Source organism: Variovorax sp. VaC1, from assembly GCF_043658315.1.
Taxonomy (GTDB): Bacteria; Pseudomonadota; Gammaproteobacteria; order Burkholderiales; family Burkholderiaceae_C; genus Variovorax.
In genome coordinates this window covers 55,888-167,368 of sequence record NZ_JBIGLT010000007.1, presented here as the reverse complement: position 1 = coordinate 167,368, position 111,481 = coordinate 55,888, and the positions used below count along the sequence as shown (strand labels likewise).

101 protein-coding genes and 1 pseudogene (2 of these 102 running past the window's edge) are annotated in these 111,481 nt (G+C 67.8%); 61 read left to right on the top strand and 41 right to left on the bottom strand.

From position 1 onward, the window contains the following. The 4 genes from ACGLHS_RS26330 to ACGLHS_RS26315 all read left to right on the top strand — a co-directional run. Nucleotides 1-718, top strand: the 3' portion of a protein-coding gene (locus ACGLHS_RS26330) for an isocitrate lyase/phosphoenolpyruvate mutase family protein (RefSeq protein WP_394484582.1). It extends 140 nt beyond the left edge of the window; the window shows 718 of its 858 coding nt (coding positions 141-858); its start codon lies beyond the left edge, outside the window; its stop codon occupies nt 716-718. Between the two features lie 84 nt (nt 719-802). Beyond that, nucleotides 803-1,549 (top strand): energy-coupling factor ABC transporter ATP-binding protein, encoded by a 747-nt coding sequence (locus ACGLHS_RS26325; protein WP_394484580.1) that lies wholly within the window; start codon nt 803-805, stop codon nt 1,547-1,549. Then, nucleotides 1,542-2,135 (top strand): energy-coupling factor transporter transmembrane component T family protein, encoded by a 594-nt coding sequence (locus ACGLHS_RS26320; protein WP_394484578.1) that lies wholly within the window; start codon nt 1,542-1,544, stop codon nt 2,133-2,135. Before ACGLHS_RS26325 ends, ACGLHS_RS26320 begins: the two co-directional genes overlap by 8 nt. Before the next feature lie 29 nt (nt 2,136-2,164). Then, nucleotides 2,165-2,743, top strand: a complete 579-nt coding sequence (locus tag ACGLHS_RS26315; RefSeq protein WP_093246338.1) for a biotin transporter BioY — start codon at nt 2,165-2,167, stop codon at nt 2,741-2,743. 12 nt (nt 2,744-2,755) lie between these two features. Here the strand turns inward: ACGLHS_RS26315 and ACGLHS_RS26310 are convergent, their stop codons facing one another. Further along, the gene (locus ACGLHS_RS26310) at nt 2,756-3,244 is read right to left on the bottom strand and encodes a DUF6314 family protein (RefSeq protein WP_394484575.1); all 489 of its coding nucleotides are present in this window, start codon (nt 3,242-3,244) and stop codon (nt 2,756-2,758) included. A 259-nt stretch (nt 3,245-3,503) separates the two neighbouring features. On the opposite strand from ACGLHS_RS26310, the gene ACGLHS_RS26305 reads away from it, so the two are divergent. Both ACGLHS_RS26305 and ACGLHS_RS26300 read left to right on the top strand, forming a co-directional pair. After that, nucleotides 3,504-3,884 (top strand): helicase SNF2, encoded by a 381-nt coding sequence (locus ACGLHS_RS26305; RefSeq protein ID WP_394484574.1) that lies wholly within the window; start codon nt 3,504-3,506, stop codon nt 3,882-3,884. A gap of 136 nt (nt 3,885-4,020) precedes the next feature. Continuing rightward, the gene (locus ACGLHS_RS26300; RefSeq protein ID WP_394484572.1) at nt 4,021-4,614 is read left to right on the top strand and encodes an isochorismatase family protein; all 594 of its coding nucleotides are present in this window, start codon (nt 4,021-4,023) and stop codon (nt 4,612-4,614) included. 1 nt (nt 4,615) lies between these two features. On the opposite strand, the gene ACGLHS_RS26295 is transcribed toward ACGLHS_RS26300, so the two are convergent. Beyond that, on the bottom strand, nt 4,616-5,305 hold the full coding sequence (locus ACGLHS_RS26295) for a hypothetical protein (protein WP_394484570.1): 690 nt from the start codon (nt 5,303-5,305) through the stop codon (nt 4,616-4,618). A gap of 287 nt (nt 5,306-5,592) precedes the next feature. Here ACGLHS_RS26295 and ACGLHS_RS26290 point away from each other — a divergent pair, with 287 nt between their 5' ends. The 5 genes from ACGLHS_RS26290 (at nt 5,593) to ACGLHS_RS26270 (ending at nt 11,393) form a co-directional block, all read left to right on the top strand. Continuing rightward, nucleotides 5,593-6,198, top strand: a complete 606-nt coding sequence (locus tag ACGLHS_RS26290; protein WP_394484568.1) for a DUF6891 domain-containing protein — start codon at nt 5,593-5,595, stop codon at nt 6,196-6,198. Next, on the top strand, nt 6,195-8,000 hold the full coding sequence (locus tag ACGLHS_RS26285; RefSeq protein WP_394484566.1) for a VanW family protein: 1,806 nt from the start codon (nt 6,195-6,197) through the stop codon (nt 7,998-8,000). The genes ACGLHS_RS26290 and ACGLHS_RS26285 overlap by 4 nt, the downstream gene beginning before the upstream one ends. Before the next feature lie 12 nt (nt 8,001-8,012). Next, entirely contained in the window at nt 8,013-8,612 is a 600-nt protein-coding gene (locus ACGLHS_RS26280; protein ID WP_394484564.1) for a hypothetical protein, read from the top strand. Between the two features lie 72 nt (nt 8,613-8,684). Next, complete coding sequence (locus tag ACGLHS_RS26275; RefSeq protein ID WP_394484562.1) at nt 8,685-10,358, top strand: FxLYD domain-containing protein; 1,674 nt, start codon at nt 8,685-8,687, stop codon at nt 10,356-10,358. Nucleotides 10,359-10,403: 45 nt separating this feature from the next. Further along, nucleotides 10,404-11,393, top strand: coding sequence for an LLM class flavin-dependent oxidoreductase (locus ACGLHS_RS26270; RefSeq protein WP_093246491.1), 990 nt, complete (start codon nt 10,404-10,406; stop codon nt 11,391-11,393). A 13-nt stretch (nt 11,394-11,406) separates the two neighbouring features. Here the strand turns inward: ACGLHS_RS26270 and ACGLHS_RS26265 are convergent, their stop codons facing one another. Further along, nucleotides 11,407-13,125 (bottom strand): long-chain fatty acid--CoA ligase, encoded by a 1,719-nt coding sequence (locus ACGLHS_RS26265; RefSeq protein ID WP_394484560.1) that lies wholly within the window; start codon nt 13,123-13,125, stop codon nt 11,407-11,409. A 178-nt stretch (nt 13,126-13,303) separates the two neighbouring features. Here ACGLHS_RS26265 and mnmA point away from each other — a divergent pair, with 178 nt between their 5' ends. Beyond that, nucleotides 13,304-14,413, top strand: coding sequence for a tRNA 2-thiouridine(34) synthase MnmA (mnmA, locus tag ACGLHS_RS26260; protein ID WP_394484558.1), 1,110 nt, complete (start codon nt 13,304-13,306; stop codon nt 14,411-14,413). On the opposite strand, the gene ACGLHS_RS26255 is transcribed toward mnmA, so the two are convergent. From ACGLHS_RS26255 to ACGLHS_RS26245, 3 genes are all read right to left on the bottom strand, one after another. Then, nucleotides 14,403-14,906, bottom strand: coding sequence for an NUDIX hydrolase (locus ACGLHS_RS26255; protein WP_394484556.1), 504 nt, complete (start codon nt 14,904-14,906; stop codon nt 14,403-14,405). The two genes, mnmA and ACGLHS_RS26255, sit on opposite strands and share 11 nt — an antisense overlap. A gap of 7 nt (nt 14,907-14,913) precedes the next feature. Beyond that, a complete protein-coding gene (locus tag ACGLHS_RS26250; protein ID WP_394484554.1) occupies nt 14,914-15,348 on the bottom strand; it encodes a DUF4019 domain-containing protein in 435 nt (144 codons plus the stop codon). Nucleotides 15,349-15,499: 151 nt separating this feature from the next. Continuing rightward, nucleotides 15,500-16,213: a response regulator transcription factor gene (locus tag ACGLHS_RS26245; RefSeq protein ID WP_394484552.1), complete on the bottom strand. Its 714-nt coding sequence runs from the start codon at nt 16,211-16,213 to the stop codon at nt 15,500-15,502. A gap of 441 nt (nt 16,214-16,654) precedes the next feature. Between ACGLHS_RS26245 and ACGLHS_RS26240 the strand changes: the two genes are divergently transcribed. From ACGLHS_RS26240 to ACGLHS_RS26195, 10 genes are all read left to right on the top strand, one after another. After that, nucleotides 16,655-17,785, top strand: coding sequence for a Re/Si-specific NAD(P)(+) transhydrogenase subunit alpha (locus ACGLHS_RS26240; RefSeq protein WP_394484550.1), 1,131 nt, complete (start codon nt 16,655-16,657; stop codon nt 17,783-17,785). Between the two features lie 26 nt (nt 17,786-17,811). Further along, complete coding sequence (locus tag ACGLHS_RS26235; protein ID WP_093246324.1) at nt 17,812-18,150, top strand: NAD(P) transhydrogenase subunit alpha; 339 nt, start codon at nt 17,812-17,814, stop codon at nt 18,148-18,150. Then, nucleotides 18,147-19,646 (top strand): NAD(P)(+) transhydrogenase (Re/Si-specific) subunit beta, encoded by a 1,500-nt coding sequence (locus ACGLHS_RS26230; RefSeq protein WP_394484548.1) that lies wholly within the window; start codon nt 18,147-18,149, stop codon nt 19,644-19,646. Before ACGLHS_RS26235 ends, ACGLHS_RS26230 begins: the two co-directional genes overlap by 4 nt. A gap of 100 nt (nt 19,647-19,746) precedes the next feature. Beyond that, complete coding sequence (locus ACGLHS_RS26225) at nt 19,747-21,426, top strand: long-chain-fatty-acid--CoA ligase (RefSeq protein WP_093246322.1); 1,680 nt, start codon at nt 19,747-19,749, stop codon at nt 21,424-21,426. A gap of 51 nt (nt 21,427-21,477) precedes the next feature. Further along, nucleotides 21,478-22,482 (top strand): ABC transporter permease subunit, encoded by a 1,005-nt coding sequence (locus ACGLHS_RS26220; RefSeq protein ID WP_093246321.1) that lies wholly within the window; start codon nt 21,478-21,480, stop codon nt 22,480-22,482. A gap of 4 nt (nt 22,483-22,486) precedes the next feature. After that, entirely contained in the window at nt 22,487-23,389 is a 903-nt protein-coding gene (locus ACGLHS_RS26215) for an ABC transporter permease subunit (protein WP_093246320.1), read from the top strand. A gap of 118 nt (nt 23,390-23,507) precedes the next feature. Beyond that, complete coding sequence (locus tag ACGLHS_RS26210) at nt 23,508-24,533, top strand: ABC transporter ATP-binding protein (RefSeq protein ID WP_394484545.1); 1,026 nt, start codon at nt 23,508-23,510, stop codon at nt 24,531-24,533. Beyond that, nucleotides 24,530-25,564 (top strand): dipeptide ABC transporter ATP-binding protein, encoded by a 1,035-nt coding sequence (locus ACGLHS_RS26205; protein WP_394484543.1) that lies wholly within the window; start codon nt 24,530-24,532, stop codon nt 25,562-25,564. The genes ACGLHS_RS26210 and ACGLHS_RS26205 overlap by 4 nt, the downstream gene beginning before the upstream one ends. Nucleotides 25,565-25,600: 36 nt before the next feature. Beyond that, nucleotides 25,601-27,232: an ABC transporter substrate-binding protein gene (locus ACGLHS_RS26200; protein WP_093246317.1), complete on the top strand. Its 1,632-nt coding sequence runs from the start codon at nt 25,601-25,603 to the stop codon at nt 27,230-27,232. A 13-nt stretch (nt 27,233-27,245) separates the two neighbouring features. Then, a complete protein-coding gene (locus ACGLHS_RS26195) occupies nt 27,246-28,019 on the top strand; it encodes a 5'-methylthioadenosine/adenosylhomocysteine nucleosidase (protein ID WP_394484541.1) in 774 nt (257 codons plus the stop codon). Between the two features lie 10 nt (nt 28,020-28,029). Here the strand turns inward: ACGLHS_RS26195 and ACGLHS_RS26190 are convergent, their stop codons facing one another. Together ACGLHS_RS26190 and corA are read right to left on the bottom strand one after the other, a co-directional pair. Then, nucleotides 28,030-28,791, bottom strand: coding sequence for a YoaK family protein (locus tag ACGLHS_RS26190; RefSeq protein ID WP_394484539.1), 762 nt, complete (start codon nt 28,789-28,791; stop codon nt 28,030-28,032). Nucleotides 28,792-28,906: 115 nt separating this feature from the next. Then, on the bottom strand, nt 28,907-29,893 hold the full coding sequence (corA, locus tag ACGLHS_RS26185; protein ID WP_093246314.1) for a magnesium/cobalt transporter CorA: 987 nt from the start codon (nt 29,891-29,893) through the stop codon (nt 28,907-28,909). 220 nt (nt 29,894-30,113) lie between these two features. Here corA and ACGLHS_RS26180 point away from each other — a divergent pair, with 220 nt between their 5' ends. From ACGLHS_RS26180 to hprK, 4 genes are all read left to right on the top strand, one after another. Next, nucleotides 30,114-32,231: an ATP-dependent helicase gene (locus ACGLHS_RS26180; protein WP_394484537.1), complete on the top strand. Its 2,118-nt coding sequence runs from the start codon at nt 30,114-30,116 to the stop codon at nt 32,229-32,231. Nucleotides 32,232-32,570: 339 nt separating this feature from the next. Further along, a complete protein-coding gene (gene hpf / locus ACGLHS_RS26175; protein ID WP_093246312.1) occupies nt 32,571-32,900 on the top strand; it encodes a ribosome hibernation-promoting factor, HPF/YfiA family in 330 nt (109 codons plus the stop codon). A gap of 189 nt (nt 32,901-33,089) precedes the next feature. Further along, on the top strand, nt 33,090-33,557 hold the full coding sequence (locus tag ACGLHS_RS26170) for a PTS sugar transporter subunit IIA (protein WP_093127334.1): 468 nt from the start codon (nt 33,090-33,092) through the stop codon (nt 33,555-33,557). A 99-nt stretch (nt 33,558-33,656) separates the two neighbouring features. Continuing rightward, nucleotides 33,657-34,610, top strand: a complete 954-nt coding sequence (gene hprK / locus ACGLHS_RS26165; protein WP_093246311.1) for an HPr(Ser) kinase/phosphatase — start codon at nt 33,657-33,659, stop codon at nt 34,608-34,610. 36 nt (nt 34,611-34,646) lie between these two features. Here hprK and fur read toward each other — a convergent pair whose 3' ends face one another. Then, nucleotides 34,647-35,066 carry a ferric iron uptake transcriptional regulator gene (fur, locus tag ACGLHS_RS26160; RefSeq protein WP_056584276.1) on the bottom strand — a complete coding sequence of 140 codons (420 nt, stop codon included), beginning with the start codon at nt 35,064-35,066 and terminating at the stop codon, nt 34,647-34,649. A 90-nt stretch (nt 35,067-35,156) separates the two neighbouring features. Between fur and ACGLHS_RS26155 the strand changes: the two genes are divergently transcribed. The 4 genes from ACGLHS_RS26155 (at nt 35,157) to ACGLHS_RS26140 (ending at nt 37,897) form a co-directional block, all read left to right on the top strand. Next, the gene (locus ACGLHS_RS26155) at nt 35,157-35,720 is read left to right on the top strand and encodes an outer membrane protein assembly factor BamE (RefSeq protein WP_093246310.1); all 564 of its coding nucleotides are present in this window, start codon (nt 35,157-35,159) and stop codon (nt 35,718-35,720) included. Between the two features lie 93 nt (nt 35,721-35,813). After that, nucleotides 35,814-36,659, top strand: a complete 846-nt coding sequence (gene dapB, locus ACGLHS_RS26150; RefSeq protein ID WP_394484533.1) for a 4-hydroxy-tetrahydrodipicolinate reductase — start codon at nt 35,814-35,816, stop codon at nt 36,657-36,659. Nucleotides 36,660-36,690: 31 nt separating this feature from the next. After that, a complete protein-coding gene (locus ACGLHS_RS26145; RefSeq protein WP_093246308.1) occupies nt 36,691-37,386 on the top strand; it encodes a MotA/TolQ/ExbB proton channel family protein in 696 nt (231 codons plus the stop codon). A gap of 40 nt (nt 37,387-37,426) precedes the next feature. Next, nucleotides 37,427-37,897: a biopolymer transporter ExbD gene (locus tag ACGLHS_RS26140; protein WP_093246307.1), complete on the top strand. Its 471-nt coding sequence runs from the start codon at nt 37,427-37,429 to the stop codon at nt 37,895-37,897. Between the two features lie 129 nt (nt 37,898-38,026). Here the strand turns inward: ACGLHS_RS26140 and ACGLHS_RS26135 are convergent, their stop codons facing one another. The 6 genes from ACGLHS_RS26135 to ACGLHS_RS26110 all read right to left on the bottom strand — a co-directional run bounded on the left by ACGLHS_RS26135 (nt 38,027) and on the right by ACGLHS_RS26110 (nt 49,507). Further along, a complete protein-coding gene (locus ACGLHS_RS26135; protein ID WP_394484530.1) occupies nt 38,027-40,510 on the bottom strand; it encodes a glycogen/starch/alpha-glucan phosphorylase in 2,484 nt (827 codons plus the stop codon). 142 nt (nt 40,511-40,652) lie between these two features. Next, nucleotides 40,653-42,122, bottom strand: a complete 1,470-nt coding sequence (gene glgA / locus ACGLHS_RS26130; RefSeq protein WP_394484528.1) for a glycogen synthase GlgA — start codon at nt 42,120-42,122, stop codon at nt 40,653-40,655. A 17-nt stretch (nt 42,123-42,139) separates the two neighbouring features. Then, nucleotides 42,140-43,438 carry a glucose-1-phosphate adenylyltransferase gene (glgC, locus tag ACGLHS_RS26125; protein WP_093246304.1) on the bottom strand — a complete coding sequence of 433 codons (1,299 nt, stop codon included), beginning with the start codon at nt 43,436-43,438 and terminating at the stop codon, nt 42,140-42,142. Nucleotides 43,439-43,517: 79 nt separating this feature from the next. Continuing rightward, nucleotides 43,518-45,620 (bottom strand): glycogen debranching protein GlgX, encoded by a 2,103-nt coding sequence (glgX, locus tag ACGLHS_RS26120; protein ID WP_394484526.1) that lies wholly within the window; start codon nt 45,618-45,620, stop codon nt 43,518-43,520. Between the two features lie 39 nt (nt 45,621-45,659). Then, entirely contained in the window at nt 45,660-47,834 is a 2,175-nt protein-coding gene (gene glgB, locus ACGLHS_RS26115) for a 1,4-alpha-glucan branching protein GlgB (protein WP_394484524.1), read from the bottom strand. A gap of 5 nt (nt 47,835-47,839) precedes the next feature. Beyond that, nucleotides 47,840-49,507, bottom strand: coding sequence for an alpha-glucosidase (locus ACGLHS_RS26110; RefSeq protein WP_394484522.1), 1,668 nt, complete (start codon nt 49,505-49,507; stop codon nt 47,840-47,842). Between the two features lie 126 nt (nt 49,508-49,633). Here ACGLHS_RS26110 and ACGLHS_RS26105 point away from each other — a divergent pair, with 126 nt between their 5' ends. From ACGLHS_RS26105 to ACGLHS_RS26095, 3 genes are read left to right on the top strand one after another with little or no spacing between them, the layout of a single operon-like run. Further along, nucleotides 49,634-51,139, top strand: a complete 1,506-nt coding sequence (locus ACGLHS_RS26105; protein ID WP_394484520.1) for an NAD(P)-binding domain-containing protein — start codon at nt 49,634-49,636, stop codon at nt 51,137-51,139. Continuing rightward, nucleotides 51,136-51,663 carry a CMD domain-containing protein gene (locus ACGLHS_RS26100; RefSeq protein WP_394484518.1) on the top strand — a complete coding sequence of 176 codons (528 nt, stop codon included), beginning with the start codon at nt 51,136-51,138 and terminating at the stop codon, nt 51,661-51,663. The genes ACGLHS_RS26105 and ACGLHS_RS26100 overlap by 4 nt, the downstream gene beginning before the upstream one ends. Then, nucleotides 51,660-52,256, top strand: coding sequence for a peroxidase-related enzyme (locus ACGLHS_RS26095; protein ID WP_394484516.1), 597 nt, complete (start codon nt 51,660-51,662; stop codon nt 52,254-52,256). The genes ACGLHS_RS26100 and ACGLHS_RS26095 overlap by 4 nt, the downstream gene beginning before the upstream one ends. A 4-nt stretch (nt 52,257-52,260) precedes the next feature. Here the strand turns inward: ACGLHS_RS26095 and ACGLHS_RS26090 are convergent, their stop codons facing one another. Beyond that, entirely contained in the window at nt 52,261-53,340 is a 1,080-nt protein-coding gene (locus ACGLHS_RS26090) for an NAD/NADP octopine/nopaline dehydrogenase family protein (protein ID WP_394484514.1), read from the bottom strand. Then, the gene (locus ACGLHS_RS26085) at nt 53,333-54,307 is read right to left on the bottom strand and encodes a Bug family tripartite tricarboxylate transporter substrate binding protein (RefSeq protein WP_394484512.1); all 975 of its coding nucleotides are present in this window, start codon (nt 54,305-54,307) and stop codon (nt 53,333-53,335) included. The genes ACGLHS_RS26090 and ACGLHS_RS26085 overlap by 8 nt, the downstream gene beginning before the upstream one ends. 159 nt (nt 54,308-54,466) lie before the next feature. Here ACGLHS_RS26085 and leuS point away from each other — a divergent pair, with 159 nt between their 5' ends. The 8 genes from leuS to gshB all read left to right on the top strand — a co-directional run bounded on the left by leuS (nt 54,467) and on the right by gshB (nt 65,886). Then, nucleotides 54,467-57,097 (top strand): leucine--tRNA ligase, encoded by a 2,631-nt coding sequence (gene leuS, locus ACGLHS_RS26080; protein ID WP_093246295.1) that lies wholly within the window; start codon nt 54,467-54,469, stop codon nt 57,095-57,097. An 11-nt stretch (nt 57,098-57,108) separates the two neighbouring features. Further along, nucleotides 57,109-57,630 (top strand): LPS assembly lipoprotein LptE, encoded by a 522-nt coding sequence (gene lptE, locus ACGLHS_RS26075; protein WP_394484510.1) that lies wholly within the window; start codon nt 57,109-57,111, stop codon nt 57,628-57,630. Nucleotides 57,631-57,650: 20 nt separating this feature from the next. Further along, entirely contained in the window at nt 57,651-58,727 is a 1,077-nt protein-coding gene (gene holA, locus ACGLHS_RS26070) for a DNA polymerase III subunit delta (RefSeq protein WP_394484508.1), read from the top strand. Nucleotides 58,728-58,800: 73 nt separating this feature from the next. Then, nucleotides 58,801-60,093: a glutamate-5-semialdehyde dehydrogenase gene (locus ACGLHS_RS26065; RefSeq protein ID WP_093246292.1), complete on the top strand. Its 1,293-nt coding sequence runs from the start codon at nt 58,801-58,803 to the stop codon at nt 60,091-60,093. Between the two features lie 92 nt (nt 60,094-60,185). Then, nucleotides 60,186-61,502: a glutamate--cysteine ligase gene (gene gshA, locus ACGLHS_RS26060; RefSeq protein ID WP_394484505.1), complete on the top strand. Its 1,317-nt coding sequence runs from the start codon at nt 60,186-60,188 to the stop codon at nt 61,500-61,502. A gap of 166 nt (nt 61,503-61,668) precedes the next feature. After that, a complete protein-coding gene (locus tag ACGLHS_RS26055; RefSeq protein WP_093246290.1) occupies nt 61,669-63,537 on the top strand; it encodes a potassium transporter Kup in 1,869 nt (622 codons plus the stop codon). 124 nt (nt 63,538-63,661) lie between these two features. After that, complete coding sequence (locus ACGLHS_RS26050; protein ID WP_394484503.1) at nt 63,662-64,933, top strand: benzoate/H(+) symporter BenE family transporter; 1,272 nt, start codon at nt 63,662-63,664, stop codon at nt 64,931-64,933. Beyond that, nucleotides 64,933-65,886: a glutathione synthase gene (gene gshB, locus ACGLHS_RS26045; RefSeq protein ID WP_394484501.1), complete on the top strand. Its 954-nt coding sequence runs from the start codon at nt 64,933-64,935 to the stop codon at nt 65,884-65,886. The genes ACGLHS_RS26050 and gshB overlap by 1 nt, the downstream gene beginning before the upstream one ends. 27 nt (nt 65,887-65,913) lie before the next feature. On the opposite strand, the gene ACGLHS_RS26040 is transcribed toward gshB, so the two are convergent. The 12 genes from ACGLHS_RS26040 to ACGLHS_RS25985 all read right to left on the bottom strand — a co-directional run bounded on the left by ACGLHS_RS26040 (nt 65,914) and on the right by ACGLHS_RS25985 (nt 79,334). Continuing rightward, complete coding sequence (locus ACGLHS_RS26040; RefSeq protein WP_394484499.1) at nt 65,914-68,151, bottom strand: TonB-dependent receptor; 2,238 nt, start codon at nt 68,149-68,151, stop codon at nt 65,914-65,916. A 115-nt stretch (nt 68,152-68,266) separates the two neighbouring features. After that, nucleotides 68,267-69,034: a class II glutamine amidotransferase gene (locus tag ACGLHS_RS26035; RefSeq protein WP_394484497.1), complete on the bottom strand. Its 768-nt coding sequence runs from the start codon at nt 69,032-69,034 to the stop codon at nt 68,267-68,269. A 46-nt stretch (nt 69,035-69,080) separates the two neighbouring features. Then, the gene (locus tag ACGLHS_RS26030) at nt 69,081-70,193 is read right to left on the bottom strand and encodes a class II histone deacetylase (RefSeq protein WP_394484495.1); all 1,113 of its coding nucleotides are present in this window, start codon (nt 70,191-70,193) and stop codon (nt 69,081-69,083) included. Then, nucleotides 70,190-71,245, bottom strand: coding sequence for a branched-chain amino acid ABC transporter permease (locus ACGLHS_RS26025; RefSeq protein ID WP_394484493.1), 1,056 nt, complete (start codon nt 71,243-71,245; stop codon nt 70,190-70,192). The genes ACGLHS_RS26030 and ACGLHS_RS26025 overlap by 4 nt, the downstream gene beginning before the upstream one ends. Nucleotides 71,246-71,254: 9 nt before the next feature. Then, on the bottom strand, nt 71,255-72,121 hold the full coding sequence (locus tag ACGLHS_RS26020) for a branched-chain amino acid ABC transporter permease (protein WP_093246283.1): 867 nt from the start codon (nt 72,119-72,121) through the stop codon (nt 71,255-71,257). An 8-nt stretch (nt 72,122-72,129) separates the two neighbouring features. Beyond that, complete coding sequence (locus ACGLHS_RS26015) at nt 72,130-72,828, bottom strand: ABC transporter ATP-binding protein (protein WP_394484491.1); 699 nt, start codon at nt 72,826-72,828, stop codon at nt 72,130-72,132. Next, complete coding sequence (locus ACGLHS_RS26010) at nt 72,815-73,570, bottom strand: ABC transporter ATP-binding protein (protein WP_394484489.1); 756 nt, start codon at nt 73,568-73,570, stop codon at nt 72,815-72,817. The genes ACGLHS_RS26015 and ACGLHS_RS26010 overlap by 14 nt, the downstream gene beginning before the upstream one ends. 25 nt (nt 73,571-73,595) lie before the next feature. Continuing rightward, the gene (locus tag ACGLHS_RS26005; RefSeq protein WP_394484488.1) at nt 73,596-74,906 is read right to left on the bottom strand and encodes an ABC transporter substrate-binding protein; all 1,311 of its coding nucleotides are present in this window, start codon (nt 74,904-74,906) and stop codon (nt 73,596-73,598) included. A gap of 128 nt (nt 74,907-75,034) precedes the next feature. Further along, nucleotides 75,035-76,015: a Bug family tripartite tricarboxylate transporter substrate binding protein gene (locus tag ACGLHS_RS26000; RefSeq protein WP_394484486.1), complete on the bottom strand. Its 981-nt coding sequence runs from the start codon at nt 76,013-76,015 to the stop codon at nt 75,035-75,037. Nucleotides 76,016-76,059: 44 nt separating this feature from the next. Beyond that, complete coding sequence (locus ACGLHS_RS25995) at nt 76,060-77,547, bottom strand: amidase (protein ID WP_394484484.1); 1,488 nt, start codon at nt 77,545-77,547, stop codon at nt 76,060-76,062. A gap of 123 nt (nt 77,548-77,670) precedes the next feature. Beyond that, on the bottom strand, nt 77,671-78,666 hold the full coding sequence (locus ACGLHS_RS25990) for a helix-turn-helix domain-containing protein (RefSeq protein ID WP_143012580.1): 996 nt from the start codon (nt 78,664-78,666) through the stop codon (nt 77,671-77,673). 137 nt (nt 78,667-78,803) lie between these two features. Further along, nucleotides 78,804-79,334: a MarR family winged helix-turn-helix transcriptional regulator gene (locus ACGLHS_RS25985; protein ID WP_394484482.1), complete on the bottom strand. Its 531-nt coding sequence runs from the start codon at nt 79,332-79,334 to the stop codon at nt 78,804-78,806. A gap of 143 nt (nt 79,335-79,477) precedes the next feature. On the opposite strand from ACGLHS_RS25985, the gene ACGLHS_RS25980 reads away from it, so the two are divergent. The 7 genes from ACGLHS_RS25980 (at nt 79,478) to ACGLHS_RS25950 (ending at nt 87,278) form a co-directional block, all read left to right on the top strand. Beyond that, nucleotides 79,478-80,920 (top strand): NAD-dependent succinate-semialdehyde dehydrogenase, encoded by a 1,443-nt coding sequence (locus ACGLHS_RS25980; protein ID WP_394484480.1) that lies wholly within the window; start codon nt 79,478-79,480, stop codon nt 80,918-80,920. Nucleotides 80,921-80,951: 31 nt separating this feature from the next. Continuing rightward, nucleotides 80,952-82,331 carry an aminotransferase class III-fold pyridoxal phosphate-dependent enzyme gene (locus ACGLHS_RS25975; protein WP_394484478.1) on the top strand — a complete coding sequence of 460 codons (1,380 nt, stop codon included), beginning with the start codon at nt 80,952-80,954 and terminating at the stop codon, nt 82,329-82,331. Next, nucleotides 82,328-83,572 carry a Tm-1-like ATP-binding domain-containing protein gene (locus ACGLHS_RS25970; RefSeq protein WP_394484476.1) on the top strand — a complete coding sequence of 415 codons (1,245 nt, stop codon included), beginning with the start codon at nt 82,328-82,330 and terminating at the stop codon, nt 83,570-83,572. Before ACGLHS_RS25975 ends, ACGLHS_RS25970 begins: the two co-directional genes overlap by 4 nt. Then, the gene (locus ACGLHS_RS25965) at nt 83,569-84,249 is read left to right on the top strand and encodes an HAD-IA family hydrolase (RefSeq protein WP_394484474.1); all 681 of its coding nucleotides are present in this window, start codon (nt 83,569-83,571) and stop codon (nt 84,247-84,249) included. The genes ACGLHS_RS25970 and ACGLHS_RS25965 overlap by 4 nt, the downstream gene beginning before the upstream one ends. An 11-nt stretch (nt 84,250-84,260) precedes the next feature. Next, nucleotides 84,261-85,652: a transaminase gene (locus ACGLHS_RS25960; RefSeq protein WP_394484472.1), complete on the top strand. Its 1,392-nt coding sequence runs from the start codon at nt 84,261-84,263 to the stop codon at nt 85,650-85,652. Beyond that, a complete protein-coding gene (locus tag ACGLHS_RS25955; RefSeq protein WP_394484470.1) occupies nt 85,649-86,446 on the top strand; it encodes an SDR family oxidoreductase in 798 nt (265 codons plus the stop codon). Before ACGLHS_RS25960 ends, ACGLHS_RS25955 begins: the two co-directional genes overlap by 4 nt. 61 nt (nt 86,447-86,507) lie before the next feature. Next, nucleotides 86,508-87,278, top strand: a complete 771-nt coding sequence (locus tag ACGLHS_RS25950) for an SDR family NAD(P)-dependent oxidoreductase (protein ID WP_394484468.1) — start codon at nt 86,508-86,510, stop codon at nt 87,276-87,278. A 51-nt stretch (nt 87,279-87,329) separates the two neighbouring features. Here the strand turns inward: ACGLHS_RS25950 and ACGLHS_RS25945 are convergent, their stop codons facing one another. After that, nucleotides 87,330-88,478: an ABC transporter substrate-binding protein gene (locus tag ACGLHS_RS25945; protein ID WP_394484466.1), complete on the bottom strand. Its 1,149-nt coding sequence runs from the start codon at nt 88,476-88,478 to the stop codon at nt 87,330-87,332. A 73-nt stretch (nt 88,479-88,551) separates the two neighbouring features. After that, entirely contained in the window at nt 88,552-90,054 is a 1,503-nt protein-coding gene (locus ACGLHS_RS25940) for a DHA2 family efflux MFS transporter permease subunit (RefSeq protein ID WP_394484465.1), read from the bottom strand. Nucleotides 90,055-90,179: 125 nt separating this feature from the next. On the opposite strand from ACGLHS_RS25940, the gene ACGLHS_RS25935 reads away from it, so the two are divergent. Further along, complete coding sequence (locus ACGLHS_RS25935; protein ID WP_394484463.1) at nt 90,180-91,562, top strand: putative zinc-binding metallopeptidase; 1,383 nt, start codon at nt 90,180-90,182, stop codon at nt 91,560-91,562. On the opposite strand, the gene ACGLHS_RS25930 is transcribed toward ACGLHS_RS25935, so the two are convergent. Together ACGLHS_RS25930 and ACGLHS_RS25925 are read right to left on the bottom strand one after the other, a co-directional pair. Continuing rightward, complete coding sequence (locus tag ACGLHS_RS25930; protein ID WP_093246267.1) at nt 91,553-91,780, bottom strand: cysteine-rich CWC family protein; 228 nt, start codon at nt 91,778-91,780, stop codon at nt 91,553-91,555. The two genes, ACGLHS_RS25935 and ACGLHS_RS25930, sit on opposite strands and share 10 nt — an antisense overlap. Beyond that, nucleotides 91,780-93,042 carry a 6-phosphofructokinase gene (locus ACGLHS_RS25925; protein ID WP_394484461.1) on the bottom strand — a complete coding sequence of 421 codons (1,263 nt, stop codon included), beginning with the start codon at nt 93,040-93,042 and terminating at the stop codon, nt 91,780-91,782. The genes ACGLHS_RS25930 and ACGLHS_RS25925 overlap by 1 nt, the downstream gene beginning before the upstream one ends. Before the next feature lie 248 nt (nt 93,043-93,290). Here ACGLHS_RS25925 and ACGLHS_RS25920 point away from each other — a divergent pair, with 248 nt between their 5' ends. Then, the gene (locus ACGLHS_RS25920) at nt 93,291-94,184 is read left to right on the top strand and encodes a DUF4261 domain-containing protein (protein ID WP_394484459.1); all 894 of its coding nucleotides are present in this window, start codon (nt 93,291-93,293) and stop codon (nt 94,182-94,184) included. A gap of 34 nt (nt 94,185-94,218) precedes the next feature. Here ACGLHS_RS25920 and ACGLHS_RS25915 read toward each other — a convergent pair whose 3' ends face one another. From ACGLHS_RS25915 to ACGLHS_RS25905, 3 genes are read right to left on the bottom strand one after another with little or no spacing between them, the layout of a single operon-like run. Beyond that, nucleotides 94,219-95,022 (bottom strand): enoyl-CoA hydratase-related protein, encoded by an 804-nt coding sequence (locus tag ACGLHS_RS25915; RefSeq protein WP_093246264.1) that lies wholly within the window; start codon nt 95,020-95,022, stop codon nt 94,219-94,221. Next, nucleotides 95,019-95,156, bottom strand: a complete 138-nt coding sequence (locus tag ACGLHS_RS25910) for a hypothetical protein (protein ID WP_394484457.1) — start codon at nt 95,154-95,156, stop codon at nt 95,019-95,021. The genes ACGLHS_RS25915 and ACGLHS_RS25910 overlap by 4 nt, the downstream gene beginning before the upstream one ends. Nucleotides 95,157-95,188: 32 nt before the next feature. Continuing rightward, on the bottom strand, nt 95,189-95,524 hold the full coding sequence (locus ACGLHS_RS25905) for a DUF2917 domain-containing protein (RefSeq protein WP_394484455.1): 336 nt from the start codon (nt 95,522-95,524) through the stop codon (nt 95,189-95,191). Between the two features lie 82 nt (nt 95,525-95,606). Between ACGLHS_RS25905 and ACGLHS_RS25900 the strand changes: the two genes are divergently transcribed. After that, a complete protein-coding gene (locus tag ACGLHS_RS25900) occupies nt 95,607-96,542 on the top strand; it encodes a LysR substrate-binding domain-containing protein (protein ID WP_394484453.1) in 936 nt (311 codons plus the stop codon). Between the two features lie 40 nt (nt 96,543-96,582). Here the strand turns inward: ACGLHS_RS25900 and ACGLHS_RS25895 are convergent, their stop codons facing one another. Next, a complete protein-coding gene (locus ACGLHS_RS25895) occupies nt 96,583-97,155 on the bottom strand; it encodes a fasciclin domain-containing protein (protein WP_394484451.1) in 573 nt (190 codons plus the stop codon). 408 nt (nt 97,156-97,563) lie between these two features. On the opposite strand from ACGLHS_RS25895, the gene ACGLHS_RS25890 reads away from it, so the two are divergent. Together ACGLHS_RS25890 and ACGLHS_RS25885 are read left to right on the top strand one after the other, a co-directional pair. Next, nucleotides 97,564-97,791: a hypothetical protein gene (locus ACGLHS_RS25890; RefSeq protein WP_187113583.1), complete on the top strand. Its 228-nt coding sequence runs from the start codon at nt 97,564-97,566 to the stop codon at nt 97,789-97,791. Further along, on the top strand, nt 97,784-98,548 hold the full coding sequence (locus tag ACGLHS_RS25885; protein ID WP_394484448.1) for a hypothetical protein: 765 nt from the start codon (nt 97,784-97,786) through the stop codon (nt 98,546-98,548). Before ACGLHS_RS25890 ends, ACGLHS_RS25885 begins: the two co-directional genes overlap by 8 nt. A 19-nt stretch (nt 98,549-98,567) precedes the next feature. On the opposite strand, the gene ACGLHS_RS25880 is transcribed toward ACGLHS_RS25885, so the two are convergent. After that, entirely contained in the window at nt 98,568-99,836 is a 1,269-nt protein-coding gene (locus ACGLHS_RS25880; protein ID WP_394484446.1) for an MFS transporter, read from the bottom strand. 130 nt (nt 99,837-99,966) lie between these two features. Next, a complete protein-coding gene (locus ACGLHS_RS25875; protein ID WP_394484445.1) occupies nt 99,967-102,141 on the bottom strand; it encodes a malate synthase G in 2,175 nt (724 codons plus the stop codon). Nucleotides 102,142-102,358: 217 nt separating this feature from the next. On the opposite strand from ACGLHS_RS25875, the pseudogene hisC reads away from it, so the two are divergent. Further along, a pseudogene (hisC, locus tag ACGLHS_RS25870) lies at nt 102,359-103,342 on the top strand (histidinol-phosphate transaminase); the annotation flags it as partial. 75 nt (nt 103,343-103,417) lie between these two features. Next, nucleotides 103,418-104,389: a Bug family tripartite tricarboxylate transporter substrate binding protein gene (locus ACGLHS_RS25865; RefSeq protein ID WP_394484443.1), complete on the top strand. Its 972-nt coding sequence runs from the start codon at nt 103,418-103,420 to the stop codon at nt 104,387-104,389. Between the two features lie 285 nt (nt 104,390-104,674). On the opposite strand, the gene ACGLHS_RS25860 is transcribed toward ACGLHS_RS25865, so the two are convergent. Next, the gene (locus tag ACGLHS_RS25860) at nt 104,675-105,415 is read right to left on the bottom strand and encodes an IclR family transcriptional regulator (RefSeq protein ID WP_394484441.1); all 741 of its coding nucleotides are present in this window, start codon (nt 105,413-105,415) and stop codon (nt 104,675-104,677) included. Between the two features lie 117 nt (nt 105,416-105,532). On the opposite strand from ACGLHS_RS25860, the gene ACGLHS_RS25855 reads away from it, so the two are divergent. From ACGLHS_RS25855 to ACGLHS_RS25835, 5 genes are read left to right on the top strand one after another with little or no spacing between them, the layout of a single operon-like run. After that, nucleotides 105,533-106,468 carry a hydroxymethylglutaryl-CoA lyase gene (locus ACGLHS_RS25855; RefSeq protein WP_394484439.1) on the top strand — a complete coding sequence of 312 codons (936 nt, stop codon included), beginning with the start codon at nt 105,533-105,535 and terminating at the stop codon, nt 106,466-106,468. Then, a complete protein-coding gene (locus ACGLHS_RS25850) occupies nt 106,461-107,651 on the top strand; it encodes a CaiB/BaiF CoA transferase family protein (protein WP_394484437.1) in 1,191 nt (396 codons plus the stop codon). Before ACGLHS_RS25855 ends, ACGLHS_RS25850 begins: the two co-directional genes overlap by 8 nt. Nucleotides 107,652-107,655: 4 nt before the next feature. Then, nucleotides 107,656-108,636: a Bug family tripartite tricarboxylate transporter substrate binding protein gene (locus tag ACGLHS_RS25845; protein WP_394484435.1), complete on the top strand. Its 981-nt coding sequence runs from the start codon at nt 107,656-107,658 to the stop codon at nt 108,634-108,636. Between the two features lie 40 nt (nt 108,637-108,676). Next, the gene (locus tag ACGLHS_RS25840; protein ID WP_093246250.1) at nt 108,677-109,603 is read left to right on the top strand and encodes a LysR family transcriptional regulator; all 927 of its coding nucleotides are present in this window, start codon (nt 108,677-108,679) and stop codon (nt 109,601-109,603) included. A gap of 60 nt (nt 109,604-109,663) precedes the next feature. After that, nucleotides 109,664-110,116: a DUF2214 family protein gene (locus ACGLHS_RS25835; RefSeq protein ID WP_093246249.1), complete on the top strand. Its 453-nt coding sequence runs from the start codon at nt 109,664-109,666 to the stop codon at nt 110,114-110,116. Nucleotides 110,117-110,188: 72 nt separating this feature from the next. Here ACGLHS_RS25835 and ACGLHS_RS25830 read toward each other — a convergent pair whose 3' ends face one another. Next, the gene (locus tag ACGLHS_RS25830) at nt 110,189-110,524 is read right to left on the bottom strand and encodes a hypothetical protein (RefSeq protein WP_394484432.1); all 336 of its coding nucleotides are present in this window, start codon (nt 110,522-110,524) and stop codon (nt 110,189-110,191) included. Nucleotides 110,525-110,657: 133 nt separating this feature from the next. Between ACGLHS_RS25830 and argS the strand changes: the two genes are divergently transcribed. Beyond that, nucleotides 110,658-111,481: the 5' portion of an arginine--tRNA ligase gene (gene argS / locus ACGLHS_RS25825; RefSeq protein ID WP_093246247.1), read on the top strand. The gene runs 862 nt beyond the window's last position; the window shows 824 of its 1,686 coding nt (coding positions 1-824); its start codon is at nt 110,658-110,660; its stop codon lies off the right edge, out of view.

Below are 111,481 nucleotides of genomic sequence, written 5' to 3'. Positions count from 1 at the left end.
CATCGGCACGACCAGCGCCGGCATGGCGTGGTCATTGGGCTATGCGGATGGCGAGCGCATGCCGGCCGGCGAATTGCTCGCGGCCTGCGCGCGCATCTGCCGCGTGGTGAGCGTGCCGGTGACGGTCGACATCGAGCGTGGTTTCGGCGACAGCACGCTGGCGGTGTGCGATCTGGTGCGCGCGCTGATCGACATGGGCGTGGCCGGCATCAACATCGAAGACGGCGTGCTGCCGGGCACGCGCGAACTGGCGCCGCCGGAGATTCTCTGCGAGCGCATCGGCGCGCTGCGCCAGCTGGACGCGCGCTTTTTCATCAACGCGCGCACCGACACCCACTTCGTCGCCAACGACGACCCCGCCGCGCGCTATCAGGACACGCTGCGCCGCGCGCGGCTCTACGCATCGGCGGGCGCCGACGGCATCTTCGTGCCGGGCATGGGCAGCCTCGAAGAAATCGCGGGCCTTGCGGATGCGGTGGCGCTGCCTGTGAACGTCTACGCCGGCCACACCAAGGCGCCGGCGGTCGATGTGCTCGCCAAGGCCGGCGCGCGGCGCATCAGCCTGGGGTGTGGCCCGTTGCAGGCGGCGCTTGGCCTGCTCGGCCGCATCGCCACCGAAGCATTCGACGACACGGCCCACAACGCCGGCTTTCGCACCATGGGCAGCGAGATGATTCCGGCCGGCGAGATCAACGCGCTGTTTCCGTCCACCCCTTGAGCATTCCATTGGTGCCGGCCGCCGCGGCCTGAAGCGGGGCAGGGAAGGGCCGGCGGCAGGGCGTTCGGGTACAGTGGCGGCCCCTTGCCGCAGCCGACATCCACCACCCCTTCTTCCCCGCACAGCATTCGCCTCGAGGCGGTCACGCTGGTGCGCGGCAACCAGCACGTCTTCGAGGGGCTGACGCTCCACCTGCAGGAGGCGCGCATCGGGCTGGTCGGCGACAACGGGGCGGGCAAGAGCAGCCTGTTCCGCCTCATCAGCGGACTCGACCAGCCGCAGCAGGGGCGCGTCGTGGTGCATGGCTGCGACACGCAGACCGACCGGCGGCAGCTGTCGCAGCACGTGGGGCTGATGTTCCAGAACCCCGACGACCAGATCATTTTTCCGACTGTGGCCGAGGAGCTGGCGTTCAGCCTCACGGCACGCGGGGAAACGCGGCAGGCGGCGCGGCAGCGGGCGCGCGACTTCCTCGCGCAGCGCGGGCTCGACGCATGGGCCGGGCGCGCCATCGGCGAACTGAGCCAGGGGCAGCGCCAGCAGGTGTGCCTGCTGGCATTGCAGATCAGCCAGCCGGCCACGCTGCTGCTGGACGAGCCCTTCGCCAGCCTCGACCTGCTGAGCCAGGCGCGGTTGGCGGCGCAGCTGGACGCCACCGGCCAGCAGATCGTCTTGTCGACACACTTGCTCGACCACGTGCACGACTTCGAGCGCGTGCTGTGGCTGGAGCAAGGCAAGGTGCGCGCCGACGGGCCGGGCCGCGAGGTCTGCGAGGCTTATGCCGCGAATGTGCGCGAGCGCGCCAGGGCGGAGCGGGGCGCGCATGCGTAGCCTCTATTCGGAAGAGCAGACGTGGATGCATGCGATTGCCGCGTGGATCAAGCTCGCGGTCTTGTCGGTGTGCGGCACGCTGCTGGTGCTGGTCGACAAGCCCGTGCATCTGGCCGTGGCCTGTGCCGTGGTGCTGCTGATCTTCGCGTCGCTCGGGCGCCCCGCGTGGCGCCGCGTGCGCATGCTGGTCGGCGTGGCGATTGCCGGCGGCCTGATCGTCGGTTTTCACTGGGCGCTGGGCACGACGCCGCTGGGCGTGGCCAGTGCCTTGCGGCTGGCCAGCGCGGCTACGCTCGCGCTGATGCTGACGCTGACCACGCGCTTCGAAGACCTGCTGGCGGTGCTCGAAACCCTCATGCATCCGCTGCAGCGCCTTGGCGTGCCGACCGAGCGGATCGCGCTCGGCCTTGGCCTCATGCTGCGCTTCGCCGAAAATTTCTATGTGCAGTGGCAGCGCCTGGACGATGCCTACCGCGCCCGTGCGGGGCATGGCGGCGGCCTGCGGCTGCTGGCGCCGTTGACCATCCGCACCCTGCAGACCGCGGAGCGCGTGGCCGATGCGCTGGCGGCGCGGCTGGGCCGCTGACTCCACCCTCTTTCTGGAACGAGATTCCCATGACCACCACCGGCTCCCTCACTTCGTCCCGTTCCCTGTCGTACATCGCGCTGTTCGCGGCGCTGATGGCTGTGTTCGGGCTGATCCCCAAGATCGACCTGCCGTTCGGCGTGCCGATCACGCTGCAGTCGCTGGGTGTGATGCTGGCCGGCTGCCTGCTGGGGCCGCGTCGCGGGTTCCTGGCGATTGCGCTGTTCCTGCTTGCGGTGGCGCTGGGCCTGCCCCTGCTGCCGGGCGGCCGTGGGGGCCTGAGCGTGTTCGTGGCACCGGCCTCGGGCTTTTTATTCGGCTGGATGTTCGGCGCCTTCACCTGCGGCCTGCTGATGCGCCGCATGGCGGGCGCCACGGGCACCGGGCTGCTGGCGGCGGCTTTTGTCGCGTCGGTGGTCGGCGGGATCGTCGTGGTCTATGCCTTCGGCATCGTGGGGCTCTCGTGGGTGGCCCACATGTCGCTGTCGCAGGCGGCGCTGGCGATGCTGGTCTTCATTCCTGGCGACCTGATCAAGTGCGGCATCTGCGCGATGCTCGTGCAGACGGTGATGCGCGGCATGCCGGGCTGGCGGCTCGACCGCGATTGATTTGCCTCTGGGCTATGCGCTGCGCCGCCTGAAAGTGGTGGCGGACAGGTAGTCCTTGCGCGGACCGTGCACCTTGTGCTGGATGACGAAGGTGCCGTCGCCCAGAAAGCGGTAGCTGCTGTCGTAGGTGTCGGGCGTGCACAGGTGCGTGGCCGATCCGGCGAGCGCGTCGCCGTCGCGCACGATGGCGATGCGATGGAAAAGGCGCGGCGGCTGCTCGGCGAAGAAAACGTCGAAGCCGCCCGGGGCGCGCTCGAAGAGATATTCGCGGTGGCCGTCGAATTCCTTGCCGTCGGCCAGCCGGATCCGGCCTTCCTCCCGGTACTTCAGCACCCCTGTGTCGAGCCGCGTGAACATGGCTGTGCCGGTCATGGAGGCCTGGCCTTCGATGGTCCGGTCGAGGTTCCAGGCGCCTTCCAGCCTGTCGAAGACGGCGTCCGGGTTGCCCCAGGGCGCAAAGGCCTCGGACGAAGGGGCGAAGGAAGGGGCTGGCGCGTTCATGCCGGCACTCTACGACAAGCCCTCATCTCCCTTTCTGATGGGTGATTGTTTCCAGCGTGTGAACACCGTGGTTCTGTTTGCTACGGGTTTCTACTTAGATATCGGCGCACAATTCATTCACAGACCGGCCCCCAAGCCGATCTGGATGAACAGGGCCCCGAGCGCGGTGGCCGACCCCCAGAGGGACGGCAACCCACCCAAGACCGGTTCGAAATCATCCAAGTGCAAAAACAATTGAACTGAACTGAAGGAAATCCAAATGACCGCCTCGAAGCTCCTCTCCGCTGTTGCCGTTGCCCTGCTGGCTGTTGCCGGTTCCGCCCATGCCGAAACCTATGAAGGCGTGCATCAGCTGACCTCGGCCGCCAGCCGCGCCGATGTTTCCAGCCAGGCCGTGGTTGCCGCGCACAGCGCCAACCCCTACGCCACCGGTGCCAACTCCGGCCCGGCGCCAGTGTTCGTGTCGTCGACCAGCCGCGCTGCCGTCCGCAGTGAAGCCGTCGCCGCAGCACACAGCGCCGACCCGTACGCCGAAGGCGCATCGTCGGGCGTGGCCCCGATTGTTGCCAGCTCGGTGGACCGCGCTGCAGTGCGTGCCGCAGCCCGCGCTGCCGCACACGGCGACGCAATGCCGCTGTAAGCAAGCCTCACAGCCGACGCCTCGCTCCGGCGGGCGTTGTCTCAATAAGCCGGGCCATGCCAACGCATGGCCCGGCTTTTTTGTGCGCTCGTCCCGCTCATGACGGGCTCACATTGCGTCCGTATCATGGGTCGGCATGGAACTTCTTGACCTGAACCCCCGCCAAACCGCCCTTATCTCCATCGATCTCCAGCGCAGCAACGTGGGGCGCCAGCTCGCACCGCATGCCGCCGCCGACGTGGTGGAGCGAAGCATTCACATCGCCGAGAAACTGCGCGCCGCGGGCGGCACCGTGGTCTGGGTGCGCGTCGACGTCTCGGAGCTGCTGAGCCTGCCGGCGGACGCGTCCATCAGCCGGCCGCCCGGATCGCCCGTGCCGCCGCCCGAGTTTTCGGAACTGGTGCCCGAAGTGCAGGTGCAGCCCGGCGATGTGCGGATCACCAAGCGCCAGTGGGGCGCGTTCTACGGCACCGATCTCGACCAGCAACTGCGCCGGCGCGGCGTCAGGACACTAGTGATGAGCGGCATCGCGACCAACTTCGGCGTCGAGTCGACGGCGCGTGCGGCCTTCGACCGGGGCTACGAACTGGTGTTCGTGGAAGACGCGATGACGTCGCTGGCGGCCGAGCCGCACCATTTCGCGAACAGGGAGCTGTTCCCGCGCATGGGCCGGGTGCGTTCGACCGAGGCACTGCTGGCGGCCCTTGCGGCCGGCGGCACCGCGCGCTGATTCAGCGGGCGGGCAGCAGCCGCAGGCCGGCGACGAAGAAAGGCAGACCGTCGTCGGCCGCCGGGTCGTGCAGTTCGATGAACCATTGCGCCGCGTCGCCGCCGAGCTCAGGGTTGGCGCAGAGCTCGCAGGCGTAGACCAGCCGGTCGGCCCGCGTGTCGTCGCGATGGGCGACGACCTCGTCGCAGCAGGTATCGGACCGATCCGTCTCGCCACCGAGCCCGTCGCCGGCGGCGCGCCGCATCAGGCGCATGACGATGCGCTCGGGCGCCACCGTGCGCTCGCCCGCCCGGGCCCGCGGCACCGTCGCGCGCAGGCGCAGTTCGAGCGGCTCGCCGACGCGAAAGCCCTCGCCGCGCTCCAGCGACATGTTCTCCAGTGCCACACGCACGCGGCGCCCTTCGCGCAGGCGCTTGACGACGAACATCACCGTCAGCACGGAAAAAGTCGAGAACACGGGCAGCCCGATCACCATCCAGAGCCACTGCCAGCCACCGGCCAGCGCCCAGGTCATCGCCTGGAAGCCGAAGACCGCGAAGAACGCCAGCACCGCGAGCGCGATCAGCCACGCCGCCCAGTCGGAGGCCGACTGCGGCACGCGCTCGATCGCCTGCGGGGCGTTGGACGTCCACTCGGTGGGCTCCCCGCCCGTGGGGGTGACGAGGTCGATGGAAGGAGGGTGGCGAGGCATGGGAAGGCGCCGAGCATAGCCATTCGCAAATAGCAGCCCCATCCCGGTGCGGTTCCTCGGCCAGAGCGCCAGTGAGCCCGCCATGCGGCCGAGGCTTCCTTCGCCAAAAGGCGCATTGCCTTGCCCCCACGCATCCTTCATGATGGCAACGCGGAAGGAGGAGCCGCGAGGCTTCATGCTTTCGCATTACTGCGCCATCATGGTGCACACGGGCCAAAATACGAGGGCACTTTCGCCGAAAAAAAGAAAGCATGATCCGTCGCCGTTGACGCGGCAACCCCACACGCATGGCCCTTACTCTCGACCCTGAAGACACGCGCGGACGCATCCACGATCTGGTGTGGAGCGGCTTTTATCCCGACGCCGATGTCGAATGGATGATCACCGACGAGTACCTCGATCCCGACGAGATCACGGCCGAAGACCGTGCCTGGGTCAAGGCCGAAGCCGAGCGTGCCTGCGCCGCCAAGCACGCCGCCGAGCGCGACTGGCCCGCGCAGACCGAGTACGACCGGCTCGACGCCGTCTTCGTGCAATTGCGCGATGAAAAGATCATCGCGCTGCACCGCGCCGGCAACTCGCTGGCCGACGGCCACGACGACGTGCGCGAGCAGTGGCGTGCCGCGGGGCGCCTGGCTTCGGGCATTCGCGGCTGCTGCTTCTATCACTCGCAAGACCTCGACACCGCGGTGCGCACCGGTCGCCTGTACCTGGCCTTCAGCGGCGGCATGATCCCCGAGATCGCGCAGCGCGAGGCCAACACCGTCGTCGTCGGGAATCGCATCGTCGAGCTGCTGCGCGCAGCCGGCTTCGACGCGAGGTGGAGCGGCAACATCAACGAGCGCATCGAGGCCGATCTTGGCCAATGGCGCAAGCGAGGCCCCTCCGCGTGAGCGTGCAGGCCTGGCAGCCGCCGCGCCGCATCGACGCCATCGATTTCTGGCTGCGCTCGCGGCTGCTGGCCACGGCCCATGCGCTGCGCGAGACGCTGCGGCCTTCGGCCCGGCGATGGCGCGGTGGCGATCACGCACTGGCCGATGCGCCTGTGCTCGCGCAATACCGCACGCCCTTGTGGTCCGACGGGCGCGCGGACGAATTTCCTTTGGTCGCCGGCAAGGTGCAGAACCTGCGCGTGGCACGCCGTGCCTTCGATGCGATCGAGGTGCCGGCCGGTGAGCTGCTGAGCTTCTGGCGCCAGCTGGGCCGGCCGGGCGCATGGCGCGGCTTCGTCGTGGGCCGCGAATTGCGCGGCGGCTGCGTGGTGCCGACCCTGGCCGGAGGCCTCTGCCAGTTGTCGAATGCGCTCGCCACCGTGGCGGCGCGTGCCGGCTTCGAGCTGGTCGAGCGGCATGGGCACACGGCGCGCATCGAGCAGGCCGGGGCAGGCGACCACGATGCTGTCGACGCCACGGTGTTCTGGAATTACGTCGACCTCAAGCTGCGCGCAAAGCATGCGTGGCGGCTCGAAGTGGAGCTGACGGCCACCGAGCTGGTGCTGCGCATCCGCGCGCGCTCGCCGCTGGCGACGCCGGTTGCGGCCGTCGCGCTGCGGCGATCCGGTGAAGAGAGCGCTGCGCCGCAGGCACTGCCGCTCGCGCGCGGCTGCCTGAGCTGCGACCAGACGGCCTGCTTTCGCCATCGCCCCGCGGTCGACGTGGCGCCGCAAGGCCGCACCGCCGTGCTGGTCGATGCGTGGACGCCGGAGTTCGCGCGCTACCTGCAGGCGCATCACTCTGGCGCGGACCGCATGCAGCCGGTGCCCTTGCGGCTGGCGTTCTGGCGTGCACCCAGGCTCGGCTGGCATCGGGAGCCCGTGCCCGAAGGCGCGGCACCCGAGACATCGCCATGGGCCGCGAGCCTGCGCCGCGCGCTGTGGCAGCGGCTCTGGGCGCGGCACGCGGGCCGGCGCCAGGCCAGCCTGATCGATGGCCAACGCTGGATGGCGCAGGCTTTTGCCGCGCGCCTGAAGCCCGAACACACGCACCTGGTGGTCGACCAGGCGTTGTTGCCACATCTGCAGCGGATCGGCGCGCTCGACGGCCGCCGCGTCACCGTGCTGGCCAGTGCATTGCCCATGGCCGAGATCGAGCACCGGCTCGATGCGGCTTCCGAACGCTGGCCCGACGACGCCACGCTGCGCGACTTCCGTGCCGACCCCGCGCTGGTGCGGGCCGAGTCCATGGCGCTGGCTCGCGCCGTGGCCGTGGTCACGCCCCATGCGGAAGTCGCACGGCAACTCGCCGGGACGGCGCCGCAGGCCGCGCTGTCGCGGCTCGACTGGGTGCTGCCCGGCACCAAGGCCCTTGCTGCGACACGCGAAGACCTGCCACTTGTCGTGTTCGCGGCAAGCGCGCTGGCGCGCAAGGGCGCGCGCGAACTGGCCGCCGCACTGCAAGGCTGGCCATGCCGGTTGCGCGTGCTGGGCTCGCCGTCCGACGACGTGCGGCTCTGGCAGGGCATCGGCCATGTCGAGCACATGAACTGGCAAGGCGATGGGCTGGCCGGTGCCAGCGTCGTCGCATTGCCCGCGCACATCGAGCACGCGCCGCGCGCGCTCTTGCGGGCCGTGGCGGCCGGCCTGCCCGTGGTGGCCTCGACCGCCTGCGGCCTGGCTGCATGGCCGGGCGTGCGCGAAGTCGCGGCTGGCGACGTGGAAGCCCTGCGCGCCGCATTGCGTGCCGCTTGCAACACCTGACTGGAGAAAGACTTGGCATCGATCGAACAGGCCCGCGCGGCCCTGGCTCCGCACGGCGAGCTGGCGCCTCAACCGGCTGCAACGCATTGGCACGGCGACATTCCGCTGCCGCCCGCCATCGCAACGTTCTACGAACAGGTCGGCCCGCTCGGCGAGTGGGTCAACGACCGCGTGGGCTACGCGGGCCTCACGGTCCCGAACGTCGGCAATCTCTTCTGCATTCCGCCGCTCTCGCGCCTGTGGCATTTGCAGGCCGGCTACCGCTGGCACGGCATCACCGGCGAGCGCTTGGCCGGCTGGCCCGACCATTGGCTGGTGGTGGCCGACCAGGGCGCGGACCCGTTCATCTTCGACCTGCGCACGGGCGCGATCCAGTTCGCGCGGCACGGCGCGGGCGCGTGGCAGGACGACGAGCCGATCTTTGCCGACATCCTGCAGATGGCCGCCTGCCTGGGCATCGTGGGCCAGTTCGTGGAGGAGGCCGGCGACGACCTGTTCCTGGACGACGACAGCGTCGACCCGGTGCAACGCGCGCACCTGGTAAAGCGGCTCGTGTCGCTGCTTGGCGACGCCGCCACGGCCGAAGCCATCGTGGATGAATTCGGCTGGTAGCAGGCGCATGACCGCGGCAGGCAACAGGGTGCAGGGAGAATCGCGGGCAGAACAAGAAAGCGGAAGCACTTCATGACCATCGATCTCCAGACGCTCAAGTGCGGCGAGTGCGGCAGCAGCGTGCTCAAGCGCACCGGGCTCAATGAGTACACCTGCGAGCACTGCGGCTCCGTCACGCTGGTCGAGGACAACGTGTCCGACCGGCTCGAACGCGTGCTCAACCAGGTCAAGAACGAGGCGGGCAGGCGACTGGCGGCCGAGGAAGCGCTCCGGCAGAAGCTGATGCTGCGCAAGATCGGCATCGGCGTGATCGTCGTGCTGGGCGTCGTGCTGGTGGGGAGCCTCGCTGACGTGTTCTTCGGGTCGCGCAACCAGTCCGGCTCGCGGCCGGTGGTGGCTGCCGTCGTCGACCGCACCATCCCGACGGATGGCCTGAAGCTCGGCGAGCCCCGGCAGGTGCTGGTGGGCAGCGGCAGTTCGGCCGTGCCCAAGCTGCTGGTGGTGGTGCGCAACGAGACCGGCAAGCCCTTGTCGCGCGCGGGCATCCGGGCCACGTACTACGACGGCGAGACCCGGCTCGACGAGCGCAGCGAGATGGTGCCGATCTCGGTGCTCGAAGCGGGCGAGAGCACGCCCGCGCTGATCGACATGCCCAGCGGCAAGAACATCACGCGGCAGGAGCTGCAGGTGCAGAAGCTGGCCGAGCCCTACAACGCGGTCGAGGGGCCGCGCATGAGCTTCTCGCGCGTGCGGCTGGTGCAGCAGGGCGAGCGCGTGCGGCTGGTGGGGCGCGTCGCCAACACGCGCAAGGACGGCGCCATGCTCGGCGGCATCGAGGTACTGGCCACGCTGTACGACGACGCGGGGCAGGTGATCGGCTTCGGCCACGGCTACGGGCAAGCGAACGAACTCAAGGCGGGTGCGCAGACCTCGGTGGACCTGAGCATTGCGCGCTTCGGCCGCGCGGCGGCCATCGCGGCGTGGGACTACCGCATCGGCTACAGCACGGTCGAGGCCTCGGGCGCACGCACGGCGGTGCTGAGCGCCGACCGCGTGATCCGCACCACCGGTGCACCCGAGCGCTTCAACCCCGACCTGCGCCTGGGCACCGAAGACCTGCTGGCCGACGACAGCGAGCGCTTCGATCCGAAGCAGCTCGAGCTGCTGCCGCTGATCGACGGGCGCAACAACATCCAGCAGCGGCTGTTCCTGACCGAACTCGTGAACCGCAGCACCGACGCGGTGGTCATCGCGCCGGGTGGCGTGATCTCGCGCTTCAGCGGCAGCAAGGCCGACGGCACCACCAACATTTCGGGGCTGGCATACCTCTATCCGGGCGAGCGGTTCCCGATCTTCCTGGAACCGGAAGACATGGAGCGCATCACCGACACCCGCATCGAGTGGAAGCCGATGCGCCGCGCCGCGTTGCCGGGGCCGCGCATGCCGCTCGAGGTGAAGGTGACGGGCACCAAGGCCGAGACCGGCAGCGTGCTGCTCAACTTCAGCCAGCGCTTCACCTACAAGAGCGTCGAAGTCACGGGCACCGTGAAGAACCCGGGCGCGGGCATCGTCGGCAAGGTGCGGCTGTGGGTCAGCCTGCGCGACCGCAACGGGCAGCTCACGGGCTTCAAGCTGGTGGAGAACCTGCCGGCCATCGCGCCGGGCGAGAGCGTGCCTTTCCAGGTGAACGTGGAGCAGAACGGCCGCGACTTCGCGAGCGTGACGACGCTATACCAAACCGAATAGCCCCTCGCCTGACGGCGTTGGGCGGTTCGCGCCATGATCGCGCCCATGATTCCGTTATCGATCCTCGACCTCTCCCCGATCATCGAAGGCAGCGACGCCGCGCAGTCGTTCCGCAACTCGCTCTCGCTCGCGCAGCACGGCGAGAAGCTGGGCTACACGCGCTACTGGCTGGCCGAACACCATGGCATGCCGGGCATTGCGAGCGCGGCCACGGCAGTGCTGCTGTCGTACGTGGGGGCGGGCACGTCGACCATCCGCATCGGTGCCGGCGGCGTGATGCTGCCGAACCATTCGCCGCTGGTGATCGCCGAGCAGTTCGGCACGCTGGAGTCGCTGTACCCGGGTCGCATCGACCTGGGCCTGGGGCGCGCGCCCGGCTCCGACCAGCGCACTGCGCGGGCGCTGCGCCGCAACCTCGAATCGGATGCCGACCAGTTCCCGCAGGACGTGATCGAGCTCATGGACTTCATGTCGAAGACGCCGCAGCAGCCCGTGCGGGCCGTGCCCGGCGCGGGGCTCGAAGTGCCGGTGTGGATCCTCGGCTCCAGCACCTTCGGCGCGCAGCTCGCGGCGCACCTTGGCTTGCCCTATGCCTTTGCCTCGCACTTCGCGCCGCAGCAGATCATGCAGGCCATCCAGATCTACCGCGAGACCTTCAAGCCCTCGGCGCAGCTGCAGAAGCCGTACGTGATGCTGGGCTTCAACGTGTTCGCGGCCGACACCGACGAAGAGGCCGAGTTCCGCGCCACGTCGTGGCAGCAGGCCTTCGTCAACCTGCGCAGCGGCCGGCCCGGCCGCTTGCCGCCGCCGGTCGAGAACTACCGCCAGAAGGTCGGGCCGGCCGAGAACGCGCTGCTCGACTCGGTGCTGTCGTGTTCCGCGGTCGGTTCGGTCGACACGGTGAAGAAGGGCGTGGAAGCGTTCGTGGCGCGCACCGGCGCCGACGAACTCATGATCACCTCGCAGGTGTTCGACCACGTTGCGCGGCTGCGCTCGTACGAACTCCTGGCCGAAGCCTTCGGCCAGAAGAAGTAGCCGCAACCGTCAGTCAGGCCCGCTTGCGGGCTTCCTCGTCGACGAGGTCCTTCTTCGAGAGCTTGCCCACGGCCGTCTTGGGCAGCTCCGCGCGCAGCTCCAGCGCGCCGATCATCTCGTGCTTGCCCAGGCGGTCTTTCAGAAACAGCTTGAGCGCATCGAGCGTGAGTTCGGGCGCGCCTTCCTTCAGCTTGATGAAGGCCTTGGGCGACTGGCCGCGGTAGTCGTCGGGCACGCCGATCACGCAGACCTCGGCCACCGAGGGGTGCTCGTACACCGCTTCTTCGAGCACGCGCGGATAGACGTTGTAGCCGCCGCACAGCAGCATGTCCTTGGTGCGATCGACGATGTAGAAGTAGCCGTCGGCGTCCATCTTCGCGACGTCGCCGCTGCGGAAATAACCGTCGGGCGTCATCGACTCGGCCGTGGCCTTGGGGTTGTTCCAGTAGCCCTTCATCACGTTCGGACCCTTGACGCACAGCTCGCCCGCTTCGCCGAACGCGGTCACGTCTTTCGTCGGGTCGTCCAGGCTCACGAGCTTGATGCGCACCTGCGGCAACGGCATGCCGCACGAGCCCGCCTTGCGCACGCCGCGCGCGGGCGTGAAGGTGCCCACCGGCGAGGTCTCGGTCATGCCCCAGCCTTCGTTGAGGTGGCAGCCGGTGAGCGCGAAGAAGCGCTGCTCCACCTCCACCGGCAACGGTGCGCCGCCCGAGCCGCAGAACTTGAGCGAGCGCAGGTCCATCTCCTTGGCCTTGGGGTGCGACAGGATGGCCGTGTACATCGTCGGCACGCCGGGGAACACGCTGATCCTGCTGGCGGCCAGCTCGTTCATCACGGCATCGACATCGAAGCGCGTGTGCAGCACCAGTGCTGCGCCCAGGCGCACGCCGAGCAGCATCGCCGCACTCAGCGCGAAGATGTGGAACAGCGGCAGCACGACCAGAAAGCGCTCGCTGCCTTCGTCGAGGATGGGCGGCTCGCCGCGCGTGGACTCGTAGTACTGCGCGCTGGCCGACGTGAGGTTGGCGTGCGTGAGCATCGCGCCCTTGGGCAGGCCGGTGGTGCCGCCGGTGTACTGCAGCACCACGATCTCTTGCGCGAGATCGCCCAGCGGATAGGTGCGGTGCGCGCCTTCGCTTTTCAGGAGGTCGGTGAAGCGCACATGCCGGTCGTCGGTGGGCACGGCAGCGATCTGGCCCGCGGCCTGCAGCTGGGCCTGCACCTTGTCGCCGGCCGCGCCGTAGTCGCCCAGGCTGCCGACCACCAGCTTCTGCAGGCGCGAGTTGTCGAGCAGCCGCGCCATCAGCGGGTAGAGATTGACCAGGTCGAGCGTGATCAGGATGTCGGTGCGGCTGTCCTCGATCTTGTGGGCCAGCACGCGCTCGGCGTCGAGCGGCGAGTAGTTCACCACCGTGCCGCCGGCCTTGAGCACCGCGAAGAAGGCGATCGGGTAGTGGGGCGTGTTCGGCAGGTACAGGCCGACGTGCACGCCGGGCTTCACGCCCAGGTCCTGCAGGCCCTTGGCAGCGCGGTCGACCGCGGCACCGAGTTCGCGGTAGGTCATGACCTGGCCCATGAACTCGACGGCGGAGTGCCCGGGCCATCGCGCGACGGCCTCGTCGAGCATCTGCTGGACCGGCTTGACGGGCAACTCGGCGTCCCAGCGCATGCCGGGCGGGTACGCGCGCGTCCAGGGGGTGGTGTCGCCAGAGGGGAAAGGGATGGCCATGCGTTGTCTCCGCTGTGCTGTTGCAAATCGCGCGGGCGGGTCTGTGCCGCCCTTCGGAGGCACTGTAGCGCCCGGTCTTTCCACTGTGGCCCCCGGACTGACATGCAGGCGACACGGGTTTTCCCGATTTCCCACACGCGAGAAGCCCCTACCGCGAGGCTGGGACAATGGCGGGCTTATGGCAAAGCAACGGATCGTGGTGGGACTGAGCGGCGGGGTGGACTCTGCGGTCACGGCGCACCTGCTCAAGCAGCAGGGGCACGAGGTGGTCGGCATCTTCATGAAGAACTGGGAAGACGACGACGACAGCGAATACTGCTCGTCGAACATCGACTTCATCGACGCGGCCAGCGTGGCCGATGTGCTGGGCATCGAGATCGAGCACGTCAACTTCGCGGCCGACTACAAGGACCGCGTGTTCGCCGAGTTCCTGCGCGAATACAAGGCCGGCCGCACGCCCAACCCCGACGTGCTGTGCAACGCCGAGATCAAGTTCAAGGCCTTCCTCGATCACGCGATGCGGCTGGGCGCCGAGAAGATCGCCACCGGGCACTACGCGCGCGTGCGGCTGAACGAGGCCACCGGCAGGCACGAACTGCTGAAGGGGCTCGACGCGTCGAAAGACCAGAGCTACTTCCTGCATCGCCTGAACCAGGCGCAGCTGTCGAAGACGCTGTTCCCGGTCGGCGAGCTGCACAAGACCGAGGTGCGCCGCATCGCCGAACAGATCGGCCTGCCGAACGCGAAGAAGAAGGACTCGACCGGCATCTGCTTCATCGGCGAGCGGCCGTTCCGCGACTTCCTGAACCGCTACATCTCGAAGGAGCCGGGCCCGATCAAGGACGACCGGGGCCGCAAGCTGGGCGAGCACCAGGGGCTGAGCTTCTACACGCTGGGCCAGCGGCAGGGGCTGGGCATCGGCGGCGTCAAGGAGAAGGGCGCGCAGCGCGGCTCGGGCGACCATTCGCCCTGGTTCGTGGCGCGCAAGGACGTCGAGAAGAACACACTCTGGGTGGTGCAGGGCCACGACCATCCGTGGCTGCTGTCGTCGGAACTGAAGGCCGACGATGCAAGCTGGGTGGCAGGCGAAGCGCCTGTGCCGGGCGCCTACGGATCGAAGGCGCGCTACCGGCAGGTCGATGCGGCCTGCGACATGGGCGCCGGCGAGACGGGTGGCGCCCAGGGGTTCAGCCTGCGCTTCGGCGAGCCGCAATGGGCGGTCACGCCGGGGCAGTCGGCGGTGCTCTACGACGGCGAGCGCTGCCTGGGGGGCGGTGTCATCGTTTGACCGCTGGCGGTGCCGAGCGCACCGATTCGTCGATGTGGACCATCTCGAGCGGATAGCGCTTGCCGGCCAGGTAGTCCTCGATGCATTGCAGCAGCAACGGGCTGCGATGCCGCGCGACGCTGGCGCGAATCTCGGCGAGCGTCATCCAGACGGTGCGCACGATGCCTTCGTCGAGTGCGCGGCCTTCTTCTTGCGCGCCGAGCGTGCCGGTGAAGGCGAAGCGCATGTAAGTCACGTCTTCGCCTTGCTCGGCTTGCGGCCGGGCACGGGCCATGTAGATACCGATGAGCGCCGTGGGCGTGAAATGGTGGGCGGTTTCTTCAAGCGTCTCGCGCACGCAGCCCTCGGCGGGGGATTCGCCGGGGTCCAGGTGTCCGGCGGGCGTGTTGAGCCGAAGGCCGTCGGCGGCATGCTCCTCGACCAGCAGAAAACGCCCGTCTTGTTCGATCACCGCAGCCACGGTGACATTGGGCTTCCAGCGCACGGCAGCCATTGCAGGGCTACCGCAGCACGTAGCCGCTGAAGCGCCAGACGCGGTCGCTGTCGAGGTGAAAGCTCACGAGTTCACGCAGGGTGTTCTCGGGCTTGTTGGTGAAGCGGGTTTCGTATTCGACGCTGACGTACTGGCCGGCCGTGTCGCTGTCAGGGTCGGTCACCACCTGGCGGTTGATGGCCACCCAGACGCGCTGCCGCGGTGCGCCGAGCGAGGCGCGGTTGCCAGTGACCTTGCTCATGAAGTCGGCGCGCGTCGCGCGCTTGCGGGTGGCGGCGGTGGCGCCGTCCCAGAGTTCGCCGGCCCTTCCCTGGTCGATCATCTGGATCGCCTGCATGCCGCCTCGAACCATGTCGCTGGGCTCGACGTCCTGGGCGGCGGCAGGGCCGAACCAACTCCAAAGCAGCGCGGCGGCGAGCAGAAACCGGATCATTCGGGGCATTCGTCTTGTTCCTTGTGAGGGGAGGTCGCGGGGTGCCCGATGAATGGTCTCCGGGCGGCAGAACCGTTGGAGACTTTAGCGCGAGGGAGATTCCCGCGAAGGCCGGGGCAGGCGGGAGGCTGCTGCGTGCCTCGGCAACGGGAGGCCTTGGTTACCGCGTACTGGTCTTGGGAAGCGCGTCCGACTCGATCGTTTCCAGCCGGTACCCCAGGCCATAGATGGCCAGCAGAAGGAAGCCGTTTGCCGGCCGCAGGTCGAGCTTGGTTCGCAGGCGCGAAATGTGGGTGTCGAGCGACCGCGACAGCGCTTCGATGCCCAGGCCCCAGACCGCCTCGTGCAGATGCTCCCGCGAAAGAAGCCGCCCGAGGTTCTGGAACAGGAAGAGCGCGAGTTCGTACTCCCGGTTCTTCAGTTCGACCGGCGCCCCCCGGACCTTCAGCACGCGCGAAGGCGGATAGAAGTGATAGGGGCCGAAGACCAGTTCGGACTCGTGCTGCGCCGGGTAGGACCGGCGCAGCAAGGCCTTGATGCGCGCTTCGAGTTCGCCCGCACGGATCGGCTTGGCCATGAAGTCGTCGGCGCCGGCATTGAGGCCTTCGACCATGTTCGCCTCGTCGCGCCGGTCGGTCACGAAAAGAATGGGAAGACGGCTCTTGAGCTCCTGCCGGATGGTCTTCACGACGTCCGGCCCGGCCATGTCGGGCAGGCTCCAGTCCAGGATGAGCAGGTCGAAGGTCTGCCGGCGCAACGCCTGCAGCAGTGTTCGTCCTTCGGTGTACAGGTGGCACTCGTGTCCGAGTCCCACCATGGTTTGATTGATCAGCTTGAGCTGATCCGGGCCAGCGTCCAGTACGGCAATTCGCATTCCATCCCCTTTTCCTCCCTGCGCCAGCCTCGTTGAGCCGACGATCTGCCTGAAGTGTATCTATCTGCGACTGGCGTAAGAAATGTGAATTGCAACTAATGCACGCTAATCCAGTTTTTCAAGGAAGTAGTGCGGACAATTGGCGTCAGTTGAATACAAATGAAGATTTTCTTGGGCAAGATTGAGTGAGGTGTCACCAACAATTGAGTGCTGGACAAGCGGTGCCACAGTCGATCTCACCAGGGCATCGTGAAGATCGCGATCCGCACCCGCATGAAGGGCGGCATCCTCGATTCGCTATGAATTAGATAGCTAAGACCGCAGCATCCACCGGCACTCCCGGGTAAGGGCGACGGGGCATTTTGGCGACAGCAAGCGTCTGTAATCTTGCTGTAAGCTCTGCCCGCATTCCGTGTGCCCCCTTGCCCTGAGGAGATCTCTATGCTGATAGGCGTGCCTGCCGAGACACTGGCTGGCGAAACCCGAGTGGCCGTTACACCTGAAACGGTGAAGAAACTTTCGGCCTCAGGACACACCGTTCGCGTGCAGTCGGGCGCCGGCGTCGCAGCCAGCGTCACCGATGCCGCCTACCAGGCCGCAGGGGCAGAGATCACCGACCAGGCGGGCGCCTTCGGTGCCGACATGGTCCTCAAGGTGCGCACGCCCACCGATGCGGAAGCCGCGCTGCTCAAATCCGGCGCCGTCGTCATCGGCATGCTCAATCCTTTCGATGCCAGCGGGCTGCAACGCCTGGCGTCGGCCGGCGTCGTCGGCTTCGCCCTCGAAGCCGCGCCGCGCACCACGCGCGCGCAGAGCATGGACGTGCTCTCTTCGCAAGCCAACATCGCCGGCTACAAGGCCGTGATGATCGCGGCCGACCAATACCAGCGTTTCTTCCCGATGCTCATGACGGCGGCCGGCACGGTGAAGGCCGCACGCGTCGTCATCCTCGGCGTTGGCGTGGCCGGCCTGCAGGCCATTGCGACGGCCAAGCGGCTGGGCGCTGTCATCGAGGCCTCCGACGTGCGCCCCAGCGTCAAGGAACAGATCGAATCGCTCGGCGGCAAGTTCATCGAGGTGTCCTACGACACCGATGAAGAGAAAGAAGCCGCCGTCGGTGTCGGCGGTTATGCCAAGCCGATGCCCCCGAGCTGGCTTGCGCGCCAGCAGGTCGAAGTCGCCAAGCGCGTGGCGCTGGCCGACATCGTCATCAGCACCGCGCTCATTCCGGGCCGTGCCGCGCCGACGCTCATCACCGAGGACATGGTCAAGGCCATGAAGCCGGGCTCGGTGATCGTCGACATTGCCGCCGGCAAGGGCCCCGATGGCGTGGGCGGCAACTGCCCGCTGTCGGAAGCCGACAAGACCGTGGTCAAGCATGGCGTGACCATCGTGGGCGAGACCAATCTCGCGGCGCTCGTGGCGGCCGACGCGTCGGCGCTCTACGCGCGCAACGTGCTCGACTTTCTCAAGCTGATCGTCACCAAGGAGGGCGCGCTGAAGATCGATCTCGAGGACGACATCGTCGCTGCCTGCCGCGTCACGCAAGACGGCCAGGTCACCCGGAAATAAGCGAAAACGCGAGGAGAACAAGCGCCATGGATCCCGTTTCCCATACCGTCATCAACCTGATCATCTTCGTGCTGGCGATCTACGTCGGCTACCACGTGGTCTGGACCGTCACCCCCGCGCTGCACACGCCGCTGATGGCGGTGACCAACGCGATCTCTGCCATCGTCATCGTGGGCGCCATGCTGGCGGCCGCACTCACCACCACGCCGCTGGGCAAGACCATGGGCGTGCTGGCCGTGGCGCTGGCGGCGGTGAACGTCTTCGGTGGCTTCCTGGTCACCCGCCGCATGCTGGAGATGTTCAAGAAGAAAGAGAAGAAGGCCGCACCAGGCGCCGCAAAGGCAGAAGAGGGAGCCGCCAAGTGAGCATGAACCTCGTCACGCTGCTGTACCTCGTTGCCAGCGTCTGCTTCATCCAGGCCCTGAAGGGCCTGTCCCATCCCACCACCTCGATCCGCGGCAACATCTTTGGCATGACCGGCATGGCGATCGCCGTGCTGACGACCATCGCGCTGATCCACGGGTTGACGCGTTCGCTCAACGTCGACTTCGGTACCGGCATCGCCTGGGTGCTGGCTGCTGTGGTCGTCGGCGGTGGCCTGGGCGCCTTCATGGCCAACAAGGTCGAGATGACCAAGATGCCCGAGCTGGTCGCCTTCATGCACAGCATGATCGGCCTGGCCGCGGTGTTCATCGGCGTGGCTGCCGTGGCCGAGCCTTGGGCCTTCGGCATCACGGCCGCGCCCGTGGCCGCGCTGATCGGTGCCGCCACGCCCGATGGCGCGCTCGTCCTCGACGGCTTCGTGCGCTACGGCATTCCCTACGGCAACCGGCTCGAGCTGTTCCTGGGTGCGGCCATCGGCGCCATCACCTTCAGCGGCTCGGTCATCGCCTTCGGCAAGCTGTCTGGCAAGTACAAGTTCCGCCTGTTCCAGGGTGCGCCGGTGCAGTTCAAGGGCCAGCACATGCTGAACCTGGTGCTGGGCCTCTTGACCATCGCGCTGGGCCTGCTGTTCGTGGCCACCGAAAACTGGGGCGCGTTCTTCGCGATGCTGGCGCTGGCCTTCGTGATGGGCGTGCTCATCATCATCCCGATCGGCGGCGCCGACATGCCGGTGGTGGTGTCGATGCTCAACAGCTACTCGGGCTGGGCGGCGGCGGGCATCGGCTTCAGCCTGAACAACGCGATGCTGATCGTGGCCGGTTCGCTGGTGGGCTCCTCGGGTGCGATCCTGAGCTACATCATGTGCAAGGCCATGAACCGCTCGTTCTTCAACGTGATCCTGGGCGGCTTCGGTGGCGAAGCCGCCAGCGCCGGCGGCGCGGCGAAGGAACAGCGCCCGGTGAAGACCGGCAGCGCCGACGACGCGGCCTTCGTGCTCGGCAATGCAGAGACGGTCGTCATCGTGCCGGGCTACGGCCTTGCCGTGGCACGCGCGCAGCATGCGGTGAAGGAGCTGGCGCAAAAGCTCACCGACAAGGGCATCACCGTCAAGTACGCCATCCACCCGGTGGCGGGCCGCATGCCCGGCCACATGAACGTGCTGCTGGCCGAAGCCGAAGTGCCCTACGACCAGGTGTTCGAGATGGAAGACATCAACGGCGAGTTCGGCCAGGCCGACGTGGCGATCATCCTGGGCGCCAACGACGTGGTGAACCCGGCCGCCCACACCAAGGGCAGCCCGATCTACGGCATGCCCATTCTTGAGGCCTACAAGGCCAAGACCGTGATCGTGAACAAGCGCTCCATGGCCGCGGGTTATGCGGGCCTGGACAACGAGCTCTTCTACATGGACAAGACCATGATGGTTTTTGGCGATGCCAAGAAAGTAGTAGAAGATATGGGCAAGGCCATCGAATAGGCCGAAGGTCCATGCCCGCGATGCGGGCGAGTTCCTGGCGGCGCCACTTCGTGCGCCGTTTTCGTTTTCAACTGTCCGACTCCCGGAGGAGACAAAACCAATGACCGACCGTCCCTGGCTCAGCAGCTACCCGCAGGGTGTGCCCGCCGATATCGATGCTTCGCAGTACCCCTCGCTGGTCGCGCTCATGGAAGAGAGCTTCACGAAGTACGCCGACCGCACGGCCTACAGCTTCATGGGCAAGGACATCAGCTACGCCGAGACCGACAAGCAGAGCCGCGCCTTCGCGGGCTATCTGCAGGGGCTCGGCCTGGTCAAGGGCGACCGCGTGGCCGCGATGATGCCCAACTGCCCGCAGTACCCGATCGCGGTCGCGGGCATCTTGCGCGCCGGCCTGATCCTGGTCAACGTGAACCCGCTGTACACGCCGCGCGAACTCGAGCACCAGCTCAAGGACTCGGGCGCCAAGACCATCATCATCATGGAGAACTTCGGCACGACGCTGCAGCAATGCATCGCGGCCACGCCGATCAAGCACATCGTGCTGGCCTCCATGGGCGACCGCCTGGGCTTTCTCAAGGGCGCGCTCGTCAACTACGTGGTGCGCAACGTCAAGAAGCTGGTGCCGCACTTCAGCCTGCCGGGCGCGGTGCGCTTCAATGATGCGCTCGACAAGGGCGCCAGCCGCGCGCCGCAGCCCGTGGCCATCGGCCCCGACGACGTGGCCGTGCTGCAGTACACCGGCGGCACCACGGGCGTGTCGAAGGGCGCGGTGCTGCTGCATCGCAACGTGATCGCCAACGTGCTGCAGTCCGAGGCATGGAACGCACCGGCCATGGAGAAGGTGCCCGCCAACGAACAGCCCACCAGCGTGTGCGCGCTGCCGCTGTATCACATCTTCGCGTTCACGGTCGGCATGATGCTGAACATGCGCACGGGCGGCAAGCTGATCCTGATTCCGAATCCGCGCGACATCGCGGGCGTGCTCAAGGAACTGTCGAAGCACACCATCCACAGCTTCCCGGCCGTCAACACGCTGTTCAACGGCCTGGCGAACCACCCCGACTTCAACACCGTCAACTGGAAGAACCTCAAGATCTCGGTCGGCGGCGGCATGGCCGTGCAGGCCGCGGTGGCCAAGCTCTGGCTCGAGAAAACCGGCTGCTCGATCTGCGAGGGCTACGGCCTGTCGGAGACCTCGCCGTCGACCACCTGCAACCCGACCAACAGCACCGCCTACACCGGCACCATCGGCCTGCCGCTGCCGAACACCTGGCTCAAGCTGCTCGACGACGAAGGCAACGAAGTGCCCGTGGGCGAGCGCGGCGAAATCGCGATCAAGGGTCCGCAGGTGATGGCCGGCTACTGGCAGCGCCCCGACGAGACCGCGAAGGTCATGACGCCCGACGGCTACTTCAAGAGCGGCGACATCGGCGTGGTCGACGAGCGCGGCTACTTCAAGGTGGTCGACCGCAAGAAGGACATGATCCTGGTGTCGGGCTTCAACGTGTACCCGAACGAGATCGAAGACGTGGTGGCACTGATTCCGGGCGTGCTCGAATGCGCGGCGGTCGGTGTGCCCGACGAGAAGACCGGCGAGGCCGTGAAGCTCGTGATCGTCAAGAAAGACCCGTCGCTCACAGAGGCCCAAGTGCGCGAATATTGCAGAGCAAACCTAACGGGTTACAAGCAGCCGCGAATCGTAGAGTTTCGTACGGACATGCCGAAGACACCGGTCGGCAAGATCCTTCGCCGCGAGTTGCGAGACGCGAAGAAGTAAGGGTTCGGCCCGGGTAGGGCCACGGCATCGATCTTGCATATTCGCGGGTCGATGTTTCGATTCATTCTTACCCGTGTGAGCCTGTTGGTGCCGACCTTCATCGGCATGACATTGCTCGCCTTCTTCCTCATCCGGCTCGTGCCGGGTGATCCCATAGAAACCATGGCCGGCGAGCGCGGGATCGATCCCGCGCGCCATGCCGAACTGCGCACCGCCTACGGCTTCGACAAGCCCGTGATCGTGCAGTACGGCATCTACATCGGCCGCGTGCTGCACGGCGACCTCGGCAAGTCGCTCATCACGCAAGACACGGTGATGAGCGAGTTCCTCGCCCTCTTCCCGGCCACTGTCGAGCTCGCGGTGTGCGCCATTCTTTTTGCGCTGCTGCTCGGCCTGCCGGCCGGCATCCTCGCGGCGGTGCGGCGCAATTCCATCTTCGACCATGGCGTCATGGCCACATCGCTCACCGGCTACTCGATGCCGATCTTCTGGTGGGGCCTGCTGCTGATCCTGTTCTTCTCGGTGCAGCTCGGATGGACGCCTGTGTCGGGGCGCATCGCGGTGCAGTACTACATCGAGCCCGACACCGGCTTCCTGCTGATCGACTCGCTGCGCGCCGGCGACACCGACGCCTTCTGGTCGGCGCTGCATCACCTGATATTGCCGGCCGTGGTGCTGGGCACCGTGCCGCTCGCCGTCATCGCGCGCATGACGCGCTCGGCCATGCTCGAGGTGCTCGGCGAAGACTACATCCGCACCGCGCGCGCCAAGGGCCTCTCGCGCTTTCGCGTGGTGGGGCTGCATGCGCTGCGCAATGCGCTGATCCCGGTCGTGACGGTCATCGGGCTGCAGGTGGGCGTGCTGTTCACCGGCGCGATCCTCACCGAAACCATCTTCTCCTGGCCCGGCGTCGGCAAGTGGCTCATCGAGGCCATCGGCCGGCGCGACTATCCGGTGCTGCAGGGCGGCATGCTGCTGCTCGGTGCCATCGTGATGATGGTCAACCTGCTCGTCGACGTGGCTTACGGCGTCATCAACCCCCGCATCCGGCGCTGAACGCATGGCGACCACACAAATCATTTCTCCCGGCGCAAGCCCCGCACCGCCCGGCCCTTGGCGCGAGTTCTGGACGGCCTTCTCGGCCAACCGCGGCGCGGTCATCGGGCTGGCCATCATCGTCCTGCTGCTACTCGTCGCGCTGTTCGCGCCATGGATCGCGCCGCACGCGCCGAACGAAACCAACAGCGCCGTCTTCCTGCAGCCGCCGGCGTGGCAACAGGGCGGCAGCGTCAGCTACCTGCTGGGCACCGACGCGATCGGGCGCGACATTCTTTCGCGCCTCATGCATGGCGCACGGCTCTCGCTGTCGATCGGTGTCGCGGTGGTCGCGCTGTCGGTGGTCGCGGGCGTGGTGCTCGGCCTCATCGCGGGGTTTTTCCGCGGCATGCTCGAGATCGCGATCATGCGGCTCATGGACATCGTGCTCACGCTGCCGAGCCTGCTGCTCGCCATCGTGATCGTCGCGATCCTCGGACCGGGCCTCGTCAACGCGATGCTCGCGGTGGCGATCGTGGTGCTGCCGCATTACGTGCGCATCACGCGCGCCGCCGTCATCGCCGAGGTCTCGCGCGACTACGTGACCGCCGCGCGCGTCAGCGGCGCCGGCACGCTGCGCCTGATGTTCCGCGAGGTGCTGCCCAACTGCGCCGCGCCGCTGATCGTGCAGGCCTCGCTCGGCATCTCGACCGCCATCCTCGATGCGGCTGCGCTCGGCTTTCTCGGCCTCGGCGCGCAGCCGCCGTCGCCCGAATGGGGAACGATGCTGGCCGATGCGCGCGAGTTCGTGCTGCGCGCGTGGTGGGTCGTCACCTTCCCCGGCCTTGCGATTCTCATGGCCGTGCTGGCCTTCAACCTGCTGGGCGACGGGCTGCGCGACGCGCTCGACCCGAAGCTGAAACGATGAAAAGTATCGATTTCCTCATTCCAGGGATACCGCGGAACCGGCTTTGCCGGGCCGCCGGTATCGACCCCTGCGAGGGGGTTGGCGTAGCGACACGAAGTGCGCGAAGACTGGGGGAGAGATGAGCCTTCTGGACATCAAGGACTTGCACGTCGAGTTCCCCACACAGGGCGGCGTGCTGCATGCTGTCGATGGCGTGAGCCTCAGGCTCGAAGAGGGCGAAGTGCTCGGCATCGTCGGCGAATCGGGCTCGGGCAAGAGCGTCACGATGATGGCGCTGATGGGCCTCGTCGGTTTTCCCGGCCGGGTGCGCGCGGACCACATGCGCTTCGCGGGCAAGGAGCTGCTCGGCATCTCCGACAAGGTGCGCCGCTCGCTGGTCGGCAAGGAGGTCGCGATGATCTTCCAGGAGCCGACCACGAGCCTCAACCCCTGCTTCACCATCGGCTTCCAGCTCATGGAAACGCTGCGGCTGCACCTGAAGCTCGACAAGCGCGATGCGAAGCGGCGCGCGACCGAGCTGCTCGAACAGGTCGGCATTCCGGCCGCGTCGTCGCGCCTGGGCAGCTACCCGCACCAGCTCTCGGGCGGCATGAACCAGCGCGTGATGATCGCGATGGCCATCGCCTGCAACCCGCGCCTGCTGATCGCCGATGAGCCGACCACCGCGCTCGACGTCACCATCCAGGCGCAGATCCTCGACCTGCTGCGCGACCTGCAGAAAGAGCGCGGCATGGCGCTCGTGCTCATCACGCACAACATGGGCGTGGTCAGCGAGATGGCGCAGCGCATTGCCGTGATGTACGCGGGGCAGCTGATGGAGCAGCAGCGCGTCGACCGCCTCTTCGCTTCGCCGCAGCATCCCTACACCGAGGCGCTGCTCGCGGCGCTGCCCGAACGCGCCGCGCCCGAGGGGCGGCTCGCCACCATCAGCGGCATGGTGCCGGGCGTGCACGACCGGCCCGCCGGTTGCCTGTTCGCGCCGCGTTGCGCCTACGTCACCGAGCGCGCCTGCCATGTACGGCCGGCGCTGCGCGAGTGGCAAGAGGCCGAGGTGCGTTGCCACTTCCCGCTCGGCGAACCGGGGCGGTTGGCGGCCATCGAGAACGACAGGCCGCGCCAGTCGGTTGCCGAGGCCGTGCAATGAGCGAAGTGACGAGCAACGTCGTGGTGGAGGCACGCAACCTCCAGCGCACTTATGAAATCCGGCGCGGGCTGTTCCGCGCGCCTTCGCAGTTGCGCGCGGTGGGCGACATCTCCTTTCGCATCGAGCGCGGCCGCACGCTGGCCGTGGTCGGCGAGTCGGGGTGCGGCAAGTCGACGCTGGCGCGGATGATCGCGCTGATCGAGAAGCCGACGGCGGGGCAGCTCACGTTGGTCGGCGCCGACGCGGTGGATCAGGCGGCGGAGCAGAAGCGCGAGCTGCGCCAGGCCGTGCAACTGGTGTTCCAGAACCCCTATGGCTCGCTCAATCCGCGCAAGAAGATCTCGGCGGTGCTCGAAGACCCGCTCGCGATCAACACCGCGCTGGGCAAGCCGGAGCGCGCCGCGAAGGCCCGCGAGATGCTCGTGCGCGTGGGCCTGCGGCCCGAGTACGCCAACCGCTATCCGCACATGTTCTCGGGCGGCCAGCGCCAGCGCATCGCGATCGCACGCGCGCTCATGTTGTCGCCGCGCCTGCTCGTGGCCGACGAGCCCGTGTCGGCGCTCGACGTGTCGATCCAGGCGCAGGTGCTGAACCTGCTGAGCGACCTGCAGGCCGAGCTGGGCCTTGCGTACCTTTTCATCTCGCACGACCTCGGCGTGGTGCGCCACATCGCGCACGACGTGCTGGTGATGTACCTGGGCCATGCGGTGGAGCAGGGGCCCAAGTCGCGCATCTTCGCGCGGCCGCTGCATCCCTACACGCAGGCGCTGCTGGCCTCGACGCCCGGCCTCAGCAGCCAGCGCATCGTGCTCAAGGGCGAGCTGCCGTCGCCGCTGAATCCGCCCTCGGGCTGTGTCTTCAGCACGCGCTGCCCGCACGTGGCGCCGCGTTGCCGCGAAGAGCGTCCGCTGCCGCGCTTGCTCGACGAGCGGCTGGTGGCCTGCCACTTTTCGGAGAAGTTCCTCGACGGTGCGGCCCCGGTCCGCGCCGATGTTCCTTCGCCCGCCATCTCGATGGCGACGAATCCCTAGCAACCTGCTTTTTCAACCGTGTCCCAAGGAGTCCACATGAAGACCCAGCCCACCGTTTCGCGCCGCTCACGAAAGCTGGCGCTTCTGGCACCGACAGCGCTTGCGGCCCTTACCCTGGCCTGTGGCGTCGTGTCTGCCAAGACGCTGGTGTATTGCGCAGAAGGCAGCCCGGAGAATTTCTATCCGGGCATGAACACCACCGGCACTTCGTTCGACGTGACCACGCAGGTCTACAACACCATCGTCGAGTTCGAGCGCGGCGGCACCAAGGTCGTGCCGGGCCTGGCCGAGAAGTGGGACATCTCGCCCGACGGCACGGTCTACACCTTCCACCTGCGCAAGGGCGTGAAGTGGCACACCACCAGCAAGAGCTTCAAGCCCACGCGCGACTTCAACGCCGACGACTTCATCTTCATGATCGAGCGGCAGTGGAAAGAGAGCGACCCCTACTTCAAGGTCACGAGCCAGAACCACTCGTACTTCAATGACATGGGCATGCCCAAGCTGCTGAAGTCGGTGGACCGCATCGACGACTACACCGTCAAGATCACGCTCAACCAGGCCGAGGCGCCGTTCCTTGCGAACCTGGCGATGCAGTACGCGGGCATCCAGTCGAAGGAATACGCCATTGCCATGCTGAAGGCCGGCACGCCCGAGAAGGTCGACCAGGACCCGATCGGCACCGGCCCGTTCTACCTCGTGCAATACCAGAAGGACGCGATCATCCGCTTCAAGGCCTTCCCGCAGTACTGGGGCGGCAAGGCCAAGATCGACGACCTCGTGTTCGCGATCACGCCCGATGCGTCGGTGCGCTGGGCCAAGCTGCAAAAGGGCGAATGCCACGTCATGCCGTACCCGAACCCGGCCGACCTCGACGCGATCCGCAAGGACCCGAACGTGCAGCTGCTGGAGCAGCCCGGCCTGAACGTGGGCTACCTGTCGTTCAACACCACGAAGAAGCCCTTCGACGACGTGCGCGTGCGCAAGGCCATCAGCATGGCGATCAACAAGAAGGCCATCATCGACGGCGTGTACCTGTCGACCGGCGTGGCCGCGAAGAACCCGATTCCGCCGAGCATGTGGTCCTACAACGACGCGGTGAAAGACGACCCGTACGACCCCGAGGCCGCCAAGAAGCTGCTGGCGCAGGCCGGCTTTCCCGATGGCTTCACCACCGACCTGTGGGCCATGCCCGTGCAGCGTCCGTACAACCCGAACGCCAAGCGCATCGCCGAGCTGATGCAGGCCGACCTGGCCAAGATCAACGTGAAGGCCGAGATCAAGAGCTTCGAGTGGGGCGAGTACCGCAAGCGCCTGCAGGCTGGCGAACACCAGATGGGCATGATGGGCTGGACCGGCGACAACGGCGACCCGGACAACTTCCTCTACACGCTGCTGGGCTGCGCCTCGGCCAAGTCGGCCAGCGGCAGCAACGTGTCGAAGTTCTGCTACCAGCCGTATGAAGACCTCGTGGTGAAGGCCAAGAGCACGACCAAGCAGGCCGACCGCGACGCGCTGTACAAGAAGGCGCAAGTCATCTTCAAGGAGCAGGCGCCGTGGTTCACCATCGCGCACGCGGTGCAGCTGAAGCCGGTGCGCAAGGAAGTGGTCGACTTCAAGCTGAGCCCCTTCGGCCGCCACACCTTCTACGGCGTGGACATGAAGTGATGGACGTGGCCGCATGAGCGGTGCCGCACCGGTCGCCATCGTGGCGGCGATGCACGAGGAACTGAGCGCGCTGCTCGCAAAGATGCCTGACGAGCAGCGCGTCCGGGTTGCCGGGCGCGACTTCTGGGTGGGGCATCTGCAAGGCCAGCCGGTGGTGGCGGTGCTGTCGCGCATCGGCAAGGTCGCGGCGGCGGTCACGGCCACGGTGCTGCTGGAGCGCTTCGGCGTGCGCGCGATCGTGTTCACCGGCGTGGCGGGCGGACTGGCGCCGGGCGTGAACGTCGGCGACGTGGTCGTGGCAACCGAGCTGCTGCAGCACGACATGGACGCCTCGCCGCTCTTTCCGAAGTACGAGATTCCGCTGATGGGCATGGCGCGCTTTCCGGCCGACGCGGCCATCGGCAACGCGCTGTCGGCAGTGGCAGCCGATGTGTTGCGCGACCCGGTGGCCTTGGTCGGCCAGCAAGCCGCCGACGAATTCAGCCTTCGGCAGCCCAGGGTGCACCGCGGCCTGCTGGTGAGCGGTGACCGCTTCGTATCGACCACGGCAGAGAGCGCGGCCTTGCAGCGCGATCTGCCCGATGCGCTCGCGGTCGAGATGGAAGGCGCGGCAATGGCGCAGGTGTGCCACGACTACGGCGTGCCTTTCGCCGCGATGCGGACGATTTCGGATCGGGCCGACGATGCCGCGCATGGCGACTTCGCGCGCTTCGTGGCGGAGGTCGCGAGCCGCTACAGCCTTGCGCTGGTGGGCACGTGGCTTGCCACGGGCGGCACCGCCGCCTGAGAAGGCGGCGTCAGTTTCGCCACTGCGCAAGCCGGCGCAGCGGGAGGTCGCGAAGCAGCGGCGGGATCGACAGCGCCAGCAGCAAGGCCGCCAGCGGAACCACGCAGATGAAGCCGACGTACTTGAAGCCGAGCGCGCCCACGGCCCCGCCGAGCACGAACATGCCGACCAGCCCTGCGGCCCTGCGCAGTCGGCCGCGATCGTGGCGCACCGCCGTCTGCGACGACGCAGTTGCGCGCCGGTTCCAGTAGAGCATCTTGCCCAGCTCGATTCCCATGTCGGTGATGTTGCCGGTCATGTGGGTCGTGCGGATGCTGCCGCCCGAGGTCTTCGACGCCACCGCGTTCTGCAGGCCCATGATGAACGACAGCAGCAGCACGGTGAGCGGCACCGCGAACGGCGTGGCCCAGGTCAGGGTGATGGCGCCCATGAGCCCGAACGGAAACATCAGCGCCGCTTCGAGCACGAGGGGCAGGGCGTAGACGCCGTGCAGGCGATGCTGCCGGCCCCAGTTAACCAGCACGGCGCAGGCCGCGGCGCCAGTCAGGAACGCGAGGATCGCGCCCAGCGCGTTCAGCAACAGCGTGACATTGCCCAGCACCATGCCGTCGGCCAGCTGCGAGGCGAAGCCGGTCATGTGCGAGGTGTACATGTGCAGCACGAGGAAGCCGCCTGCGTTGACGGCGCCCGCGTTGAACGCCAGCAGAAGGCCGAGCGCGCTGTTGGTGGACGGCGCGCGATGGCGGTTGGTGAGGAAGCGAAGTCTGCGCACGGGCTCTCCGGTGGCGCCGGCCGGCTGGCGCCTGCTGTGAGCGACTCTAGCACCCGGTATCCGGCCGCCCTCCGGCCCCCGCGCGCCGTGGCCGCGCGGCAGCGTGTGCGTTGCGTTACTTCAGCCAGCCGCGCCGGCGGAAATACCACATCGGCACCAGCGCGCTGGCTGCCATCAGTACGATGGCATAGGGGTAGCCCATGGCCCAGTCCAGCTCGGGCATGAACTTGAAGTTCATGCCGTAGATGCTCGCGATCAGCGTGGGCGGCAGCAGCGCGACGCTGGCCACCGAGAAGATCTTGATGGTCTTGTTCTGGTTGATGTTGATGAAACCGACGGTCGCATCCATCAGGAAGTTGATCTTGTCGAACAGGAACGCCGTGTGGTTGTCCAGCGATTCGATGTCGCGCAGGATCTGCCGGGCTTCTTCGAACTGCTCGGCGTTGAGCATCTTGCTGCGCATCATGAAGCTGACCGCGCGGCGCGTGTCCATCACGTTGCGGCGGATGCGGCCGTTCAAGTCTTCCTGCCGCGCGATGGCGCCGAGCACCTCGCCGGCCAGTTCGTCGCTGACGTTGCCCGACAGCACTTTCTTGCCCGCCACTTCGAGCTCGTCATAGATGTTCTCCAGCGTGTCGGCCGAGTATTCGGCGTCCGCGTCGAAGAGCTTGAGCATCACTTCCTTGGCGTCTTCGATCAGCCCCGGCGCGCGGCGTGCGCGCATGCGCAGCAGGCGGAACACGGGCACGTCTTCGTCGTGGATCGAGAACAGCACGCCGCGGCTGCGCAGGTCGGTGTTGTGCTGGTTGAGGATGAAGGCGACGCGCACCGTGCGCGGGTTCTCGTCGTCGTCGATCAAGAAGTCGGAGCGGATGTGCAGCTCGCCGTTGTCTTCTTCGTAGAAGCGGGCCGACTCCTCGATGTCCTCGTCCATCGCGTCTTCGGGGATCGAGAGGCCGTAGTACTGCTTGATCCAGCGCTTTTCTTCGAGCGTGGGCGATTCGAGGTCGACCCAGATCGGCCGGAACTTGGAGAGCTCTTCGAGGGCCTCGATCTCTTCCTGGACAAGGCGGCCGTTGGCGAGCGTAAAGATGTTGAGCATGGGCTCACTCCCGGGGATGACTGAACGATGGGCGAGGGAGGGGCGCTTTCAATTCCCGGGCCCGACGTGAGCGATCAGGCCGTCAGAAAGGGAGTTGAAAGCTGCCGAGACGGGGCGGTTTCCATGGGGGAGTCTCCATTTGCAGCGAGGCGCGATTATGTCACTGGCCATGGGGCTGCATCGAGGTCGAACTGGACGGACATACAGTAAAGTCCTGCCCATGCAGACCGCTGCGCTTCCTGTTTTTTCCGCCGCCGCAACGAGCCAGTCCGAACGCCTGGCCGCGGCGCTGGCAACGCTCAACGAGGCGCAGCGCGCGGCGGTCGAGCACGGCGTGGGCGCGGCCGTGGGCGACGACCACCGCCCGCTGCTCGTGATTGCAGGCGCCGGCTCCGGCAAGACCAGCACGCTGGCACACCGGGTGGCGCACCTGATCGCAGGGGGCGTCGATCCGCAACGCCTGCTGCTGCTGACCTTCTCGCGCCGTGCCGCGCAGGAAATGGGGCGCCGCGCGGGCCAGGTGCTGACGCAGGTGCTGGGCTTGTCCTCGGCGGTGCCGCCTGCGCTGCCATGGGCCGGCACCTTCCATGGCATCGGCGCGCGGTTGCTGCGCGAGTACGCCACGCAGATCGGCCTGGACGAAAACTTCACCATCCACGACCGGGGCGACGCCGAAGACCTGATGGGGCTGGTGCGGCACGAGCAGGGCCTGTCTTCGACGGTCAACCGCTTCCCGCGCAAGGGCACCTGCCTGTCGATCTACTCGCGCTGCGTCAACACGCGCGCGCCGCTGGCCCAGGTGCTGAAGGAGTCCTTTCCCTGGTGCGACGAATGGGAGGCCGAACTCAAGAAACTGTTCGGTGCCTACGTGGAAGCCAAGCAGCAGCAGAACGTGCTCGACTACGACGACCTGCTGCTCTACTGGGCCGAGATGGCCGCCGAGCCCGCACTGGCCGCGCAGATCGGCGCGCGCTTCGACCACGTGCTGGTCGACGAGTACCAGGACACCAACCTGCTGCAGGCGTCGATCCTGCTGGCGCTGAAGCCCGACGGGCGGGGCGTGACGGTGGTGGGGGACGACGCGCAATCGATCTATTCGTTTCGCGGCGCGACGGTGCGCAACATCCTCGACTTTCCCTCGCAGTTCACGCAGGCCGCGCGCGTGGTCACGCTGGAGCGCAACTACCGCTCGACGCAGCCGATCCTCGACGCGTCGAACCGCGTGATCGCGCATGCGGCCGAGCGGCACGCCAAGACGCTCTGGACCGACAAGCCCTCGGCCGGCAAGCCCTTGCTGGTGCTCGTGCCCGACGAGGCCGGGCAGGCGCGCTGGGTGGCCGACAAGGTGCTGGCGCATCGCGAGGGCGGGCTGGCGCTCAAGTCGCAGGCGGTGCTGTTCCGCACCTCGACGCACAGCGCGGCGCTCGAACTCGAACTGGCGCGGCGCAACATCCCGTTCGTGAAATTCGGTGGCCTCAAGTTCCTGGAGGCCTCGCATGTGAAAGACCTGCTCGCGGTGCTGCGCTTTGCGCAGAATCCGCGCGGACGCATGGCGGGCTTTCGCGTGACGCAGCTGATTCCGGGCATTGGGCCGGCCACCGGCACGCGGCTGCTCGATGCAATGGACAAGGCGGCCGACCCCGCGGCGGCCGTTAGCGATTTCGTGCCGCCGTCCGCGGCGCGCGCGCAATGGAGCGACTTCGCCAAAGCCTATGCCGCGCTGCGTGCGCCTTCGCTGACGTGGCCGGCCGATGTGGAACTGGCGATGGATTGGTACCTGCCGCACCTGGAGCGGCTCTATGAAGACACCTCCGGCGTGCGCCGTGCCGACGTCGAGCAGCTCGCTCGGCTCGCGGCGGGCTATGGCTCTCGCGAGAGCTTTCTCACCGAACTCACGCTCGATCCGCCCGAAGCCACGAGCGACCGACCAGGGCCGCCGCTGCTCGACGAGGACTACCTGATCCTCTCGACCATCCATTCGGCCAAAGGGCAGGAGTGGCGTTCGGTGCACGTGCTCAACGTCGTCGACGGTTGCATGCCGGCCGACGTGGCGCAGAGCGCGCATGAGCTGGAAGAAGAGCGCCGCCTGCTCTACGTGGCGATGACGCGGGCGCGCGACCATCTGCACCTGCTGGTGCCGCAGCGCTTCCACATCACGCAGCAGGCCGTGCGCGGCGACCGGCACCTGTACGCCAACCGCACGCGCTTCATTCCGGACGCCGATCTCGCGGGCTTCGAGCAGCAGACCTGGCCGCCTGCGCCGGTGCTGCCCCCGGCGGTGCCGCCGCCGGCCGCCGTGATCGACCTGCGCAACCGCATGCGCGCCGCCTGGCGCTGAAGCGGCTGGCCCTGCGGGCGGCAGGGTCACCGCGGCGCGCAGGTGAAAACACTTCCTTTCAAAATGCTGCAGCGGCTGTCCCGCTGACGTTGTCCGCTATGGATTGAATAGCGGATCATGAGGCGTTTCGAGCGCCTCGTACCCCCGGGCAACTCGGGTATTGCAATACCGTGACAGCTTGGGCATAGTGAATCGACCTTCCCCTCTTTCCTCTTCTTTCCCTCTCTCCTTCCCCCTCTTTCTCTTCCTCTCGATTCACCCCGATTCATTGGTTTCGCCGGCCACGCTTCATTCCGGAGCGGGGTCATTTCCCCCAACGTCAATTCCAGGAGGTCATTCATGAATCTGACGATCAGCGGTCATCACCTCGACGTCACGCCTGCCTTGCGCACTTACGTCACGAGCAAGCTGGACCGGATCACCCGACATTTCGACCAGGTCGTCGATGTCAAGGTGATCCTCACGGTGGAAAAGCAGAAGGAAAAGGAACGCCGCCAAAGGGCGGAATGCAACATCCACGTCAAGGGCAATGACATGTTCGCGGAATCGAGCCACGCTGATCTTTATGCCGCGGTCGATGAACTGGTCGACAAGCTCGACCGTCAGGTGGTGCGCCACAAGGACCGCCTGCAGGACCATCATCATTCGGCACCCAAGCGCTTGATGTAAGCAAGACCCCCAGGGTTCACGCCTCAGGCCGCCTTCGGGCGGCCTTTTGTTTTCCGACTGTTGTGGTGGGGCTTTGCAAGTCCCTTCGAGGCGTACGAGGCCTCTGGGCAACATGTAGACAAAAAGTAAATAGGGGGACTGGGGGTTTTTACCAAGCGGGTGCATAATCGCCCCCGCTCTGCACCCACCATGAATCGCCTCGCGTCCATCCTGCCGCCCGCTCAAGTGCTCGTGAGCGTTGACGCCACCAGCAAAAAACGCGCTTTTGAAGAAGCCGGCCTGCTGTTCGAAAGCCTTCACGGTCTGGGCCGTGCCCTCATCACCGACAGCCTGTTTGCGCGCGAGCGCCTCGGCTCCACCGGTCTGGGCCATGGTGTCGCCATTCCGCATGGCCGCATCAAGGGCCTGAAGGCACCGATGGCCGCCGTGTTCCAGCTGGCCAACCCGATCGGCTTCGACGCCCCGGACGAACAGCCCGTGGCACTGCTGATCTTCCTGCTGGTGCCCGAAGCGGCCACGCAGAAGCACCTCGAAATCCTCTCTGAAATCGCCGAGCTGCTGAGCGATGCCAGCCTGCGCGAACAGATCAAGTCCAGCACCGATGCCGCCGCGCTCCACGGCCTCATCGCCGGCTGGCAATCCACCCAAGTCGCCTGAGCGCATGCGTTGGCACTCGCAGCTGCTGATAAGCTGCGCTGCTGCTGCCTTCGTCCATCACAAGAAAATGCCGGCGTGTGAGCGCCGCCTCCTGAACGCATGAAGCCGACCGTCATCAGCGCCGATGCCATGTTCGAGGAGTTCCGTGGGTCGCTCCGCTGGGAATGGCTCGCCGGGCTCGGTGCCTCGGAGCGCCAGTTCGACCCCGAAGTCATCAGCCGCGCCCAGTCGGCTGCCGACCTGGTCGGTTACCTCAATTACATCCACCCGTACCGCGTGCAGATCCTGGGCGCCCGCGAGGTGGCCTACCTGACGCGCGGCAGCCTCGAAGACTGCGCCCGCCGCATTGCCCGCATCGTCACGCTGGAGCCGCCGATGCTGGTGCTGGCCGACGGCCAGGCCGCGCCCGACGAGCTGCTGTCGATCTGCGAACGCGCCCAACTGCCGCTGTTTGCCACGCGCGAATCGTCGGCCTTCGTGATCGACCTGCTGCGCGCCTACCTGTCCAAGCACTTCGCCGAGCGCACCTCGATGCACGGCGTGTTCATGGACATCCTGGGCATGGGCGTGATGATCACGGGCGAGTCGGGCCTGGGCAAGAGCGAGCTGGGCCTGGAGCTGATCTCGCGCGGCAACGGCCTCGTGGCCGACGACGCGGTCGACCTGTACCGCATCAACCAGAACACCATCGAAGGGCGCTGCCCCGACCTGCTGCTGAACCTGCTCGAAGTGCGCGGCATCGGCCTGCTGGACATCCGCGCGATCTTCGGTGAGACGGCGGTGCGCCGGAAGATGCGCCTGAAGCTCATCGTGCACCTCGTGCGGCGCGACAGCTTCGAGCGCGACTACGAGCGCATGCCTTCGGCGCCGCTCACGCAGGACGTGCTGGGCATCCCGGTGCGCAAGGTCATCATCCAGGTGGTGGCGGGGCGGAATATCGCCGTGCTGGTCGAGGCGGCCGTGCGCAACTCGATCCTGCAGCTGCGGGGCATCGACACCTATGCGGACTTCGTGGCGCGCCACCACAAGGCGATGGAAACCGGGCAGGACTGAACACGGCCTGCCGGGAGCGCCGCAGCGCCCCCTGAATCAGCGCTTCTTTACACAGTCGCCGCAAAGGCCGTAGAGCGACATGGCGTGGTCCTGCAGGATCCAGCCCTTGTCCTTGGCGATCATCTGCTGGCGGCGTTCGATCTCGGCGTCGTAGAACTCCTCGACCTTGCCGCACGAGGTGCAGATCAGGTGGTCGTGGTGCGTGCCTTCGTTCAGTTCGTAGACCGCCTTGCCGCTCTCGAAATGGCTGCGCTCGAGGATGCCGGCCTGCTCGAACTGCGTCAGCACCCGGTACACCGTGGCCAGGCCGATGTCGGAATGCTCGTTCAGCAGCACGCGAAACACGTCTTCGGCCGTCATGTGCCGCTGGCTGCCGGTCTGGAAGATTTCAAGAATCTTCAGGCGTGGCAATGTGGCCTTCAGGCCGGTGTTCTTGAGTTCGTCGATATTGGCCATGTTGGTTCCTGCGCCCGGGGCTGCGGCAAAGGCCCTGAAAAGGGTCAGCCGCTACAATGGCCGATCATATCGCTACCCCCCTTTCCTCCCATGCCTGCCATTCTCCAACGCCGTCCCTGGCTGCTGGTTGCTGCCGTCACCGCGACGCTTCTCCTGGGTGCCTGCAGCAGTTTCAGCGATAGCACGCGTGGCGCACTGTCGGCCATCACCCCTTACAAAGTCGAAGTGGTGCAGGGCAATTTCGTGTCGAAGGAACAGGTCGCGGCGCTCAAGCCCGGCATGTCCCGCCAGCAGGTGCGTGAAGTTCTCGGCACTTCGCTGCTGAGCGACGTGTTCCACGCCAACCGCTGGGACTACGTCTTCACGATCCGCCGCCAGGGCGTCGACCCGCAAGAGCGCCACCTGACCGTGTTCTTCAACGGCGAACTGATGGACCGCTTCGAGGGCGACGAAATGCCCAGCGAAGAAGACTTCGTCGCCACGCTCGACACCCGCAAGAAAACCGGCAAGGTGCCGCCGCTCGAAGCCTCCGAAGACGCGCTGAAGAAATACGCGCCCGCCAAGGACGACAAGAGCGACAAGGCCGATGGCGCCGCTTCGGCCAACCTGCCGCCGCTGCCCGCAGCCTACCCCCCGCTCGAAGCCACGCGCTGAGCGCACCAGCAGCAGCGGGCGGCGCCCGCCGAGTCAGGCGGCGTCCGTCCCGTGTCCATGTATCCCAGTGGCCATTCTGAAGACTGAATCCGCGTGACTGAATCCATTTCCTCTTCCTCCTCTTCTTCCGCCCCCGCATCGCATCGCATCGCGATCGCCGGGGCTTCGGGCCGCATGGGCCACATGCTGATCGAGGCCGTGCGCAACGCGCCCGACTGCCGCCTCGCAGGCGCGCTCGACATCGCCGGCAACCCGGCCCTCGGCACCGATGCCGGCGCCTTCCTGGGTTTCGACAGCGGCGTGTCCATCGTCTCCGACCTGCGCGCCGGCCTGAAAGACGCGCAGGTGCTGATCGACTTCACCCGCCCCGAAGGCACGCTCGCGCACCTGGCGGTCTGCCGCGAACTGGGCGTGCAGGCCGTGATCGGCACCACCGGCTTCAGCGACGCGCAAAAGGCCGAGATCGCCGAGATCGCCAAGGACGTCGCGATCATGATGGCGCCCAATATGAGCGTGGGCGTCAACGTCACCTTCAAGCTGCTCGAAATGGCGGCCAAGGCGATGGCCACCGGCTACGACATCGAGATCATCGAGGCGCACCACCGCCACAAGGTCGACGCGCCCTCGGGCACCGCGCTCAAGATGGGCGAAGTGATCGCCGACGCCCTGGGCCGCGACCTGAAGGAATGCGCCGTCTATGCCCGCGAGGGCATCACGGGCGAGCGCGACCCCTCGACCATCGGCTTCTCGGCCATCCGCGGTGGCGACATCGTGGGCGACCACACCGTGCTGTTCGCCGGCATCGGCGAGCGCATCGAGATCACCCACAAGTCGTCGAGCCGCGTCACCTACGCGCAGGGCGCCCTGCGCGCGGTGCGTTTCCTGGCAGGCCGGAAATCGGGCCTGTTCGACATGTACGACGTGCTCGGCCTGCGCTGATCCGCGCAAGACGCCCGACAAAGGACCGCCGATGAGCGTTCTGGATCTCCTGGCCCACGGCGACGGCGTCAGCCGCGCGGTGGCCGCGCTGCTGCTGGCGATGTCGATCTCGAGCTGGGTCGTGATTCTCTGGAAGGCCTGGTTGCTGCGCGGCGGCACGCGCGACGTGCTGCGCAGCATCGCCGCGTTCTGGCAGTCGTCCACGCTTGCCGACGCCGAGCAGAAGCTCAAGGCCTTCGACCGCGCGACGCTGGTGTCGCCCGCCGTGTCGGCCATCCGGAGCGTGGCTGGCGGTGCGCCCGACGGCACGCTGGGTGCCACGGTCGACCGCAACCAGCGGCTGACCCGCGTCCTGCGCGATGCGCTGCATGCCGCGCTGCGGCGCCTGCAGGCCGGCCAGATTCTTCTTGCCACGGTCGGCGCCACCGCCCCCTTCGTCGGGCTGCTGGGCACGGTCTGGGGCATCTATGGCGCGTTGTCGGGCATCGCGGGCCAGACCGGCGGCTTCACCATCGACAAGGTGGCCGGCCCGGTCGGCGAGGCGCTGGTCATGACGGCCTTTGGCCTGGCGGTCGCCATTCCGGCCGTGCTGGCCTACAACGTGTTCGGCCGCGTCATCGGCCGCATCGAGGCCGAGCTCGAAGGCTTCGCGCACGACCTGCTCGGCAGCTTCGGCGAAGCCCCGAAGCCGGCCGCGCCGCCGCCCGCGCGGCCGATGCCGGTCTGACCCGACCCCCGGCAAGACACAACAACCCACGCAGAACATCATGGCCTTCGGTCGCACTTCCCTGGGCAGCAGTGCTGGCGGCGGCGGGCGAGCGATGGGCGCGGGCGCGCAGAGGCCGCTGTCCGATATCAACGTGACGCCGCTGGTCGACGTGATGCTGGTGTTGCTGGTGATCTTCATCATCACCGCGCCGCTGATGGCCAGCTCGATCAAGCTCGACCTGCCGCAGACCGATGCGGGCCAGCCCAACGACGCGCCCAAGTTCGTGAGCCTTTCGGTCGATGCCTCGGGCAAGGTGTTCCTCAACGACCAGCCCGTGACCGACGAGGAACTGGCGACGCGGCTGGAGAAGGCCGCCGCCGACAGCAAGGACACCGAGGTGCAGTTGCGCGCGGACCAGACCGTGCCCTACGGCAAGGTGGTCACGCTGATGGGCATTGCGAACAAGGCGGGACTGAGCCGCATCGGGTTCGTGACCGAGGCGGAAGCGGCGCCGCAGAAGCCGCGCTGACCCTGCCTTGTCTTGCTCCTTCCCCCTCTGGGGGAAGGTTGGGATGGGGGCAGGCAGAGCGCCCTCAATGAGCGCCGCTTGCCCCCACCCCAGCCCTCCCCCGGGAGGGGAGGGAGAAATACCGAAGATTCAACCCAGCACCACCGGCTTGGTATGCCAGATCTCATGCGCGTACTGCGCGATCGTGCGGTCCGATGAAAACGCCCCCATCCCCGCCACATTCAGCACCGCCATCCGCGTCCACGCATCCGAGTCGCGGTACAGCGCATCCACTTCGGCCTGCTTCGCCACGTAGCTCGCATAGTCCGCCAGCAGCAGATAGTGGTCGCCCCAGTTCACCAGCGCGTCGTAGATGCCCTGGTAGCGCGCGGGCTCGCCCGCCGAGAACGCGCCGTCGCGGATCGCATCGAGCACGCGCTTGAGCTCCGCGTTGTCTTCGTAGATGTCGCGCGGTTGGTAGCCCCGCGCGCGGATGTCCGCCACCTCGGGCGTCGTGTTGCCGAAGATGAAGATGTTCTCCGGCCCCACGTTCTCGCGCATCTCCACATTGGCGCCGTCGAGCGTGCCGATGGTGAGCGCGCCATTCAGCGCGAACTTCATGTTGCCGGTGCCCGAGGCCTCGGTGCCCGCGGTGGAGATCTGCTCCGACAGGTCGGCCGCCGGCATGATGACCTCGGCCAGGCTCACGCTGTAGTTCGGCAGGAACACCACCTTCAGCAGCTTGCCCACGCGCGCGTCGGCGTTGATGGTGTCCGCCACGTCGTTGATGAGCCGGATCACCAGCTTGGCCATCGCGTAGGCCGAGGCCGCCTTGCCCGCGAACACTACCACGCGCGGCACGATGTCGATGGGCGTGCCCGCCGCGTGCGCATCGAGGATGCGGTGGTAGCGCGCCACTACGTGCAGCACGTTGAGCAGTTGCCGCTTGTATTCGTGGATGCGCTTGACCTGCACGTCGAACATCGCATCCGTGTCGATGTCGATCTTCAGGTGCTGCTCGACCCAGTTGGCCAGCCGCAGCTTGTTCTCGCGCTTGGCATGGCGAAACGCGCGCACGAAGGCCGGCTGCGCGGCCATGGGCCTGAGCGCCTCGAGCTGCGACAGGTCGCGCCGCCAGCCCTTGCCGATGCGCTGGTCGAGCAGCGCGGCCAGTGGCGGGTTGGCCTGCGCCAGCCAGCGGCGCGGCGTGACGCCGTTGGTCTTGTTGTTGAAGCGCTCGGGAAAGATCTTCGCGAAGTCCGAGAAGATCGACTGCTTCATCAGCTCCGAATGCAGCCCCGACACGCCGTTGATCGAATGGCTCGCCAGCACCGCCACGTAGGCCATGCGCACGCGCCGCTCGCCCGCTTCGTCGACCAGCGACAGCCGGCGCATCAGCTCGACGTCGTTGCCCAGCTTCTGCGTCACCGTGGCAAGAAACTTCGCGTTGATGTCGTAGATGATCTGCAGGTGCCGCGGCAATATGCGGCCGAGCATCTCGACCGGCCAGGTCTCCAGTGCCTCGTGCATCAGCGTGTGGTTGGTGTAGCTGAACACCTTCTGCGTGTGCGCCCAGGCCACGTCCCACGCCAGGCCGTGCTCGTCGAGCAGCAGGCGCATCAGCTCGGGCACCGCGAGCACCGGGTGCGTGTCGTTCAGGTGGATGCTGACCTTCTCGGAGAGCTGGTCGAAGGTCTTGTGGTTGCGCAGGTAGCGGCGCAGCAGGTCCTGCACGCTCGCGCTGCAGAAAAAATACTCCTGGTGCAGCCGCAGCTCGCGGCCCGAGGGCGTGGAGTCGTCGGGGTAGAGCACGCGCGAGACGTTCTCCGACTGGTTCTTGCTCTCCACCGCGCCCATGTAGTTGCCGCGATTGAAGGCCGAGAGGTCGATCTCTTCGGTGGCGCGCGCCGACCACAGCCGCAGCGTGTTGGTGGCCTGCGTGCCGTAGCCCGGAATGATGGTGTCGTAGGCCACGGCCAGCACGTCGTGCGTGTCGACCCAGTCGGCCGCGCCATAGGGGGCGTTGGTGCCTTCGCGCTTTTGCACGTGACCGCCGAAGCGCACGCGGTAGTTGACCTCGGGCCGCTGGAACTCCCATGGGTTGCCGCGCGTGAGCCAGTAGTCGGGCGTTTCCACCTGCTGGCCGTTGACGATGCGCTGGCGGAACATGCCGTATTCATAACGGATGCCATAGCCCATGCCCGGCACGCCCAGCGTGGCCATCGAATCGAGAAAGCAGGCGGCGAGCCGGCCCAGGCCACCGTTGCCCAATGCCGCATCGGGCTCGCGCTCGGCCAGTGCCGACATGTCGACGCCGAAGTCGGCCAGCGCTTCGCGCACCGTGTCGTACAGGTCGACCGCGAGCAGCGCATTGGTGAAGGTGCGCCCGATCAGGAACTCCATCGAGAGGTAGTAGACGCGCTTCAGGTCCTGCGCGTAGTTGGCGCGCGTGGTCATCATCCAGCGCTCGACCAGCTGGTCGCGCACGGCCTGTGAGGTGGCATTGAGCCAGTCGTCCTGGCTGGCGGCGACAGGGTCCTTGCCGACCGCGTAGATCAGCTTGTTGGCCACGGCGCGCTTGAAGGCCGCGACGTCGCGGTCGGGGTGGTCGTAGGCAAAGTCTTTGATCGTCATGGTGGGCGCTCTGGTGTGAGTGATCAGGTTGGCAGTCGAGAGGTCTTCGCGAGAACACTGTGGAACCGGCTTCGCCGGGCCACAGGTATTGCCCCCTGCAGGGAGGTTGGCGCAGCGACGCGAAGTGCGCGAAGGCCGGGGGTCATTCCATGCTCCGCCGGTAGACGTCGATGTACTGCGCCGCCGCCGTGCCCCAGTCGGCCGGCCGACGCATGGCGTTGCCGCGCACGCGGCGCCAGTCGGGCGCGCGGTCGTAGAGCGCGAAGGCGCGGCGCAGGGCGCGTGCGTAGTCGGCATCGTCGAAATGGTCGAACACGAAACCGGTGGCCTCGCCGCTGGCCATGTCTTCGAGCGTGCTGTCGACCACCGTGTCGGCCAGTCCGCCCAGGCGGCGCACCAGCGGCAGGCTGCCGTACTTCAGGCCGTACATCTGCGTGAGGCCGCAGGGCTCGAAGAGCGATGGCACGAGCGTCACGTCGCCGGCGCCGAAGAGCTGGTGCGCGAGCGTCTCGTTGTAGCCGATGGTGACGCTGATCGATTGCGGCGCGGCGGCTGCGCGCTGGCGGAATGCTTCTTCGAGCCAGGCCTCGCCGCTGCCCAGCAGCGCCAACTGGCCGCCCTGCGCCAGCAGCGCATCGAGGCCGCCAAGCACCAGGTGCAGGCCCTTCTGTTCGGTGAGCCGGCTCACGACGATGAACAGCGGCGCATCCGGCCGCTCGGCCAGGCCAAGCTGGTGCTGCAGCACGGACTTGCAGCGCGCCTTGCCGGCCATGTGGCGGCCTTCGGGCGTGTGATAGCCCTGCACCAGCGCGGCGTCGGTGGACGGGTTCCAGACCTGGTCGTCGACCGCGTTGAGGATGCCGCTGAGCACACTGCTGCGTTGGCGCAGCAGGCCGTCGAGGCCGCAGCCCTGTTCGGCCGTCTGGATCTCCAGCGCGTAGGTCGGGCTCACCGTGGTGAGCCGGTCGGCGAAGTACAGGCCGCCCTTCATGAACGACACCTGCCCGTGATATTCGAGCCCGTTCATGTGGAAGGCGGAGGCCGGCAGGCCCAGCTCGGCGAAGTGCCAGGGTGCGAACACGCCCTGGTAGGCCAGGTTGTGCACGGTGAACACGCTGCCCACGCGGGGCCCGCCGGCCTGCCGCGCAAAGGCCAGGTACGCGGGGGCCAGCGCCGCATGCCAGTCGTGCGCGTGCACCACCTCGGGCTGCCACTGCGGGTCGAGCCCCTGTGCGAGCTGCGCCGCTGCCCAGCCGAGCAGGGCGAAGCGGCGGTGGTTGTCGCTGTAGGGCTGGCGTGTCGTGTCTTCGTAGGGATTGCCGGGCCGGTCGTAGAGCGCCGGCGCGTCGATCACGTAGGCCGGGATCGGGGGCGCGCCATCGATCGCGATGTGCCCCGCGCGCAGGCCGAAGCGTTCACCCCACGGCGCCGTGAATTCGGCCAGCGGCACCAGATCGCGCACGCCGGCCACGATGGCCGGAAAGCCCGGCAGCAGCACCCGTGCGTCTTGCCCCGCGGCCATGAGCGCGATGGGCAGGGCGCCGGCGATGTCCGCCAGGCCGCCGGTCTTGAGGAGGGGAAAGATTTCGGCGCTGACCTGGAGGATTCGCATCGTGGGTCGTCGCGGCTTCAGGCAGCCAGTCGTTTCAACATTTCGCGCGTGACCAGCACCACGCCGTTTTCGGTGCGCTCGAAGCGCGCGGCATCGGCCTCGGCGTCTTCGCCGATCACCATCTCGTCGGGGATCACGCAGGCGCGGTCGATCACCACACGGTGGAGCCGCGCGCCGCGGCCGACTTCCACGTCGGGCAGCAGCACGGCCTCGTTGATCTCGCAGAAGGAATGGATGCGCACGCCCGAGAACAGCACCGAGCTGCTGACCTTGGAGCCCGAGACGATGCAGCCGCCCGACACGATGGTGTTGACCGTCATGCCGTGCTTGCCCTCGCGGTCGAGCACGAACTTGGCCGGTGGCAGCTGCCGCTGGTAGGTCCAGATGGGCCAGTCGGTGTCATAGATGTCGAGCTCCGGGGTGATCGAGGCCAGGTCGAGGTTGGCTGCCCAGAATGCATCAATCGTGCCCACGTCCCGCCAGTAGGCCTTGGCGCCCGGCCCGCGAGAGGCCCGCGTGACGCACGACATCGTGAAGGGATGCGCCAGCGCACGCCCCTGTGCCACGGCGCGCGGAATGATGTCCTTGCCGAAGTCGTGGCTCGAATCGGGGTTGACGCTGTCTTCCTCGAGCAGCTGGTAGAGGTATTCGGAGTCGAACACGTAGATGCCCATGCTCGCCAGCGCCAGGTCGGGGTGGCCGGGCATGGCGGGCGGGTCGGCCGGCTTTTCGAGAAAGGCCGTGATCTGCCGTCCGTCGTCGATCGCCATCACGCCGAAGGCCGTGGCTTCCATGCGCGGCACTTCGATGCAGCCGACCGTGCAGCCCAGGCCGCGCTCGGCATGGTCCTTGACCATGATCGAGTAGTCCATCTTGTAGATGTGGTCGCCGGCCAGCACCACCACGTAGTCGTGCCGGGTGGAGCGCGTCTGGATGATGTCCAGGTTCTGGAACACCGCGTCGGCCGTGCCGCGGTACCAGTGCTCGTCGCCCACGCGCTGCTGCGCGGGCAGCACGTCGACCATTTCGTTGAGCTCGGCCCGCAGGAAGCTCCAGCCGCGCTGCAGGTGGCGCATGAGCGAATGCGACTTGTACTGCGTGACCACCGCCATGCGCCGGATGCCGGAGTTCAGGCAGTTCGAGAGCGCGAAATCGATGATGCGGAACTTGCCGCCGAAGTACACGGCCGGCTTGGCGCGCCGGTCGGTCAGCTGCTTGAGGCGGGAGCCTCGGCCACCGGCCAGCACCAGGGCGATGGTGCGGCGGACCAGTTGATGAGCTTGCAGGGGTTCCTGCGTGGTGAGCTGCTTGTCCATCCTGTGTCTCCGTTCGTTCGTTGGAATCCGTCGTCAGAGTTTCTGCATCGAGACTAGCACCGCGGCGTGCGGCTGGCTTCTACGTTCTTGCAATCAGCAGGCTCGAAAAAGGCACTTGTGCCGCACCGTCGAGCGCCTGTGGCGTACCGCCCGCATCGCGCTGCGGGTCGGTGGCGAGGCAGGCGTGCCAGGCGCCTTCGGGCAACTGGAACGACACCGTCTGCGCACCGGCGTTCAGCATCACCAGCCACGCGCCCTGTGTGTTGTTCTCGTCGTTGCCGTTCGTTGCCGCATGCCCGAACAGGATTGCAAGGGCCGTGCCCAGCCGCCAGTCGTCCGGCGTCATCGGCGCACCATCGGGGCGAAGCCAGCGGATGCCTGGTGTGGTTCCCTGCGGCGGCTCGGCCGGCCACCAATGCGTGCTGCGCAAGGCGGGCGCTTCGCGGCGCAGGGCCGCGAGCCGGGCCACGAAGGCGCTCATCTGCGCCGCGTCGCTGGCCGGGTCGGACGTGCCGATCCACGCCAGCCAGGTGGTCTCGTTGTCCTGGCAATAGGCGTTGTTGTTGCCTTGCTGGCTGTGGCCCAGTTCGTCGCCTGCCAGCAGCATCGGCGTGCCTTGCGAAAGCATCAGTGTCGCCAGCAGCGCGCGCCGCAGGCGAAGGCGCAGCGCCAGCACCGTTGGGTCGTCGCTCGCGCCTTCGACGCCGCAGTTGTTGCTCAGGTTGTGGGCGTGGCCGTCGCGGTTGTTCTCGCCGTTGGCAAGGTTGTGGCGTTCTTCGAAACTCACGAGATCGCGCAAGGTGAAGCCGTCGTGCGCGGTGATGAAGTTGACGCTGGCGGTCGGTGCGCGGCCATGGTGCGCGAACTGCGCGCTCGAAGCCGTGAAGCGGTGCGCGAAGTCGCCGAGGCCCGCCGCGTCGCCGCGCCCCTGCCGCAGCCAGAAGCCGCGCTGCGTGTCGCGGTAGCGGTCGTTCCATTCGAGCCAGCCCGGCGGAAATTCGCCGAGGCGATAGCCGCCGGGGCCGATGTCCCACGGCTCCGCGATCAGCAGCGTGCGCGACAGCACCGGGTCCTGCGCGATCGCCGCGAAGAACGGCGCACGCGGATCGAAGCCCGTGGCCGCGTTGCGGCCCAGCACCGGCGCAAGGTCGAAGCGAAAGCCATCGACGCCCATCTCGCAGGCCCAGAAGCGCAGGCTGTCCATCACCAGTTGCAGCACGCGGGGCTCGCCCAGGTTCAGGCAGTTGCCGGTGCCGGCCCAGTTCTCGTAGAGCGCGTGGTCGTCTTCGCGCAGGTGGTAGTACAGCGCGTTGTCGATACCGCGCAGCGAGAGCGTGGGGCCGAGCTCGTCGCTCTCGGCGCTGTGGTTGTAGACCACGTCGATCACCAGCTCCATGCCGCGCGCATGCACCGCATCGGCCATCGCGCGGAACTCGCTCGCGGGCGTGGTGCCGGCGCGGCCGCTCCAGTAGCGCGCTTCCGGCACGAACCAGCCGATGGTGTTGTAGCCCCAGTAGTTGGCGAGGCCCATCGCCAGCAGCCGTTGCTCGTCGGCACGATGCTGCACCGGCATGAGGCTCAGCGTGGTGACGCCAAGGCGCTGCAGGTGGTCGAGCACCGCAGGCTCGGTCAGCCCGGCATAGGTGCCGCGCAGCGCGGCCGGCACGCCCGGATGCAGCCGCGTCTGGCCGCGAACGTGCAGCTCGCAGAGCACGCGCTCGCCGGCTGCGATGCGCGCATGGCCTGGCGGCGTCGTCGTCGTGCTTGTGGCCGCCGTCACGCGTCCCTTGAGCGCAATGGCGCCGTTGTCCCGCGCATCCCGCTGGTCCGGCCGGACGGGGTCATGCCCCAGGAACAGCGCGCTTCCGTCGTAGCGCCCCACGATCTCCCGCGCATACGGATCGAGCAGCAGCTTCGCCGGATTGAAGCGTTGCCCTTCATGCGGCGCCCACGGGCCATGCACGCGATACCCGTAGACCAGCCCGGCCCGCCCGCTGGGCAGCAGCCCATGCCAGACCCCATCGGTGCACGCCGGCAGCCGAAGGCGTTGTTGTTCGTTCTGCCCCGAGCCATCGAAGAGGCAGAGCTCGACAGCCTCCGCATTGGGCGCAACCAGCGCGAAGTTGACGCCGCCCGGGGACAGCGACGCACCAAGAGGAAAGGGCGAGCCGCTACTCAGCATGATCCAAACGCGAAGGAACAGGACACCCGCGCGCCCATATCAAACGAGCACCCACATTACGGTCCCCAGCGGCGGCACGCTCACCGAGATCGAGTCCGCCTTCCCATGCCAGGGCACGGCCGCGCTCTCGACGATCCCGTTGCCGACGCCGCTTCCGCCATACACGTCGCCATCCGTATTGATGATCTCGCGATAGGCCCCCGCCACAGGAACCCCCAGCCGGTACGAATGCCGGGGCAAAGGCGTGAAGTTGCACACCGCGATCACGAACGAACCATCGCGTGCACGCCGGACAAAGGCGAACACCGACTGGTCCGCATCGTCATGCACGATCCACTCGAACCCCGCGGCCTCGTTGTCCAGCTCGTGCAGCGCGGGAAAGTAGCGGTACACGTTGTTCAGGTCGCGCACCAGCCGCCGAACGCCTTGATGCGGCGCGTGCTCCAGCAGATGCCAGTCGAGGCTGCGGTCGGCATCCCACTCCGCGTACTGCGCGAACTCGCCGCCCATGAACAGCAGCTTCTTTCCCGGATACGCCCAGAGATAGCCGTAGAGGTTGCGCAGCCCCGCGAACTTCTGCCACTCGTCGCCCGGCATCCGCCCGATCATCGAGCCCTTGCCGTGCACCACCTCGTCGTGCGACAGCGGCAGCACGAAGTTCTCGCTGTGCGCGTACATCAGGCCGAACGTGATCTGCTGGTGATGGTGCTTGCGATACACCGGGTCGGTGCCTGCATACGCCAGCGTGTCGTTCATCCAGCCCATGTTCCATTTGTAGTGAAAGCCCAGCCCGCCATCTTCGGGCGGCCGCGTCACGCCGGGGAAGCTCGTCGACTCTTCGGCCAGCGTCACCGCGCCTGGCCGCTCCATGCCCACCACGCGGTTCATGCGGCGCAGGAAGTCGATGGCTTCCAGGTTCTCGCGCCCGCCGCTCGAATTCGGTATCCACTCGCCCGACTTGCGGCTGTAGTCGCGGTACAGCATCGAGGCCACCGCATCGACCCGCAGCCCATCGACGCCATAGCGCTCCAGCCAGTACAGCGCATTGCCGACCAGGTAGTTGCGCACCTCCGTGCGCGCGTAGTTGAAGATCAGCGTCTGCCAGTCGTTGTGAAAGCCCTCGCGCGGATCGGCGTACTCGTACAGCGCCGTGCCGTCGAAGCGGCCCAGGCCATGCGCGTCGGTGGGAAAGTGCGCGGGCACCCAGTCGAGGATCACGCCCAGTCCCGCGCCATGCGCGGCTTCGACGAAATGGCGGAAGTCGCCCGGTGTGCCGAAGCGCGAGGTCGGCGCATACAGGCCGATCGGCTGGTAGCCCCACGACCCGTCGAAGGGGTGCTCGCTGACCGGCAGCAGCTCGATGTGCGTGAAGCCCATGTCGCGTGCGTACGGCACCAGCGTGTCGGCCAGCTCGCGGTAGTCGAGCCACTCGTGGCCGTTCTTGCGGCGCCATGAGCCCAGGTGCACTTCGTAGATGCTGATCGGCGCATGGCGTTCGTTGGCCTGCGCGCGCTCTTCGGGCATGGCCACCGGCGCCGGCAGGGGCGCGACCACGCACGCGGTGCCGGGACGCAGCTGCGACGAAAACGCGAAGGGGTCGGCCTTGCGCAGCACCTCGCCGTGCGCCGAAAGAATCTCGAACTCGTAGGCATCGCCGGTGGCCACATGCGGCGCAAAGATCTCCCACACGCCGCACTCGCGGCGCAGCCGCATCATGTGGCGCCGGCCGTCCCAGTTGTTGAAGTCGCCCACCACCGACACCCGCCGCGCGTTGGGCGCCCAGACCGCGAAGGCCACGCCCTTGACGCCGTCCATCTCGCGCAGGTGCGCGCCCAGCCGCTCCCAGGGTCGCAGGTGCGTGCCTTCGGCGAGCAGCCACACGTCGGTGTCGCCGAGCACGAACGCAAAGCGGTACGGGTCCTGCAGCCGCGAGCTGTGCGTGCCCCAGTCGACCTGGAACGAATAGCCCAGCCGGGCTTCAGCGGCCGGCACCAGTCCGCCGAACACGTCGGAACCTTCTTGCCGGGTGAGCATTGCCAGCGGCCAGCCGGTGCGCGAATGCATCACCGCCACGCTTTGCGCGCCGGGCATCAGCGCGCGCACCACCAGGCCTTCGCGCGTTTCGTGAGGGCCCAGCACGGCGAAGGGATCGCCATGCTCGGCGCGCATCAGCGCGCGGACTTCGGATTCGGGCAGCAGCAGCTTCGGGGGCATGGTGGTCAGACTTGTCCTTCGCCGGCAGGTTCACCGAGGAAGACGCCGTAGGGCGCCAGCACCAGCATGCGCCTTTCGCCCTGCGTCTGCACGGTGGCGGTCGATGCCAGCGGATGGCCGGCCAGGGGCGCGAGTCCATCGGGCAGCGGCATCGACACCGGCGCGCTCTTCAGATTGAAGAGCGCCTGCATCGACCGGTTGCCGTCGCGCCGCTCGAACCGCAGCACCTGTTCGGACGCGTCGAGGAACACGATGCGCCCCGTGCGCAGCAGCGGCTGCGTGCGGCGCCAGTGCAGCAGCGCGCGGCTGAAGGCCAGCATCGAGGCCGCATCGCCGGCCTGTTGCTCGACCGCCAGCGGCAGGTGCGGGCCGTACACCGGCAGCCAGGGCGTGCCGGTGGTGAAGCCGCCGTGGGGCGCTTCCGCCGTCCAGGGCATGGGCGTGCGGCAACCGTCGCGGCCCTTGAACTCGGGCCAGAAGGCGCGGCCGTACGGGTCTTGCAGCAACTCGAAGGGCACTTCGGCTTCGGGCAGGCCCAGTTCTTCGCCCTGGTAGATGCTGGCGCTGCCGCGCAGCATCAGCAGCAGTGCGAGCCAGAGGCGGTCGCGCCGCGTGTCGGGTGGGCCGCCGTCGCTCCATCGCGTGGCGACGCGCGGCACGTCGTGGTTCGACAGCGCCCAGCAGCCCCAGCCGTCGGTGGCCGCCAGGGCATGGTCGAGCGCCTCGACCTGATGGCGCAGGTGCCTGGCGCTGTGATCGGCCGTCAGCAGGCTGAAGCTGTAGGCCAGGTGCAGGCGTTTGTCGCGCGCCGTGTACTGCGCCATGACGGGCGGCGCGTTCTCGTCGCCGACCTCGCCCAGCGCCACTGCGCCGTAGCCGTCGAGCAAGCGGCGCAGGCGTTCGAGAAACAACAGGTTCTCGGGCTGGCTCTTGTCATGCAGGTGCTGCTGCATTGCATAGGGGTTGTCGACGCGCACCGTGCTCACCTCGCCCTGCGATTCGACCGAGGCCGGCGGGTTGTCGCGCAGCAGCGCGTCGTGGAACTGGTGGTTGCAGGCGTCGAAGCGAAAGCCGTCCACGCCGCGCTCGCACCAGAAGCGCACCTCTCCAAGCAAGGCGTCCTGCACGGCGGGGCAATGGAAGTTGAGGTCGGGCTGCTCGGTGAGAAAGCTGTGCAGGTAGTACTGCCGCCGGCGCGAGTCCCATTGCCAGGCCGAGCCGCCGAACACCGACAGCCAGTTGTTGGGCGGCGTGCCGTCGGGCCTGGGGTCGGCCCACACGTACCAGTCGGCCTTGGGGTTGTCGCGGCTCGCGCGGCTTTCGACGAACCACGCATGCTGGTCGGAGGTGTGCGACAGCACCTGGTCGATGACGAGCTTGAGGCCCAGTGCATGCATACGCGCCAGCATCGCGTCGAAGTCGGCCAGCGTGCCGAACATCGGGTCGACCGCGCGGTAGTCGGCCACGTCGTAGCCGAAGTCCTTCATGGGGGAGCGGAAGAAGGGCGAGACCCAGACCGCATCGACCCCGAGGCTGGCCACATGGTCGAGCCGGGCGGTGATACCGGGCAGGTCGCCGATGCCGTCGCCGTTGCTGTCCATGAAGCTGCGTGGATAGATCTGGTAGATCACCGCGCCACGCCACCATTCGCCGTTGCTGCTGCTCATGCTCATGCCTGCCCCTGTGGTCGGAATTCATTGTGGCATGCGAGATTCGGGCCAGTGGTACGGGCTTGCAGGCGCATGCGGCCTGGCGGCCCGCGAAGCTTTCTACACTGGGCGCCGTTTCCGCTTTTCAAAATGACATCAGATTCCGCTTCTTCCCTCGCCGCGCTCGAAGCGCGGCTCGCCCAGGACCTCGAATACCTCGGCTTTCCCGGCCGCCAATGGATGCCCGCCCGGCAGGTGGAAGGCGAGACGGTGCTCGACGTGGCGATCATCGGCGGCGGGCAGGCCGGCCTGGCTGCATCGGTGGCGCTGGCGCAGCAAGGCATTCGTGCCGTGGTGTTCGACCGTTCGCCCGCCGGCAACGAAGGCCCGTGGGCGACCACGGCGCGCATGGAGACGCTGCGCTCGCCCAAGGAGCTGACCGGTCCGGCGCTGGGCCTGCCCGCGCTGACCTTCCGCGCGTGGTTCGAGGCCCAGTTCGGCCTCGAAGCCTGGACGGCCATGGACAAGATCCCGCGCCTTCAGTGGATGGACTACCTGGTCTGGTATCGCCGCGTGATGGGCGTAGACGTGCGCAACGACACCGCCGTCACCGGCATTCACCCCTTGCCAGACGCGACGGCCGTTCGCCTCGACCTGAGCACGCCGGAAGGTCCACGCAGTGTGCTGGCACGCCGTGTCGTGCTCGCCACCGGCCGCGACGGTCTTGGCGGACCAGCCATTCCGGCTTTCGTGAATGCACTGCCGCGTTCGAAGTGGGCGCATTCATCGGACGAGATGGACTACGGCCAGCTGCGCGGCCTGCGCGTGGGCGTGGTCGGTGCGGGCTCCTCGGCCATGGACAGCGCGGGCACCGCGCTGGAAGCCGGCGCGCACAGCGTCGAGCTGCTGATCCGCCGGCCCGACCTGCCGCGCGTCAACAAGGGCAAAGGTGCCGGCGTGCCGGGGCTCACGCAGGGCCACTACGACTTGCCCGATGAACTGAAGTGGCGCATCCGCCACTACATCAACGTGGCGAACGTGCCGCCGCCGCACGGCAGCACGCTGCGGGTGTCGGGGCATCCGAACGCCTTCTTCAACTTCGGCTGCCCGATCTTGTCGATCGCGCCCGAGGGCGAGGCCATGCGCGTGTCGACGCCCAAGGGCGACTTCGTGTTCGACTTTTTGATCGTCTCGACCGGCTTCAAGGTCGACTGGGCCCATCGCCCCGAGTTCGATGGCATCGCCTCCCATGTGCGGACCTGGAAGGACCGCTTTGTGCCCACCCCCGGCGACGAAGACCAGGAGCTGGCCGATTCGCCCGACCTCGGGCCGGTCTTCGAATTCCAGCAGCGCGTGGCGGGCGCGTGCCCGGGGCTGGGCCGCATCCATTGCTTCTGCTATCCGGCGGCGCTGTCGCACGGCACGGTGTCGGGCGATATTCCCGCCATCAGCGAAGGCGCCAAGCGGCTCGCCAGTGGCATCGCCAGCCTGTTCTACCGCGAAGACTTCGACCATCACTTCGCCAACCTCGAGGCCTACAGCGAGCCGGAACTGTTCGGCGACGAGTGGGTGCCGGCGCTGCCGCCCGGCGAGCGGGGTGCCGCGCAAGCCTCTTCAACTTCTTCTCTGCCTTCTTCCTTCAAGGACCCCGCATGACGAACCCTGCCGTGCAGTTGCCGGCCATCGACGTGGTCGACCACGTCGTTCCCCTTTCCGCGAACCAACCGACCTGGGCATTGCGACAGCAGCGCGAGAAGGTCGTGTCTGCCACGCAAAGCAGCTATGACGCCATGTTCTCGCACAAGGTCGAAGGCCTCTCGCGCACCGAGCGCCTGCTGGTCGCGCTGCATGCCTGCCGCGTCTCGAAGGCGGCGAATCTTGCCGCGCACTACCGCGAGGAACTTGATGCCGAAGGCGCGGATGCCGCCGTGGCCAACGCGGTGGAGCGTGGCGAGATCGCTTCGCTCGCCGATGCGCGATTGCGCGCAGTGCTGCTCTTCACGGGCAAGCTGATCGAGCGGCCGATCGAAGGCGACCGCGCGGCCATCGACGCGCTGGCGGCGCATGGCCTGTCGACGCCAGCCCTCGTGGCGCTGAGCCAGCTGATCGCTTTTCTCTCCTACCAGGTCCGCGTCGTTGCCGGGCTGAAGGCGCTGGCCGCCGCGGAGGTGTCGGCATGACGCTCCCGATCCGCATCAAGGGCTTCACCACCGAGGTGTTGAGCTGGAAGCCGTGGCTCGACATGGTGAATGTCGGTACCGCCAGCGCGGCCCAACTCGCGGCGTTGGACGAGATGAGCCCGCAGGCGCGCACCTCGCCGTACTTCCTGGTGCTCGCGCACCAGCCAGAGATATTGCTGCAGCGCTCCATCGCCTTCAACGCGATCATGTTCGCGCCGGGCGGCATGCCGCGCGCCGAGCGCGAGCTGGGCGCCACGGTGGAGTCGCGCGTCAACGGCTGCGTGTATTGCGCTTCGGTGCATGCGCAGCGCTTCGAGCAACTGGCCAAGCGCAACGATGTGATTTCGCAGGTGTTCGAAGCGCCGGCCTCCGCCGGCACCACGCCGCGCGAGAAGGCCATCGTCGCGTTCTCGGCCCGGCTGGGCACCGCGCCGGACCAGGTGTCGGCCGAAGATATCCGCGCACTGAAAGAGGTCGGGCTGAACGAGCTGGAAATTCTCGACCTGATCCACTCGGTGGCGCTGTTCGCCTGGGCCAACCGGCTGATGCTCAACCTCGGCGAGCCGGTCTTCCCGGCGAACGCCGCGGCGTAGGTCGCTACAGGCGGCCGAGCAGCCCGGCGACGGTTTCGTTCGCCAGGCCCAGCGGCGCCAGCAGGTCGTTCTCGCGCCGGAAGTCGATGCCGTTGACCAGCGAGGCGGCGTCGACGATGGTGCGCGTGGCGGGCGTCGGCACGCCGGCGATGGCGCCCAGCGCTTCGATGAACGCGAGGCCGTAAGGCATGTCTTCGGTCACGTAGCGGGTATCGGTATCGACCGGGCCGGGCGGGCCGCCGCGCTTGGCGTGCAGCTCGGCCGCGATGTCTTCGAGCCGCGCGGATGCGGTGCCGAAGGAGCGCGCGAAGTGCTCCTCGATGGGGCCGAGTTCGATGCCGAAGGCCCGCGCCACGGCACGCCGCTCCAGGTCGAGCGCCTCGATCGCGCGGGACACGCCTGGCGTCATGCAGTGGTACTGCGGCCAGTTCTCGGCGCGCTCGATGCGCGTCCAGTTGAAGACCGCGAGCGGGCCATGCGATTGCGGGTTGACGTTGGCCAGGGCGCTGGCCAACGTGCTCTCCTGCGCGAAGAAACCGTCGCCGAACAGCGCGGTACACAGCGCCACCGCCTGCGCGACGTGCGCGGCCGGCAGGGCGGACACCCCGACGGCCTTGCGTCGCGTCATCACCTTGACCTGCGTGCCGGATGCGCGGCGCGCGGTGAGCACGGTCGTGCCGAAACTGGCGACGGTCAGCCGCTTGCCGGCGTGCCGGGCGCTTTCGTAAAGATAGAGCGATGAAAGCGACGCCATCGAGCTGACGATGACCGTCTGGCCGTCGCGAATGAAGGGCAGCAGCGCATCCATCACGTGCCGGTGGCCGTTGACGGGCAGGGCGAGCAGCAGCACGTCGGACGCGAGGCACAGCTGCGCCGGGTCGTCGGCCACCTCGACCGTCACGCTGCAGGGCTGGACACCGCTGGCTTCCAGCGCCTGCGTGCGCAGGGCCTCGGCGCCCTGGCCCCCCGGCGACCAGAGTGTGACGGCGTGGCCCGCGTGGCGCAGCCAGGCCGCACTGGCGAGCGCGATGGCGCCGGTGCCAGCGATGCCGACCCGGTGAACCTTCTTCGTGATCTCAGTCAACTTTGATGCTGCCTTGCTTGATGACCTTGGCCCAGCGTTGGCTGTCCTCGGTGATCACCTTGCCCAGCGCCGCCGCATTGCCGCAGGTATTGACCGCGCCCAACTGCGCAAAGCGCTGCTTCGTTTCAGGCAGGTTGCACACCTCGACCAGCGCGGCCGAGAGTTTCTCGACACTCGCGGCCGGCATGCGCGCAGGCGCCATCACGCCGACCCAGACCGGCACTTCCATGCCCGGCAGGCCGGTCGCTTCGCCGACCGTCGGGGCCGTGCCCATGCTGGGCAGCGCCACGCGGGAGAAGGTGCCGAGCACGCGCGCCTTGCCGCTGACCACCATCGGCTCGATCGACGCCACGCTGGTGACGATCAGCGCCACCTGCCCGCCGAGCAGGTCGGTCAGCGCCGGCGCGGCGCCGCGGTAAGGCACGTGCAGCAGGTTCACGCCGCTCGCCTGGGCCAGCAGCGCGCCTGTCAGGTGCGAGACGGTGCCATTGCCGGTCGAGGCGTAGGTCACCTGGCCGGGCTTGGCCTTGGCGTCGCGCAGCACGTCGGCCAGCGTCTTGTAGGGGCTTTCGGTGCGCACGGACACCGTCATGGGCGTGTCGCCGACCAGGGCCACCGGCACGAGGTCGTGCACCGGGTCATAGGGTAGCTTGGCCTGCAGATGGGGCGCGATGGTGATGGCGCCACCCGTGGCAAGCAGCACGGTGGCCCCGTCGGTCGCCTTGGCCACCGCGTCGGCGGCCACGATGCCGCCGGCGCCGGCCTTGTTGTCGATGATCACGGGCGCACCCAGCTTGTCGGTGAGCTTGGCGCCCAGGTAACGGGCGATCACGTCCTGTGCGCCGCCGGAGGCGAAGGGCACGACGATGCGCAGGGGCTTGTCGTTGTGCTGGGCCCATAGGGGCGTGGCGGCGAGGCCGGCGGCGGCCGCAAGGCCCAGGGCGAGGTGTTTCAGGCGCAGTTTCATGGCGTTCCAGGCGGTGCGAAAACCTGCCCAGGGGCAGGCGGTTACCCGCGCAACATGCAGGTTACGTGCCCCGAGTCTAGAGTCGGCGGCCCGGGGCTTCGCCCGGGCGCGATAATCCGCCTTCCCCGGCCACCCCGCGCCGGGCCTTGCCGAGCCGACATGAACCCCAGCTACAAACCCAGCGACGTCGAGTCCGCTGCCCAGGCGCAATGGAGCGCCGCCGATGCCTACCGCGTCACCGAAGACGCGAGCCGCAAGAAGTACTACGCCTGCTCGATGCTGCCGTACCCCAGCGGCAAGCTGCACATGGGCCATGTGCGCAACTACACGATCAACGACATGCTCACGCGCTACCTGCGCATGAGCGGCTACAACGTCCTGATGCCCATGGGCTGGGACGCCTTCGGCCTGCCGGCCGAGAACGCGGCGCTCAAGAACGGCGTGCCCCCGGCCAAGTGGACCTACGAGAACATCGCCTACATGAAGGGCCAGCTCCAGGCCATGGGCCTGGCCATCGACTGGAGCCGCGAGATCGCCACCTGCGATCCGAGCTACTACAAGTGGAACCAGTGGCTGTTCCTGAAGATGCTCGAAAAGGGCATTGCCTACCGCAAGACCCAGGTCGTCAACTGGGACCCGGTCGACCAGACCGTGCTGGCCAATGAGCAGGTGATCGACGGCAAGGGCTGGCGCACCGGCGCCACGGTCGAGCGCCGCGAAATTCCTGGCTACTACCTGAAGATCAGCGACTACGCCGAAGAGCTGCTCGAGTTCACGCAGCACAAGCTGCCGGGTTGGCCCGAGCGCGTCAAGCTGATGCAGGAAAACTGGATCGGCAAGAGCGAAGGCCTGCGCTTCGCCTTCACTCATGACATCAAGGACGCCAGCGGCAAGCTGATCCAGGACGGCCGCATGTACGTGTTCACCACGCGCGCCGACACCATCATGGGCGTGACCTTCTGCGCCGTGGCCCCCGAGCATCCGCTGGCTGCGCACGCCGCCACGCGCGACCCCAAGGTCGCGGCCTTCATCGAGGAATGCAAGAACGGCGGCACCACCGAGGCCGAGCTCGCCACGCAGGAAAAGAAGGGCGTGCCCACGGGCCTGACCGTCAAGCACCCGATCACCGAGGAGCAGGTGCCGGTGTGGGTCGGCAACTACGTGCTGATCGGCTACGGCGATGGCGCCGTGATGGGCGTGCCCGCGCACGACGAGCGCGACTTCGCCTTCGCCAACAAGTACGGCATCGAGATCATCCAGGTCGTGCTGGTCGACGACGAGCCGCACTTCGACTATCACAAGTGGCAGGACTGGTACGGCGACAAGCAGCGCGGCGTGACCATCAACTCCGACAACTTCAGCGGCATGGGCTACAAGGAGGCCGTGGCCGCCGTGGCGCATGCACTGGGCCAGAAGGGCCTGGGCGAGCTGCAGACCACCTGGCGCCTGCGCGACTGGGGCGTGAGTCGCCAGCGCTACTGGGGCACGCCGATCCCGATCATCCATTGCGATGAACACGGCGCGGTGCCGGTGCCCGAGAAGGACCTGCCCGTGGTGCTGCCCACCGACTGCGTGCCCGACGGTTCCGGCAATCCGCTGAACAAGCACGAAGGCTTCCACGCCGGCGTGGTCTGCCCCGTCTGCGGCAAGCCCGCGCGGCGTGAGACCGACACCATGGACACCTTCGTGGATTCGTCGTGGTACTTCATGCGCTATTGCGATCCGAAGAACGACGACGCCATGGTGGCCGAGGGCGCCAACTACTGGATGCCGATGGACCAGTACATCGGCGGCATCGAGCATGCCATCCTGCATTTGCTCTATGCGCGCTTCTGGATCAAGGTGATGCGCGACATCGGCCTCGTGAAGGCCGACGAGCCCTTCGCCAAGCTGCTGACGCAGGGCATGGTGCTCAACCAGATCTTCTACAAGCGCAACGAGAAGGGCGGAAAGGACTACTTCCCGCCGTCCGAAGTCACGCCGGTGCTCGATGCGCAGGGCCGCATCACCGGCGGTACCACGGCCGACGGCACGCAGGTCGAGTACGGCGGCGTCGGCAAGATGGGCAAGAGCGAGCGCAACGGCGTCGACCCGCAAGACCTGATCGAGAAGTACGGCGCCGACACCGCGCGCCTGTACACGATGTTCACCGCGCCGCCCGAAGCCACGCTCGAATGGAACGACGCGGCCGTCGAAGGCAGCTATCGCTTCCTGCGCCGGGTCTGGAATTTCGGCGCCGCGCAGGCGGACGTGCAGCCCGTGGCGGCCAGCGGCCAGACCTTCGGCAAATCCGCCCAGGCGCTGCGCCGCGAGGTGCACACGGTGCTGCGCCAGGTCGACTACGACTACCAGCGCATGCAATACAACACGGTGGTGTCGGGCGCGATGAAGCTGCTCAACGCGCTCGAAGGCTTCAAGCCCGACGGCAGCGCTGGCGATGCGGCCGCGGTGCGCGAAGGCTTCGGCATCCTGCTGCGCTGCCTGTACCCGGCCACACCGCACATTGCCCAGCAACTCTGGAACGAGCTCGGCTACGACAAGGACCTGGGCGGCCTGCTCGACGCGGCCTGGCCGACGGTCGACGTCAGCGCGCTGGTGCAGGACGAGATCGAGCTGATGCTGCAGGTCAACGGCAAGCTGCGCGGCAAGCTGCTCGTGCCCGCCGGCGCCTCCAAGGACGAGATCGAGAAGCTGGCGATCGCCTGCGACGACTTCGTCAACTTCGCCGAAGGCGCGCAGCCCAAGCGCGTGATCGTGGTTCCCGGCCGCCTGGTCAACGTGGTCCTTTGAACGACTCAAGCATGAACACACGCAATGTCTCGCTGCCGCGCCGCGGCTTTCTTCTCGGACTCACGGCGGCGAGCGCTTCGCTGGGGCTGGCCGGTTGCGGTTTCGAGCTGCGCAAGGCACCGGTCTTCGCGTTCAAGACGCTGTCGATATCGGGCAACACCGCGATGATCAACCAGCTGCGGCGCGAGATCCGGGCCACCGGCACCGTGACGCTGGTGCCGTCGGAAGAGTCGAAGACGGCCGATGCGGTGCTCGAAATCGTCGGTGAAGACCGCGACCGCCTGATCATCTCGACCAACTCGCAGGGCCAGTTGCGCGAGCTGCAACTGCGCCTGCGCGTTCGCTTCCGGCTGCACACGCCGGGCGGCAAGGACCTGCTGCCGGTCTCCGAGGTCTCGCAGACGCGCGACCTGAGCTACAACGAAACCAATGCGCTGGCCAAGGAAGGCGAAGCCGAGCTGCTGTTCCGCGACATGCAGTCCGACATCGCGCAGCAGGTGATGCGCCGCCTGGCGGCCGTGAAAACGCTGTAGGCCAGGGCCGTCGCGATTCCATGCAACTTGCCAGTGCCCAACTCGGTGCCCACCTGCAGAAGGGCCTGAAGCCGCTCTACACGATCCACGGCGACGAACCCCTGCTCGCGCAGGAAGCGGCCGATGCCATTCGCGCCGCCGCGCGCACGCAGGGCTACTCCGAGCGCAGCTCGTACACCGTGGCCGGCGCGCATTTCGACTGGAGCGCGGTGCTCGCGGCCGGCGGCTCGCTCTCGCTGTTCGCCGACAAGCAGATCGTCGAGATCCGCATTCCATCGGGCAAGCCCGGCAAGGACGGCAGCACCGCCCTGCAGCAACTGGCCGAGGGGGCGCCCGGCAACGACAGCACGCTCACGCTGGTGATGCTGCCGCGCCTGGACAAGGCCACGCGCACCGGCGCCTGGTTCTCGGCACTCGAGAACAACGGCGTGAGCATCCAGGTCGACCCCATCGAACGCGCCGCGCTGCCGCAATGGATCGCGCAGCGCCTCGGGCTGCAGGGCCAGCGCGTGATGCCCGGCGACGAAGGCCAACGCACGCTGCAGTTCTTTGCCGACCGGGTCGAAGGCAACCTGCTGGCCGCGCACCAGGAAATACAGAAGCTCGCGCTGCTGCATCCGGCCGGCGAACTGAGCTGGGAGCAGGTCGAAGGCGCAGTCAACAACGTGGCGCGCTACGACGTCTTCAAGCTCTCCGAAGCCGTGCTGGCCGGCAACCCGCAGCGCGTGGCGCGCATGCTCGACGGCCTGCAGGCCGAGGGCGAGGCCGAGGTGCTGGTGCACTACACGCTGGCCGAGGACATCCGCGCCCTCAAGCGCGTGAAAGACGCGATGGCTTCCGGCCGGCCGCTGCCGATGGCGTTGCGCGAAAACCGCATCTGGGGCCCGCGCGAGCGCGCCTTCGAGCGGGTGCTGCCGCGCCTGGACGATCGCATGCTGACCCGGCTGTTGCGTTCGGCCCACGTGGTGGACGGCATCGTGAAGGGCCTGAAGCAGCCCGACTGGCCGGCCAGCGGCTGGCAGGCCCTGCAACGGTTGGCGCTGATGCTGTGCCGCGCCTGCAGCAGCAGCGCGACCGCCGCTCCGCGTCGCGCCTGAGTCCGCGTGATGGCTTCAGGCGTCAAAAAACCTCTGTAAGCCGGGCCACAGGTCGGCGTGGGAAAATGCCGACATGAACGCGTTTAACGTCAGCGAGCACATGCAAACCCTGGGTTTGCAAGCAAAAGCCGCAGCATTCCTCATGGCCCGTGCGGATGCAGCTACCAAAAACATAGCATTGAAGGCGCTGGCCCGCCGCCTGCGCGAAGCCGGTCCGGTGCTGGTGACAGCCAACCAGAAGGACCTGGAGCGCGCCACGGCCGCCGGCCTCTCGGCCCCGATGGTCGACCGCCTCAAGCTCACGCCCAAGGTCATCGAGACCGTCGCCCTCGGCTGCGAGCAACTCGCCGGCATGGCCGACGTGATCGGTGAAATCATCGGCATGAAGCAGCAACCCAGCGGTATCCGCGTGGGCCAGATGCGCGTGCCGATCGGCGTCTTCGGCATGATCTACGAGAGCCGTCCCAACGTGACCATCGAGGCCGCGAGCCTGGCGATCAAGAGCGGCAATGCGGCCATCCTGCGTGGCGGCTCCGAAGCCATCGAATCGAACAAGGCGCTGGCGCTGCTGGTGTCCGAGGCGCTGGCCGAAGCCGGCCTGCCGGTCGAGGCCGTGCAACTGGTGCAGACCACCGACCGCGAGGCCGTGGGCCAGCTGATCGCCATGCCCGAGTTCGTCGACGTGATCATTCCGCGCGGCGGCAAGGGCCTGATCGAGCGCATCAGCCGCGACGCCAAGGTGCCGGTCATCAAGCACCTGGATGGCAACTGCCACGTGTACGTGGACGACACGGCCGAGTTCGACATGGCGCTGCGCATCGTCGACAACGCCAAGACCCAGAAATACAGCCCCTGCAACGCGGCCGAAGGCCTGCTGGTGTCGGCCACGGTGGCAGAAGACTTCCTGCCTGAAATCGCCGCCATCTTCGCGGCCAAGGGCGTGGAAATGCGCTGCGACCCCGTGGCCGCCCGCATCCTGCGGGCCGATGGTGCGGTCGGTGCCCAGGCAAAGATCGTCGATGCGGTCGAATCCGACTGGTCCGAGGAATACCTGGCCGCGGTGATCAGCATCAAGGTCGTGGCCGGTGTCGACGAGGCCATCGCGCACATCAACCGCTATTCGAGCCACCACACCGACGCCATCGTCACGCGCGACCACGTGCACGCACAGCGCTTCTTGCGCGAGGTCGATTCGGCCAGCGTCATGGTCAATGCGAGCACCCGCTTCGCGGATGGTTTCGAGTTTGGCCTGGGTGCCGAAATCGGCATCAGCACCGACAAGTTCCACGCGCGCGGGCCAGTCGGCATCGAGGGGCTGACCTCGCTGAAGTACGTGGTGCTCGGTCAAGGCGAAGTGCGGACCTGATGCACGCCCCTTCGGTCTTGTCATCGGGGCGGACATCCCCAAATCCTACAATTCCGCTCCACCTTTAAGCACAAAACCAACAAGGCCGCCGCATGGTTCCGCATCTCGTCACTGCCCTGACCGGCCCGATCAACGAACTGGAGCAGCGGGTACTCGACTCGATGCCCGCCATCGAGCGCTGGTTCCGGCTCGAATGGATGGAGCACACGCCGCCGTTCTACAGCGCTGTCGACATCCGCAATGCGGGCTTCAAGCTGGCGCCCGTGGACACCAACCTGTTTCCCGGTGGCTGGAACAACCTCACCAAGGAAATGCTGCCGCTGGCGGTGCAGGCTGCGCAGGCAGCCATCGAGAAGATCTGTCCGGAAGCGCGCAACCTGCTCGTCATTCCGGAAAACCACTCGAAAAACACCTTTTATCTCGCCAACGTCGCACAACTGGTGCGCATCTTCCATATGGCGGGGCTCAACGTGCGCATCGGCTCGATCGATCCGGCGATCAAGTCGCCCAAGAAGATCGAGTTGCCGAACGGTGACACCGTGACGCTGGAGCCGGTGGTGCGCAGCAAGCGCCGCCTGGGGCTCAAGAACTTCGATCCCTGCACAATTCTTCTCAACAACGAGCTTTCTGCAGGAACACCGGGCATCCTCGAAGACCTGCATGAGCAGTATCTGCTGCCGCCGCTGCATGCAGGCTGGTCGGTGCGCCGCAAGAGCAACCACCTGCACAGCTACGAAGAGCTGTCCAAGCGCTTCGGCAAGCTGCTGGGCATCGACCCCTGGCTCATCAACCCGATCTATGCGCGCGCCGAAGGCGTCGACGTGGCCGAGGGCCGCGGCATCGACGTGCTGACCAGCCATGTCGACGCGGTGCTGACCAAGGTGCGCCGCAAGTACAAGGAATACGGCATCAACGAGAAGCCGTTCGTGGTCGTCAAGGGCGGCCACAGCGGCAGCGGCAGCCCGGGCGTGATCACCGTGCGCGACGCCAAGGATGTCGAGACGCTGATCGGCAAGTCGCGCACCAGCACGTCTTCGGCCGCCAAGACCAGCGCCGGCAGGGACCTGCGCGAACCCACCGAGCTGATCGTCCAGGAAGGCGTGCTGACCAACGAGCGCGTGCACAACGGCGTGGCCGAGCCGGTCGTCTACATGATGGACCGCTACGTGGTGGGCGGCTTCTACCGGGTGCACGCCGAGCAGGCGGCCGACGAAAACCTCAAGCTGCCGGGCGCGAGCTTCGTGCCGCTGGCCTTTTCCGAAAGTGCGCACTTGCCGCAGCCCGGCGCCAAGCCGGGCGCGAGCGCGCCGAACCGCTTCTACATGTATGGCGTGGTCGGCCGGCTGGCCATGGTGGCGGCCAGCTACGAGATGGAAGCAACCGATCCGGACGCCGAAATCTACGAATGATTGAAGGGGCGGGTTGCGGCAGCGGCGCGCAACGGCAAAATAGCGGCCCCACATCAACGGAAACAAAAGGGCGGAGGGGATGCGTGGCGGGCGAGAGCCTGCTGCCATGGGTCCCCGGTGTGTCTGACGCATCGATCAAGCTGCAAGCCCTTTTCCCATCGACTTCGTGTCAGCCCCCAAATCCCTCTCAGCCGGCCTGATCGTCGGCGCCATCGGCGTTGTCTATGGCGACATCGGCACCAGCGTGCTGTATGCGGTCAAGGAAGTGTTCGGCCACGGCCACGTGCCGTTCACCGTCGAGAACGTCTACGGCATCCTCTCGATGTTCTTCTGGACGCTGACCGTCATCGTCTCCATCAAGTACGTGGTGCTGGTGCTGCGGGCCGACAACGAAGGCGAGGGCGGGCTGGTCGCGATGCTCGCGCTGGCCTCGCGCGCGGTGGCCGACAACCCCAGGCTGCGCCACCTGCTCCTGGTGGTCGGCATCTTCGGGACCTCGCTCTTCTATGGCGACGGGGTCATCACCCCGGCCATCTCGGTGCTGTCGGCGGTCGAGGGCCTCGAGGTGGTGTCGCCGCACTTCACTCACTATGTGATCCCGATCACGCTGGTCGTGCTGTTCTGCCTGTTCGCGGTGCAAAAGCGCGGTACGGCGGGCATCGGCAAGTTCTTCGGGCCGATCACGCTGACATGGTTCATCGCGATCGCGGTGCTGGGCGTGTGGCAGATCCTGCACCACCCTGAAATCATCAAGGCGCTGAACCCCTGGTATGCGCTGAGGTTCATCTGGAGCAACCCGGGAACGAGCTTCATCCTGCTCGGCGCCATGGTGCTGTGCGTGACCGGTGCCGAGGCGCTGTACGCCGACCTGGGTCACTTCGGCAAGCAGCCGATCCGCATCGCGTGGTTCTCGGTGGTCATGCCGGCGCTGACGCTCAACTACCTCGGCCAGGGCGCGCTGCTGCTGGAGAACCCCGAGGCCGTGAAGAACCCCTTCTTCATGATGGCGCCCGAATGGGCGCTCATCCCGCTGGTGATGCTGGCCACGGCGTCCACGGTGATCGCGTCGCAGGCGCTCATCACCGGGGCGTTCAGCGTCACGCGGCAGGTCATCCAACTGGGCTACCTGCCGCGCCTGAACATCGAGCACACCAGCGTGCGCACGGCGGGGCAGATCTACATTCCGCTGGTCAACTGGGGCCTGTTCGTGGCCATCGTGCTGGCGGTCGTGATGTTCCGCACTTCGAGCAGCCTGGCGGCGGCCTACGGCATCGCGGTGACGACCGACATGCTGATCACCACGATCCTGACCTTCTTCGTGATCCGCTACGCATGGAAGCTGCCGCTGGCGCTGTGCATCGCCTCGACCGCCGTCTTCTTCGTGGTCGACTTCCTGTTCTTCGCGTCGAACCTGCTCAAGCTGTTCGAAGGCGGCTGGTTCCCGCTGATGATCGGCGGCTTCGTGTTCACGCTGATGATCACCTGGAAGGAAGGCCGGCGCCTGATGGGCGAGGCACAGCACGCCGACGCGATCGACCTGAAGTCCTTTCTTGCCTCGGTGTTCGTGAGCCCGCCGGCGCGCGTCGACGGCACCGCTGTGTTTCTCACAGCCGAGCCGGGTGTCGTGCCCAATGCGCTGCTGCACAACCTGAAGCACAACAAGGTGCTGCACGAGCAGAACATGTTCGTCACCGTGCGCAATCACGAGGTGCCCTGGATTCCCATGGACAAGCGCATCGAGATCGAGGCGCTCGGCAACCATTGCTGGCAGGTGATCGTGCACTACGGCTTCAAGAACGACATCGACCTGCCGCGCGCGCTCGACAACGCACGCCTGCGCGGCTGCCAGCTGGAGCCGATGGCCACCAGCTACTTCCTGTCGCGCGACGTCGTGATCCCCACGCTCGGCAGCGGCATGGCGCCGTGGCGCGAGAAGCTCTTCGCGCAGATGCACCACAACGCGAGCGGTGCGGCCGCGTTCCTGGGGTTGCCGAACAACGCGGTCGTCGAGCTGGGGTCGAAGATCGAGATATAGGCAAACCCCCAGGCTTGCCCACTTCGTGTGGCCTCCTTCCCCCTTGCAGGGGGCAACACCTGCGGCCCGGCAAAGCCGGTTCCGCGGTGTTTCTGGAAGGGGCTGCAGCCCGCAAAATCGAGACATGCGATTCTTCAAAGACCTGAGCCTTTCGGCTTTCACCGCGGGTTTCGTCGCCGTGCTCGTGGGTTTCACGAGTTCGGTGGCCATCGTGTTCCAGGCCGCGCAGGCCTTCGGCGCCACGCCGGAGATGGCGGCTTCGTGGATGTGGGCACTGGGCATCGGCATGGGGCTGGCCTCGGCGCTGCCCTCGCTCTGGTGGAAGAAGCCCGTGATGATTGCCTGGAGCACGCCCGGCGCGGCGGTGCTGGCGGTTGCCGGCATGGGCTACGGCATGGGCGAGGCGGTGGGCGCCTTCATCGTGTGCGCAGTGCTGATCGTGCTTGCAGGCGCCACCGGGTGGTTCGAGCGGGTGATGAACAAGATCCCGATGGCGATTGCTTCCGCCCTGCTCGCGGGCGTGCTGGCGCGCTTCGGCCTGTCGGCCTTCATTGCGGCGCAAACCGCGTTGCCCCTGGTGCTGTTGATGCTCGGCACATACCTCGTCACCAAGCGGCTACTGCCGCGCTACGCGGTGCCGCTGACCTTGCTCGTGGCGATCGTCTTCGTCGCGGTGCGCGGGCAGCTGGCATGGTCTTCCGTGCATTTCACATTCACCTGGCCGGTGTTCACGATGCCGGTCTTCAGCTGGCAGGCCATCGTCAGCCTGTCGCTGCCGCTGTTCGTCGTGACCATGGCTTCGCAGAACCTGCCCGGCGTGGCTGCGATCCGCGCGAGCGGGTACAGCGACCTGCCGGTCAGCAAGCTCATCACCATCAGCGGCCTTGCGACGCTGGTGCTCGCGCCTTTCGGTGCGTTTGCGCTGAACCTGAGCGCGATCACGGCCGCCATGTGCATGGGCCGCGAGGCGCATGAAGACCCGGCGCGCCGCTACACGGCGGCCGTGAGTTGCGGCGCCATCTACGTGGTGATCGGGCTGTTCGGCGCGGCGGTCACGGGGCTGCTCACGGCCTTTCCGAAGGAACTGGTGGCATGCATCGCAGGGCTGGCATTGCTCGGCACCATCGGCGGCGGGCTGGCCGCAGCGGTGCGCGACGAACCGCACCGCGAGGCGGCGCTGATCACCTTCCTGGTCACGCTGTCCGGCGTCACGCTCGCGGGCATCGGCTCGGCGTTCTGGGGCGTGGTGGCCGGTGCCGTCGCGCTCGCCGTGCAGCAGATCGGGCGCGCATCCCCGACGGAAAAGGCCCCGGCCGGCAAGGACATCGCCGCTTCCGGCAACATCGCGCCAGACACCTCAGTGGCCGCCGCTCCCGGCGCCGGAAAGAACGCCTGATGAAAAACATCCTCTTCGTCGCCGACCCGCTCGATCATTTCAAGATCTACAAGGACACGACCTTCTCGATGATGCGCGAGGCGCAGCGGCGCGGCCACCGCATCGCGGCCTGCCTGCCGCAGGACATCCAGTGGAAGTCGGGCGGCCTGGTCACGGCCACGGTGCAGCAGATCACGCTGACCGGCGACAGCAAGGACTGGTACCGCATCGACATCACCGAGTCGAAGGCGCTGAAAGATTTCGACGCCGTGCTGATGCGCAAGGACCCGCCCTTCGACGCCGAGTACATCTACGCGACGCACCTGCTGCAGCAGGCCGAGCGCGAAGGCGCGCACGTGGTCAATTCGCCGCGTGCGCTGCGCGATCATCCCGAGAAGCTCGCGATCATGGAGTTTCCGCAGTTCGTCACACCGACGCTGGTCACGCGCAGCGCGCAGGCCGTGCGCGACTTTCATGCGGAGCACGGCGACATCATCCTGAAGCCGCTCGACGGCATGGGCGGCATGGGCATCTTCCGCGTCAAGCAGGACGCGCTGAACCTGGGCTCCATCGTCGAGACACTCAACAAGGACGGCGCTGAAACGATCATGGTGCAGCGCTTCGTGCCCGAGGTCGTCCAGGGCGACAAGCGCATCCTGATCATCGCGGGCGAGCCGGCGCCTTTCGTGCTGGCGCGCATTCCGCAAGGCACCGAAGTGCGCGGCAACCTTGCCGCCGGTGGCAAGGGCGTGGCGCAGCCGCTGACCGCGCGCAACCGCGAGATCGCCGAGGCCGTGGGCCGGGCGCTCGCGCCGCGTGGGCTGTTGCTGATCGGGCTCGACGTGATCGGCGATTCGGTCACCGAGATCAATGTGACCAGCCCGACCTGCTTCCAGGAGATCACCGAACAGACCGGCTTCGATGTGCCGGCCATGTTCATCGATGCGCTGGAGAAAACCCTACGTCCAGCCTGAGTTCGGAGGCGGCTGCGAAGGCGCGCATCAGAAGTCGATGGTGCCGCTCACTGCGAAGGTGCGCGGTGCGCCCATCACCAAGTAGTTGGAGCCCTGCGTACCACCCACCGAAGCCCAGTACGACTTGTTGAACAGGTTGTCGATGCGCGCGCGCAGTGTGAGCGCGCGGCCGTTGCCCAGATCGACCAGGTAGCGCGCGCCGATGTCGAAGCGTGTCCACCCCGGGATCTGCTGGGTGTTGGTCGCGTTCGCGTATTGCTTGGACGTGTATAGCAGGCGCGCATTCAGCGACAGGTTGCGCACGCCGGGCACGTCCCACTCGGCGCCGAGGTTGGCCTGCTGCTTGGCCACGCCGATGGCGGTGAGACCGTCGGTGGCACCTCCTTGCGTACTCTTCTGCTTGGCGTCCAGCAGCGTCAGGCCACCGAGCAGGCGCAGGCCCTTGGTGGGCTGGCCGAACACCGAGAATTCGAGGCCCTGGTTGCGCTGCTTGCCGTAGGGACCAAAGGTGACAGCGCCAGAGGGTTGGGGGTCGTAGAAGTAAACCGGCTGATCGATGCTGAAGAACACAGCACTGGCGCCGAGGGTGCCGCCGTCGTACTTGACGCCGATTTCCTTCTGTTTGGCTTGATACGGCTCGAACACCTGACCGGAATTCGTGACCTGGCGGCCGTTGTCGGTCGGGCTCGCTACCTTGCCTTGGACCAGACCTTCGATGTAGTTGGCGTAGGCCGACACGGTCGGCGTGATCTTGAATACGACACCGGCCATTGGTGTGGTCTTGCCCTTGTCGTAGGTGCTCGCCTGCTTGAGCGTGTTGTAGGCGAAGGTGGTTTGTTCGATGGTTTGGCGGCGCACGCCGAGAGTGACGAGCAAGCGGTTGTCCAGGAAGGACATGGTGTCGGCGATAGCCACGCTCGATGTGGTGATCTTGTCGGTCAGGCGCGGATCTTCCAAACGGTTGCCCGTAAGGCTGTTGGCGATGGGGTACGCCGACGCGTAGGGTGCATAGATGTTGTTGAGTACCCTGCCGGAGGAGAAGGTGTAGGCATTGTCGCGATCATTGCTGTACTTGACCGCCGAAGCCACTATCGTGTGCTTCATCGGGCCAGTGACGAAGTTGCCGCGCACGCCGATCTCGGCGGTGCCGATGCGGTCCTTGCGAGTGTTGCTGAAGCGCGTGTTGCTGGTGTTGCCGAACGAGTCGGTGAGGGTTGGGTTCGACAGCACGTTGTCTTCGTTGCTGCGGCGCACGCCGCCAGCGGCCCAGGCCGTGATGTTGTCGGTGATGTCGACCTCGCCGCGGAAGGTGGCGAACTTGTCCTTTTCCTTCGAGTAGGTCCAGGGCTGGGCGAAGTTGCTCTTGGCGTCGGGTGCGCGCGGGATCGGCAGCGTCGAGGAGGGCGTGAGGCTCGGGCGGCCGCCCTTCAGGTCGTAGTCCTGGTAGCCGAAGTCGGCCGACAGGCGCACGTTGCGGTTGCGCCAGTCGAGGCCGACACTGAAGGCGCTGAGCTGCTGGCTTTCGTTCTTGACGCCTGTGCCGCCGTCGCGGTGCACGGCGTTCACGCGAACGCCCAGGCTGTCGTCGGGACCGAAGCGGCGTGCCAGGTCGAGGTTCACAAAGCCCTGGCCGCCGGACTGCACGCCGAAACCAACATTGGTGAGCGGCTCGTTGGATGCGCGCTTGGGCAGCAGGTTGATCGCACCGCCGATGCCGCTGCCGCCGGGCGCGGCACCGTTCAGGAAGCTGTTGGCACCGCGAAACACTTCCACGCGCTCGAAGAATTCGGAGGCGATGTACTGGCGAGGCAGCATGCCGTAGAGGCCGTTGTACGCCACGTCGTCGGAGTACACGGGGAAGCCGCGCACCACATACAGCTCCTGGAAGTTGCCGAAGCCGCGCGCCTGGCGCACCGACGGGTCGTTGAGCAGCACGTCAGCGACGCTCTTGGCCTGCTGGTCCTGGATCAACTCATTGGTGTAGTTGGTGCTCGAGAACGGCGTGCTCATCATGTCCTGGTTGCCCAGGATGCCGACCCGGCCGCCGCGCGCCACCTGGCCGCCGGCATAAGGCTTGGTCAGGCCCTCGACCGAGGCGTCGGCGCTGGCTTCCACGGTGACGGTGGACAGCGTGCCGATCGACGCCGCCGCAGGGGCCGGCGCCGTCTGCGGGGTTCCCGAGGTTTGCGCCACGGCCGTCAGGGCGTTCAGTACGAGCAGCGACGCGGCCACGGTGGGCCGGAGATGGAAGAAGGGGGCGGACATGGACGGTTCGAAATTTGCAAATGAGAACCATTATTGTTCTCTGTTTGCATCGAACCACTGATACTTTATTGCGCTGTTGCAAAAATGTATCAGTCAAAAATACTACTTTCGACCCTCAGAGCGCGGATCGCTGCCCATCCACGAACACGTGCAATTCGCCCGGCGCGAAGGGCGTCCAGGTCTCGTTGGTCGTCAGCGGCGCGGTCACGACCACGGCCACGCGGTCGGTGGGCGTGGTGTGCTGCGCGAAGTCGATGGCAAGGTCTTCGTCCGACAGCTGCGCGGTCACGAAGGGGTGGCGGCGCTCCACGTACCAGAGGTTGGTCGAGGCATGCGCCCACAGCGCCTGTCCGTTGGACAGCATGAAGTTGAAGGTGCCGTGGCTCGCCAGCTGCGGCGCCAGTTCGCGCAGCGTGAGCGTCAATTCCTCGACGCTGGGCACGCCCGCATGCGACTTGGCCAGTTCCTGCATCAGCCAGCAGAAGGCATGCTCGCTGTCGGTGTTGCCCACCGGATGAAAGTTGCCGTGCAGCCGCGGCCGAAAGTCTTTCAGGTCGCCGTTGTGGGCGAACACCCAGTAGCGCCCCCACAGCTCGCGCACGAAGGGGTGGCAGTTCTGCAGGTTGATCTCGCCCTGCGTCGCCTTGCGGATGTGCGCAATGACGTTGCGGCTTTGAATGGGGTAGCGCCGGATCAGCTCCGCCACCGGCGATTCGCATGCCGGCTGGTGATCGACGAAGTGGCGCAGTCCACGGTCTTCGAAGAACGCGATGCCCCAGCCATCGGCGTGATGGTCGGTGCGGCCGCCGCGTTGCGCGAACCCCGTGAAGCTAAAGGTCACGTCGGTCGGCGTGTTGCAGTTCATCCCTAGCAATTGGCACATGGCGTCGATTAGACCGCGATTTGCCAGGCGCCGCGGCGGCCGTGGCTCAGAGTCCGTGCAGCGCCGCCATCTCGTCGATCAGCCCGCGCTGGAACGCATCGAAGCGCGCCGAAGGCTGCTGCAGTCCGAAGAACTCGCTGAACGGGTCTTCCACCTCGGTCCGGTGCCCCGACAGCTCTTCCACCACCGCGAGTCCGCAGAACGGCACGCAGGCTTCCGAGTAGCCGCCTTCGTGCACCACCACCACGCGCCCGTCGCAATGCTTCGCGGCCAGCGCGTTGACCTGCCGCATCATCTGGCGGAACGACTCGGGGTGCAGCTGCATGCGCGCCAGCGGGTCCACGCCGTTGGCATCCAGCCCGCTCGCCACCACGATCAGATCGGGCCGGTAGCGGTCGATCGCCGGCGCCACGATGCGCTCGAAGGCGTGCATGTAGGCCGCGTGCCCGCCGCCGGGCTGCAGCGGGACGTTGACGTTGAAGCCCAGCCCCGCGCCCGTGCCGCGGTCCTCGGCGCCGCTGTAGCCGGGCGGGAAGCAGTTCTCCTGATGCAGCGAGAGCGTGAGCACGTCGGGACGGTCGTAGAAGATCTCCTGCGTGCCGTTGCCGTGGTGCACGTCCCAGTCGATCACGGCCACGCGGCCCAGGCCGTGGCGCGCCTTCATGGTCTCGATGGCGACCGCGATGTTGTTGAACAGGCAAAAGCCCATGCTGTGCTCGCGCAGGCAGTGGTGGCCCGGCGGGCGCGTGAGCGCGAAGGCGTTGCGATGGCGGCCCTGCAGCACGCTGTCCATCGCGGCGATGGCCAGGCCGGTCGAGAGCTTCGCGATCTCGTAGCTGCCCGGGCCGAAGGGCGCGACCTCGCCCAGGTCGCCGCCGCCGGCGTCGCTGGCGGCCTTGAACTTCTGCAGGTAGCTCGCGGGATGCACGCGCTGCAGGTCGTCTTCGCTGGCCATGGGTGCGCTCAGCACGTCGAGCTGCGCGCTCAGGCCCGACACGTCCATCAGCGACTTGATGCGCCGCTTGGAGTCGGGCGACTCGGCCATGCCGCTGCCCGCCATCGGCTGGACCCAGCCGCCCACCGGCAGGAACAGGGCATGCAGCCCGCCGGGCACGTGCCAGAAAGTGCGTTCGTCGTGAAAGAAGGCGGTGGTCTTCATGCGGTGCGTCCTCGCGTGGATGAGGGTGTGGGTGAAGGAAGGGAAGAAGAAGGCGCCGCGGCAACGGTGCCGCCTGGCGGATGGCGCTGCACGCTCAGGCCGCGCCAGCCCCAGCGCTCGCGCGCCAGGCCCCACAGTCCGCGCGGTGCCAGCAGCATGACGGCAATGGCGATGCAGCCCATGGCGATCAGGTACCAGCCGCCCGACATCGCGAACCAGGTGTTGAACAGCTCGCGCAGCCCGAAGTAGATGACGGTGCCGATCAGCGGCCCCTCGATGGTGCCGATGCCGCCGATGATCACGATGAACATCGCCGTCACCACCCAGTTGATGTCGAAGGCCGAGTCGGGCGAGACGAACATCGTGCCCATGAAGTGCGCCGCGCCGGCCAGCCCGAAGCCCAGCCCCGACAGCACGAAGGCGATGAAGCGGTTGCGCCACACGTTCACGCCGATGCTGGTGGCGGCCAGTTCGTTGTCGCGCACCGCCATCAGCCCGAGGCCGAAGGGCGAGCGCATCAGCAGGTACACGCCGGCCACCGCCGCCAGCCCGATGGCGCCCGAGATCCAGAACGCGTTCTGCTGAAAGCTCTCGGGCTCCACCAGCCGCACCGCCTGCAGCGGCACGCCCGATTCGCCGCCGAACAGCGGGAACTTGGCGACCAGCAGGCGCACGATCTCGGCCAGCACCCACATGCCGATCGAGAAGTAGGCATCGCGCAGGCGGAACATCAGCGGCGCCACCACGGCGGCCAGCAGCGCGCCGCCCAGGCCGGCCACCGGCACCATCCAGTAGGGCGAAATGCCGAGCCGGTCGGAGGCCACGAACAGCAGGTAGGCGCCGATGCCGGCAAAGGCCTGGTGGCCCATCGACACCAGCCCGGTGTAGCCGGCCAGCAGGTTCCACATCTGGGCCATGGCCAGGGTGATCAGCACTTCGCTGAGCAGGCGCAGCAGGCCGCCGTCGGCCACGGTGGGCGCGAAGGCGATGGCCCCCGTCGCGGCGGCGAAACCGAGCCAGGGAGCAAGGGACGGGTTGCGCGTCGAAGTCATCTCGGTGCCTCAGGTGCGTGCGCCGGCGATGCCGTTGGGGCGCACCATCAACACGACAAAGAACAACAGGTGGGCATACAGCGCGCCCGCATTGGAATCGAGCCGCTGGCCCGCGAGCTGCGCCACGCCCAGCGCGATGCCGCCGACCAGCGCCCACCGGAACGAACCCATGCCGCCGATGATCACGACCTCGAAGGCGCCCAGAAGCCGCTCCACGCCCGAGAAGGGCGTGAACGACGTGCGCAGCGCCAGCAGCAGCCCCGCCACCGAAGCGAAGGCCAGCGATAGCCCCATCACCACCGCATACACATGGCGCGGGCGCACGCCCATCGTGCGCACGATCTCGCGGTGGTCCGACGTGGCGCGCACGATCAGGCCGAAGCGCGAGTGCTGCAGCAGCCACTGCAGCGCACCGAAGGCCAGCACCGCGAGCACCAGCACCAGCACCGGGTACCAGCCGATGCGCAGCCCGCCGATGTCGAAGCCGGCCGTGGCCAGCGCGCCGCCCTCGAGCGCGCGCGGGTCGGCGCCGAACAACTCGGCCATCAGGTTGCGCAGCACCACCGCGATGCCGAAGGTGACCAGCACCGGCGTGAGCGGATCGTCGGTGTCCACCGCGCGGTTCAGCAGCAGCCGCTGCAGCACATAGCCGACGCCGAAGGCCGCCAGCGCCACCGGGCCGATGAAGAGCAGCGGCGACACATCGGGAAATTGCGCGGCCAGAAAGACCGCGAAGTACGCCGACAGCACCACGAACTCGCCATGCGCGAGGTTGACCATGCGCATCACGCCGAAGACCAGCGCCAGCCCGAGGCCGAAGAGCGCGTAGAGGCCGCCGAGCAGCACGCCGTTGATGAGAGTCTCGATCCAGGCCATGGGTGCGTTCAGTGTCCGAAGTAGGCGTTGGCGATCTGCGCGGCGCTGAAGTCCGTGGCGCGGCCCGCCAGCGTGACGCGCCCCTTGAGCAGGCAGTACACGCGCTGCGCGATGCGGCAGGCGCGCGTCACGTCCTGCTCCACCACCAGCAGCGCCGTGCCTTGCGCGCGGATGTCGCCGAAGGCGCGGTAGATCTGTTCGATCACCACCGGCGCAAGGCCCAGCGAAATTTCGTCGCACAGCATCAGGCGCGGATTGGCCATCAGCGCGCGGCCGATGCTCACCATCTGTTGCTGCCCGCCCGACAGCTGCGTGGCCGGCCGGTGGCGAAACTCCTGCAGGATCGGGAACAGCGCATACACGGTGGCCAGCGTCCAGTGGCCCGTGCGGCCGCACAGCGCGCCCATGCGCAGGTTCTCTTCGACGGTGAGCGAAGGGAACAGCATCCGTCCCTCGGGCACCAGCGCGATGCCGCGGCGCGCAATGCGCTCGGCCGGTTCGGCTTCGATGGCCTGGCCGTCGAAGCGGATGGTGCCGCGGCTGCGCTTCCCCAGCCCCGCGATGGCGCGGATCAGCGTCGACTTGCCGGCGCCGTTGGCGCCGATCAGCGCGGTGGCCTCGCCTTCCGCCACGTCGAGCGACAGGTCGAACAGCGCCTGCAGGTCGCCGTAGTGGCTGCACAGGTCGCGCACTTCAAGCAGCGGCATGTGCGTGCTCCTCCAATGCGTCTTCATCGCCCACGCCCATGTAGACCTCGCGCACCTCGCGGCTGGCCATCGCGGCGGCGGGCGTGTCTTCCAGCAGCTTGCGGCCGAAGTTCAGCACCATGATGCGATCGGCCACGGCCATCAGCGCCTGCGCGATGTGCTCGATCCAGATCATCGCCACGTCCTGCTTCAGCTCGAGCACCAGCGCGACCAGCACCTGCACCTCGGCCTCGGTCAGGCCGCCCGCGATCTCGTCGAGCAGCAGCAGGTGCGGCCGCGACGCCAGGCCCTTGGCCAGCTCCAGCCGCTTGCGGTCCAGCAGCGGCAGGCGGCCGGCCGGCACGTCGGCGCGGTCGGCCAGCCCGGTGCGTTCCAGCACGGCCCAGGCCTGGCGCTCGGCCTGCACGCGCGGCAGCCGCGCGGCAAAGGTGGCGGCGGCCAGCGCGTTCTCATAAGCGGTCAGGTGCGCGAACGGCTGCGGAATCTGGAAGGCGCGCGCCACGCCCAGGCGCGCACGCGCATCGGCGCGCAGGCCGACCAGCTCGCGGCCTTCGAGGCGGATGCTGCCGCCGTCGGGCACGGCCACGCCGGTGATCAGGTTGAACAGCGAGCTCTTGCCGGCGCCGTTCGGCCCGACCACGCCCAGGCACTGGCCGCGCGCGAGCGAGAGCGACACCTGGTCGGCCACGACGATCTCGCCGTAGCGCTTGCACAGGCCGTCGATGACGAGGCAGTCGGTCATGCGGATGCGGTCGCGTTCATCGCGTTCAGGCCGGCTTCAGCTGCGACAGCAGCTTGAGCTCGTCTTCCACCGCGATCTGCTTCGCGGTGCTGTTATGCGTGATGACCAGCTCGTACGGAAACTTGCTGCCCGCCTTGGTCTTGCGCCACTGGCCCGCCACCATCGGCGTGACGGCCACGCTCTTGATCGGGCTTCCCTTGAAGTCGATGCGCCCCACCACCGAATCGAGCTGCAGGTTGGCCAGTGCGTCGCGCACGGCCTTCTTGTCCTTCGGGTTGCTCGCGTTCTTCAGTGCCGCGATGCCGACCTCGAACAGCGCATGGCCGTAGCCGATGGGCTGCGTCCACTGCTTGCCGGTGGTGGCCTCCCAGTCGGCGGCCAGCGCCTTGGCGCTCTGGCCGGTCAGCGAAGACTTGAACGGAAAGCTGGGCGTCCACCAGATCTCGGTCGACATGCCGTTGCCCGCCGCGCCCAGCGACTCCACCGCGCTCGGGAACAGGAACGACGCGGCCATCGTCACCACCTCGGGCCGGTACCCCGCCTGCTGCGCCTGCTTCCAGAAGGTGGCGAAGTGGTTGGCGTAGGCAAAGCCCGAAACGATGTTTGCGTGCGCCGCCTTGAAGCTGGAGACCTGGTTGCTGAAGTCGTCGGTCGCGATCTTGAAGAAGCCGCCGTTGGTCTCCTTGTAGCCGCGCTGCTTCGCGCCGTTCGGGATGCCCGTGGCCGGATCGGCGAAGGCATGGCCCGGGCCATTGTCGATGTACAGCGTGCCCAGCGTGCGTTCCACCTTCAGCGGCTCCCACATGCCGAAGAAGTTCTTCAGCACGTCGTCGGCGCCCCAGAAGAAGTGGAAGGAAAACGGAAAGCCCTTCTGCGGCGTGGAGCCACGCCCGAAGGTGATGGCCTGCCACGGCCCCATGGTCGACACCATCGGCACGCCGTTGACGTCGCACAGCTGGCCGGCGGCCAGCGCGGCGTCGCTGTCCTGCACCAGCAGCAGGTCGACCTTCTCGCGCAGCAGCAGCTCGCTGGACATGGTGGCGCCGCGGTTCGCATCGGACTGGGTGTCGCGCACCACGATCTCGACCTTGTAGGTCGTGCCGCCGATGGTCAGGCCGTCCTTGAGCGTGGCGCGGATGCGTTCCAGGCTCCAGGGGTCGGCCTCGCCGAAGTTGGCGCGAATGCCCGACAGCGTGGTGAGGTAGCCGATCTTGATCGTCTTGGACTGCGCATTCGCCAGCGCGGGCATGCCGGCCAGCGCGGCCGCGCCGCCGCCGATGACGAGTTGGCGGCGCGTGAGCGCGCCGGAGGCTGCACGGAAAAGGTCGGCGGACATGATGGAGGTTCTCCTTGGCGGATGAAGGATGGACGGGTCTGCATCCTCTCTCCGGGCGCCATGGCGGCGTTATCGAAAACTGGCAAAACGCGGGCCGCGAACCACGGCCTCTTTTCGCATCGATGCCTTCACTCGGGCCGCAGGTTCACTGACCTGGCGATCGCGCGGTAGCGCTCCACGTCGGCCAGGTAGCCGCGGCGCAGCTCGGCCAGCGACTGCTCGGGTGCCACCTTGCTGCCGCCGAGTTCGATGGAGCGGCGGATCTCGGGCTTCTGCATCATCTCGTTGAAGGCCGTGTGCAGCCGCTGCTGCGCTTCTTCCGGGACGCGCTGCGACACCTGCACGCCCGACCACAGGCTGTAGACGAAGTCCTCCAGCCCCTTGCTGTTGCGCATCAGCGGAACGGCCGCAAAGCGCTCGTGCGGCGCCGAGGCCGCGATGCCCAGCGCCTTCACCTTGCCGGCCTCCAGCAGGTCGGGCACGTTGCCGGCCAGCGGCATGAAGACCAGGTCGATCTGCCCGCCCAGCAGGTCGTTGACCACCGGCGCCATGCCCTTGTAGGGCACGTGCAGCATCTTCGTGCCCGTCTGCTGCGTGAAGCGTTCGCCCAGCAGGTGGTAGAGCGAGCCGGGGCCGATGCTGCCGTAGCTCAGCTCTTTCGCGCCGGGGCGGCGCAGCAGCGCGATCAGCTCGTCGACGCTGCCGGCGCCCAGGTCCTTGCGCGCCAGCAGCACCATCGAGGTGACGGACATCACGCCGATGGGCCGGAAGTCTTCCGCCTTGTAGCGCGCGCTGTTGAGCGTGAGCGGCGTGAGCATCAGCTCCATGGGCGAGCCCAGCAGCAGCGCCGAGCCGTCGGCGGGTGCGTTGGCCGCCCGCATCACGCCGAGCGAGCCGCTGGCGCCGGGCACGTTGTCGACGATGGCGGGCTGGCCCAGCAGCCGCGACAGCTCGGGCGCGGCCAGCCGCGCGTTGATGTCGGAGCCGCCGCCCGCGGGGTAGGGAACGATCAGGTTCAGCGTCTTGCCCGCGAGACCCTGGGCCATGGCGGACAAGCTGGGGACCAGGCCGGCAGCCAGGCTGGCGCCGATGAGTGAACGTCTGCGCATGGTTTTTTTCTCCTCGGGCTGTGTGATGTGTGTGGATGCGGAATTCAGTGCGCCTGACGCAGCAGCGGCGCTTGCACGTTCGCGAAGGGCACGGCCTGGTGCCAGCCGTGCGCCATGCGCAGCACGTCGAGGTCGGCACCGGGGCGGCCGATGAGCTGCAGGCCCATCGGCAAGCCCTGCAAGCCGCGCGTGCCGTCGGCTTGCGAGAACCCGGCTGGAATCGCCATCGCGGGCAGCCCGGCGAGCGAAGGGCCGATGGTCACTTCCATCCAGCGGTGGTAGGTGTCCATCGCGCGGCCGCCGACCTCGCGCGGCCAGTGCACGTCGACCGGCAGCGGGAACACCTGCGCGGCCGGCAGTACCAGGAAGTCGAAGCGCTCGAAGAGCTGCAGCAGCACGCCGTGCCACTGCGTGCGCGTGACGGCAGCCTGGTGCAGCGCGGTGGTGCTCAGGCGTTCGCCCTGTTCGATTTCCCAACGCGCCTCGGGCTTGAGCAGGGCGCGCGTGGCCGGGTCGGCATGCAGCCCGCGCAGCGCACCGGCGACGATGAAGCCGCGAAGGCCCAGCCAGGCGCTCCACAGCGCATGGAAGTCGAAGGCGGGCAACGCGGGCTCGACGCTGCAGCCCAGCGTGTCGAAGTGCCGCAGCGCCGATTCGCACAGCGCCATCACGCCCGGGTCCATCGGCAGGTGGCCGCCGAGGTCGCCGAGCCACGCGATGCGCTTGCCGCGCAATTCCGAATCCAGCGGCTGCGCAAAAGCCTCGCCGTCGCCGGCCAGGCTCAATGGCGAGCGCGCGTCATGTCCCGCTTGCACCGACAGCAGCCATGCCACATCTTCGGGCGTGCGGCCCATCGGCCCTTCGCAGCCCAGTTGCTGGAAGAACAGCTCCGGCCCCGGCCCGGTCGGCACGCGGCCCAGCGAGGGGCGCAGGCCGTAGACGTGGTTCCAGGCCGCGGGGTTGCGCAGCGATCCCATCATGTCGCTGCCGTCGGCCACCGGCAGCATGTGCAGCGCGAGTGCCACCGCAGCGCCGCCGCTGCTGCCGCCGGCCGCGTGGTCGGGGCTCCATGCGTTGCGCGTGGTGCCGAACACCGTGTTGTAGGTGTGCGAGCCGAGGCCGAACTCGGGCGTGTTGCTGCGCCCCACGAAGAGGGCGCCGGCCCGGCGCAGGCGCTCGACCATGATCGCGTCGTGCGCCGTGACCTGCCGCGCGAACACCGGGCTGCCCATCGTGGTCGGCAGGCCGGCAGTGGCCACGAAGTCCTTCGGCGCCATCGGGAAGCCGTGCAGCCGGCCCACCGGCTCGCCGCGTGCGAGCCGCGCGTCGCAGGCATCGGCCTGGCGCAGCATCTCGTCGGGCGGCTGCAGCGAGACCAGTGCGTTGACTTGCGGATTGAAGCGGTCGATGCGTGCCAGGCAGGCCTGCATCAGCTCGCGGCACGAGAGCTCGCGGCGTTGCAGGGCGGCGGCGAGTGCGCGGGCACCCGGAAGGAGCGGAAGGGGCTGCAGAGTGGGCGGGGGCGCTGACATATGGCGGTCAACGATAGCGACCGCCTCCGCAAGCAGGTATCGAAAAACGGCAAAACTGGAGCACCGAAAACCGAGGGATTCCCCTCGGCCAGTGCGTGGGATCGACGTCCGATCAGCGCCGCTTCAGTGCCGTGTGAGCGCCGCGCCGCGCAACGTCTGCGAGGGCAGCTCGCCGAACTGGCGCCGGTAGTCCGTCGCGAACTGGCTCAGGTGCCAGAAGCCCCAGTGCGCCGCGATGTCCTGCACCGAGCGCGACTCGGGCTGCTTGAGTGCGCGGCGCACGCCGTTCAGGCGCAGCGCCCGCAGGTAGCGGGCCGGGCTCAGGCCCAGCGTTTCCTGGAAGCAGTAGTTCAGCTTGCGCTGGCTCGCGCCGATGCGGCTGCACACCTGGAGCATCGACAGCGGCTCGTCGGGCCGCGACATCATCAGCTCGCACGCACGGCGCACTACGCGGCGGTGCGCCTCGGTGGAGCGCAGCTCGCGCAGATCGACGTCTTCGGGCAGCGCGTTCAGCCAGGCCAGCAGCACGTCGTCGCGCAACTGCTCCGTGGCGATGGGGTCGTCGAGCAGGCCGGGCAATGCGTCGAGCGCGGTGAAGGCGCCGCGCAGCGTGCCGCGCAGCGACTGCATGGTGGTGTCGTCGAAGTGCAGCACCACGCGCCGTTCGAGCCAGGCCGGCGGCTCGCGGTCGTTCAGGCGCTCGGTGAGCGACTGCAGCAGCGCGTTGTCGACCACGATGCCCGTCAGCTCGAAGCCCGGCGGGCTGCACAGGTCGAGCTCGTCGCAGCGCCCCACCATCACCGACCCGGTGTCCAGCCGCTGGCCCGAGAAGCGCGCCTCGCCGTCCTGCCGGCAGGTGAGCGCGAAGCCGCAGCAGTCGGGGTTCATCTCGCCGTGCTGGCGCAGCGCGCGGTTGGTGGTCTCGCGCACCAGCCGCAGGCCGGGCAATTGCACGTGGTCGAGAAAGCCGGCGAAGCTGCCACCGGAGAGCATGTCGCACGCCAGGTGCCAGCCGTTCTGGCCGCTGGCATAGGCGTCGATGTCGTGCGTGGAGAGGGTCCAGCGCGTCGCAACGGTGGGGGCAGGGGCAGAAAGAACGGAGGCGGTCTGGCTATTCATGGCGGTCCGGCGAAGCGGCGGCAAGGGCGTGAAGACCCGTGCCGGAAGCAATCTCCAGACCAGATTGTTTCGTTGACAACGATCTCAAAGTGACAGGACAAACCCCTAAGCCACCCGATCGCCCTCTGTCTTCAGGTCTATTCGAGCTCGCCGCTGGGCTCGAAGCCGGTGGTGCTGTCGAACAGCTTCTGCACGATGGTCTGCAGCACGTGGCGCTCGTCCGCGGTGAGCTGCGCGAACAGGCGCTGCGCGGTGTCGTGGGCCAGCGGCACCATGTCGCGGTACAGCGCCAGTCCTTCTTCTTCGAGCGAGACGATGACCTTGCGGCGGTCGTCGGCCGAAGGGTGCATGTTGGCCAGGCCCAGGTCCACCAGCCGATGCTGCGCGCGGCTCACGCGGGCCTTGTCCATGCTCGTCTTCTGTGCAATTTCGAGCGCCGACAGCGCACCGTACTTGCCCAGCACCACGACGATGCGCCACTCCGGAATCTGCAGCGAGAAGCGGCTGGCAATCGACTGGCCCACCGTCTGGCTCACGCGGTTGGCGACCACCGAAAGCTGGAAGGGCAGGAAGGTCTCGAGGTCGAAGGCCTTCACGCCGGCTGCGCTGTTGCGTGCCTTGGCGTTGGCCTTGGCGGCCGGCCGGGAAGGAGTGCGTAAACGGGGCACGGTGAGGTCGTGGCGTGTGTGCGTCGTGAAAGAAGGAAGGGCGCGGACAGTATAGGAAGCCCATCGCGTGCAGCGCACGAAGCCGCGCGAGGTTTGCCAGTTTTCGATAACGCGGCAAGGGGCTCGCTCCCTATCGTGCGGGCATGGACTACCCCGAACTCGCATTGCACATCGCCGGCCAATGGCGCACGCAGACCACCGGCGGCCACCGTGCGGTCGTCAACCCCGCCACCGAAGAAACGATCGCGCAGCTGCCGCTGGCCGGCCGCGATGAACTCGCCGAAGCGGCCGAGGCCGCGCGCCGTGGCTTCGTGCAGTGGCGCGCCAGGAGCGCGCTCGAGCGCTGCAACATCCTGCGCACCGCCGCGCAGAAGATCCGCGAACAGGCCCAGACCATTGCGCACGTGCTCACGCTCGAACAGGGCAAGCCGCTTGCCGAATCGCTGCGCGAGGTCACGCTCTCGGCCGACATCGTCGACTTCCAGGCCGAAGAGGCCAAGCGCCTCTATGGTCGCCTCGTGCCGCCACGCGTCGAGGGCATTCTTTCGCAGTCGGTCATGCGTCAGCCGGTCGGGCCTGTGGCGGCCTTCACGCCGTGGAACTTTCCCGCCAACCTGCCGGCGCGCAAGCTCGCCAGTGCACTGGCCGCAGGCTGCAGCGTGGTCATCAAGCCGGCGGAAGAAACGCCGGGCACCTGCATGCTGCTGGTGCGCGCCTTTCTCGATGCCGGCGTGCCGCCCGATGCGTTGAACATGGTGTGCGGCGATCCGGCCGAGGTGTCGTCGTTTCTCATCGACCATCCGGCCATCGCCAAGGTGTCGTTCACCGGTTCGGTGGCCGTGGGCAAGCTGCTTGGCGAACAGGCGGCGCGGCACGTGAAGCGCTTCACCGGCGAGCTGGGCGGCCATGCGCCGGTGATCGTCTGCGACGACGCCGACTTTCCGTTCGCGCTCAAGCAGTCGCTGGCCGCCAAGTTCCGCAACGCGGGCCAGGTCTGCGCGTCGCCGATCCGTTTCTATGTGCCGCGCGCGCGCTTCAGCGAATGGAGCGAGGCCTTCGTGCAGGCCGCGCGTGCGCTGCGCCTGGGCGCCGGCACCGATGCGGCCACGCAGATGGGCCCGCTCGCGCACGCGCGCCGCATCGAGGACATGCAGCGCTTCGTCGACGACGCCGTGGCGCGCGGCGCGCAGCTGCTGTGCGGCGGCCACCGCGTGCAGCGGCCCGGCTTCTTCTTCGAGCCGACCGTGATCGCCAACGCGCCCGCCGACAGCCGCGTGATGCGCCAGGAGCCCTTCGGCCCCATCGCCGTGCTGCAGCCCTACGACACGCTCGACGAAGCCATCGCACAGGCCAATGCCTTGCCTTACGGCCTGGGTGCCTACGCCTTCACGCGCGACCTGCAGACCGCGCATCGCCTGGGCGAGGCGCTCGAGGCCGGCATGGTCGGCATCAACCACTTCGGTGTCTCGCAGCCCGAGATGCCTTTCGGTGGCTGGAAGGAAAGCGGCATCGGCCAGGAGATGGGCGCCGAGGGCCTGCTGCACTACACCGAGGTCAAGACCCTCACCGTCGGCGTGCCTGCCTGAGCACATCCATCGAATACTTCCGGAGACCCGCATGACAACGACCGATGCCGCCGCCGTGGCGGCGCTCAAGCAAGACAACGCCCAGTACCTGTGGCACCCCATGGCGCATCCGCAGGCGATGCTCAAGAGCAAGCCCGACATCATTGCGCGCGGCCAGGGCTGCTGGATCTGGGACGTCGACGGCCACAAGATGCTCGACGGCGTCGGTGGCCTGTGGGCCGCGAACCTGGGCCACAGCAACAAGCTGGTGCGCGATGCCATCGTCGCGCAGCTCGACGAGCTGCCCTTCTACAACGTGTTCCGTGGCACCACGCACCCGCGCGCCATCGAGCTGTCGGCGCGCCTCGTGCAGACGATGGAACCCGATGGCGTGGCCGCGGTGTTCTTCAGCAACGGAGGCTCCGACGCGGTCGAGGGCGCGCTCAAGCTCGCGCGCCAGTACTGGAAGCTCAAGGGCCAGGCCGACCGCTTCAAGTTCATCGCGCTGCGGCAGGGCTACCACGGCGTGCACTTCGGCGGCATGAGCGTCAACGGCAACCTGAACTTTCGCCGCGCCTACGAGCCGCTGCTGCCCGGCTGCTTTCATGTCGACACGCCCTGGCTGTATCGCAACCCCTACACGCAAGACCCGGAAGAACTCGGCGAGATCTGCGCCACGCTGCTGGAGCGCGAGATCCAGTTCCAGGGCCCCGACACCGTGGCCGCCTTCATCGCCGAGCCGATCCAGGGCGCGGGCGGCGTGATCGTGCCGCCGCCCAACTACTGGCCGCGCGTGCGCGAGATCTGCGACAGGTACGGCGTGCTGCTCATCGCCGACGAGGTCGTCACCGGCTTCGGCCGCGGCGGCGCGATGTTCGGCACGCGGCTGTGGAACGTGAAGGCCGACCTGTGGTGCCTGGCCAAGGGCATCTCGTCGGGCTACGTGCCGCTGGGTGCCACCGCCATCGGCGGCAAGGTGGCCGAGGTCTTCCTGAACGACGCCTCGGGGCAGGCCGCGGTGGGCCACGGCTACACCTACAGCGCACACCCGGTGGCGGCCGCCGCCGCGCTGGCCACGCTGGACCAGATCGAGGCGCTCGACGTGCCCGGCAACGCCGCGCGCGTGGGCGCGCATTTCCAGGCGCGCGTGCGGCCCTTCGTCGACAGGTTCAGCTTCGTCGGCGATGTGCGCGGCATGGGCCTGATGCTGGGCATCGAGATGGTGGCCGACAAGGCCACGCGCACCACGCTGCCGCGCGGCAACCCGATCGCCGCGAAGGTGGCGCAGGCGGCCTATCGGCGCGGACTGATGGTGCGCATCTCGGGGCCGAACCTCATCCTCTCGCCGCCGCTGGTCATCACGCGCGAAGAGGTGGACTTCATGGTCGATGCGCTCGAAGGCGCGTTCTCCGACGTGGAAGCGACGCTGTGAGCCGACCCCCGACCATCTTGCTGATCGGCACCGCCGACACCAAGAGCGCCGAGCTGTTGTTCATGCGCGCGTGCATCGAGGCCGGCGGCGGTCGCGTCGTCGTGATGGACGTGGGCGTGCTCGACGGCGCACCCTTCGCGCCCGATATTCCCAACACCGAAGTGGCCGCGGCCGCCGGCAAGACCGTCGCCGAGGTGGCGCAGAGCGGCGACGAGAACAGCGCCATGACGCTGATGGCGCGCGGCGCCGCGAAGCTCGCCGCGCGCTGGCAGGCCGAGGGCCGCATCGACGGCCTGCTCGCGCTGGGCGGCACCATGGGCACCGACCTGGCGCTCGACGTGGCGCAGGCGCTGCCGCTGGGCGTGCCGAAGGTGCTGGTCTCGACCATCGCCTACTCGCACCTGCTGCCGCCCGAGCGCATTCCGCCCGACCTCATCATGGTGCTGTGGGCCGGCGGGCTCTACGGGCTCAACAGCCTGTGCCGCTCGGCGTTGAGCCAGGCCGCGGGCGCGGTGCTCGGCGCCTGCCGCCAGGCGTGCGTGCCGGCCTTCGAGAAGCCGCTGGTGGGCATGACCTCGCTGGGCTCCAGCGCGCTCACCTACATGAAGACGCTCAAGCCCGCGCTCGAAGCGCGCGGCTACGAAGTCGCGGTGTTCCACACCACCGGCATGGGCGGGCGCGCCTTCGAGGCGCTGGCCGCCGAGGGCCGCTTCTGCGCGGTGATGGACTTCAGCCTGCAGGAGCTGGCCAACCAGCTTGGCGGTTCGTGCGTCACCGCCGGCCCCGACCGGCTGCTCGGCGCAGGCCGCGCGGGCACGCCGCAGATCGTTGCGCCCGGTGCCATCGACATGCTCGACTACCCGGCCTGGCAGCCCACGCCCGAGGGCCTCGAAGGCCGGCCCGCGCACATCCACAACCGGCTGCTGGCCTCGGCGCTCAGCGCACCGGCGTTCCGTCGCGGCGTGGCCACCGAGATCGCGCGCCGCCTCGCGCGCGCCGAAGGCGCCACCTGCGTGTTGATGCCCCTGCACGGCATCGAAGGCTGGGACCGCCCCGGCGAGCCGCTGCACGATCCGGAAGGCCTTGTGGCCTTCACCGAAGCGCTGCGCGGCAGCGTCGAGCCTGCGCGGCTGGTCGAGCTGGACGCGCACATCAACGACGCCGCCTTCTGCGATGCCGCGCTGCGCGTGTTCGACGCCTGGGTGGCCGACGGCACGGTGCCTGCAGGGAGGCCCGAATGACCCACGACACGCAAGCCCTCGTGCTCGACTTCGGCGGTGTCATCAGCCGCACCCTGTTCGAGACCCACGCACTGACCGAAGAGGCGCTGTCGCTGCCGCGCGGCACGCTCACCTGGCGCGGCCCCTTCGACCTCGCGAGCGATCCGCTGTGGCGCGACATGCAGGCCGACAAGCTTTCGGAGCGCGACTACTGGATGGCGCGTACCCGCGAAGTGGGCGCGCTGGTCGGCGAACGCTGGGACCGCATGGAGACCTTCGTGCAGCGCGCGCGCGGCGCCGACCCCGAGGCGGCGATCCGGCCCGAAGCCCTCGCGGCCATCGAGGCGGCGCGCCGTGCCGGCTGCCGGCTCGCCATCTTGTCGAACGAGCTCGACCTGTTCTACGGCACCGGCTTCCGCAAGCGGCTGCCCTTCATGAGCGCCTTCGACGTGGTGGTGGACGCCACGCACACCGGCATCCTCAAGCCCGATGCGCGCGCCTACCAGCAGTGTCTGGACCAGCTCGGCCTGCCTGCCGAAGCCTGCGTCTTCGTCGACGACCAGTTGCGCAACATCGCCGGCGCGCAGCGCGTGGGCCTGCGCACCGTGCACTTCGACGTGATGCACCCGGGCGCGAGCTACGCGCAGGCCCTCGCGCTGCTGGGTGTTTCTCCTCCTTCCTCTTCTTCTTCCCTTTGACCGGGCTTGCCATGACGCCGACCTTCGAACCCACCGTGCCGCGCGAGCGCGTGCAGGCCCTGATGCAGGCCGAACAGGACCGCTATGCGCGCACCCACGCACGCTCCGGCGAACTCTTTGCCCAGGGCCAGCAGGCCTGGCTCTACGGCGCGCCCTCGCACTGGATGCGCCGCTGGATTGGCGGCTGGCCGCTGTACGTGCAGGACGCACAGCTGCCCTACGGCGCGCGCTTCGTCGACGTGGACGGCAACGGCTACGCCGACTTCTGCCTTGGCGACACCGGCGGCATGTGCGGCCACGGCCACCCGGCGGTGGTCGAGGCGCTGACGCGGCAGGCGCGCGTCGGCAGCTCGTTGATGCTGCCCACCGACGATGCGGCCTGGGTCGGCGAGGAGCTGTCGCGCCGCTTCGGCTTGCCGTACTGGAACCTCACGACCTCGGCCTCGGACGCCAACCGCGCCTGCATCCGGCTGGCGCGCATGGTCACCGGCCGGCCGCGTGTGCTGGTGTTCTCGGGCTGCTACCACGGCTCGGTGGAAGAGGCGCATGTCGAGCTGCGCGACGGCGCCGTCGCGATGCGCAACAACATCCACCCCAACGGCTTTCCGCACGACCAGCTGTCGGCCGTGGTCGAGTTCAACGACGTGCCCGCGCTGGAACGCGCGCTGCGCGCCGGCGACGTGGCCTGCGTGCTGGCCGAGCCGGCCATGACCAACTACGGAATGATCGCACCCGAGCCCGGCTTTCACGACGCGCTGCGCCGCCTCACGCGCGAGACCGGCACGCTGCTCGTCATCGACGAGACGCACACCCTCTCCAGCGGGCCGGGCGGCTACACCCGAAAGCACGGGCTCGACCCCGACATGTTCGTGGTCGGCAAGGCGATTGCCGGCGGCATTCCCGCCGCCGCCTTCGGGCTGAGCGCCGAAACCGCCGAACGCGTCTGGCAGGTGCTGCCCAAGCTGCATCCCACCCAGCGCCAGTCGGCGCATGCCGGCTTCGGCGGCACGCTGGCGGGCAACGCGCTCACCGTGGCGGTGATGCGCGCGGTGCTCTCGCAGGTGCTCACGCCCGAGGCCTTCGAACGCATGCTGGTGCTCGCGCAGCGCCTGGCCGATGGTGTGAACGCCAGCATTGCCGAGGCGGGCCTGCCGTGGCACGCGACGCAGGTCGGCGCGCGGGTCGAGACGCTGTTCTGCGCCGATGCGCCGCGCAACGCGAGCGACGTGCGCCGCACGCGCGACGGCGAGCTCGAAGCGCTGCTGCACCTGTACCTCATGAACCGCGGCGTGCTCATCACGCCCTTCCACAACATGATGCTGTGCTGCCCCGGCACCACCGCGCGCGAGGTGGACGAGCACAACGCGGCCTTTGCCGCGTTCGTGCGGGAGTGCAGGGGATGAGCACCGCCGATCCTTTCGGCCTGCAGGGCAAGGTCGCGCTGGTCACGGGCGGCGGGCGTGGCATCGGCGCGGCCATTGCGCAGGTGTTTGCACAGGCCGGTGCCTCGGTGGTGATCGCCAACCGCACCGGCAGTGCCGGCGAGGCCGTGGCGGCAGAGCTGCGGGCGCGCGGCTTCGCGGCGCATGCCTTGGCCTGCGACATCGGCCGGCGCGACGAAGCCGAGCGCGCGGTGGCCCAGGCGGTGCGGGCTTTCGGCGCGCTCGACATCGTGGTCCACAACGCGGCCGTCAACCCCTGGGCCGCCATCGACGCGATGACCGACGAACAGCTGGAGCACACGCTGGCCGTCAACCTCAAGGCCTGCTTCTGGCTCGCGCAGGCGGCAGTGCCGCACCTGCGCGCGCGCGGCGGCGGGCGGCTGCTCGTCACCTCGTCGGTGACCGGGCCGCGCGTGGCCATGCCGGGCAGCGCGCACTACGCGGCCAGCAAGGCGGGGGTGAACGGCTTCATCCGCACGGCGGCGCTGGAGTACGCGCGCGAGGGCATCACCGTCAACGGCGTGGAGCCGGGCTACATCGCCAAGCAGGGCGGCTCGCTGCTGTCCGATCCGGCCAAGGCCGCGCGCATCGCGCGCCACATCCCGGTCGGCGAACTGGGCCGGCCCGAGGACATCGCCTACGCGATGCGCTTCCTGGCAAGCCCGGCGGCGCGCTACATCACCGGGCAGACGATCGTGGTCGATGGTGGCTCGACGCTGCCCGAGAGCCCGTTCTTTGCGGAGCAGCTGGAATGAGCGCAGCGCCGGGCCGCCCCAAGCAAGCTCGCACCGCGGTGCGAAGCACGGAGGTATTTCGATGAGCACACGCCTGCATGGCAAGGCCTGCCTCGTGGTCGGCGCGGCGACCGGCATCGGTGCCGCCGTGGCCGCGCGCTTCGCGGCCGAGGGCGCACGCGTCGCCGTGGCCGGGTGGCCGCGCCCGCAGCCGGTGGGCGACGGCCCGGCCTTCGACTGCGACGTGACCGACGACGCGGCCGTGCGCGCCACCGTGGCCGCGGTGCAGACCGCCTTCGGCCGCATCGACGTGCTGGTGAACTGCGCCGGCATCGTGCGCAACGACGACGCGGCCGACATCGACGACGGCGACTGGCAGCGCTTGCACGAGGTCAACCTCGGCGGCACCATGCGCTGCCAGCGCGCGGTGCTGCCCGGCATGGTGGCGCAGGGCGGCGGTGCCATCGTCAACATCGCATCGGTCGCGGCCTTCAACGCGGGGGCCGGCATGGCCAGCTATGCGGCCAGCAAGGCCGGCGTGGTCGCGCTCACACGCTCCGCCGCGCAGGCCTACGGCCCGAAGGGCGTGCGCGTGAATGCGTTGTGCCCCGGTTGGGTCGACACGCCGATGAGCCGCCAGGAGATGCGCGACCTCGCCGCCGAACGCGGCATCGATGAAGAGGCCGCACGCGCCCAGACCGTGGCGCGCATCGCGCTGGGCCGCATGGCCACGCCCGAGGAGATGGCCGCCGCCTGCCTGTTCCTGGCCAGCGACGAGGCCTCGTTCGTGACCGGTGCGGCGCTGGTGGCCGACGGTGGGGCGCGGGTGCCGGCTGCGGCGCGCGCGGCTTGAGCGCGGTGTGAGCGCATTCGCCAGCGGCGGCTTGCGCTGCCGCGGCCTCGCCTAGCGCAGGAACTTGCCTTCCTTCGTCACGCGCACCATCTCGATGAAGCGCGAGCCCGTGTTGCTGGCCCCGGTGAAGTCGATCTCCATGTTGCCCACGCGCAGCTTCATGGTCTTGAGCGTGGCGTGCAGCTTCGCGCGCGTCAGCTCGCGGCCGGTGCGGCGCAGCGCCTCGATCATCACCAGCGCGTTGACGTAGCCCTCGTAGCTCAGGTAGCCCACGTCCACCTTGGCGCGCTCGGCCAGCTGCCGGTAGTCGCGCGCCACCGCATCGACCTCGCTCCACGGGTATGGAACGATCTGCGAGATGGCCAGCCCGCTGGTCTTGTCGCCCACCAGCTTCGCCGTGACGTCGCCCGGCACGATCGACATGCCGTAGAACATCTGGCGTCCGCCCGCGGTCCATGCGCTCTTCATGACCTCGCCGCCGATGCCGCCGCCCAGGTACATGATGACGGCCTGCGCCTTGCTGTCCGCGAGCGCCTTGCCGGCCGCTTCGTTGCCCGAGCCGTCGCCCTTGACGGCCACGGCCACCGCCGGTTGCAGCTTCAACGCGTTCAACGCCGCCTCGACGAGCTTGGCCACTTCGGCGCCGCCGGGGTTGTCGAGGTACGCCACGCCGATGCGCGACACGCCGATGGTCGTCAGGTGCTGCACCAGCGCCTGCGCTTCACGCGCGAAGGTGGCGCGCACGAAGTACCCCGAGCCGTTGACCTTGTCGCGCGCCGAGTCCGACACCGCATAGCCGCCCACCATCGGCGCGCCGCTCTGGTTCAGCACCTTGGCCGCCGCGGCGGTGGTGCCCGAACCCACGCAGCCGAAGAAGGCAAACGCGTGGTGCTCGCCCAGCAGCTTCTCGTAGTTGGCAACGGCCTTCTCGGGCACCAGTTCGTCGTCGAGCGAGATCAGCTTGATCTTGCGGCCCGACAGCCCGCCTTGCGCGTTGACCGCATCGAAGGCCAGTCCCGCACCGGCCATCACGACCTTGATCGGCACCCCGAGCGGGCCGCTCAGGATGCCGGTGTGGCCGAGCACGATCTCGCCATCGCTCACGCCGCTTTCAGCGGTGTTGGCGGCAATGGCTGGCGACAGGGGGCCGAGCGCGGCCATGGCCGCAGCCGAGGCGGCAAGAAAGCTTCTGCGATGCATGGGGAACCGTTTCGCGATTTGGATACAACTGATAACAATTGAATGCGAAAGCGGCGCTCCCCAGCGCCGGGGTTTACCCCGTGTTGCGTGCCGTCCTCCTGGCACCTTCGCGCAGCTGCCACGCGGCGCAAACGGCCAGCGCGCACAGCCCCGCGAGCATCGCGAACACCTCGTCGAAGGCGGCCAGCCGCGCCGGGCTGCTCATCGGGTTGGCGAGCGAATCGTCGTGCGCCGCAAGGCGCCACTCCAGCACGATGGCGCACAGGCTCACACCGGCCGCGCCGCCCAGCATGCGCACGAAGTTGATGGCGCTCGCGCCCTGCGGAATCAGCGGCTTGGCCAGTGGCCGCATCGATCCGAGGTTGAGCGAGGGCAGGATGAAGCCCAGCCCGATGCGCCCGATGATCGCGAAGGCCACCAGCAGCCACAGCGCGCTGTCGAGCCGCAGCAGCATCATCAGCGCGAACGAGGTGGCCAGCAGCGCAAGGCCGATGCTCACCAGCACCCAGGTCGGGTGCCGGTCGGCCAGCCGGCCCACGCCGGCGATGGTCACCGCCAGCACGATGCCCGCCGGCAGCAGGATCGTGCCCACGTGCGAGGCCGACAGATGCAGCCCCACCTGCATGTACACCGGCAGCAGGTAGGTCGAGCCGAACAGCGCCGTGCCGTAGATGAACGCCACCACGCTGCCCATCGCGAATTGCCGGTACTGGAACAGCGCAAGGTTCATCAGCGGCGTGCCGCCCGAGGCCGCGAGCCGCCGCTGCCACCACACGAAGGCCGCGAAAGCCGCCAGCGCACCGGCCAGCAGCAGCGCGGCCTGCAGCGGCGAATCGCCGCGCAGCTCGACCAGCCCGTTCAGCAGGCACAGCGTGCCGACCGTGCCCAGCGCCAGCCCGCGCCCGTCGAGCCCGCCGCCGCGTACGGCCGCCACGCCACCGGGCGCCGTGGTCGGCACGAACTTGTAGGCCAGCCACAGCGACGCCAGGCAGAACGGCACCACCATGAAGAAGATCGAGCGCCAGCCGAACAGGTCGACCAGTACGCCGCCGATGCTCGGCCCGATGGCCGGCGCCAGCACCACGCCCATGCCGAAGATGCCGCTCGCGCGCCCCTGCTCGTGCGGCTCGAAGGCGCGCAGGATGATGATGGCCGGAATGGGCTGCACCACGCCCGCCGCGAGCCCTTCGGCCACGCGCGCGAACAGCACCAGCGAGAAGTTGTTGGCCAGCCCGCCCACGATGCCGCCGAGCAGCAGCAACAACATCGTGCCCACGTAGGTGCGCCGGTAGCCGTAGCGCGACAGCAGCCACGGCGTGGTGAGCATCGACACCGTCATCGCCACCATGAAGCCGGAGCTCACCCACTGCGCGCGCTCCTGCCCGAGCGAGAAGTGATGGCTCATGCCGGGGATCGCCACGTTGACGATGGTCGAGGACATGATCGATGCCATCGTCCCCACCATCACCGACAGCAGCAGGTACCAGCGGTAGTGTTCGCCATAGCGCTGGCGCATCGTGCCGATGGAAGGCGGGGCCGGCGTGGTCGCGGCTTCGGATGTCTGTGGGGAGGTCATGGGGCGGCGGAATGTCTCGGGGTCCGTCGTCCTACAAGCATATCGGTGTTTGCGCGGCCAAGGGCGCGCCGGGCGGTCGCACAATGCAGCGGCTGTCCCCTTCGCGTCAAGCGCCGCACAACGACATGGACTCTCCACTGAACGAACAAGCCAACGGCCAGCCCGACGACGTCGCGGCCTTCGCCCCGGTCGAGCCCGGGGCCGTGCCCACGCTGGCGGCCGAGCTTGCCGCGCCGACCCTCAGTCGTGCCTACCGCTGCCAGTGCGGGCGCCCCGTGTTCCTGCGCAACAGCGAATGCCTGGCCTGCCACACGCCGCTCGGCTACGTCATCGACCGCCTGGGCGTCATGCCGCTCGCCCCGGCCGTTGATGGGGGCGCGCTGCCCGACACCTTCACCGTCTTCGGCGATCCGCACGGCCCCACCTACCGGCGCTGCGCCAACCTCATGACGCCCGCGGCCTGCAACTGGATGGTGTCGGTGCCGCGCGAGGGCGAAACCCTTCCCGCCGACACGCACGGCCTGGCGCCAGGCTACTGCCTGGCCTGCAGCGTCACCCGCACCATTCCCGATCTCTCGGTGGAGGCCAATGGCGAACTCTGGCGCAAGCTCGAAACCGCCAAGCGCCGCTTGATCTCGCAACTGCTCGCGCTCGGCCTGCCGGTGGTGAGCCGCCATGCCGACGCGGTGCACGGCCTGGCCTTCGACTTCCTCAGCAACGTGCCGGGCGGCCCGCACGTGATGACGGGCCACGAGCACGGCGTGATCACCCTCAACGCGGAAGAGGCTGAAGACGCCGTGCGCGAACGCATCCGCGCCGAGATGCGCGAGCCCTACCGCACACTGCTCGGCCACTTTCGCCACGAGATCGGCCACTACTACTGGGACCTGCTGGTATTGCCCACGCCGTGGATCGACGACTTCCGCGCGCTCTTCGGCGACGACCGCGCCGACTACGCGGCCGCACTGCAGACCCACTACGAACAGGGCCCGCCGCCCGACTGGGCCGACCGCTTCGTGAGCAGCTACGCCAGCACCCACCCGTGGGAAGACTGGGCCGAGACCTGGGCTCACTACCTGCACATGGCCGACACGGCGGACACCGCGATGAGCTTCGGCGTCGACGCCACCAACGTCGAGCTGGCGAGCGACCTCTTCACCGTCGATGACCTCTGGCAGCCCGCGCATCCCGATGCCGCGAAGTTTCTCGACTTCATCAACGGCTGGGTGCTGCTCACCAACGTGCTGAACGAGCTGTCGCGCAGCATGGGCCAGCCCGACTACTACCCCTTCGTGCTGCCGCGCGCGGCGGTGGGCAAGCTGCAGTTCATCCACGGGGTGATCACCGGGCAGCGGCATGGCTCGGCGCCGACGATGGTGATGGCCAGCGACGTGGCGGCGCCTGCGCCCGAGCCTATCGTCGAGCTGCAACTGGCACCCGAGCCGCAAGTGCAGGCCCAGTCACAGGCCTTGGTACAGACTCCGTCGCAAGCGCCCGGTCAGTCCTGAGCGGGCGCGTCACCCGCGGCACAGCGGGCGCAGATGCACGACAGGCCCCGCATCGCTTCCGGCAGGTTCGTCAACGGCGCATGGCTGAAGTCGGCCTGCATGCACCAGCAGGGCGGTTGCGCCTGGCCCGTTTCGCGTTCGATCTCCATCGCGCAGCGATTCAACTCGCCGCACAGCGGGCAGCGCGTGGGGTCGATGACCGCTGTAGCTGTTGCCATCACGCGATCTCGAAGGGCGGCAGCTTCTTCGCCACCGCCACGTTCTGCAGCGTCACATAAACCGGCAGGCCGTCGCGGTAGGCCGGATAGTCCTCGCCCTCGATCAGCGGCAGCAGGTAGCGCCTGCATTTTTCGGTGATGCCGTAGCCATCGTCCGAAATGAAATCGCGCGGCATCGGCTTCTCGACGTTCGCCACCGATTCGAGCGGAGCGCTGCCCAGGCGGTAGGCATACGGCACGTCGGAGATGCGCTCGATGGTCGGCATCACCGCGTTGCGCCCTTCGAGCGCCAGCTCCACCGCGCGCTGGCCCAGCTCGTAAGCCTGCTTCACGTCAGTCGCCGAGGCGATGTGCCGGGCCGCGCGCTGAAGGTAGTCGGCCACGGCCCAGTGGAACTTGTGGCCCAGCGCGTCCTTCACCATCTGCGCCACCACCGGCGCGGCGCCGCCGAGCTGCGCATGGCCGAAGGCATCGCGCGTGCCTTGCTCGGCCAGGAAGGTGCCGTCGGGGTGATGGCAGCCTTCGGACACCACCACCGAGCAGTAGCCGTGTTGCTTCACCAGTTCATCGACGCGCGCAAGAAAGCGCGGCTTGTCGAACTCGATCTCGGGGAACAGCACCACCACCGGAATGCCATGGTCCGCCGCGAGCCCGCCGGCTGCGGCGATCCAGCCCGCGTGCCGCCCCATCACCTCGAGCACGAACACCTTGGTCGATGTCGCCGCCATCGAGCGCACGTCGAACGAGGCTTCCAGCGTCGACACCGCCACGTACTTCGCGACCGAGCCGAAGCCGGGGCAGCAGTCGGTCAGCGGCAGGTCGTTGTCGATGGTCTTGGGCACGTGGATCGCCTGCAGCGGATAGCCGAGCGACTGCGACAGCTGGCTCACCTTGAAGCAGGTGTCGGCCGAATCGCCGCCGCCGTTGTAGAAGAAATAGCCGATGCCGTGCGCCTTGAACACCTCGATCAGCCGCTCGTACTCGCGCCGGTTCTTCTCGAGCGACTTGAGCTTGTAGCGGCAGGAGCCGAAGGCCCCCGAGGGCGTGCTGCGCAGGGCCGCGATGGCCTCGGCCGGTTCGGCGCCGGTGTCGATCAGCTCTTCGGTCAGCGCGCCGATGATGCCGTTGCGCCCGGCATAGAGCTTGCCGATGCGGTCCGGGTGCCGGCGCGCCGTTTCGATCACGCCGCAGGCCGACGCATTGATGACCGAGGTGACGCCGCCCGACTGGGCGTAGAAGGCATTGAGGGTGGCGGTGCTCATGGGGCAATCTCCGTGCTGTGACGCGACGGTCATCGCCCTGGGGGTGTCCAGGGCGCATGGCGGCAACGCTTCGCGGGAGGGCCATTCTGGCGCAATCGCCGGCCGCAGGCCAATGGCCGATCAACCTACATCTCGCGCGATTACAGTTCGTTTCCGCACGCTGCGCACGAGGGCGTGCGCACGTGGCGCGCCACCGGGTCCGCGCCGTTCCCTGGGCAGCAGACACACAACTTTTCAGGAGTCCGCGCGTGAGCATTTTTTCCCGTTTCTTCGGCCGCAAGGACGAGCCGGCCGATGCCGGTGCGCTGGTGGCCAACCCCGATGCCGGCGACACCGTCGCGCTGACGGTCGTGTTCGCCGATGCGCTGAACATCGACGTCGCCGCGCTCGCGGAGGCATTGCGCGCCTACCACCGCTCCACCGGCGACGCGCGCTGCGAGATCACGGAAGAGCCCGGTACTTTTCTGGCGCTGGCGGGCTGGAAGAAACACGTGGTCCGGATGGTCGGCTTCGACGCACCGATGCCAAGCGAATCGGTCGAGGCCTGCGTCGCGCCGGCGCACTATCCGCAGGAACTCAAGGCCCGGGTTCGCGCACACCGCAGCCACGTCATCCTCTACTACGCAGGCTACGAGGCCTCGGTGCTCGAGCAGTACGTGGCCCTCGCGACCGTGGCCGGCGCCATGGCCCGCCTGGGTGCGCTGGCGGTGCTGAACGAATCGGCCCGCACCTCGCTGCCGGCGGGCGTGTTCGATGCCGAGAACGAAGGCGACAGCATCGAGCTGCTGCGGCACCTCGACCTGCCGGCCCTGTACTGCGGCTTCGTCAAGTACGAGGTCGAAGGCGTGCAGGGCGTCTGGATGCGCACCTATGGCGCGCATCACTTCGGCCACCCCGATTTCGCGGCGCTGGCCGAAGGCCATCACGAAGGCCGGAAGTACTTCGACCTGTTCGGCAATGTCCTGCGCTACCTGATCGAGAGCGGGGCCGAGATGGGCGCGGGCCACACCATGCAGGTCGGCGAAGACAAGTTCCTGCGCCTGCGCGCGCCGCTCGAGACGGAATACTTTCTCGATGGCCCCGATGCCGTGCTGGTGGCCGAAATGATCGGTGCCGACGAGATCGAGGCGCGCCTGCACTGACAGGCCGCACCGGCTGAGCGGCCCCGCGTGGCGCTCAGCGCCCCTCGAAGACGGGTGGCCGCTTCTGCAGGAAGGCGCTCACGCCTTCGCGAAAGCTCGGGCGGTCGATCAGCTCGCGCTGGCGCTCGCTTTCGTAGTGCAGCTGCTCCTTCAGCGTGTGGTGCTCCGAGGCCTCGAAGGCTTCGCGCGCCTCCACCACCGCATGCGCGGGCAGGCTGGCCAGGCGTTGTGCAATGCGGCGGGCTTCTTCGAGCAATTGCTCGTCGTCCACGCAGGCCCAGATCAGCCCCCATTGCACGGCGCGCCCGGCGCCCACGCGCTCGTCGAGCAATGCCATGCCCATGGCACGCGCCCTGCCGGCGCGGCGCGGAATGGCCCAGGTGCAGCCCAGGTCGGGCACGATGCCCAGCTTGGGCAGGAAGGGCAGGTAGAAGTAGGCGCTGCGTGCCGCGATGGTCACGTCGGCCGCCAGCGCCAGTCCCACGCCCGCACCGGCCGCCGGGCCATTGACGGCCGCGACCACCGGAATCGGCAGCGTGCGCAGCGTCTCGATCAGCGGGTTGCTCAGCGACTGCATCCACTCTGCGGTCTGCGCGCCGAGCGACTTGCCCGCTTCATTGGGTGCCATCGCGCTCAGGTCGGCGCCCACGCAGAAGGCCTTGCCGGCGCCCGTCAGGATCACGGCGCGCACCGAGCGGTCGTCGCGGATGCGCTCCAGCGTTTCCTTCAGCTCGACCTGCAGCCCGTGCGCGATCGGGTTGAGCTTGGCCGGCAGGTTCAGCGTGAGCGTGGCGATGCCGTCGGCCACTTCGCAAAGGATGAAGGATGGTGCGGTCATCCGAGCTGCTCCGCCACCGTGTGTGCTTGTGCCATGTTCATGTCCTTTTCAAAAAAAGAAAACAGCGTGAATCGTGCGCCCAAAACAAAAAGCCGCCCGTCGCGGCGGCGGCATTCGGTGCGCTGGAAGTCCATGGCATCGAGGGTCGATGCCGGTGGCAATCAGGTCAAGCCGGGGACAACCCGTGGGACAGAAGTCGCCAAGGCGACCGCTGGCGCGCCGGTGCGGGCAGGGGCATTGCAGCCGGTTGCGCATCGGTCACCGTGATGCACGACGACTGCAGCGCCGACACCAGCACGCGCCGGTGCTCGGTGCCTTCGAAGCGCTCGCCCGGTGCGAGCACGATGTCGCGCGTATCGCGATCCAGCGTGACCCAGACCGAGCCGCTGCGGCATTCGATGCCGACGCCGGCGCCATCGGGCACCGAGAAAACGGCGCGATGCGGCAGGCTCACGTCGAAGCGTGAAGAAGGCGCGGACGAAGAAGACGGGTAGGTGCTCATGGCTAACTCCATTGCATTCGGGATACGAATGAATATAGTGAGCCGGTCTCCCTCTTACACGCGGTCATTCGGAACTCGTTGCATGCTTGCAGAGAATGCGAAACCCCCTGGCGCCTTGAGCGGCGAGCTCCCGCCGCTCGAGCTGCTGCGCAGTTTCGAAGCCGCCGCGCGCCGGCTCAGCTTCACGCTGGCGGCCGGTGAACTGCACCTGACCCAGTCGGCCGTGAGCCGGCAGATCCAGCAGCTCGAAGCCAGCCTGGGCGTGCTGCTCTTCGAGCGCCGCCACCGCGCGCTGGCGCTCACCGAGGCCGGCGGCGTGCTGCAGCGCGCCGTCACCGACAGCCTGGAGCGGCTGCGCGACGCCACCGCCCGCGTGCGCGCCAGCGCCGCGCCGCGGCAGGTGGCGATCACCACCACGCCGGGCTTTGCATCGCTCTGGCTCATTCCCAAGCTGGCGCGCTTCACCGGCACGCATCCGCAGGTCGACGTGCGCGTGTCGGCCACGCTCGATGCGCTCGACCTCGACGTCAGCCGCCTCGACCTGGCCGTGCGCTTCTCTCCCATCGATCGGGGTGTCGGCCCGGCGCTGTTCGAGGAGTCGATCATTCCGCTGTGCTCGCCGCAACTGGCCGCGTCGCTGCGCAAACTGTCGGACTTTGCCGGCGTCACGCTGCTGACCGTCGAATACCCCGACCACAGCAAGGCCCCGACCGCCGAGTGGGAGCCGTGGCTCAAGGTGATGGGGCTCGAAGACCTGCGCATGAAGAGCACGCTGCGCTTCACGCAGTACGCCGATGCCGTGGCGGCCGCGGTGGCGGGGCAGGGCGTGGTGATCGGCCGCTTGCCGCTGCTGCGCGAGTTGGTGCGCGATGGCCGGCTGGTGGCGCCGCTCGGCGAGGGCGCCGTGTCGCACCGCGGCTACTTCATCGAGATGTCGAAGCGCGCCGCGGGCAACCGCGACGCGCAGGACTTCGCGCAGTGGCTGCGCGACGAAGCGGAAGCGGCGCAGCGAACCTGACGAAGGCCCGCCGCGCCATTGCCGCGTCGAAGAAGAAGGATCAACCCGGCAGCAGCACCTTGTTGATCACGTGGATCACGCCGTTCGACTGGTACACGTTGGCAATCGTCACCATCGCGGTGCCGCCCTTGGCATCGGTCACCCACACGTTGCCGCCGCTCATCGTCGCGGTCAGCGTGCCGCCGCTGGCGGTCTTCAGCACGGCCTTGCCGCCGCCTGCGTTGATCGCGCTCATCAGCGCCGGGCCGTCCATGCGGCCGGGCACCACGTGGTACGTCAGCACCTTGGTCAGCGTCGGCTTGTTCTCGGGCTTGAGCAGCGTGTCGACCGTGCCGGCCGGCAGTGCGGCGAAGGCGTCGTTGGTCGGTGCGAACACGGTGAACGGGCCCGGGCTCTTGAGCGTATCGACCAGGCCCGCGGCCTTCACGGCAGCGACCAGCGTGGTGTGGTCCTTCGAATTCACGGCGTTGTCGACGATGTCCTTCGTGGGGTACATCGCGGCACCGCCGACCATCGGGTTCGACGACATGCCGCCACTGCCGCTCATGCCCATGCCGCCCGCGCAAGCGCCGAGCAGGACCGAAACGCCGACTGCAATCATGAGTTTTTTCATTGAAGGCTCCTGGAAAGAATGGTTCTTGAGGTGTCTGTGGAAACCGCCAACAGCTCGGGGGCGCGATGCGCTTGGATCGAATACGCCGCGTGTTCGCGTTTGGATTCGCACCCGTTCATCGATTTGTTGCGCGTCGGCTTTGCGCCACAGCAGCCGGCGCGGTGCTTGCGCATCGCATGCGCGCTCGCCACAATCCGCCCTTCGTTTTTCAGCCAACAGTTTTCTCTCCGCGCCTGGCGACGACCAACCTCCCGGGCGACAACACACATCAATGAACCGTTTTCTGAACACCTGACCCGCACACCGACCGCCCCGGCCGGATGTGCATCCATGCATCCGCCGAGGCCCATCGACAAAGGCCCCGCGCAGCCATTCGCCGGGGCCTTTTTGTTTTTGGAGTGTGCGCACATGAGTGCTCAACGAAAGGCCCGCGACGACGAGAAGCGTCTGGGCCGGTTTTATTTTTCGGTGCCGGCAACGGCACCGCGCAACCCCGTGGTGGCCGCGATGGCGCGCCGCGAATCGAGCCAGGGCGCGGGGCGCCATCTGCGCACGCACCGTGCGGAACGGCGTGCGCAGAAGGTGGCATTGCAGAAGGCTGCGCGCAGCCTCGTGGGGAGGGGCGACGATGCGTGACGACATGGACAAGGTCATCGTCGAGCGGCCGCGTCGCGGTGGTGGCGTGCAAGGCGACGGGCGCGCATGGCGCAACAGCAAGGAGCGTGGTTCGCACCTGGGCATGAAGCGCGGCTACGGTCGCACGAAGTGGCTCAACGAGAACCTCGCGCCGCTCAAGCGCTGGCTGCACAAGCAGGTGCATCGGCCGTGGGACAAGGTGTACGCCGAGCTGTGCAGTGGCATCGACCGCCGCAGCACGGTGCAGGCGCACATCTTCGAGCACATCGACGACTTCGTCGTGCGCGATGCGGTGATGCGTGACGGCGAGGTGCGGGTACGCTCGCATCGCTGGGGCGGCAATCTGCATGTGCCGCTGCGCGATGCATTGCGCGTGGAGCTGTTCGTGCATCCGGTCACCGGCATCCTGCTTCCGAATCGGGCTCGGCTCAAGGCGCGGCAGAACCGGGCTGCGAACAAACCGAAGGCTGTGATCGCCCGTATCGTGATCGACGACGCCATCGAATGGCATCTTGTCGATGGCTGCTGGTTCGAAGTCCGGCTGGCGCCTTTCCCGGAAAGCAAGGGGGCCGGTGCGAAGGACGAGAAGCGTTATGACGTGCTGCGCGGCTGCCTGGTGACACGACGCGGCGTGTGCCACGCGCCGGTGGGCACGGCATGCCGTCAGGTCACGTACGCGCAGGACTTTGTCTACGCCGTGGCCAAGCGGCAGTTGAGTCGCCGTGAAGTGCGGGCGCGTCTCGGCGACGGGGCCTGAGGCGGCGTGCGCTCGACCGTCAGGCGTGAACCCGCGTCGCCACCGGCGCGCGCGGCAGCACGAAGAACGCGAGCGTCCCCGCCGCCAGCATGCCCGCCACCGTGAGGAACACCGCTCGGAACGGCTCCACGCCGTGCGCCACCGCCCACGACGCGGCCACGCCCGTTGTCCATTGCATCAGCGACACGCCCAGGAACATCGCCATGTTCATCAGCGCCATCGCGCGCCCCGTCATGGCGGCCGGGTAGCCATTCTTGGTGTACGCGTACTGCAGCACGCTGTAGCCGGAAAGAAGGCCATAGAGGATCGGCAGGCCGATGTCGATCGCGCGCGAATGCGTGAGCGCCATCGCCGTGAACATCAGCGCGCCGGCGCAGGCGCAGCCCATCATCCAGAGGGGGCGCCGCGCGGCGCCCGGGTCGAGGCGGCCGAACAGCGCCGGGCTGATCATGCCGGTGACGGTCATCACCAGCGCGACATTGCCGCTCGCAACGAGCGACAGGCCGTGCCGCTCGTGCAGCACCGGCCCGAGCCACAGGCCGCGCAGCGTGATGAAGGCCGCATACGACACGCAGGCAAAACACAGCAGGCCGAGCGTGTGCGGCATCGCGAACAGCGGCAGCAACTCGCGCACGGCCTTGCGCAGCGACTGGCGCTCGGCCGGTGCCGACTGCGGCGCGAGGTCGGCTGCGCGCGCCGGTTCGCGCACGCGCCAGAAGATGACGGCCCACGAGAGCACCGCGAACGCGGCCAGCACCGCATAGCCGGCGCGCCACGAGGCGGCCTCGATCAGCAGGGCCAGCGGCGTGCCGGTGAACACGATGCCCAGGCCGGCCATGCTCATCACCAGCCCCGACATCGCCGTGAAGCGCGAGGCGTCGAAGTGCCGCGCGATGAACACCGTGCAGGCCAGGAACGCCGGCGCACAGCCGACGCCGATCAGCGCCTGCCCCAGCAGCAGCATGTGAAAGCTCGATGCCACCGCGCACAGCGCCGCGCCCGCGATGGCCAGCGGAAACGCGGTGAGCACCGTGCGCCGCACGCCGAACATGTCGATCGACACGCCCATCGCGAGCTGCATGATCCCGAACATGAAGTGGAAAGTGCCGGCCCATGTGCCGAGCTGCTGCGGCGACAGGCCGAAGTGGCTGCTGAGCGGCGTGGCCATCATGGCGCCGACGGTGCGAAAGGCCTGGCTCAGGGCGAAGGCACTGGCGAGTGCCACGAGCATGGCGGCCGCGGAGGTCGACCAGCGCGGCGGGGGCGGCGATGCCGCGTTCGTGTTCATCGGGAGGGGAGGGAGCTGAAAGAAGAAGGGAGCGGCACGAATGCTACTGGCATGCCGCCCTTCATGCAGAACGGCGCCCTCGGGCGCCGTTCGTTCGCTCAAGCCCGGCGCAGTGCCGGGAAGGTGCGGGTCAGGCTTCGCCCTTGACCTTCAGGCGCCATGCGTGCAGCAGCGGCTCGGTGTAGCCGCTCGGCTGCTCGATGCCCTTGAACACCAGGTCTTGCGCGGCCTTGTACGCGGCCGAGGTCGCGAAGTGGCCGGCCATCGGCTGGTACAGCGGATCGCCCGCGTTCTGCTCGTCCACCACCTTGGCCATGCGCTGGAAGGTCTCGTCGACCTGCGCCTTGGTCACCACGCCGTGCAGCAGCCAGTTGGCGATGTGCTGGCTCGAGATGCGCAGCGTCGCGCGGTCTTCCATCAGGCCGACGTTGTGGATGTCGGGCACCTTGGAGCAGCCCACGCCCTGGTCGATCCAGCGCACCACGTAGCCCAGGATGCCCTGCACGTTGTTGTCGATTTCCTGCTGGCGCTCTTCGGCGCTCCACTTGGCTTCGGCTGCGATCGGCGCCTGCAGCAGCGCATTGAGGATGTTGTCGCGCTCGGCATCGGCGTCGATCTTTTCCAGCTCTTGCTGCACCGCGGTCACGCTGACCTGGTGGTAGTGCAGCGCGTGCAGCGTGGCGGCGGTGGGCGAGGGCACCCAGGCGGTGTTGGCGCCGGCCTTGGGGTGGCCGATCTTCTGTTCGAGCATCGCAGCCATCAGGTCGGGCATGGCCCACATGCCCTTGCCGATCTGCGCCTTGCCGCGCAGGCCGCACGAGAGGCCGACCAGCACGTTGTTCTTTTCGTAAGCGCCGATCCACGCGCTGGACTTCATGTCGCCCTTGCGGATCATCGGGCCGCCCTGCATGGCGGTGTGCATCTCGTCGCCGGTGCGGTCCAGGAAGCCGGTGTTGATGAAGGCCACGCGCGCGGCGGCCTCGGCGATGCAGGCCTTCAGGTTGACGCTGGTGCGGCGCTCTTCGTCCATGATGCCGAGCTTCACGGTGTTGGCGGGCAGGCCGAGCAGTTGCTCGACGCGGCCGAACAGCTCGCTTGCGAAGGCCACTTCGGCCGGGCCGTGCATCTTCGGCTTGACGATGTAGATGCTGCCGGTGCGCGAGTTGCCCTTGCGCTTGAGGTCGATGGTGGCGATGGTGGTGGTCACCACGGCATCGAGGATGCCTTCGGGGATCTCCTTGCCGCCTGCATACAGGATGGCCGGGTTGGTCATCAGGTGGCCCACATTGCGCAGGAACATCAGCGAGCGGCCATGCAGCTTGACGGGCTGGCCGTTGGCGCCGGTGTATTCGCGGTCGGCGTTCAGGCCGCGCGTGAAGGTCTTGCCGCCCTTGGCGACTTCTTCGGTGAGCGTGCCTTGCACGATGCCGAGCCAGTTCGAGTACGCGACCACCTTGTCGGCCGCATCGACCACGGCCACCGAGTCTTCGAGGTCGAGGATGGTCGAGAGCGCGGCTTCGAGCACGAGGTCGCTCACGCCGGCTGCATCGCTCTTGCCGATGGCGGTGCTGCGGTCGATGCGGATGTCCAGGTGGATGCCGTTGTGCTTGAGCAGCACCGACGACGGCGATGCGGCATCGCCCTGGTAGCCGATGAATTGCGAGGCATCGGCCAGGCCGGTGCTGCCGCCTTGCAGCGCGACGACCAGCTGGCCGTCTTTCACGCTGTAGCCGGTGGCGTTCTTGTGCGAGCCGTTGGCCAGCGGTGCGGCCTGGTCGAGCACGTTGCGTGCGAACTCGATGACCTTGGCGCCGCGCACGGGGTTGTAGCCCTTGCCCTTTTCGGCGCCGCCGGTTTCGGGAATGGCATCGGTGCCGTAGAGCGCGTCGTACAGCGAACCCCAGCGTGCGTTGGCGGCGTTCAGTGCATAGCGTGCGTTGAGGATGGGCACCACCAGCTGCGGGCCGGCCTGCAGCGCGAGTTCGGAGTCGACGTTGGCGGTCGTGGCCTTCGTGCCCTTGGGCTGCGGCAGCAGGTAGCCGATCTTTTCGAGGAAGGCGCGGTAGGCCGGCATGTCGGCGATGGGGCCGGGGTGGGCCTTGTGCCAGGTGTCGAGTTCGGCCTGCAGGCGGTCGCGCTCGGCGAGCAGCGCGATGTTCTTCGGTGCGAGGTCGCTGACGATGGCGTCGAAGCCCTTCCAGAAGACGTCGCTGGCCACGCCGCTGGCGGGCAGGACCTTGTCTTCGATGAAACGGTAGAGCTCGGTCGCGACCTGGAGTCCGTGGGAGGGGGTGCGGGCAGTCATGTTTTTTCTCCTGGAGAACGCAATGCTGAAACTTGAAAACGGAGGATGGTTGAACTTTATTCGATACCTTACTGGAGAGTAAGAGCCGAAAGCGGGATTTATCAGTGACAAAAATGAAGGTAATTGGCGCAAAGACGCCTGTGAGTTCAAAGGGTAGGCACTGATAGGGAGGCTTTCAACGCGGGATATATTTAACTTCTTAAATAAATCGACCTCCGCCGCAATGATCCTCCTGGCCTCCAACGAAAACCCCCTCGGCATGCCCGAATCGGCCCGCCGCGCGGCGGCTTCCGCGCTCGAAGGCGCGGGCAACTACCCCGACGCCAACGGCACCGCGCTCAAGAACGCGCTGGCCGCCAAGCTCGATGTGCCGGCCGAATGGCTCACGCTCGGCAGCGGGTCGAGCGAGATCCTCGAACTCGCGGCGCAGGTGAGCCTGAAGCCGGGCGAGGGCGTCGTCTATTCGCAGTACGGCTTCATCGTCTACGCGGCCGCCACGGCGCACGCCCATGCGCACGCCACCGTCGTGCCCTCGCGCGATTTTGGGCACGACCTGGACGCCATGCGCGCAGCCATCGGCGACGACACCAGGCTGGTGTTCGTCGCCAACCCCAACAACCCGACCGGCACCTTCATCGACGCTGCACCGCTGCTGGCCTTTCTGCAGTCGGTGCCCGCGCATGTGACGGTGCTGCTCGACGAGGCCTACACCGAGTACCTGTCGCCGGCGCAGCGCTACAACAGCGTCGAGTGGGTGCGGCGCCTGCCCAACCTGATCGTGACGCGCACCTTTTCCAAGGCCTTCGGGTTGGCGGGGCTGCGCATCGGCTACGGCGTGTCGCAGCCGGCGCTGACGGCACGCATGAACGCGCAACGCCCGCGCTTCAACGTGACGACGCCGGCCCAGGCCGCCGCCGTGGCCGCGCTGGGCGACGCCGAATTTCTTGCGCGCACTTATGAAGTCAACACCGCCGGGCGCGACCAGCTCGCGGCGGGCTTCACCGAACTGGGCCTGACGTACATCCCTTCGTCCGGCAATTTCCTGGCCGTGCAGGTCGGCGACGGCCAGGCGGTGCATGCGCGTCTGCTGGCCGCCGGCATCGAGGTCTCGCTGCTCGCCAATTACGGCCTGCCGCAATGGCTGCGCATCAGCATCGGCCTGCCGGAGCAGAACAAGGCCGTGCTGGCCGCGCTGCGCTGACCGACGCCTTCGCCATTGCTGCCCGGTCCCGAGCCCTGAGCCCCCAAGCCATTACCACCCGAGGAGACAAAGCCCATGAAACGCCGCCAGTTCGCAGCGCAGGCCGCTGCCGTCATCGCCACCGGGGCCATCGCGCCGATGGCTTTCGCGCAGCAGGACCGCACGATCCGCATCCTGGTCGGCTTTCCGCCGGGGGGCTCGGCGGACGTGGTGGCGCGTGTGCTTGCCGACAAGATGCGCGTGTCGCTGGGGCAGAACGTCATCATCGACAACAAGCCGGGCGCGGCCGGCCGCCTTGCGCTCGGTGAGCTGCGGCGCGCGGCACCGGACGGCAACACGCTCGCCTTCTCGCCCAGTGGCGCGATGGTGATCCACCCGTGGCTGTACCCGAACCTCGGCTACGACCCGGCGAAGGACTTCACGCCGATCTCGCTCGGCGGCACCTTCGACTTCGCGGTGACAGCCGGGCCCGGTGCGCCGCCCGGCGACCTCAAGGCCGTGCTCGCCTGGATGAAGGCCAACCCCGCCAAGGCCAACTACGCGACCTCGGGCGCGGGCACGGTGCCGCACTTCGCGGGCCAGTTGATCGCGCAGGCGGCCGGCGTGCCGATGATGCACGTGGCCTATCGCGGTGGCGCACCCGCCGCACAAGACCTGATCGGCGGGCAGGTGCCGCTGATGGTCGACACCGCCTCCGAAACCATCGAGCACCACCGCGCCGGCAAGGTGCGCATCCTTGCGGTGACGGGCGACCAGCGCAATCGCGCGCTGCCCGATGTACCGACGCTGAAGGAGGCGGGCCTCAATGTGACGGCCGATGCCTTCTTCGGCCTCTACGGCCCGCCGGGCATGTCGCCCGCACTGGTCGCGCGCATCGACAAGGCGGTGGCCGACGCGATGCGGATGCCCGATGTGCAGGAAAAGATCTACGCGCTGGGGCTGGTGCCCACGCATGCCGGGCCGGCTGAACTGGCGGCTACCCAGGCGGCGCATCTGAAGCGCTGGGAAATGCCGATCAAGAACTCGGGCTTCAAGGCGGACGCCTGAGATCTATTCGGATGTTGTTCAGGGCGGCGCTCACGCCGACGGGGTGCCTTGCTCCGCGAATGTCCCCCGGCCTGCGGCCTCCTCCTTTATTTCGCTGCGCAAGGCACCCCGCCAGCGTGAGCGTTGAGCAGTGCGGTGATTGATCGGCGAGCACAACGACAGCGCCTCTTGTGCGCAGGGCATCGGGTGCTCCCCGCAGCGAAATAAAGGAGGAGGCCGCAGGCCGGGGGACATTCGCGGAGGGGAGTACCCGGTGTCCTGTGCACACGCCCCGAATCGCCTAAATCAAACCTGCCCGCCGAGTTCCTTCGCCGCAGCACGCACAGGCTCGATATAGCGCTCGTCATAGCGATGCGTCGGCATCGTCAACGTGACCGCCGCGGCAAGGCTGCCATCGGCACGAAACACCGGCGCCGAAATGCCCGCCAGTTCGGCCGTGCGGTCGCCCACCAGCGCGCAGTAGCCCTGCGCACGAATGGTGTCGTACAGCTTGCGTTCCTTGGTGCCGCGCGGCCGCTCGGCCTCGGGCCCGAAGGCGATCAGCACGCGCGCGCCCGCGCCCCGGTCGTTGGGTAGCAGGTCACCCGCGCGCACGTGGTCGCGCACCACATGCGATGAGTCGACCCGGAACTGGCACAGGCGCACCCAGCTGTCGCCCGGGTCTTGCCGCACGTGGTATGCCGCGCTTTCGCCCGTTGCGGCGGCCAGCGAACGCAGCACGGGCAACACGATGCGGTCGAGCGACTGCGAGGCTGCATAGAGCCCGTGCAGTCGCGCGATTTCAGTGCCCAGGGCATAGCGCCCGTCGTCCTGCCGGCGGATGAGCCGCGCATGCTCGAGCGAAGCCAGCAGCCGCAGCGCCGTGCTCTTGTAGAGCTGCGTGCGCTCGGCGAACTGCGCAAGCGACAGCGCCTCGTCGCCCGGCTGGAAGGCCGAGAGCAGGCTCAACGCACGGTCGACCGCGGCCGCGCCGCCGGGGGCGGCATTGAGGTCGGAAACCGATTCGGTCTGGGCTTTGCGGGGCATGGCTTGGGCTTGACAGGGAAAGTCGAACGGCAGTCTAATTCTGTTTAACGGAATTTAGTTCTGCAGGACAGAACTGTCAAGCGATCAACACCAGATCGCTTCAAGGAGACAAAGTCGATGACACCCCCCGACGTCCTCATCAGCGAGGTCGGTCCGCGCGATGGCCTGCAATCGGTCAAGGCCACCATGCCCACGGCCGACAAGCTGCGCTGGATCGACGCGCTCCACGCGGCCGGCGTGCGCGAGATCGAGGTCGCTTCCTTCGTGCCCGCGAAGCTGCTGCCGCAGATGGCCGATGCGGCCGAGGTGGTGCGCCACGCCATCACGCTTCCCGGCCTGGTCGTGATGGCGCTGGTGCCCAACCGCAAGGGCGCACAGGCCGCGCTCGAAGCGGGCGTGCACAAGCTCACGATGCCGGTGTCGGCCAGCGTGGCGCATTCGCTGGCCAACGTGCGCAAGACGCCGACCGAGATGGTCGAGGAGGTGCGCGCCATCGCCGAGCTGCGCCGCGCCATCGCGCCGCATGTGAAGCTCGAAGCCGGCATCTCCACCGCCTTCGGTTGCACGCTGCAGGGGCTGGTGCCGGAAGACGATGTGATCCGCCTTGCAGCGCAATGCATCGAGGCCGGTGCCGACGAGTCGGGCCTTTCCGACACCGTGGGCTATGCCAACCCCGCGCAGGTGCGCCGGCTCTTCAAGCGCCTGCGCGCAGAGATCGGCGTGCATGCCGGTGCGGCCCACATGCACAACACGCGCGGCCTCGGCCTGGCGAACTGCCTGGCCGCGTGGGACGAGGGCGTGCGCACTTTCGACGCCTCGCTCGGCGGGCTCGGCGGCTGCCCCTATGCGCCCGGCGCCTCGGGCAATGCCGTGACCGAAGACCTCGTCTTCATGTTCGAGGCCATGGGCGTGCGCACCGGCATCGACATCCAGAAACTCATCGCGGCGCGCGCGCCGCTCATGGCCGGCCTGCCCGGCGAACCGGTCTACGGCATGACGCCCGAGGCCGGCCTGCCCAAGGGTTTTGTCCAGGAACACAACGCACATGTCTGAAGCGAATCCTCTTCCCTACGCCGGCGTCCGCGTCGTCGAGTTCACCCACATGGTGATGGGCCCGACCTGCGGGCTGCTGCTGGCCGACCTCGGTGCCGAGGTCATCAAGGTCGAGCCCATCGAGGGCGACAACACGCGCCGGTTGCTCGGTTCGGGCTCGGGCTTTTTCCCGACCTTCAACCGCAACAAGAAGAGCATCGCGCTCGACCTGAAAAAGCCCGAAGGCGTGGAAGCGGCGCTGCGCCTGATCGCCACCGCCGACATCGTGAGCGAGAACTTCAAGCCCGGCACGATGAAGAAGCTGGGGCTCGACTACGACACGCTTTCCAAGCTCAACCCGCGCCTCATCTACGTGAGCCACAAGGGCTTTCTGCCGGGCCCGTACGACCACCGCACTGCGCTCGACGAAGTGGTGCAGATGATGGGCGGCCTGGCCTACATGACCGGCCGCTCGGGCGATCCGCTGCGAGCGGGCACCAGCGTGAACGACATCATGGGCGGCATGTTCGGCGCCATCGGCGCGATGGCCGCGCTGCGCCAGCGCGACCTTACCGGCAAGGGCTGCGAGGTGCAGTCGGCGCTGTTCGAGAACAACGTGTTCCTCGTCGCGCAGCACATGATGCAGTTCGCCGCCACCGGCAAGGCGGCCGACCCGATGCCCAGCCGCATCTCGGCCTGGGCCGTGTACGACGTGTTCACCGTGAAGGACGGCGAGCAGATCTTTCTTGCCGCCGTGAGCGACAAGCAGTGGGCCATCTTCTGCAAGGCCTTCGGCCTCGAAGAGATGCTGGCCGATCCGCGCCTGAAGACCAACAACGACCGGGTGCTGGCGCGCGACTGGATGATGCCGATCCTGCGCTCGCACCTGGCGAACCGCAACGCGGCCGAACTGGCCGCCGTGTTCGAGCAGAACGAGCTGCCCTTCGCGCCGATCACGCGGCCGCAGGAGCTGTTCGACGACCCGCACCTCAATGCCACCGGCGGCCTTGCGCCGGTGCGCATGAACGACGGCAGCACCGCCAAGGTGCCGCTCATGCCGTTCACGCTCGACGGCGAGCGGCCCGGCATCCGGCTGCAGCCGCCGCACATCGGCGAGCACAGCCGCGAGCTGCTGAAAGAAGTGGGCTACAGCGATGAAGAGATCGCCGCCCTCGAGACACACCACATCACCCTCGGAGACTGACCCCATGTTTTCAACCACACGGCGCGCCTTGCTGGCGTGCGCCGCGGCCGCCGCATGCCTGAACGCCGCCCCCGCCCTTGCCGACACCGCCTGGCCCGAGAAGCCGGTGCGCCTCGTCGTGCCCTACACACCGGGCGGTGCCACCGACATCGTGGCGCGCCTGATCGCGCAGAAGCTCATCGACGACACCAGGTGGACCTTCATCGTCGACAACCGCGCGGGCGGCAACGGCAACATCGGCATGGACGTGGTGGCCAAGTCCAAGCCCGATGGCTACACCGTCGGCCTGGGGCAGACCGCCAACCTGGCGATCAACCCGACGCTGTTTCCCAAGATGCCGTACGACGCGCTGAAGGACCTGGTGGCGGTGTCGATCGTTGCCTCGCAGCCCGTGGTGCTGGTGGTGCGGGCAGACGCGCCGTTCAAGTCGCTGGCCGACCTCGTGGCTGCCGCCAAGGCCAAGCCGGGCGAGATCAAGCAGGCGCTTGCCGGCACCGGCACGCTGGGCCACATGGCCGGCGAGGTGCTCGCCAGGCGCGCGGGCTTCAAGGTGCTCAACGTGCCGTACAAGGGCGCCGCGCCGGCCATCACCGACCTGCTCGGCGGCCAGACCGACTACATGTTCGCCACGCCGCAGGGCGCGCTGGCCATGGTCAAGGGCGGCAAGCTGCGCGCGCTGGCCGTCACCTCGGCCAAGCGGCTGCCGGTGATGCCCGAGGTGCCGACCGTGGCCGAAAGCTACAAGGGCTTCGAGGCGGTGGACTGGAAGGCCATCGTGGTGCCCGCCGGCACGCCCGCCGACATCGTGAAGAAGCTCAACGCCGCGATCGACAAGGCGCTGGCCAAGCCCGCCACCATCTCGCAACTGCTGGCCGAGGGCAGCACGCCCGGCGGCGGCAGCCCGGAGCAGGCGGCGCAATACATCCGCTCGGAGCACGCGCGCTGGGGCGCGGCGGTGCGCGAGGCGGGTGTGCAGCCCGAATAAGAGCGGGCGCCGTTGCGGCGGGCGATATAGTTTCCGCCCCATGGACCGCCTGAAGCAACTCGAATCCTTCGTCTCGGTCGCGACCCGTGGCGGCCTTACCGCCGCGGCCAAGGCCGAAGGCGTGGCGCCCGCGATCATGGGCCGCCGCCTCGACGCGCTCGAAGAACGGCTGGGCGTCAAGCTGCTGGTGCGCACCACGCGCCGCATCACGCTCACGCACGAGGGCAGCGCCTTTCTCGAAGACTGCCAGCGCCTGCTGGCCGAGTTCGCGAATGCCGAAGCCAGCGTGAGCGCCGGTGGCATCAAGGCCAGCGGGCATCTGCGCGTGACGGCGCCGGCGGGCTTCGGGCGCCGCCACGTCGCGCCGCTGGTGCCGCGCTTTCATGCGTTGCATCCGGAAGTGACGATCTCGCTGAACCTCAGCGACCGCGTGGTCGACGTGACTGGCGAGAGCTTCGATTGCGCGGTGCGCGTGGGCGACCTGCCCGATTCGTCGCTGGTGAGCGTGCGGCTGGCCGACAACCGCCGGCGCTGCGTGGCGACGCCTGAATTCATCCGGCGGCACGGCATGCCGAAGCATCCCGGCGAGCTTTCGCGCTTTGCTTGCCTGACGCTGTCGAGCGACGCTTCGCAGACGCGCGGCTGGGCCTTTCGCATTACCGCCGAGGGCGGCGCACAAGAGCTGATTCACCTGCGCCCGAGCGGCCCGCTCGACTGCTCCGACGGGCAGGTGCTGCACGACTGGTGCCTGGCCGGCCACGGCATCGCCTGGCGCAGCACCTGGGAGGTCGAGGCCGAGATCGACGCCGGCCTGCTGGTGCCGCTGCTCGACGACTTCGCCGCGCCGCCCAACGGCATCTACGCGGTGTTCGCAGGCGCCAAGCACCTGCCGCTGCGGGTGCGACTGTGGCTTGATTTCCTCAAGGAGCAGTACGGAAACCCGGAATTCTGGGGAGGCAGGGCGTAGGGCGTTCGAGCGGCGGCACAATCTGTTTGCATTTGCAACCCACTGAGAAGAAAGCCATCGATGACGCTCGAAGCCATCCTCGCCTACCTGCACTTGCTGGCCATCCTGACGATGGTCGTCTTCATCTCCAGCGAGGCGGCGCTGTGCCGGGTCCAGTGGCTGAATGCCGCGGTGGTGGAGCGGCTGGCCAAGATCGACATGGTCTACGGCATTGCCGCCATCGCGGTGCTCGTGACCGGCATCGCACGCACCTGGTGGGGCGTGAAGGGCACGGCCTGGTACTGGACCAACCCGCTGCTGCACGTGAAGCTGGGGCTGTTCATCATCGTGGGCGTGCTGTCGATCTTCCCGACGCTCACGTATTTCCGCTGGCGCAAGACGCTGCGCGCCAGCGGCAAGCTGCCGGCCGAGGCCGAGATCAAGAAAACCCGCAAGCTGGTGATGGTGCAGGCGCACATCATTGCGGTGATCCCGCTGGTGGCGGTGTTCTTCGCGCGCGGCTTCGGCAAGTAGGCGGGCGGCCCCATGAAAAAGGCCCGCACGCGGCGGGCCTTTTTCTTGCGCCAGCTTCAGCGCGGCGCTGTATCAGCCCTTGGCTGCATCCGCTTCGCACTTCTTCATGAAGCTGTTCTTGGCGGCGCCGGCCAGGGCCTTGCCGTTCTTGTCGACGGCCTTGGCCGCGCAGGCGGGAGCCGCTGCAGCCTTGGCTTCTTTCTCGCACTTCTTGATCGAGCTGGCCTTGGCGGCACCGGCCAGGGCCTTGCCGTTCTTGTCGACAGCCTTGGCGTCGCAGCTTGCGCCAGCGGCGGGGGCGGCGGCCGCGGCAGGTGCTGCAGCTGGCGCGGCGGCCTTGTCTTGGGCCTGTGCGGCACCGAAGGAAAGGCATGCGCCCAGAACGACCAGGGAAAGGAGCTTCTTCATGATGGGATGTGTCCTTGCAAGGTTGGGTTGTGACAGGTGCCCCGCCCCGGGGCTGACCATCGTAACGGGCCAGGACAACGATCGGATGACGAACGTTAACGGTCCCCGGGTTTGCCCCCGGTAAAATTCGCAGATGCTATTGGTCAAACAGGAGCTGCTCGCGGCGCTCGCGAACACGCTCGAATCCCTCTCGCCCGGCGCTGGCTCCAAAGCCGCGTTCGAGTCGCCCAAGGTGGCAGCGCATGGCGATTTCGCCAGCACGGCCGCGATGCAGCTCGCCAAGCCGCTGGGGCGCAAGCCCCGCGAACTGGCCGAGCAATTGAGCGCTGCGCTGCTCGCCACCCCCGCTTTCGGCCAATGGGTCGAGGCGATCGAGATCGCCGGCCCCGGCTTTCTCAACATCCGCCTGAAGACGGCGGCCAAGCAGCAGATCGTGCGCGAGGTGCTGTCGGCCGGCGATACCTTTGGCCAGCAGCCCGCCACCGGCGAGAAGGTGCTGGTCGAGTTCGTCTCGGCCAACCCGACCGGCCCGCTGCACGTCGGCCACGGCCGCCAGGCCGCGCTGGGCGACGCCATCTGCAACCTGCGCGCCTCGCAGGGCGAGAGCGTGTGGCGCGAGTACTACTACAACGACGCCGGCGTGCAGATCCAGACGCTGGCCAACAGCACGCAGCTGCGTGCGCGCGGCTTCAAGCCCGGCGACGCCGAGTGGCCGAGCGGCGAGAAGGCCCCGGCCTACAACGGCGACTACATCGCCGAGATCGCCGAAGACTTCAAGGCGAAGAAGACCGTCAAGTCGGAAGACCGTGAAGTCACCGCCACCGGCGACATCGAGGACATCGACGCGATCCGCGAGTTCGCCGTGGCCTACCTGCGCCGCGAGCAAGACCTCGATCTGCAGGCCTTCCGCGTGCACTTCGACCAGTACTACCTGGAGTCGAGCCTCTACACCAGCGG

What these genes read in the sequence shown, in the direction of transcription:
- ACGLHS_RS26320 (WP_394484578.1), top strand. Translation starts at nt 1,542, where the DNA reads ATGCGTAGCCTCTATTCGGAAGAGCAGACGTGGATGCATGCGATTGCC.
- ACGLHS_RS26315 (WP_093246338.1), top strand. Translation starts at nt 2,165, where the DNA reads ATGACCACCACCGGCTCCCTCACTTCGTCCCGTTCCCTGTCGTACATC.
- ACGLHS_RS26310 (WP_394484575.1), bottom strand. Translation starts at nt 3,244, where the DNA reads ATGAACGCGCCAGCCCCTTCCTTCGCCCCTTCGTCCGAGGCCTTTGCG.
- ACGLHS_RS26305 (WP_394484574.1), top strand. Translation starts at nt 3,504, where the DNA reads ATGACCGCCTCGAAGCTCCTCTCCGCTGTTGCCGTTGCCCTGCTGGCT.
- ACGLHS_RS26300 (WP_394484572.1), top strand. Translation starts at nt 4,021, where the DNA reads ATGGAACTTCTTGACCTGAACCCCCGCCAAACCGCCCTTATCTCCATC.
- ACGLHS_RS26295 (WP_394484570.1), bottom strand. Translation starts at nt 5,305, where the DNA reads ATGCCTCGCCACCCTCCTTCCATCGACCTCGTCACCCCCACGGGCGGG.
- ACGLHS_RS26290 (WP_394484568.1), top strand. Translation starts at nt 5,593, where the DNA reads ATGGCCCTTACTCTCGACCCTGAAGACACGCGCGGACGCATCCACGAT.
- ACGLHS_RS26275 (WP_394484562.1), top strand. Translation starts at nt 8,685, where the DNA reads ATGACCATCGATCTCCAGACGCTCAAGTGCGGCGAGTGCGGCAGCAGC.
- ACGLHS_RS26270 (WP_093246491.1), top strand. Translation starts at nt 10,404, where the DNA reads ATGATTCCGTTATCGATCCTCGACCTCTCCCCGATCATCGAAGGCAGC.
- ACGLHS_RS26265 (WP_394484560.1), bottom strand. Translation starts at nt 13,125, where the DNA reads ATGGCCATCCCTTTCCCCTCTGGCGACACCACCCCCTGGACGCGCGCG.
- mnmA (WP_394484558.1), top strand. Translation starts at nt 13,304, where the DNA reads ATGGCAAAGCAACGGATCGTGGTGGGACTGAGCGGCGGGGTGGACTCT.
- ACGLHS_RS26255 (WP_394484556.1), bottom strand. Translation starts at nt 14,906, where the DNA reads ATGGCTGCCGTGCGCTGGAAGCCCAATGTCACCGTGGCTGCGGTGATC.
- ACGLHS_RS26250 (WP_394484554.1), bottom strand. Translation starts at nt 15,348, where the DNA reads ATGCCCCGAATGATCCGGTTTCTGCTCGCCGCCGCGCTGCTTTGGAGT.
- ACGLHS_RS26245 (WP_394484552.1), bottom strand. Translation starts at nt 16,213, where the DNA reads ATGCGAATTGCCGTACTGGACGCTGGCCCGGATCAGCTCAAGCTGATC.
- ACGLHS_RS26240 (WP_394484550.1), top strand. Translation starts at nt 16,655, where the DNA reads ATGCTGATAGGCGTGCCTGCCGAGACACTGGCTGGCGAAACCCGAGTG.
- ACGLHS_RS26235 (WP_093246324.1), top strand. Translation starts at nt 17,812, where the DNA reads ATGGATCCCGTTTCCCATACCGTCATCAACCTGATCATCTTCGTGCTG.
- ACGLHS_RS26225 (WP_093246322.1), top strand. Translation starts at nt 19,747, where the DNA reads ATGACCGACCGTCCCTGGCTCAGCAGCTACCCGCAGGGTGTGCCCGCC.
- ACGLHS_RS26220 (WP_093246321.1), top strand. Translation starts at nt 21,478, where the DNA reads ATGTTTCGATTCATTCTTACCCGTGTGAGCCTGTTGGTGCCGACCTTC.
- ACGLHS_RS26215 (WP_093246320.1), top strand. Translation starts at nt 22,487, where the DNA reads ATGGCGACCACACAAATCATTTCTCCCGGCGCAAGCCCCGCACCGCCC.
- ACGLHS_RS26210 (WP_394484545.1), top strand. Translation starts at nt 23,508, where the DNA reads ATGAGCCTTCTGGACATCAAGGACTTGCACGTCGAGTTCCCCACACAG.
- ACGLHS_RS26205 (WP_394484543.1), top strand. Translation starts at nt 24,530, where the DNA reads ATGAGCGAAGTGACGAGCAACGTCGTGGTGGAGGCACGCAACCTCCAG.
- ACGLHS_RS26200 (WP_093246317.1), top strand. Translation starts at nt 25,601, where the DNA reads ATGAAGACCCAGCCCACCGTTTCGCGCCGCTCACGAAAGCTGGCGCTT.
- ACGLHS_RS26195 (WP_394484541.1), top strand. Translation starts at nt 27,246, where the DNA reads ATGAGCGGTGCCGCACCGGTCGCCATCGTGGCGGCGATGCACGAGGAA.
- corA (WP_093246314.1), bottom strand. Translation starts at nt 29,893, where the DNA reads ATGCTCAACATCTTTACGCTCGCCAACGGCCGCCTTGTCCAGGAAGAG.
- ACGLHS_RS26180 (WP_394484537.1), top strand. Translation starts at nt 30,114, where the DNA reads ATGCAGACCGCTGCGCTTCCTGTTTTTTCCGCCGCCGCAACGAGCCAG.
- hpf (WP_093246312.1), top strand. Translation starts at nt 32,571, where the DNA reads ATGAATCTGACGATCAGCGGTCATCACCTCGACGTCACGCCTGCCTTG.
- ACGLHS_RS26170 (WP_093127334.1), top strand. Translation starts at nt 33,090, where the DNA reads ATGAATCGCCTCGCGTCCATCCTGCCGCCCGCTCAAGTGCTCGTGAGC.
- hprK (WP_093246311.1), top strand. Translation starts at nt 33,657, where the DNA reads ATGAAGCCGACCGTCATCAGCGCCGATGCCATGTTCGAGGAGTTCCGT.
- fur (WP_056584276.1), bottom strand. Translation starts at nt 35,066, where the DNA reads ATGGCCAATATCGACGAACTCAAGAACACCGGCCTGAAGGCCACATTG.
- ACGLHS_RS26155 (WP_093246310.1), top strand. Translation starts at nt 35,157, where the DNA reads ATGCCTGCCATTCTCCAACGCCGTCCCTGGCTGCTGGTTGCTGCCGTC.
- ACGLHS_RS26145 (WP_093246308.1), top strand. Translation starts at nt 36,691, where the DNA reads ATGAGCGTTCTGGATCTCCTGGCCCACGGCGACGGCGTCAGCCGCGCG.
- ACGLHS_RS26140 (WP_093246307.1), top strand. Translation starts at nt 37,427, where the DNA reads ATGGCCTTCGGTCGCACTTCCCTGGGCAGCAGTGCTGGCGGCGGCGGG.
- ACGLHS_RS26135 (WP_394484530.1), bottom strand. Translation starts at nt 40,510, where the DNA reads ATGACGATCAAAGACTTTGCCTACGACCACCCCGACCGCGACGTCGCG.
- glgA (WP_394484528.1), bottom strand. Translation starts at nt 42,122, where the DNA reads ATGCGAATCCTCCAGGTCAGCGCCGAAATCTTTCCCCTCCTCAAGACC.
- glgC (WP_093246304.1), bottom strand. Translation starts at nt 43,438, where the DNA reads ATGGACAAGCAGCTCACCACGCAGGAACCCCTGCAAGCTCATCAACTG.
- glgX (WP_394484526.1), bottom strand. Translation starts at nt 45,620, where the DNA reads ATGCTGAGTAGCGGCTCGCCCTTTCCTCTTGGTGCGTCGCTGTCCCCG.
- glgB (WP_394484524.1), bottom strand. Translation starts at nt 47,834, where the DNA reads ATGCCCCCGAAGCTGCTGCTGCCCGAATCCGAAGTCCGCGCGCTGATG.
- ACGLHS_RS26110 (WP_394484522.1), bottom strand. Translation starts at nt 49,507, where the DNA reads ATGAGCATGAGCAGCAGCAACGGCGAATGGTGGCGTGGCGCGGTGATC.
- ACGLHS_RS26105 (WP_394484520.1), top strand. Translation starts at nt 49,634, where the DNA reads ATGACATCAGATTCCGCTTCTTCCCTCGCCGCGCTCGAAGCGCGGCTC.
- ACGLHS_RS26100 (WP_394484518.1), top strand. Translation starts at nt 51,136, where the DNA reads ATGACGAACCCTGCCGTGCAGTTGCCGGCCATCGACGTGGTCGACCAC.
- ACGLHS_RS26095 (WP_394484516.1), top strand. Translation starts at nt 51,660, where the DNA reads ATGACGCTCCCGATCCGCATCAAGGGCTTCACCACCGAGGTGTTGAGC.
- ACGLHS_RS26085 (WP_394484512.1), bottom strand. Translation starts at nt 54,307, where the DNA reads ATGAAACTGCGCCTGAAACACCTCGCCCTGGGCCTTGCGGCCGCCGCC.
- leuS (WP_093246295.1), top strand. Translation starts at nt 54,467, where the DNA reads ATGAACCCCAGCTACAAACCCAGCGACGTCGAGTCCGCTGCCCAGGCG.
- lptE (WP_394484510.1), top strand. Translation starts at nt 57,109, where the DNA reads ATGAACACACGCAATGTCTCGCTGCCGCGCCGCGGCTTTCTTCTCGGA.
- holA (WP_394484508.1), top strand. Translation starts at nt 57,651, where the DNA reads ATGCAACTTGCCAGTGCCCAACTCGGTGCCCACCTGCAGAAGGGCCTG.
- ACGLHS_RS26065 (WP_093246292.1), top strand. Translation starts at nt 58,801, where the DNA reads ATGAACGCGTTTAACGTCAGCGAGCACATGCAAACCCTGGGTTTGCAA.
- gshA (WP_394484505.1), top strand. Translation starts at nt 60,186, where the DNA reads ATGGTTCCGCATCTCGTCACTGCCCTGACCGGCCCGATCAACGAACTG.
- ACGLHS_RS26050 (WP_394484503.1), top strand. Translation starts at nt 63,662, where the DNA reads ATGCGATTCTTCAAAGACCTGAGCCTTTCGGCTTTCACCGCGGGTTTC.
- gshB (WP_394484501.1), top strand. Translation starts at nt 64,933, where the DNA reads ATGAAAAACATCCTCTTCGTCGCCGACCCGCTCGATCATTTCAAGATC.
- ACGLHS_RS26040 (WP_394484499.1), bottom strand. Translation starts at nt 68,151, where the DNA reads ATGTCCGCCCCCTTCTTCCATCTCCGGCCCACCGTGGCCGCGTCGCTG.
- ACGLHS_RS26035 (WP_394484497.1), bottom strand. Translation starts at nt 69,034, where the DNA reads ATGTGCCAATTGCTAGGGATGAACTGCAACACGCCGACCGACGTGACC.
- ACGLHS_RS26030 (WP_394484495.1), bottom strand. Translation starts at nt 70,193, where the DNA reads ATGAAGACCACCGCCTTCTTTCACGACGAACGCACTTTCTGGCACGTG.
- ACGLHS_RS26025 (WP_394484493.1), bottom strand. Translation starts at nt 71,245, where the DNA reads ATGACTTCGACGCGCAACCCGTCCCTTGCTCCCTGGCTCGGTTTCGCC.
- ACGLHS_RS26020 (WP_093246283.1), bottom strand. Translation starts at nt 72,121, where the DNA reads ATGGCCTGGATCGAGACTCTCATCAACGGCGTGCTGCTCGGCGGCCTC.
- ACGLHS_RS26015 (WP_394484491.1), bottom strand. Translation starts at nt 72,828, where the DNA reads ATGCCGCTGCTTGAAGTGCGCGACCTGTGCAGCCACTACGGCGACCTG.
- ACGLHS_RS26010 (WP_394484489.1), bottom strand. Translation starts at nt 73,570, where the DNA reads ATGACCGACTGCCTCGTCATCGACGGCCTGTGCAAGCGCTACGGCGAG.
- ACGLHS_RS26005 (WP_394484488.1), bottom strand. Translation starts at nt 74,906, where the DNA reads ATGTCCGCCGACCTTTTCCGTGCAGCCTCCGGCGCGCTCACGCGCCGC.
- ACGLHS_RS26000 (WP_394484486.1), bottom strand. Translation starts at nt 76,015, where the DNA reads ATGCGCAGACGTTCACTCATCGGCGCCAGCCTGGCTGCCGGCCTGGTC.
- ACGLHS_RS25995 (WP_394484484.1), bottom strand. Translation starts at nt 77,547, where the DNA reads ATGTCAGCGCCCCCGCCCACTCTGCAGCCCCTTCCGCTCCTTCCGGGT.
- ACGLHS_RS25990 (WP_143012580.1), bottom strand. Translation starts at nt 78,666, where the DNA reads ATGAATAGCCAGACCGCCTCCGTTCTTTCTGCCCCTGCCCCCACCGTT.
- ACGLHS_RS25980 (WP_394484480.1), top strand. Translation starts at nt 79,478, where the DNA reads ATGGACTACCCCGAACTCGCATTGCACATCGCCGGCCAATGGCGCACG.
- ACGLHS_RS25975 (WP_394484478.1), top strand. Translation starts at nt 80,952, where the DNA reads ATGACAACGACCGATGCCGCCGCCGTGGCGGCGCTCAAGCAAGACAAC.
- ACGLHS_RS25965 (WP_394484474.1), top strand. Translation starts at nt 83,569, where the DNA reads ATGACCCACGACACGCAAGCCCTCGTGCTCGACTTCGGCGGTGTCATC.
- ACGLHS_RS25960 (WP_394484472.1), top strand. Translation starts at nt 84,261, where the DNA reads ATGACGCCGACCTTCGAACCCACCGTGCCGCGCGAGCGCGTGCAGGCC.
- ACGLHS_RS25955 (WP_394484470.1), top strand. Translation starts at nt 85,649, where the DNA reads ATGAGCACCGCCGATCCTTTCGGCCTGCAGGGCAAGGTCGCGCTGGTC.
- ACGLHS_RS25950 (WP_394484468.1), top strand. Translation starts at nt 86,508, where the DNA reads ATGAGCACACGCCTGCATGGCAAGGCCTGCCTCGTGGTCGGCGCGGCG.
- ACGLHS_RS25945 (WP_394484466.1), bottom strand. Translation starts at nt 88,478, where the DNA reads ATGCATCGCAGAAGCTTTCTTGCCGCCTCGGCTGCGGCCATGGCCGCG.
- ACGLHS_RS25940 (WP_394484465.1), bottom strand. Translation starts at nt 90,054, where the DNA reads ATGACCTCCCCACAGACATCCGAAGCCGCGACCACGCCGGCCCCGCCT.
- ACGLHS_RS25935 (WP_394484463.1), top strand. Translation starts at nt 90,180, where the DNA reads ATGGACTCTCCACTGAACGAACAAGCCAACGGCCAGCCCGACGACGTC.
- ACGLHS_RS25930 (WP_093246267.1), bottom strand. Translation starts at nt 91,780, where the DNA reads ATGGCAACAGCTACAGCGGTCATCGACCCCACGCGCTGCCCGCTGTGC.
- ACGLHS_RS25925 (WP_394484461.1), bottom strand. Translation starts at nt 93,042, where the DNA reads ATGAGCACCGCCACCCTCAATGCCTTCTACGCCCAGTCGGGCGGCGTC.
- ACGLHS_RS25915 (WP_093246264.1), bottom strand. Translation starts at nt 95,022, where the DNA reads ATGACCGCACCATCCTTCATCCTTTGCGAAGTGGCCGACGGCATCGCC.
- ACGLHS_RS25910 (WP_394484457.1), bottom strand. Translation starts at nt 95,156, where the DNA reads ATGGACTTCCAGCGCACCGAATGCCGCCGCCGCGACGGGCGGCTTTTT.
- ACGLHS_RS25905 (WP_394484455.1), bottom strand. Translation starts at nt 95,524, where the DNA reads ATGAGCACCTACCCGTCTTCTTCGTCCGCGCCTTCTTCACGCTTCGAC.
- ACGLHS_RS25900 (WP_394484453.1), top strand. Translation starts at nt 95,607, where the DNA reads ATGCTTGCAGAGAATGCGAAACCCCCTGGCGCCTTGAGCGGCGAGCTC.
- ACGLHS_RS25895 (WP_394484451.1), bottom strand. Translation starts at nt 97,155, where the DNA reads ATGAAAAAACTCATGATTGCAGTCGGCGTTTCGGTCCTGCTCGGCGCT.
- ACGLHS_RS25890 (WP_187113583.1), top strand. Translation starts at nt 97,564, where the DNA reads ATGAGTGCTCAACGAAAGGCCCGCGACGACGAGAAGCGTCTGGGCCGG.
- ACGLHS_RS25885 (WP_394484448.1), top strand. Translation starts at nt 97,784, where the DNA reads ATGCGTGACGACATGGACAAGGTCATCGTCGAGCGGCCGCGTCGCGGT.
- ACGLHS_RS25880 (WP_394484446.1), bottom strand. Translation starts at nt 99,836, where the DNA reads ATGAACACGAACGCGGCATCGCCGCCCCCGCCGCGCTGGTCGACCTCC.
- ACGLHS_RS25875 (WP_394484445.1), bottom strand. Translation starts at nt 102,141, where the DNA reads ATGACTGCCCGCACCCCCTCCCACGGACTCCAGGTCGCGACCGAGCTC.
- ACGLHS_RS25865 (WP_394484443.1), top strand. Translation starts at nt 103,418, where the DNA reads ATGAAACGCCGCCAGTTCGCAGCGCAGGCCGCTGCCGTCATCGCCACC.
- ACGLHS_RS25860 (WP_394484441.1), bottom strand. Translation starts at nt 105,415, where the DNA reads ATGCCCCGCAAAGCCCAGACCGAATCGGTTTCCGACCTCAATGCCGCC.
- ACGLHS_RS25855 (WP_394484439.1), top strand. Translation starts at nt 105,533, where the DNA reads ATGACACCCCCCGACGTCCTCATCAGCGAGGTCGGTCCGCGCGATGGC.
- ACGLHS_RS25850 (WP_394484437.1), top strand. Translation starts at nt 106,461, where the DNA reads ATGTCTGAAGCGAATCCTCTTCCCTACGCCGGCGTCCGCGTCGTCGAG.
- ACGLHS_RS25845 (WP_394484435.1), top strand. Translation starts at nt 107,656, where the DNA reads ATGTTTTCAACCACACGGCGCGCCTTGCTGGCGTGCGCCGCGGCCGCC.
- ACGLHS_RS25840 (WP_093246250.1), top strand. Translation starts at nt 108,677, where the DNA reads ATGGACCGCCTGAAGCAACTCGAATCCTTCGTCTCGGTCGCGACCCGT.
- ACGLHS_RS25835 (WP_093246249.1), top strand. Translation starts at nt 109,664, where the DNA reads ATGACGCTCGAAGCCATCCTCGCCTACCTGCACTTGCTGGCCATCCTG.
- ACGLHS_RS25830 (WP_394484432.1), bottom strand. Translation starts at nt 110,524, where the DNA reads ATGAAGAAGCTCCTTTCCCTGGTCGTTCTGGGCGCATGCCTTTCCTTC.